General features: G+C 69.5%; 98 protein-coding genes and 2 riboswitches (2 of these 100 running past the window's edge). Of the genes, 52 read left to right on the top strand and 46 right to left on the bottom strand.

The annotated features are described in order from the left end of the window. The 5 genes from PV762_RS13405 to PV762_RS13385 all read right to left on the bottom strand — a co-directional run. Positions 1–1142: the 5' portion of a glycoside hydrolase family 10 protein gene (locus PV762_RS13405; RefSeq protein WP_421035504.1), read on the bottom strand. The gene continues 385 nt to the left of window position 1, outside the view; the window shows 1142 of its 1527 coding nt (coding positions 1–1142); it begins with the start codon at positions 1140–1142; its stop codon lies off the left edge, out of view. 53 nt (positions 1143–1195) lie between these two features. Further along, positions 1196–2359: an acyltransferase family protein gene (locus tag PV762_RS13400; RefSeq protein ID WP_421035503.1), complete on the bottom strand. Its 1164-nt coding sequence runs from the start codon at positions 2357–2359 to the stop codon at positions 1196–1198. Further along, positions 2356–3663: an MFS transporter gene (locus PV762_RS13395; RefSeq protein ID WP_421035502.1), complete on the bottom strand. Its 1308-nt coding sequence runs from the start codon at positions 3661–3663 to the stop codon at positions 2356–2358. Before PV762_RS13395 ends, PV762_RS13400 begins: the two co-directional genes overlap by 4 nt. Before the next feature lie 108 nt (positions 3664–3771). After that, positions 3772–4665 carry an N-acetylmuramic acid 6-phosphate etherase gene (locus tag PV762_RS13390; RefSeq protein ID WP_421035501.1) on the bottom strand — a complete coding sequence of 298 codons (894 nt, stop codon included), beginning with the start codon at positions 4663–4665 and terminating at the stop codon, positions 3772–3774. A gap of 201 nt (positions 4666–4866) precedes the next feature. Next, the gene (locus PV762_RS13385) at positions 4867–6282 is read right to left on the bottom strand and encodes a hypothetical protein (RefSeq protein WP_421035500.1); all 1416 of its coding nucleotides are present in this window, start codon (positions 6280–6282) and stop codon (positions 4867–4869) included. Between the two features lie 101 nt (positions 6283–6383). Here PV762_RS13385 and PV762_RS13380 point away from each other — a divergent pair, with 101 nt between their 5' ends. The 11 genes from PV762_RS13380 (at position 6384) to PV762_RS13330 (ending at position 18873) form a co-directional block, all read left to right on the top strand. Next, on the top strand, positions 6384–7592 hold the full coding sequence (locus PV762_RS13380) for a phospholipase A (RefSeq protein WP_421035499.1): 1209 nt from the start codon (positions 6384–6386) through the stop codon (positions 7590–7592). Between the two features lie 105 nt (positions 7593–7697). After that, the gene (locus PV762_RS13375; protein WP_421035498.1) at positions 7698–7961 is read left to right on the top strand and encodes a hypothetical protein; all 264 of its coding nucleotides are present in this window, start codon (positions 7698–7700) and stop codon (positions 7959–7961) included. 153 nt (positions 7962–8114) lie between these two features. Further along, entirely contained in the window at positions 8115–9518 is a 1404-nt protein-coding gene (locus PV762_RS13370) for an MATE family efflux transporter (protein WP_421035497.1), read from the top strand. A gap of 255 nt (positions 9519–9773) precedes the next feature. Next, positions 9774–10751, top strand: a complete 978-nt coding sequence (locus PV762_RS13365; protein WP_421035653.1) for an ABC transporter permease — start codon at positions 9774–9776, stop codon at positions 10749–10751. A gap of 65 nt (positions 10752–10816) precedes the next feature. Further along, positions 10817–11599: an ABC transporter permease gene (locus tag PV762_RS13360; RefSeq protein ID WP_421035652.1), complete on the top strand. Its 783-nt coding sequence runs from the start codon at positions 10817–10819 to the stop codon at positions 11597–11599. Beyond that, positions 11596–12525, top strand: coding sequence for an ABC transporter ATP-binding protein (locus tag PV762_RS13355; RefSeq protein WP_421035496.1), 930 nt, complete (start codon positions 11596–11598; stop codon positions 12523–12525). Before PV762_RS13360 ends, PV762_RS13355 begins: the two co-directional genes overlap by 4 nt. Continuing rightward, positions 12522–13265: an ABC transporter ATP-binding protein gene (locus PV762_RS13350; protein ID WP_421035495.1), complete on the top strand. Its 744-nt coding sequence runs from the start codon at positions 12522–12524 to the stop codon at positions 13263–13265. Before PV762_RS13355 ends, PV762_RS13350 begins: the two co-directional genes overlap by 4 nt. A gap of 8 nt (positions 13266–13273) precedes the next feature. Next, positions 13274–14803: an ABC transporter substrate-binding protein gene (locus PV762_RS13345; RefSeq protein ID WP_421035494.1), complete on the top strand. Its 1530-nt coding sequence runs from the start codon at positions 13274–13276 to the stop codon at positions 14801–14803. Positions 14804–15040: 237 nt separating this feature from the next. Then, entirely contained in the window at positions 15041–15652 is a 612-nt protein-coding gene (locus PV762_RS13340) for a response regulator (RefSeq protein WP_421035493.1), read from the top strand. Continuing rightward, positions 15649–18096 (top strand): penicillin acylase family protein, encoded by a 2448-nt coding sequence (locus PV762_RS13335; RefSeq protein ID WP_421035492.1) that lies wholly within the window; start codon positions 15649–15651, stop codon positions 18094–18096. Before PV762_RS13340 ends, PV762_RS13335 begins: the two co-directional genes overlap by 4 nt. A 150-nt stretch (positions 18097–18246) precedes the next feature. Beyond that, the gene (locus PV762_RS13330; protein ID WP_421035491.1) at positions 18247–18873 is read left to right on the top strand and encodes a DUF6515 family protein; all 627 of its coding nucleotides are present in this window, start codon (positions 18247–18249) and stop codon (positions 18871–18873) included. A 166-nt stretch (positions 18874–19039) separates the two neighbouring features. Here the strand turns inward: PV762_RS13330 and PV762_RS13325 are convergent, their stop codons facing one another. Beyond that, a complete protein-coding gene (locus PV762_RS13325; RefSeq protein ID WP_421035490.1) occupies positions 19040–20047 on the bottom strand; it encodes an XdhC family protein in 1008 nt (335 codons plus the stop codon). Between the two features lie 87 nt (positions 20048–20134). Here PV762_RS13325 and PV762_RS13320 point away from each other — a divergent pair, with 87 nt between their 5' ends. Together PV762_RS13320 and PV762_RS13315 are read left to right on the top strand one after the other, a co-directional pair. Further along, entirely contained in the window at positions 20135–20704 is a 570-nt protein-coding gene (locus PV762_RS13320) for a CoxG family protein (protein WP_421035489.1), read from the top strand. Between the two features lie 170 nt (positions 20705–20874). Next, positions 20875–21969: an acyltransferase family protein gene (locus tag PV762_RS13315; protein ID WP_421035488.1), complete on the top strand. Its 1095-nt coding sequence runs from the start codon at positions 20875–20877 to the stop codon at positions 21967–21969. Between the two features lie 19 nt (positions 21970–21988). Here the strand turns inward: PV762_RS13315 and PV762_RS13310 are convergent, their stop codons facing one another. Continuing rightward, on the bottom strand, positions 21989–22810 hold the full coding sequence (locus PV762_RS13310; RefSeq protein WP_421035487.1) for a hypothetical protein: 822 nt from the start codon (positions 22808–22810) through the stop codon (positions 21989–21991). Between the two features lie 145 nt (positions 22811–22955). Beyond that, entirely contained in the window at positions 22956–23648 is a 693-nt protein-coding gene (locus PV762_RS13305; protein WP_421035651.1) for a helix-turn-helix transcriptional regulator, read from the bottom strand. A gap of 80 nt (positions 23649–23728) precedes the next feature. On the opposite strand from PV762_RS13305, the gene PV762_RS13300 reads away from it, so the two are divergent. Continuing rightward, positions 23729–25036 (top strand): NAD(P)/FAD-dependent oxidoreductase, encoded by a 1308-nt coding sequence (locus PV762_RS13300; RefSeq protein WP_421035486.1) that lies wholly within the window; start codon positions 23729–23731, stop codon positions 25034–25036. A 32-nt stretch (positions 25037–25068) separates the two neighbouring features. Here the strand turns inward: PV762_RS13300 and PV762_RS13295 are convergent, their stop codons facing one another. Further along, the gene (locus PV762_RS13295) at positions 25069–25452 is read right to left on the bottom strand and encodes a VOC family protein (RefSeq protein ID WP_421035650.1); all 384 of its coding nucleotides are present in this window, start codon (positions 25450–25452) and stop codon (positions 25069–25071) included. Positions 25453–25650: 198 nt separating this feature from the next. Between PV762_RS13295 and PV762_RS13290 the strand changes: the two genes are divergently transcribed. The 3 genes from PV762_RS13290 (at position 25651) to PV762_RS13280 (ending at position 29237) form a co-directional block, all read left to right on the top strand. After that, complete coding sequence (locus PV762_RS13290) at positions 25651–27057, top strand: M16 family metallopeptidase (protein WP_421035485.1); 1407 nt, start codon at positions 25651–25653, stop codon at positions 27055–27057. Then, positions 27054–28466, top strand: a complete 1413-nt coding sequence (locus tag PV762_RS13285; protein WP_421035484.1) for a M16 family metallopeptidase — start codon at positions 27054–27056, stop codon at positions 28464–28466. Before PV762_RS13290 ends, PV762_RS13285 begins: the two co-directional genes overlap by 4 nt. Further along, positions 28446–28629, top strand: a riboswitch (yybP-ykoY riboswitch). It overlaps the preceding gene by 21 nt. 29 nt (positions 28630–28658) lie before the next feature. Further along, positions 28659–29237: a TMEM165/GDT1 family protein gene (locus PV762_RS13280; protein ID WP_421035483.1), complete on the top strand. Its 579-nt coding sequence runs from the start codon at positions 28659–28661 to the stop codon at positions 29235–29237. On the opposite strand, the gene PV762_RS13275 is transcribed toward PV762_RS13280, so the two are convergent. From PV762_RS13275 to PV762_RS13260, 4 genes are all read right to left on the bottom strand, one after another. Continuing rightward, the gene (locus PV762_RS13275) at positions 29159–29641 is read right to left on the bottom strand and encodes a PIN domain-containing protein (protein ID WP_421035482.1); all 483 of its coding nucleotides are present in this window, start codon (positions 29639–29641) and stop codon (positions 29159–29161) included. The genes PV762_RS13280 and PV762_RS13275 overlap by 79 nt on opposite strands. After that, a complete protein-coding gene (locus PV762_RS13270) occupies positions 29638–29940 on the bottom strand; it encodes an AbrB/MazE/SpoVT family DNA-binding domain-containing protein (RefSeq protein ID WP_421035481.1) in 303 nt (100 codons plus the stop codon). The genes PV762_RS13275 and PV762_RS13270 overlap by 4 nt, the downstream gene beginning before the upstream one ends. Positions 29941–30076: 136 nt before the next feature. Beyond that, positions 30077–31570, bottom strand: a complete 1494-nt coding sequence (glpK, locus tag PV762_RS13265) for a glycerol kinase GlpK (RefSeq protein ID WP_421035480.1) — start codon at positions 31568–31570, stop codon at positions 30077–30079. Positions 31571–31620: 50 nt separating this feature from the next. Further along, positions 31621–32385 (bottom strand): DeoR/GlpR family DNA-binding transcription regulator, encoded by a 765-nt coding sequence (locus PV762_RS13260; protein ID WP_421035479.1) that lies wholly within the window; start codon positions 32383–32385, stop codon positions 31621–31623. Positions 32386–32601: 216 nt separating this feature from the next. On the opposite strand from PV762_RS13260, the gene glpD reads away from it, so the two are divergent. The 8 genes from glpD to PV762_RS13220 all read left to right on the top strand — a co-directional run bounded on the left by glpD (position 32602) and on the right by PV762_RS13220 (position 40992). Then, on the top strand, positions 32602–34233 hold the full coding sequence (glpD, locus tag PV762_RS13255; protein WP_421035649.1) for a glycerol-3-phosphate dehydrogenase: 1632 nt from the start codon (positions 32602–32604) through the stop codon (positions 34231–34233). Between the two features lie 90 nt (positions 34234–34323). Further along, on the top strand, positions 34324–35394 hold the full coding sequence (locus PV762_RS13250; RefSeq protein WP_421035478.1) for an ABC transporter ATP-binding protein: 1071 nt from the start codon (positions 34324–34326) through the stop codon (positions 35392–35394). Then, entirely contained in the window at positions 35394–36569 is a 1176-nt protein-coding gene (locus PV762_RS13245; protein WP_421035477.1) for an ABC transporter ATP-binding protein, read from the top strand. Before PV762_RS13250 ends, PV762_RS13245 begins: the two co-directional genes overlap by 1 nt. Continuing rightward, positions 36566–37450, top strand: coding sequence for a carbohydrate ABC transporter permease (locus PV762_RS13240; RefSeq protein ID WP_421035476.1), 885 nt, complete (start codon positions 36566–36568; stop codon positions 37448–37450). Before PV762_RS13245 ends, PV762_RS13240 begins: the two co-directional genes overlap by 4 nt. Next, positions 37443–38255 (top strand): carbohydrate ABC transporter permease, encoded by an 813-nt coding sequence (locus tag PV762_RS13235; RefSeq protein WP_421035475.1) that lies wholly within the window; start codon positions 37443–37445, stop codon positions 38253–38255. The genes PV762_RS13240 and PV762_RS13235 overlap by 8 nt, the downstream gene beginning before the upstream one ends. Before the next feature lie 12 nt (positions 38256–38267). Beyond that, positions 38268–38576: a DUF2160 domain-containing protein gene (locus PV762_RS13230; RefSeq protein ID WP_421035474.1), complete on the top strand. Its 309-nt coding sequence runs from the start codon at positions 38268–38270 to the stop codon at positions 38574–38576. 99 nt (positions 38577–38675) lie between these two features. After that, entirely contained in the window at positions 38676–40412 is a 1737-nt protein-coding gene (locus PV762_RS13225; RefSeq protein ID WP_421035473.1) for an ABC transporter substrate-binding protein, read from the top strand. Between the two features lie 103 nt (positions 40413–40515). Next, positions 40516–40992, top strand: coding sequence for a TerB family tellurite resistance protein (locus PV762_RS13220; protein WP_421035472.1), 477 nt, complete (start codon positions 40516–40518; stop codon positions 40990–40992). A 102-nt stretch (positions 40993–41094) separates the two neighbouring features. Here PV762_RS13220 and PV762_RS13215 read toward each other — a convergent pair whose 3' ends face one another. Together PV762_RS13215 and PV762_RS13210 are read right to left on the bottom strand one after the other, a co-directional pair. Then, positions 41095–43071 carry an RDD family protein gene (locus PV762_RS13215; protein ID WP_421035471.1) on the bottom strand — a complete coding sequence of 659 codons (1977 nt, stop codon included), beginning with the start codon at positions 43069–43071 and terminating at the stop codon, positions 41095–41097. Between the two features lie 173 nt (positions 43072–43244). After that, positions 43245–43769, bottom strand: coding sequence for a hypothetical protein (locus tag PV762_RS13210; protein WP_421035470.1), 525 nt, complete (start codon positions 43767–43769; stop codon positions 43245–43247). A 64-nt stretch (positions 43770–43833) separates the two neighbouring features. Between PV762_RS13210 and PV762_RS13205 the strand changes: the two genes are divergently transcribed. Then, a complete protein-coding gene (locus PV762_RS13205) occupies positions 43834–44442 on the top strand; it encodes a hypothetical protein (protein WP_421035469.1) in 609 nt (202 codons plus the stop codon). Positions 44443–44454: 12 nt separating this feature from the next. On the opposite strand, the gene PV762_RS13200 is transcribed toward PV762_RS13205, so the two are convergent. The 3 genes from PV762_RS13200 to PV762_RS13190 are packed head-to-tail and all read right to left on the bottom strand — an operon-like array spanning position 44455 to position 48211. Then, the gene (locus tag PV762_RS13200; protein ID WP_421035468.1) at positions 44455–44844 is read right to left on the bottom strand and encodes a hypothetical protein; all 390 of its coding nucleotides are present in this window, start codon (positions 44842–44844) and stop codon (positions 44455–44457) included. A 32-nt stretch (positions 44845–44876) separates the two neighbouring features. After that, positions 44877–47600 (bottom strand): protein kinase domain-containing protein, encoded by a 2724-nt coding sequence (locus PV762_RS13195; RefSeq protein ID WP_421035467.1) that lies wholly within the window; start codon positions 47598–47600, stop codon positions 44877–44879. Between the two features lie 56 nt (positions 47601–47656). Continuing rightward, positions 47657–48211 (bottom strand): ECF-type sigma factor, encoded by a 555-nt coding sequence (locus PV762_RS13190; protein ID WP_421035466.1) that lies wholly within the window; start codon positions 48209–48211, stop codon positions 47657–47659. Between the two features lie 313 nt (positions 48212–48524). Between PV762_RS13190 and PV762_RS13185 the strand changes: the two genes are divergently transcribed. Beyond that, a complete protein-coding gene (locus PV762_RS13185; RefSeq protein ID WP_421035465.1) occupies positions 48525–49118 on the top strand; it encodes a diguanylate cyclase domain-containing protein in 594 nt (197 codons plus the stop codon). 11 nt (positions 49119–49129) lie between these two features. On the opposite strand, the gene PV762_RS13180 is transcribed toward PV762_RS13185, so the two are convergent. The 4 genes from PV762_RS13180 to PV762_RS13165 all read right to left on the bottom strand — a co-directional run bounded on the left by PV762_RS13180 (position 49130) and on the right by PV762_RS13165 (position 55562). Next, complete coding sequence (locus PV762_RS13180) at positions 49130–49348, bottom strand: GNAT family N-acetyltransferase (RefSeq protein WP_421035648.1); 219 nt, start codon at positions 49346–49348, stop codon at positions 49130–49132. 69 nt (positions 49349–49417) lie between these two features. After that, positions 49418–51043: a phytase gene (locus PV762_RS13175; protein ID WP_421035464.1), complete on the bottom strand. Its 1626-nt coding sequence runs from the start codon at positions 51041–51043 to the stop codon at positions 49418–49420. A gap of 26 nt (positions 51044–51069) precedes the next feature. Then, complete coding sequence (locus PV762_RS13170) at positions 51070–53667, bottom strand: TonB-dependent receptor (protein WP_421035463.1); 2598 nt, start codon at positions 53665–53667, stop codon at positions 51070–51072. A 152-nt stretch (positions 53668–53819) separates the two neighbouring features. Then, entirely contained in the window at positions 53820–55562 is a 1743-nt protein-coding gene (locus tag PV762_RS13165) for a hypothetical protein (protein WP_421035462.1), read from the bottom strand. An 8-nt stretch (positions 55563–55570) separates the two neighbouring features. Between PV762_RS13165 and PV762_RS13160 the strand changes: the two genes are divergently transcribed. The 5 genes from PV762_RS13160 to PV762_RS13140 all read left to right on the top strand — a co-directional run bounded on the left by PV762_RS13160 (position 55571) and on the right by PV762_RS13140 (position 60560). Further along, a complete protein-coding gene (locus PV762_RS13160; protein WP_421035461.1) occupies positions 55571–56485 on the top strand; it encodes a GGDEF domain-containing protein in 915 nt (304 codons plus the stop codon). Beyond that, on the top strand, positions 56482–57528 hold the full coding sequence (locus PV762_RS13155; RefSeq protein WP_421035460.1) for an AraC family transcriptional regulator ligand-binding domain-containing protein: 1047 nt from the start codon (positions 56482–56484) through the stop codon (positions 57526–57528). The genes PV762_RS13160 and PV762_RS13155 overlap by 4 nt, the downstream gene beginning before the upstream one ends. A 79-nt stretch (positions 57529–57607) precedes the next feature. Then, on the top strand, positions 57608–58435 hold the full coding sequence (locus PV762_RS13150; protein ID WP_421035459.1) for an AraC family ligand binding domain-containing protein: 828 nt from the start codon (positions 57608–57610) through the stop codon (positions 58433–58435). Between the two features lie 20 nt (positions 58436–58455). Then, a complete protein-coding gene (locus PV762_RS13145; protein ID WP_421035458.1) occupies positions 58456–59439 on the top strand; it encodes a DMT family transporter in 984 nt (327 codons plus the stop codon). Continuing rightward, positions 59436–60560, top strand: coding sequence for an alpha/beta hydrolase family protein (locus tag PV762_RS13140; RefSeq protein WP_421035457.1), 1125 nt, complete (start codon positions 59436–59438; stop codon positions 60558–60560). The genes PV762_RS13145 and PV762_RS13140 overlap by 4 nt, the downstream gene beginning before the upstream one ends. A 15-nt stretch (positions 60561–60575) precedes the next feature. Here PV762_RS13140 and PV762_RS13135 read toward each other — a convergent pair whose 3' ends face one another. Continuing rightward, positions 60576–62039 (bottom strand): PLP-dependent aminotransferase family protein, encoded by a 1464-nt coding sequence (locus PV762_RS13135; RefSeq protein ID WP_421035456.1) that lies wholly within the window; start codon positions 62037–62039, stop codon positions 60576–60578. 116 nt (positions 62040–62155) lie between these two features. Between PV762_RS13135 and PV762_RS13130 the strand changes: the two genes are divergently transcribed. Beyond that, positions 62156–62536, top strand: coding sequence for a DUF2917 domain-containing protein (locus tag PV762_RS13130; RefSeq protein WP_421035455.1), 381 nt, complete (start codon positions 62156–62158; stop codon positions 62534–62536). Positions 62537–62655: 119 nt separating this feature from the next. Then, positions 62656–64341: a S41 family peptidase gene (locus tag PV762_RS13125; protein ID WP_421035454.1), complete on the top strand. Its 1686-nt coding sequence runs from the start codon at positions 62656–62658 to the stop codon at positions 64339–64341. Positions 64342–64437: 96 nt separating this feature from the next. Here the strand turns inward: PV762_RS13125 and pssA are convergent, their stop codons facing one another. The 19 genes from pssA to PV762_RS13030 form a co-directional block, all read right to left on the bottom strand. Beyond that, a complete protein-coding gene (gene pssA / locus PV762_RS13120; RefSeq protein WP_421035453.1) occupies positions 64438–65055 on the bottom strand; it encodes a CDP-diacylglycerol--serine O-phosphatidyltransferase in 618 nt (205 codons plus the stop codon). Positions 65056–65120: 65 nt separating this feature from the next. Further along, positions 65121–66275, bottom strand: coding sequence for a nucleotidyltransferase family protein (locus PV762_RS13115; RefSeq protein WP_421035452.1), 1155 nt, complete (start codon positions 66273–66275; stop codon positions 65121–65123). Next, entirely contained in the window at positions 66272–67186 is a 915-nt protein-coding gene (locus tag PV762_RS13110; RefSeq protein ID WP_421035451.1) for an HprK-related kinase A, read from the bottom strand. Before PV762_RS13110 ends, PV762_RS13115 begins: the two co-directional genes overlap by 4 nt. Then, the gene (locus PV762_RS13105; RefSeq protein ID WP_421035450.1) at positions 67183–67485 is read right to left on the bottom strand and encodes an HPr-rel-A system PqqD family peptide chaperone; all 303 of its coding nucleotides are present in this window, start codon (positions 67483–67485) and stop codon (positions 67183–67185) included. The genes PV762_RS13110 and PV762_RS13105 overlap by 4 nt, the downstream gene beginning before the upstream one ends. A gap of 41 nt (positions 67486–67526) precedes the next feature. Continuing rightward, positions 67527–68201 carry a hypothetical protein gene (locus PV762_RS13100; protein ID WP_421035449.1) on the bottom strand — a complete coding sequence of 225 codons (675 nt, stop codon included), beginning with the start codon at positions 68199–68201 and terminating at the stop codon, positions 67527–67529. 178 nt (positions 68202–68379) lie between these two features. Continuing rightward, positions 68380–70347 carry an ABC transporter ATP-binding protein gene (locus tag PV762_RS13095; RefSeq protein WP_421035448.1) on the bottom strand — a complete coding sequence of 656 codons (1968 nt, stop codon included), beginning with the start codon at positions 70345–70347 and terminating at the stop codon, positions 68380–68382. Between the two features lie 144 nt (positions 70348–70491). Next, positions 70492–72198: an alkaline phosphatase family protein gene (locus PV762_RS13090; RefSeq protein WP_421035447.1), complete on the bottom strand. Its 1707-nt coding sequence runs from the start codon at positions 72196–72198 to the stop codon at positions 70492–70494. 390 nt (positions 72199–72588) lie between these two features. After that, positions 72589–73845, bottom strand: coding sequence for a glycolate oxidase subunit GlcF (glcF, locus tag PV762_RS13085; RefSeq protein ID WP_421035446.1), 1257 nt, complete (start codon positions 73843–73845; stop codon positions 72589–72591). Positions 73846–73847: 2 nt separating this feature from the next. Next, on the bottom strand, positions 73848–74504 hold the full coding sequence (locus tag PV762_RS13080) for an HNH endonuclease (protein WP_421035445.1): 657 nt from the start codon (positions 74502–74504) through the stop codon (positions 73848–73850). A 3-nt stretch (positions 74505–74507) separates the two neighbouring features. After that, positions 74508–75797: an AAA family ATPase gene (locus tag PV762_RS13075; protein WP_421035444.1), complete on the bottom strand. Its 1290-nt coding sequence runs from the start codon at positions 75795–75797 to the stop codon at positions 74508–74510. Between the two features lie 28 nt (positions 75798–75825). Beyond that, positions 75826–76914 (bottom strand): glycolate oxidase subunit GlcE, encoded by a 1089-nt coding sequence (gene glcE / locus PV762_RS13070; RefSeq protein ID WP_421035647.1) that lies wholly within the window; start codon positions 76912–76914, stop codon positions 75826–75828. Positions 76915–76988: 74 nt separating this feature from the next. Then, positions 76989–78515, bottom strand: a complete 1527-nt coding sequence (locus tag PV762_RS13065; protein WP_421035443.1) for an FAD-linked oxidase C-terminal domain-containing protein — start codon at positions 78513–78515, stop codon at positions 76989–76991. Between the two features lie 67 nt (positions 78516–78582). After that, complete coding sequence (locus PV762_RS13060; RefSeq protein ID WP_421035442.1) at positions 78583–79524, bottom strand: substrate-binding periplasmic protein; 942 nt, start codon at positions 79522–79524, stop codon at positions 78583–78585. Beyond that, entirely contained in the window at positions 79524–80663 is a 1140-nt protein-coding gene (locus tag PV762_RS13055; protein ID WP_421035441.1) for an FIST signal transduction protein, read from the bottom strand. The genes PV762_RS13060 and PV762_RS13055 overlap by 1 nt, the downstream gene beginning before the upstream one ends. Before the next feature lie 26 nt (positions 80664–80689). Then, on the bottom strand, positions 80690–81355 hold the full coding sequence (locus PV762_RS13050) for a PhaM family polyhydroxyalkanoate granule multifunctional regulatory protein (protein WP_421035440.1): 666 nt from the start codon (positions 81353–81355) through the stop codon (positions 80690–80692). 124 nt (positions 81356–81479) lie between these two features. Continuing rightward, entirely contained in the window at positions 81480–82151 is a 672-nt protein-coding gene (locus PV762_RS13045) for a MarC family protein (protein WP_421035439.1), read from the bottom strand. A gap of 85 nt (positions 82152–82236) precedes the next feature. Beyond that, the gene (locus PV762_RS13040; protein WP_421035438.1) at positions 82237–83217 is read right to left on the bottom strand and encodes a TraB/GumN family protein; all 981 of its coding nucleotides are present in this window, start codon (positions 83215–83217) and stop codon (positions 82237–82239) included. 159 nt (positions 83218–83376) lie between these two features. Further along, entirely contained in the window at positions 83377–83682 is a 306-nt protein-coding gene (locus PV762_RS13035; protein ID WP_421035437.1) for a DUF3567 domain-containing protein, read from the bottom strand. 217 nt (positions 83683–83899) lie between these two features. Continuing rightward, positions 83900–84787 carry a hypothetical protein gene (locus PV762_RS13030; protein WP_421035436.1) on the bottom strand — a complete coding sequence of 296 codons (888 nt, stop codon included), beginning with the start codon at positions 84785–84787 and terminating at the stop codon, positions 83900–83902. A 37-nt stretch (positions 84788–84824) separates the two neighbouring features. On the opposite strand from PV762_RS13030, the gene PV762_RS13025 reads away from it, so the two are divergent. Genes PV762_RS13025 through PV762_RS13015 form a run of 3 tightly spaced genes read left to right on the top strand, consistent with a single transcriptional unit; the run spans position 84825 to position 87679 of the window. After that, positions 84825–85886, top strand: a complete 1062-nt coding sequence (locus PV762_RS13025) for a fumarylacetoacetate hydrolase family protein (protein WP_421035435.1) — start codon at positions 84825–84827, stop codon at positions 85884–85886. Then, positions 85867–86544, top strand: a complete 678-nt coding sequence (locus PV762_RS13020; RefSeq protein WP_421035434.1) for a DUF4197 domain-containing protein — start codon at positions 85867–85869, stop codon at positions 86542–86544. Before PV762_RS13025 ends, PV762_RS13020 begins: the two co-directional genes overlap by 20 nt. Before the next feature lie 40 nt (positions 86545–86584). After that, the gene (locus tag PV762_RS13015) at positions 86585–87679 is read left to right on the top strand and encodes a homocysteine S-methyltransferase family protein (protein WP_421035433.1); all 1095 of its coding nucleotides are present in this window, start codon (positions 86585–86587) and stop codon (positions 87677–87679) included. Positions 87680–87682: 3 nt separating this feature from the next. On the opposite strand, the gene PV762_RS13010 is transcribed toward PV762_RS13015, so the two are convergent. After that, positions 87683–88888: a phosphohydrolase gene (locus PV762_RS13010; RefSeq protein WP_421035432.1), complete on the bottom strand. Its 1206-nt coding sequence runs from the start codon at positions 88886–88888 to the stop codon at positions 87683–87685. Positions 88889–89086: 198 nt separating this feature from the next. After that, positions 89087–89191, top strand: a riboswitch (S-adenosyl-L-homocysteine riboswitch). Between the two features lie 150 nt (positions 89192–89341). Between PV762_RS13010 and metH the strand changes: the two genes are divergently transcribed. Further along, the gene (gene metH, locus PV762_RS13005) at positions 89342–92044 is read left to right on the top strand and encodes a methionine synthase (RefSeq protein ID WP_421035646.1); all 2703 of its coding nucleotides are present in this window, start codon (positions 89342–89344) and stop codon (positions 92042–92044) included. A gap of 163 nt (positions 92045–92207) precedes the next feature. Further along, positions 92208–92864, top strand: a complete 657-nt coding sequence (locus PV762_RS13000) for a glycine zipper 2TM domain-containing protein (RefSeq protein WP_421035431.1) — start codon at positions 92208–92210, stop codon at positions 92862–92864. A 90-nt stretch (positions 92865–92954) separates the two neighbouring features. Here the strand turns inward: PV762_RS13000 and PV762_RS12995 are convergent, their stop codons facing one another. Together PV762_RS12995 and PV762_RS12990 are read right to left on the bottom strand one after the other, a co-directional pair. Continuing rightward, positions 92955–94472, bottom strand: a complete 1518-nt coding sequence (locus PV762_RS12995) for a YifB family Mg chelatase-like AAA ATPase (protein WP_421035430.1) — start codon at positions 94470–94472, stop codon at positions 92955–92957. A gap of 22 nt (positions 94473–94494) precedes the next feature. Further along, positions 94495–94719, bottom strand: a complete 225-nt coding sequence (locus PV762_RS12990) for a hypothetical protein (protein ID WP_421035429.1) — start codon at positions 94717–94719, stop codon at positions 94495–94497. A 237-nt stretch (positions 94720–94956) separates the two neighbouring features. Here PV762_RS12990 and PV762_RS12985 point away from each other — a divergent pair, with 237 nt between their 5' ends. The 8 genes from PV762_RS12985 (at position 94957) to gshA (ending at position 105966) form a co-directional block, all read left to right on the top strand. Continuing rightward, the gene (locus PV762_RS12985; RefSeq protein ID WP_421035428.1) at positions 94957–95679 is read left to right on the top strand and encodes a TorF family putative porin; all 723 of its coding nucleotides are present in this window, start codon (positions 94957–94959) and stop codon (positions 95677–95679) included. Positions 95680–95689: 10 nt separating this feature from the next. After that, positions 95690–96028, top strand: coding sequence for a P-II family nitrogen regulator (gene glnK, locus PV762_RS12980; RefSeq protein WP_067279313.1), 339 nt, complete (start codon positions 95690–95692; stop codon positions 96026–96028). 40 nt (positions 96029–96068) lie between these two features. Continuing rightward, positions 96069–97619, top strand: coding sequence for an ammonium transporter (gene amt, locus PV762_RS12975; protein ID WP_421035427.1), 1551 nt, complete (start codon positions 96069–96071; stop codon positions 97617–97619). 78 nt (positions 97620–97697) lie between these two features. Beyond that, the gene (locus PV762_RS12970; RefSeq protein ID WP_421035426.1) at positions 97698–98651 is read left to right on the top strand and encodes a LysR family transcriptional regulator; all 954 of its coding nucleotides are present in this window, start codon (positions 97698–97700) and stop codon (positions 98649–98651) included. Between the two features lie 145 nt (positions 98652–98796). Beyond that, positions 98797–99609 carry a putative hydro-lyase gene (locus PV762_RS12965; protein WP_421035425.1) on the top strand — a complete coding sequence of 271 codons (813 nt, stop codon included), beginning with the start codon at positions 98797–98799 and terminating at the stop codon, positions 99607–99609. A gap of 28 nt (positions 99610–99637) precedes the next feature. Next, the gene (locus PV762_RS12960) at positions 99638–100876 is read left to right on the top strand and encodes an MFS transporter (RefSeq protein ID WP_421035424.1); all 1239 of its coding nucleotides are present in this window, start codon (positions 99638–99640) and stop codon (positions 100874–100876) included. Beyond that, positions 100877–104581: a hydantoinase B/oxoprolinase family protein gene (locus tag PV762_RS12955; RefSeq protein WP_421035423.1), complete on the top strand. Its 3705-nt coding sequence runs from the start codon at positions 100877–100879 to the stop codon at positions 104579–104581. A gap of 89 nt (positions 104582–104670) precedes the next feature. Beyond that, complete coding sequence (gene gshA / locus PV762_RS12950; protein ID WP_421035422.1) at positions 104671–105966, top strand: glutamate--cysteine ligase; 1296 nt, start codon at positions 104671–104673, stop codon at positions 105964–105966. 794 nt (positions 105967–106760) lie between these two features. Here gshA and PV762_RS12945 read toward each other — a convergent pair. Next, positions 106761–107669 carry a LysR family transcriptional regulator gene (locus tag PV762_RS12945; protein ID WP_421035421.1) on the bottom strand — a complete coding sequence of 303 codons (909 nt, stop codon included), beginning with the start codon at positions 107667–107669 and terminating at the stop codon, positions 106761–106763. 158 nt (positions 107670–107827) lie between these two features. On the opposite strand from PV762_RS12945, the gene PV762_RS12940 reads away from it, so the two are divergent. The 5 genes from PV762_RS12940 to fghA form a co-directional block, all read left to right on the top strand. Continuing rightward, on the top strand, positions 107828–110848 hold the full coding sequence (locus PV762_RS12940; protein ID WP_421035420.1) for a TonB-dependent receptor domain-containing protein: 3021 nt from the start codon (positions 107828–107830) through the stop codon (positions 110846–110848). Between the two features lie 116 nt (positions 110849–110964). Beyond that, positions 110965–112848: a potassium transporter Kup gene (locus PV762_RS12935; RefSeq protein WP_421035419.1), complete on the top strand. Its 1884-nt coding sequence runs from the start codon at positions 110965–110967 to the stop codon at positions 112846–112848. A gap of 199 nt (positions 112849–113047) precedes the next feature. Beyond that, entirely contained in the window at positions 113048–114214 is a 1167-nt protein-coding gene (locus PV762_RS12930) for a benzoate/H(+) symporter BenE family transporter (protein ID WP_421035418.1), read from the top strand. A 23-nt stretch (positions 114215–114237) separates the two neighbouring features. Next, positions 114238–115221 (top strand): glutathione synthase, encoded by a 984-nt coding sequence (gene gshB, locus PV762_RS12925; protein ID WP_377158368.1) that lies wholly within the window; start codon positions 114238–114240, stop codon positions 115219–115221. 61 nt (positions 115222–115282) lie between these two features. Beyond that, positions 115283–115343: the start of an S-formylglutathione hydrolase gene (gene fghA, locus PV762_RS12920; protein ID WP_421035417.1), read on the top strand. Its footprint extends 800 nt past the window's final position; the window shows 61 of its 861 coding nt (coding positions 1–61); the start codon lies at positions 115283–115285; the stop codon falls past the right edge of the window.

Raw genomic sequence — 115343 nt, 5'->3', positions numbered from 1 at the left:
GTCCGCGTGAGCTCGACCTGCGCGGGGATCTCGTCGATCGGCCAGCCTTCGACTTCGTTGCCGGCACGGCTGGTGAACAGCCCCGGCCAGACATGGCGTCCCAGCGGATTGAGTCCTTGCCACGCCCGCATCAGCGGCTCAAACGCCTGAGGCGCCTGCGAGCGCGGCCAGTAGAGCTGCGGCGCGAGGTAGTCCAGCCAGCCCTTGGCCATCCAGAGCTCCACGTCCGCATACAGCTTGTCGTACTGCGAGAAGCCGGTGATGCCGGCCGGCCGCAGGTCCGGCCTGGGCAAGCCGAACGGGCTGATGCCGACCCGCGCGGCAGGCTTGAGCTCGCGCACCAGCTCGTACATCCGCCGCACCAGCTGGTCGACGTTGTCGCGCCGCCAGTCCGCGCGCGACAAGGTGCCGCCGCCACGCAGGTAACGCGCCCAGCTCGGGTCATCGGGGAAGTCGATGTCCTGCTTGGCCGCGTCCTGGATCGGGTAAGGGTAGAAGTAGTCGTCGATGTGCAGCCCGTCGACGTCGTAGCGGCTCAGGAGGTCGCGGCACACGGCCAGGGTGTGCTCCGCGGCGGCCGGTTCGCCTGGGTCGATCCAGAGCTGGTCGCCGTATTTCTTGACCCACTCGGGCCGCGTGCGGCTCACGTGCGTGGCCGCGGCCGCCGACTTGCCGCCGCTCTGCTTCGCGCGGTACGGATTGAGCCACGCGTGCAACTCGAGACCCCGCGCATGCGCCTGTTCGATCCACAGCGCGAGCGGGTCGTACCCGGGGCCCTGGCCCTGCACGCCCGAGAGGTACTCGCTCCAGGGTTCCAGCGTCGAGCGGTACAGTGCATCGGCGCTGGTGCGCACCTGCAGCACGATGGCGTTGAGGCGCAGGGCGCGGGCGTTGTCCAGGATCGCGTGGATCTCGGCGATCTGCGCGGTATCGCTCAGGCCGCGGCGGCTCGGCCAGTCGATGTTGGCGACGGTCGCGACCCAGGCGGCGCGGAACTCGCGCGGAGCGGGCGGCGGCGTGTCGCCGGTGAGGGGGTCCGGTGATGCGGGCGACCCGGAGGCCGCCAGCGGCGGGGCGGAAGAACAGCCCGCGAGCGTGCCGCCGAGAGATCCCAGCACCGGTGCGGCCAGGGCCGCGGTCATCCACTGTCGTCGTCGCATCGAAGGTTCTCACCGGACGGCGCCGCGGGCGCCTCTCACACTGTCACGATCCAGCCGCGTCGCCACATCGTCCACGCGATGCCGTAGAACACCGCCACGAAACCGGCGGCGAACAGCAGCGACGAAAGACGCGGATCCACCGGCAGCGCGCGCAGCGGCGCGACCAGCCAGCCCTTGAGCGAAACGCCCTCGGCGACCTGGATCAATCCGAGCAGGCGGGCCACCAGACCCGACAGCGCGAACAGGAACAACGCGTTCATGCCGAACACCACCAGCGGGCGGCAACGTCTGGCCATCGCGTCGCGCATGCGCGGCAGCGGCGCGGCATCGAGCAGCCAGTAGAACACGCCGAACACCAGGCATCCCCAGCCCGTCGTGAGGAAAACGAAGGCGGGCGTCCAGAGATTCTTGTTGATGGGCAGGGTCCAGGCGTCGAGGATCTGCGCGATCCAGAGGCAGGCAAGACCCGACACCAGGAACCAGGTCGCCTTCTCGCCGGGATCGCGGCCACGGTGCGCCAGCCAGCGTCCGGCGAGCAGGCCGGTGATCTGGCTCGCGACCGCGGGCAGGGTGCTCAGCAGGCCTTCCGGGTCCCAGGTCTTGCTCTTGGCCCAGAGGTGACCGCCGAGCAGCGCCCGGTCCAGCCAGGCGCCGACGTCCTCGCCGGGCTGCAGGGAGCCGCGGTGCCACACGCCGGAGGCGTCGGGGACGGCGACGACGCTCTGCACCAGGCCGTAGCCCAGCAGCAGGCCGAGAAACCACGCCACCTGGGCGCGCCATCCGCACCACAGCGCGATCGGGGCGACCAGGATCGTGATCACGCCCAGCCGTTGCAGCACGCCGGGGATGCGCACGGTCTCGAAGTGGAAGGAGGGGAAGAGGTTCAGCGCCAGCCCGATGAGGATGATCGTGGCGCCTCGCCGCCACATGTGGCGCAGCAGCGCGGCGCGGTCGGCCGCCTGGCCGCGGCGGGCCAGGCTGAAGCTCATCGAGATGCCGCTGATGAAGACGAAGAACGGGAAGATCCAGTCGGTGAAGGTCCAGCCGTGCCACTCGGCGTGCTCGAGCGGCGCGTAGAGCTGCGACCAGTCGCCCGGGTTGTTCACCAGCAGCATGGCCGCGATGGCGAACCCGCGGAAGGCGTCGAGCGACAGCAGTCGGTCGCCGGGCGCGGCGGCCCCGGTCGCCAGCGCGCTCACGCGTCCGGCTCCTTGCGGCCGAAGTTCTCGGGGACCTTGATCAGCGAGGCCATCAGCACCGAGGGAATGGTAGCGATCAGGATCCAGATGAAGAAATTCAGATAGCCGATGTGGTCCTGCAGCCAGCCGCTCCACATGCCCGGGATCATCATCCCCAAGGCCATGAAGCCGGTGCAGATCGAGTAGTGAGCGGTCTTGTGCGGGCCGTCGGCGACCAGGACCATGTACATCATGAACGCGGTGAAACCCAGGCCGTAGCCGAATTGCTCGACCGCGAGCGCCGAGGCGACGATCCACAGCGAACCGGGATGGGACCAGGCCATCGCCAGGAACACGAGGTTGGGCAGATGCATCGCGGCGACCATCGGCCAGAGCGCGCGCTTAAGGCCGACCCGCGAGATCGCCCAGCCGCCGAGCAGGCCGCCCAGCGTCAGCGCGAGCAGGCCGACGGTGCCGTAGGCGAGGCCGAGTTCCGTGTTGGTCAGACCCAGCCCGCCGACCTGCGGCGAGTCGAGCAGGAAGGGCACCGCGAGCTTCAGCAGCTGGGCTTCCGGGAAGCGGTAGAGCAGCAGGAAGCCCAGGATCACGGCGAGGCCGGGCTTGCGGAAGAACTCGGCGAAGATGTGGAAGAACATCGGCCAGTTGCGCTCCGCGCGCGGCAAGGGACGATCCGCCACGGGACGGGGCAGGCGCCACCAGTGATAGGCGGACACCAGCAGGAAGCTGCCGGCCAGCAGCGCCATCACGGCCTGCCAGGCGAAGACCCAGCCGCCGTCGGACTTGTGCAGCTGGTCGGCCAGCGCGACCAGCCCGCCCATGCAGAAGATGTTGGCCAGCCGGTAGAAGGTCGAGCGCACGCCGACGAAGGCGGCCTGCTGGTGCTTTTCGAGCGAGAGCAGGTACAGCCCGTCGGCGGCGATGTCATGCGAGGCCGACACGAAGGCCATCACCCACAGCGCGGCGATCGACATGCGGAAGAAGTCGGGCAGCGGCAAGGTCAGCGCGACGCCCGCCAGCGCGGCGGCGATCACGAACTGGGTCGCCACGGTCCACAGGCGTTTGGTCGCGAACATCTCCACCAGCGGCGACCACAGCGGCTTGATGACCCACGGCAGGTAGAGGCTGCCGGTGAACAGCGCCATCTCGGTGTTGGAGATGCCGAAGTTCTTGTACATGACCGTCGACAGCGACATCACGAAGACGTACGGCAGGCCCTGCAGGAAATACAGCGTGGGCACCCAGCTCCACGGGCTGCGCGTGCCGCGAGTGCTATCGGCGGACGAAGGATCGGAAGAGGCGAGCATGAGCCTCAGTGTCGATGCAAACGGTGCGGGTGCCGCATCGGGGATTGCAGCGCTTGCGTGAGAGGGCCGTGCAAGGCTCGTGAGCGACCGGTGATCGGCGCGTCGCGCTCAGCGATCGGCCAGCGCGGCCCGCACGTCGCCGCCGTGCCGCGCGAGCAGGGCCTGCGCGTCGGCGGCGCCGAGCTGGCGCAGCAGCATCACGGTGGCGGTCTTCACGTGGAAGCCGCACTGGTCGAGCGCGGCACGCGCGGCCGCCTCGTCGGTGTCGGCGGCGCGCATCGTCAACGCGACGGCGCGGCGGACCAGCTTCGCGTTGGTGGCCTTCATGTCCACCATCAGGTTGCCGTAGACCTTGTGCAGCTTGACCATCAACGCGCTGGAGAAACTGTTCAACGCGATCTTCTGGGCGGTGCCGGCCTTCAGGCGCGTGCTGCCGGAGATCACCTCGGCGCCGGTGTCCAGCAGGATCGGCAACTCGCCGGCGGCCAGCACGGCCGCGCCCGGGTTGTTGGCCATCGCGATCGTCAGGCAGCCGGCGGCACGTGCGGCGGCCAGCGCGCCCAGCACGTAGGGCGTGTGGCCCGAGGCGGCAATGCCGATCAGCACGTCGTCGGGCGTCGGCACGAGCGCTTCGATGTCGCGTCGGCCCTGGGGTTCGTCGTCCTCGGCGCCTTCCACGGCGACGAACATCGCGCCTTCGCCACCCGCCAGCACGGCGACCGCCCGATCGCGAGGCCAGGAGAAGGTGGGCACCAGCTCGACGCTGTCCAGCACGCCCAGCCGGCCGGAGGTCCCGGCGCCGGCATACAGCAGCCGGCCGCCCGCCGCGATGCGCGGCAAGGCCGCCTCCACCGCCGCCGCCAGCGCCGGCGCCGCGGCGCGCACCGCCTCGACCGCCGCCCGCTGATCGTCGATGAAGACCTCCATCAGACGGGCGGTGTCGTACAGGTCCAGGTCTTGATGGAGCGCGCTGGGGGTTTCGGTGTTCAGAGGGTGGGACATGGGTCGGCCAGGGCGGAAGGGGAGGCCCGCAAGGTGCGGCCTACTCTAGTGGGGCCGCACCCCTGCTGCCAATGAAACGCGACGGGAGCGCCATAACCCACGGTAATCGCGAAGGCTCTGGCAGGGACTGCCACCTTCAGGGCGCAGGCACGATCCGGGCATGAGGCCTCGCGTCCGCGAACCTCATGCCCTGCTCGCGCCTCATCGACGCCCGTTCATGCGGGCCTCGGCGCCCAGCACGGACTGGATCACCTCGGCGAGTGCCACCGGCGTGGGGGCGGCGTCGAGTTCGACCAGCACCATGTAGCCGCGGTCGCGACCCTGCGCGGCGAAGGCCTGCAGCAGCGCGATCTGGTCGCTGTGCACCATGACGCCGTCGGGCGACCAGTACTCCATCGCCACCAGGCAACCGTCCGACGGCGTGCCCGGGTAGTAGCGGCTGCCGACGTAGTAGCGCGGATCGATCGTGCTGCCGTGCATCAACATTTCGTCGCGTCCGGCGCGACCGGCCAGCCAGGCCTCCTGCAGCGGGGCGTAGTCGCGCCAGGAGGCCGGCAGCAACGACCGGTACCGATCCAGCGACCAGGCCGGCTCGTCCGGGCCCGGGGCGCGCTGCTCGTACTCGGCCACGCTCGCCTCGACGGGCACCTTCGTGTGCAGGTAAGGCGTCGGACCGATCCAGATGTTGGACGCCGCGCGCCCCGCGCCCCGGATCGTGAACAGTCCCTGCGGCGTGTTGCCCAGCGTGATCGTGCCAGGCAATCCGCTGCTGGACAGCGCCAGCTGTTCGATGTTGAACAGACCGCCGTCGGGACGTCGGACGAAGCGGCCGTCGGCCTGCCGCACCAGCGCCAGCCCCATCTGCTGCCGGCCCGGGCGCTGGAAGCTGAACACGACAGGGTAGCCCGGGCGGATCGCCAGGAGGTCGGCCAGCGGCGGACGCGCCGCCTGCGGCACGCCCTGAGCAGCGGCGACCGCCAGCGCGAGCGCCTGCAGGCGAGGTTCGTCACGGTCCCGCTGCGCCAGCTGGGACTGGATCAGGGCGAGATCCGCCGGCTGGCGGGTCTGCATCAGCGCATAGGCGGCGATTGCGAATTCACGCGGCGCGGCCAGTCGCGGCAGCAGCGGTCGGAGCAGCGGCGCGGCGTCGACGGCATAGAGCGTAAAGGCCGCCGTCAACAGCGGTCGTTGGACGTCTGCCGGCTGTCCGTCCAACGCGGGCAGCGCAGCGAGCAGCGCCGGCCGGGCGGTGTCGATCTCGGTCCGGTAGTGGGCGACGAGTCGAAGCGCCTGCGCGAATTCGCGCAACGCGGCGCCGTCCTGCGGGGCGGCCAGCGCCTGCGCAGAAGCCGCCCGGATGCGTGCGCGGTCGGTGCTCCACCGATCCTGGGCCTGGGCGGTGCTGCCGACCGTCGAGCGGAACTGCTCCGGTCGCAACGCCAGCAGGCTCGTCGGACTGAAGGCGCCCCCCGGTGAAGGTTCCGGTGCGGATGCCGGTGTCCGGGGCAGCTGGGAGCAGGCCGCCAGCAACAGCGGCGCCGCCAGAGCGGCCCAACGGGGCCAGGACTTGCCGGAAGCGGTGCCCGACGCGAGGTCGGCGAGAAAGGACATCTGCATGGCGGTCGATTCTAGGGAGCGTTCTCTCGGCAAGTTCTGCCGACGCACCCCGGGCACGCTGATTGCAATCGACGCCTCCGACTGAATAAAGGCCGAAGAAGATGTTGTCGATCAGGGAGTTCCGCCGCCGTCTGGCAATGGCGATGACAGGGGCCGCCGCGGTGCTGGCGGTGCTCATCGCGGCCATGCCGCAGGATGCGTCCGCGCAGATCGCGGCGTTGCCGGCCGAGAACCCGGCCCTGTCGGCCGCGTCGTCGGCGAAGACGCCGGCCGACTGCGCCGCGATCCGCGACAACGACGCGCGCCTGGCCTGCTACGACCGCCTGAACGGCCGCGCGCCCGACGCGCCGCCGCCATCAGCCGCCGCGCAGGTGCGTCTCCAGCCGGTGCCCGCTGCGCTTCCGGTGGCCGCCGCGGCGAGCTCGCCACGTGTCGACGATCCCTGCACCCGCCTGCCGGAAGCCTCCGGCAGCGCGCGCAACTACCTGGGCTCGACGCTCTCGGAGCGCTGGGAACTGTCCTGCCGCGACCAGATGCCGCGCTTCCTGCCGCGTCCACACCGGCCGGTCTATTTGCTGCCGGTGTCGTGGACCTCGCGGTCGAACCGCTCGCCGAGTGCCGCGTCGTCGGAGAGCCCGGACAACGGCGTCGTCCAGGCGCTGGACCTGGACAAGAACGAAGCCAAGTTCCAGATCAGCCTGAAGTCCAAGATCTGGGCGCTCGACGACCACGGCACGTTGTCGGTGTGGGGCGCATACACGCAGAACTCGCGCTGGCAGATCTACAACGGGCGCGAGTCGCGTCCCTTCCGAGAGACCAACTACGAGCCCGAACTGATCGTGACGCACGGCACCGACGTCGGACTGCCGTTCGGGTGGAAGGCCAGCATGGTGGGTCTGAGCTTCAACCACCAGTCCAACGGCCGTGCGGCGCCGCTGTCGCGCAGCTGGAACCGGATGATCGGCGAGCTCAGCCTGGAACACGACGAGACCACCGTGAGCCTGCGTCCCTGGTGGCGCATTCTCAACACCGGCAGCGACGACAACCCCGGCATCCAGGATTACATCGGCCGGGGCGAGGTGCTGGTGACGCAGAAGCTGGGCCGGCATGTCCTGGCCCTGACGGCGCGGCACAGCCTGAAGGGGGGCGACCGCTCGCGCGGATCGGCGCAGCTGGAATGGGCCTTCCCGATCGGCGGCGGGCTGCACGGCTACCTGCAGCTGTTCAGCGGCTACGGCGAAAGCCTGATCGATTACAACTTCCGCGAGTCCCGGATCGGGTTGGGGGTGTCGGTCGTCGAATGGCGTTGATCCTCGGCGCAGTCCCCCTTCCGGGGGCGCCGATTCGATGAATATGGCGCACAGGTCGGGGCAGTCCCCATCGCCAGCCCGGGACGGCTGGACTAGGCTGCACGGATGTCCGCATTCATCGACACCTGCGTGATCTGGGTGGTGGTCTACCGCCTGGACGGGCGAGACCGCCAGTGGGTCCGTGCCCTGCCGCCCACGACGGAGGCGCAGGTGCGCGCACTGCTGCTGGAGGAACTCGACGAGCTCTACGGCGTACGCTCTGAACTGGTGTCGCTCCGCCAGGCCGAAGATGCCGAACGCGCCGCGCTGATGGCCGGCGGCCTGCCGATGTGCCCGGTCGCCACGCCGCCCGGCCCCGTGCCGGGCTGAACGCGAGGCCTCCACGGCGATCGTCGATCGCCCGCCGCGGTGGCGGCGAAACCACAGACCCGGCCATCCGCCCGGCGCCGTCACGTTTTGATGTCGGTTTCATCGCGGTTACGGCCCCTGCGCTGACAGGCTGACGCGAGAATTCCGCGCGTCGTGTCCGCCGCTGTCAGCGGTGGCGCGGACTTCTTCCGCCGCCTGATGTCCACCCCTCCGAAGCCCCTCCCGACGCCCCGCCTGTTCGCGCTGGCCTGGCCGCTGTTCCTCGAACTCTGCCTGGGCATCGCCATCGGGGTGATCGGGACGATGCTGGCGGCACGGATCTCCGACCCCGCCGGCGCCGCGTTCGCGCTGGCCAACCAGTTGGCGGCGACGCTCTTCATCCTGTTCCGCATCATCGGCGCCGGCATCAGCGTGGTGATCACGCAGGCGCTGGGCGGCGGACGTCGCGCGGTGGCGGACGCGACCGCGCGGGCGGCGCTCGGCGCGAGCACCTGGCTGGGCGGCTTCACGGCGCTGATGGCGCTGCTCTTCGCCGGCCCGCTGCTGCGCCTGATGAATGCGCCGGCGGAGGTGCTGCCGCTGTCGCAGCCTTTCCTGATGGCGCTGGCGCCGGCCATGATGCTGGACGCCTGGAACGCCTCGATGGCCAGCGTGATGCGCGCCCACCTGCGCAGCCGTGACACGCTGATGGTGCTGGTGGCGATGCAGGTGGCGCAGCTGCTGCTGTCGGTCACGCTGATGCCGGTACTCGGGCTGCCAGGCTTCGCGGTCGCCCTGGCGGTGAGCCGGGCCTTCGGCCTCGGTCTGCACGTGTGGCTGTGGCGCGCGCGGCTGGATCTGCGGCCCAAGGCGTCGGACTGGTGGCGGCTGCAGCGCGCGGAACTCGCGGGCGTGCTTCACATCGGCCTGCCGGGGGCGGCCGAGAACATCGCCTACCGGCTCGCCTACATGGTGAGCGTGGCGATCGCGGGACACCTGGGCGCGTCGGCGCTGGCGGCGCACAGCTACACCTCGCAGCTGATGTACTTCGTGCTGCTGCCGGGCCTGGCGACCGGTTTCGCCGCGGAGATCGTCGTCGGGCATCTGATCGGCGCGGGGCAATTGCATGAGGCGCATCGGCTGGTCCGGCGTGCGCTCGCACGCGGGCTGCTGATCAGCGTCGTGGTCGCGGCCGGCGCGGCGGCCGCTTCGCCGTGGCTGCTGCAGATGTTCACGCACGACGAGAAGATCCTCGCGAGCGCGGTGGTGCTGATGTGGATCACCGTGGTCCTGGAGCCGGGCCGTACCTTCAACCTCGTCGTCATCAACGCGCTGCGCGCGGCCGGCGATGCGAAGTACCCGGTGATGGTCGGCGCGGGCTCGATGCTGCTCGTGCTGGCCGGCGGCAGCTGGTTGCTGGGCGAGGTGCTGGGTCTGGGCCTCGTCGGCCTGTGGATCGCCTACGCCGCCGATGAGTGGATCCGCGGTCTGCTCATGTGGCGCCGATGGGCGCGCCTCGGCTGGGTGCCGCAGGCGAGGGCGGTGCATCGGCGGTTGAGGGCGGCGCGGGCTCACTGACCGGCAGCCCAGTCCTTCCACAAGGCGAGCCTCCAGAACTTCGGAATCGAACAGATGAGCAGGAATGCGTCGTGTGGCTCTTGTGCGCGTCGAGCCGTTCGTTCGATGGAGGCGAGAGCATCGGAGGGGTGTCGGCCGCGAACAATCGCAAAAACTGCTGGACGTTCGCGCGACGTGGCGCCGATGCGGATCGGCTTGACAGCCGCGGTGCGCGATTGATCGGAACGGGCCAGACGGACGTCCTTGTCCGCCCCTATGATCCCGCCCGCGATGAACTACCTGCTCAAGCGCCTGGCCGTGCTGCTGCTGACCTTGCTGGCCGCATCGGCGCTGATCTTCAGCGCGCTGGAATGGCTGCCCGGCAATGCCGCCCAACTGATCATGGGCCCCGAGGCGCCGCCCGAGGCGGTCGCCGCGCTCGCACGCCAGCTCGGACTGGACCAGCCGGCCTGGCCTCGTTATCTCGACTGGCTGAAGGGGCTCGCGCACGGGGACCTCGGCTTGTCCTACGCCTATGGCGCGCCGGTCGCCGATCTCATCAAGGAACGTCTGGCGTTGACGCTGCCGCTCGCGATCCTGGCCATGGCGCTGACCGTCGTGCTGGCGCTCGCCGCCGGCTGGTGGGCCGCCAGCCATCATGGCCGTGCCGGCGATCACCTCGTCATGGGGCTGACCCAGCTCGGCCTCGCGGTGCCGAGCTTCTGGCTCGGCATGCTGCTGGTGCTGTTCTTCGCGGTGAAGCTGCAGTGGCTCGACGCCGGCGGCTTCCCCGGCTGGCGGGAGGATCTCGGTGGCGGTCTGTGGCCCGGGCTGCGCGCGCTGCTGTTGCCCGCCATCTCGCTGGCGCTGGTGCAGGCCGCGATCCTGGCGCGCATCGCGCGCTCGGCGCTGCTCGACATCGCCCGCGAGGACTTCATGCGCAGCGCCCGCGCCAAGGGACTCTCCCGCCGCGCCGCGCTGTGGCGCCACGGCCTGCGCCATGCGGCAATCCCGCTGCTGACGCTCGGCGGATTGCAGTTCGCCAACCTGCTGGCCGGCACCATCGTCATCGAGAACGTCTTCACCCTGCCCGGGCTCGGCCGGCTGATGGCGCAGGCCATCGCCAACCGCGACCTGATCGTCGTGCGCAACGGCGTCATGGGACTCGCCGCCCTGGTCCTGCTCCTCAACTTCGCGGTGGATCTGCTGCACGGGTGGATCGACCCGCGGCTGCGCACCCGGACCGAAGCATGAGGGCGCGGACATGAGCATGTGGACATGAGGAACTCCAGGTGAAACGCGCTGGATTCATCGTGGGCATGGCGCTCACCGCGATGCTGCTGCTGGCCGCGCTGCTGTCGCTCGCGTGGACGCCGTGGCCACCGGAACAGATCGACATGGCCCGCCGGCTCGCCCCGTCGAGCGCCGCGCATTGGCTGGGCTGCGACCAGCTGGGGCGCGACGTGCTCAGCCGCCTGATGGCCGGTGCGCAGAGCGCCTGGCTGGTCGGCATCGTCGCCGTCGGCATCGGCCTGATCGCCGGCACCGCGCTGGGCCTGCTCGCGGCCGCGCGGCGCGGTCCGGTCGAAGCCGTCATCCTGCGCGGCGCCGACCTCGGCTACGCCTTTCCCGCGCTGCTGCTCGCGATCCTGCTGGCCGCGGCCCTCGGCCCCGGCATGACGGTCGCGATGGCCGCGATCGGGCTGCACGCCGTCCCCTCGTTCGCGCGTCTGGTCAACGGCAGCGCCAAGGGCTGGTGGGCCCGCGACTTCGTGCTCGCCGCCCGCGTCGCCGGTCAGGGACCGTGGTCCATCACGTGGCGTCACGTGTTGCCTCAACTGCTGCCGCTGCTGATCGTGCAGGGCACGACCAGCTTCGCGCTCGCCATCCTGGCCGAGGCCGGCCTGTCCTACCTCGGCCTGGGCACTCAGCCGCCGCAGGCGAGCTGGGGCCGGCTGCTTGCCGAGGCGCAGACGCTCATGTTCGAGGCGCCGCAGCTCGCGCTGGCGCCCGGCGTCGCGATCACGCTGGCGGTACTGGGGTTGAACCTGCTCGGCGACGGCCTGCGGGATCGCCTCGATCCGAAGGAACAGCCGCGATGACGGCCAACGTGAACGGCATGGGCGGCGTGGGCGGCATGGGCGCGCCCGCGGCAGTCGCGGCGGTCGCGAACGTCGCGAACGTCGCGAACGCCGCGGAGGCGCCGCTGCTGGAGATCCGCGACCTCCACGTGCGGCTGCCCGGCCGGCGAGGCGAGCCTCTTCACGCGCTGCGCGGCATCGATCTGTCGATCGCGCGTGGCGAGAGTCTCGCGCTCATCGGCGAATCCGGCAGCGGCAAGACGCTGACGGCGCTGGCCGTGATGGGCCTGCTGCCGGACGGCGCCCAGGTCGCCGGACGGATCGCGTTCGACGGTCGCGAGCTGCTCACGCTCGACGAGCACGCTTGGTGCGCCCTGCGGGGCCGGCGCATCGCGATGGTGTTCCAGGAACCGTTGACAGCGTTGAACCCGCTCCAGCGCGTGCTGGCGCAGGTGGCGGAACCGATCCTGATCCATCGTCTGCTGCCGGATCGGACCGCCGCCCGCGAGCGCGCGATGGCCCTGCTGGCGCGCGTGGGACTGGACGGGCGCCAGGCGCGCGCCTACCCGCACCAGCTGTCCGGCGGTCAGCGGCAGCGCGCGTTGATCGCGATGGCGCTGGCGGCGGAGCCCGAACTGCTGATCGCCGACGAGCCCACCACCGCGCTCGACGCGCGCCTGCGCGTGCAGGTGCTGGACCTGCTGCGCGAGCTGGTGGCCGAACGCGCCATGGGCCTGCTGCTGATCTCGCACGACCTGGCGCTGACGGCGCGTCGCGTCGACCGGCTGGCGATCCTCTACACGGGCGGCGTGGTCGAGCAGGGCGACGCCCGCGAGCTCTTCGAGCATCCGCGGCACGCCTATACCCAGGCGCTGTGGGCCGCGCGACCCCGGCTCGGGGCGGGACGCGACCAGCCGCTGCATCCGTTCGAAGGAGGCGTGCGATGACCCCGCTGCTGCAGGCGCAGGGCTTGAGCCAACGCTACGCCGGACAGAGCGTGCTGCGCGACATCGACTTCGCGCTGGCACCGGGTGAATCGCTCGGCGTCATCGGCGAGTCGGGCGCCGGGAAGAGCACGCTCGCGCGGCTCCTGATGGCGCTGGAGCGCCCGCATCAGGGCCGCGTGCTCTGGGACGGCGTCGACGTGAATGCGATGCCCGCGCGTCGGCGGCGCGCCCTGCGACCGCTCGTGCAGATGGTGTTCCAGGATCCCTACAGCTCGCTCGATCCGCGCTGGCGCGTGGGACGCAGCGTGATGGAGCCCTTGCTGGCCTTGTCGATGAACGAGGCCGCTCGCCGCGAGCGCATGTCGGAAGTGCTGGTCGCCGTCGGGCTCGAACCGGACGCCGCGTGGCGTTTCCCGCATCAGTTCTCGGGCGGCCAGCGCCAGCGGCTGGCGATCGCCCGCGCGCTGTCGACGCGGCCGCGGCTGATCGTGGCGGACGAACCGGTGTCGGCGCTCGACGTCTTGGTCCAGGCGCAGATCCTGGCGCTGCTGCGCGACCTGCAGCGCCGGGAAGGCATCAGCCTCGTCGTCGTCAGCCACGACCTGCCCGCTATCGAGATCCTGTGCGACCGCGCGCTGGTGTTGCGCGGCGGCGAGGCCGTCGAGCACGGGCCTGCCGCCCGCGTGCTGCGCGAACCGCAACACCCGTACACACAGGATCTGTTGGCCGCTTTGGCATGATCGCCGCCATGGACCCCTTCCTGGAGACGACGCTGGACCGCCGCCGCTTTCATCTGCTCTCGCTGGGCGCCGCCGGCGCGACCCTCGCCGCGCCGCTGCCGACGCTGGCGCAGGGTATCCCGGGACGCCCGCTGGTGCTGGGCATGACGCTTGAACCGCCGGGCCTGGACCCCACCACGGGCGCCGCCGCGGCGATCGGCGAGATCATGCTCTACAACGTGCTGGAGCCCTTGACCAAGGTGGCGGAGGACGGCAGCGCGCAGCCGCTGCTGGCGCTGCGCTGGAGCGCTTCGCCGGACCAGCGGACCTGGACCTTCGTGCTGCGGCCCGGTGTGCGCTTCCACGACGGCACGCTGCTGGATGCCGCCGCGGTGAAGGCCCGGTTCGAAGCGTCGGCCGCGCCGGGCGGGCAGAACAAGGACCGGCGCGTGTTCGCCAACATTGTGGCGATCGCCACGCCGGATCCGCTCACGGTGGTCCTGACCCTGAAGCAGCCGGAGCCGGAGCTCCCCGCGCTGCTCGGGCAGGCGACGGCGGTGATCACCAAGCCGGGACCGGCCGGGCGGGATGCGCCCGCGGCGGCGCCTGTCGGTACCGGCCCTTACGTCGTCGCGCAGTGGCAGCGCGGCGCCAGCCTCACGCTGGCCGCCTGGCCCACGTTCCGGGACGCCGCGGCGATCCGGATCCCGCGCGTGCAGTTCCGCTTCATCGGCGAGCCGGCTGCCCAGGTCGCGTCGCTGCTGGCGGGCGACGTCGACGTGTTCCCGCGCGTGGCGGCAGCTCGCGCGCTGGCGCAGTTCAAGGCGCAGCCCAAGCGCTTCCAGGTGATCACGGCGTCTTCGCGCGCCAAGACCATCCTGGCGATGAATCATCTGCGCCCGGCGCACCAGGACGTCCGCGTGCGCCGCGCCATCGCGATGGCGATCGACCGCAAGGCGGTGATCCAGGCGAGCGCGGACGGCTACGGCGTGCCGATCGGCAGCTTCGTCACGCCGGACACGCCGGGATACGTCGACTGCACGGCGATCAACGCCTACGACCCGGCGGCGGCGAAGGCGCTGCTGGCGCAGGCCAAGGTGAGCGGCCTGCGCCTGTCGCTGAAGCTGCCGCCGGTGCCCTACGCGCGCCAAGGGGGCGAACTGATCGCGTCGCAGCTGGCGGCGGTCGGCATCACGGTGGCGATCGAGCAGATCGAGTGGGCGCAGTGGCTGTCGGGCGTCTATGCCAACCGGGCTTATGACCTGACCATCATTTCGCATGTCGAGCCGCACGACTTCGGCAACTTTGCGCGCGCCGACTACTACTGGGGCTATCGCAGCCAACAGTTCAATGCGCTGTATGACCGCATGCAGAACGCCGCCGATCCGGCGCAACGGGCGAAGCTTTTCGGCGAGGCGCAGCGCAAGGTGGCGGAGGACGCCGTCGCCGCCTTCCTGTACCAGCCGCAATGGATCACCGTCGCGCGCGCGGGGCTGAAGGGGCTGTGGACGCGCACACCGTTGTTCGCGAACGATCTGTCGACGCTGAGCTGGGCCTGAATCGACGGCCCGCGCACGCTGGCGCCGACAGGACGGCCGGAAGTGGATGTCCGTCATGCCCCCTGATGCGGCGACCCCGCTTCAGGGGGGTGTGTGGCAAGGGCGCATCGACCGGTCGCATCGGTCGGCGGCTCGTCGGTCGGCACGCGCCGGTCATCCACGAAAGGGCTTTTCCTCTACAGTGACGCCCTTCGACCGGTGTAGCGTGCCCGGTTTGGGGAGGAGTCGGAGAGCCGAATGCCGTTTGATTTGCCTGAGACCCTGCAGCCGTTCCTGCTGCCGCTGCTGATCGTGGTCCCGTTGGCCATCCTGATCATCATCATCACGGTGCGCCGCGGCGACTACCGTGACTTCGGCGCGCCGCCGCCGCCGACACCCCGCCCGCTGCCGCCGGGACCCGCCGCGACCGTGCCCAAGGTACCGCCGGTCGTGCCGACCGCCCCCGGCGCGCCGGGCGCCGCGCAGGAACGCCTGCCGCTGCTGGTGGTCGACGATTCGGCGGTGGTGCGCGCCAAGCTGCTGAAGCTGTTCAGCGACGCCGGCCATGAGGTGGTCGCCGCGCGCGACGGCGTCGAGGCCATGGAGCTGCTCGGCCAGACCCGCTTCGGCGTGCTGATCACCGACCTCGAGATGCCCAACATGGACGGCTTCGAGCTGATCAAGGCGGTGCAGGGCGCGATGGCGACCGAGGACCTGCCCATGATCGCCATCACCGGCCACGAGGAACTGCATGCGCGACTGCACCAGATCCAGGGCCTGTACGGCATGTTCCACAAACCCTGGAACGATCGCGAACTGATCAAGCGCGTCGAGGCGCTGTCCCACCTGCGCAAACCGGTCGGTCCATGAGCGTCGGTCGCTGGCTCAAGCGCGGCGCGATCACGCTCGCCGTGCTGGTCGCCATCGGCGCCGCCGGGGCTGCCTGGCATGTGCACAAGAAGCTGCCGGTGCGCGAGGGCGAACTGCAGCTGTCGGGGCTGAGCGCCCCGGTCACCGTCCGTTACGACGAGTGGGGCGTGCCCCACGTCGACGCGCGCAACGAGGACGATCTCTACCGCGCGCTCGGCTACCTGCACGCGCAGGACCGGCTTTTCCAGATGGAGATGCTGCGACGGCTGTCGCGCGGCGAGCTGGCCGAGGTCCTGGGCCCGAAGCTGGTCGAGACCGACCGGCTGTTCCGCACCCTGGGCATCCGGCAGCGCGCCGATGAACTGGCCGCGGCCTCGTCGGCGATCACGGCGCAGCCCGGCGCCGTCCGGGCGCTCTACGCCTACCTGGACGGCGTCAACCAGTACCAGGCCAGCCGGCCGGCACCGCTGGAATTCGAGATCCTCGGCATTCCCAAGCGGCCCTTCACGGCGGCCGACACCTACAGCATCGCCGGCTACCTGGCCTACAGTTTCGCGGCGGCGTTCCGCACCGAGCCCGCGCTGACGGCGGTGCGCGACCAGCTCGGGCCGGAGTACCTGCGCGTCTTCGATCTCGCGTGGCATCCGAAAGGGGCGCTGGAGCCGCAGGCGCCGACTGCGGCGCGAGCGCCCGCCGGACCGACCCTCCCGGGCGGCGCGGACCGCCGCTTCGCGGATGTCGCGCCCATGCTCGCGCGTCTGGCCGAGCTCAGCGGTCGCGCGGCGGAACTCGCCGGCCTGCCGCAGTTCGAGGGCAGCAACGCCTGGGTCGTCTCCGGCAGCCGCACGGCGAGCGGCAAGCCGCTGCTCGCGGGCGATCCGCACATCGCGTACTCCACGCCGGCCGTGTGGTGGGAGGCGCATCTGCGCACGCCGCACTTCGAGCTCTACGGCCACCACCTCGCGCTCAATCCGATGGCGCTGCTCGGGCACAACCAGCGCTTCGGCTGGAGCCTGACGATGTTCCAGAACGACGATGTCGACCTGATCGCCGAGAAGGTCAATCCGGCCAATCCGAACGAAGTCTGGATCAAGGACCGCTGGGTGCCGATGACCTCGCGCCAGGAGGTGCTCAAGGTCAAGGGCCAGCCGGACCAGGTGCTGACGCTGCGCCGCTCGCCGCACGGACCCATCGTCAACGACGCGATCCCGGGCGATCGCGGTGAGCGTCCCGTGGCCATGTGGTGGGCCTTCCTGGAGACCGAGAACCCGGTGCTCGACGGCTTCTACAAGCTCAATCGGGCGGACACGCTCGACCGGGCGCGCGAGGCGGCCGGCCTGATCCACGCACCGGGGCTGAACGTCGTCTGGGCCAATGCGAGCGGAGACATCGCCTGGTGGGCCGCGGCCAAGCTGCCGATGCGGCCCGAGGGCGTGAATCCGACCTTCATCCTCGATGGCGCGACGGCAGAGGCCGACAAGACGGGCTTCCTGCCGTTCTCGGCCAATCCGCACGAGGAGAACCCGGCGCGCGGCTACATCGTGTCGGCCAACTTCCAGCCGCCGGGCGAGACGCCGGTGCCGGGCTACTACAACCTGCCGGAGCGGGGCAGCCGGCTCGACGGGCTGCTCAACCAGGGCAAGCGCTGGGACATCCAGAACACCCAGGCGCTGCAGCTGGACGTGCAGACCGACTACGGCCCGCGCGTGCTGCGGCCGCTCATCCCGATGCTGCGCGGTTCGGCCTCGGCGGAGGAGCAGTCGCTGGTCGAGGCGCTGGTGCGCTGGAACGGCTCGTACAAGGCCGACGCGGTGGCGCCGGTGCTGTTCCAGCAGTTCGCGGCGGAGCTGGTGCGCGCGGCGATGAAGGACGAGCTCGGCAACGTGCAGTTCGAGAACCTGCGCCGCACGCGCGCGCTGGACCTGGCGCTGCCCCGGCTGACGGCGGACAGCGATTCGCCCTGGTGGGACGACCGCTCGACGCCGCAGCGCGAGACGCAGACCGACATCGTGCGGCAGGCCTGGAAGGCCGCGGTCGCGCACCTGTACGCGACGCTCGGTTCCGACAGCGCGAAGTGGCGCTGGGACAGTGTCCACACGCTGACGCACGAGCATCCGCTGGGCAAGCAGAAGCCGCTGGACAAGCTGTTCAACGTCGGGCCCTTCCCCGTGCCCGGCGGCCACGAAGTGCCCAACAACCTCGCGCAACGCAACGGCAACGCGCCGTGGGGCGTGGTCTACGGGCCGTCGACGCGCCGGCTGATCGACTTCGCGAAGCCGCAAGAGGCGCTCGGCGTCAATCCGGTCGGCCAGAGCGGCGTCTGGCCGGATGCGCATTACGGCGACCAGGCCGAACTGCTGGCCAAGGGCCAGTACCGCCGCGAGTGGCTGGATGAGGCGGACGTGAAGGCGCATTCGCGCGGGATGCTGGTCCTGAAGCCCTGAAGCCTGAACAGTCTGGCGAGCTTGCGCGGAGCCGTCGAAGCAATGGTTCTTTACCCCGGCGAAACGCCCCTCCGTAGACGGGGTCGAGCGTCGCGGCGTTGAATAAGCCATCTGGACTTCCTGGGCGCCGATGGACGGCGCGAGCAGATCATGAGCAGTCTGAACAAGCTTCGTTGGTTGGTCCCCGTCGCACTGGCCCTGACCGCGGGGCTGGCGTCCGCGCAGCACCATGGCGGCGGCGGGGCGCGAGTGGACATCGGGCTGCGCCTGGACAGCCGCTACCACCACGACCACTACTACCCCGCGCCGGGTTACGTCGCGCGCGGCCTGCCGGGCGGCGCGGTGTTCGTGGGCAATCGCTACTGGTATCACGGCGGGGTCTGGTACCAGCCCTGGGGGCCGAGCTACCGCGTGATCGCGCCGCCGCTGGGCTTCGTGGTGCCCATCCTGCCGAGCGCCTACGTGACCTTGCGCATCGGCGGCTACCCGTACTACTACGCCAACGGCGCGTACTACACGGTGGCCACGACGGGACCGGGCTACGTGGTCGTCGCGCCACCGCCAGGTGCTGATGCGGCGATCCCCGCGCCGGTGGCGCCGCCGCGGCCCGATCCGATCATCTACCCGCGCAACGGCCAGTCGGCCGCACAGACCGAGGCCGACCGCCAGGAATGCAACCGCTGGGCGACGACGCAGCCCTCGTCGATGAACGACGCCGGCGTGTTCAACCGCGCGGTGGAGGCGTGCATGGATGGGCGGGGATACAGCATGCGGTGAGCGTCGCCCCCTGCGAGGGCTTTGACGTCGATCAAAGGGTCAGCATCGCGCTGGCCTTTTTTCGTTTCTAGACTGACGAGAACGCAACTTCAGGGATTTGAACCATGCCCACAGACGATTCAATCGGCAATCACGGGGCACCCTGCGGGGCCGCGGGCGCGGCACCTCACACCACGCAACCCGCCTCACTTCCATCGGTCGGCACGGCGCTGCTGCTGACCTGCACGCCGTAGCGTTCCGCGGTCATGTGCGCCAGGATCGCCAGCGCGATCTCGGGCGGGGTGCGGGCGCCGATGTGCAGGCCCACCGGGCCGTGCAGCCGATCGAGTTGCGCCTCCGTCAGGTCGAAGTGCTCCTTCAGCCGCGCGCGACGCTTGGCCTGGTTCACGCGCGAGCCGATCGCGCCGACGTAGAACGCCGGCCCTCGCAGCGCCTCCATCAGCGCCAGGTCGTCGAGCTTGGGATCGTGCGTCAGCGCCACGATCGCCGTGTGGCCGTCCGGCTTCAGACGCTGGACGACGTCGTCCGGCATCTCGCGCGTCAACGGCGCGGCGATCAGCGTCCAGGGGTAGTCGTCGCGCGGATCGCAGACCTGCACCTGGTAGTCGAGCGCCAGCGCCATCTGCGCCAGATACTGGCTCATCTGTCCCGCGCCGATGATCAGCAGCCGCCATTGCGGCCCGTGATGCGTCACCAGTTGCGTGTCGCTCAGCACCAGCCGGTCCGCGCCGTCGCGCGCATGCTCGCCCGGCTCCGCCAGCGACACCGCACCGGTCGCCAGATCGAGCGTGCGCAGCACGCGTTCCCCGCGCGACAGCCGCTCCAGCAGCGGCGCGATCGCGGAGTGCGCGCCTAACGGTTCCAGCATCAGTTCCAACGTGCCGCCGCAGGGCAGGCCGAAGCGCTGTGCCGCTTCCGCGCCGACGCCGTAGCGGATCAGTTCCGGCGTTCTCAGGGTCAGCGCGCCCTCACGGATCTTCGCGACCAGGTCGTCCTCGATGCAGCCGCCGGAGACCGAGCCCGCGATCATCCCGTCCGCCCGGACCGCGACGATCGAGCCCACCGGCCGCGGCGCCGAACCCCAGGTCCGCGTGATGGTGCCGAGCACGACGCGCTGATCGGCGTCCATCCATTGCTGCACCTGACGCAGCACCTGCAGGTCCATGTTGTCCATGCGCGCACCATAGCGAATTTCGTTCCCGCCTGCGTCGGACCGCGCGCATGTCCGCGCGGTCGCGTGGCCGGGCCCACAATCCTGCGCATGCCGACGCTCGCCCTCAACGATGACCTTGTCCTGCCCGTCCCCCAGGCGCTGGCCTGGAAGACGCTGCACGACCTGACCCTGATCGCCGACAGCCTGCCGGCGGGCGCCAGCCTCCGGGCCGGCGATGTTCCCGGCGCGTTCGCGCTCGTGCTGCCGGGGTTCGAAGGCCGCGTGCTGCGGCTCGACCTCGACGCGCCCAGCCGGATGCGCCTGAGCTTCGAAGGACGCGGGCCACGCACCGGCGTCGTGACCGGTCAGGCGCAGCTCCGGCTGGCGCTGCTCGGCGACGACCGCGCGCTGCTGCACGTGGCGCTCGTGATCCAGGCCGAGGGCGAGACGCCCTCAAAGGTCGCGGGCCTGCAGGCGCGCCAGGCGCGGCTGGCCGCCTTCGCCGAGGCGGTCGGACGCCGCCATCCTTCCGACAGCCCCAGGCCCGTCATCGCGCCGCCCAAACACTGGTTCCAACGGCTGGTCGACTGGTACCTCGGCTGGTTCGCGTCGATCTTCAACGGGACCCTCTATCCCCTGCCGAAACCGCGCGGCGAGAAGCCGCCTTCGGAGCGCTGAGCGCCACGTCCGGGCGTCACGCGACCGTCACCGAACTTGTGCCTCGATGTAACTCGTTGATTCGCTTATAGAATCCGGCGCCATTCAACGGCCACCTCGCGGTGGCCGCTTCGTTTTCCGCCGAACGCGCTTGTCCCGGGCTGCCGGCACCCGACCTCCGCCGACTCCCGATGGCTTCTCGCCTGTTCCCACTGGACGCGCTGCGCGCGATCGCCGCGCAATTGATCGTGCTGCATCACCTGTCGGTCTACGGACCGATCGCCGAGGCGATGCACGGCCTGTTCCCGCTGCTGTCGGGATGGCTCTACGACTACGGCCGCATGGCCGTGCAGGTGTTCCTGGTCCTGGGTGGCTACCTCAGCGCGCGCGCCCTGTCCGCGCAGGAGCCTCAGCTGCGCCGCTCCGCGCCGGCCCTGCTGGCGCAGCGCTACTGGCGCCTGGTGCCGCCGTTCATGGCGGCGGTCGGCCTGACGCTGCTGTCGTCGTGGCTGGTCCAGCCGCTGCTGCCCGAACTGGTCCCCACCCAGGTCCACCTGACGCAAGTCCTGGCCCACGCGCTGCTGCTGCACGACCTGATGTCGGTCGAGGCGTTGACCGTCGGCGCCTGGTACGTGGCGATCGACTTCCAGCTCTTCGCGCTGCTGCTGCTGGTGATGTGGAGCTTGCGCTGCCTGCCGCTGACCCGCGCCTCGCGCCAGTGGCTGGCGCCGGCCGTCGTCGGCGCGTTGTGCGCCGCGTCCCTGCTGAAGTTCAACCGCATGGCCGGCCTGGACGCCTACGCGATCTATTTCTTCGGCGCCTACGGCCTGGGCGTGCTGCTGTGCTGGTGCCAGGGCTGGTCGCCCGTGGCGCGTCGCGCGGGCCTGCTGGCGTTGGGCGGACTGATGGTCGCAGCGCTCGCGCTGCAGTTCCGCGAGCGCCTGGTCGTCGCCGCGCTGACGGCCCTCGTCATCGTGCTGTGGCGCCGCGGCACGCTGCCGGCGTGGTTCCAGCGGCACGGACAGGCGCCGGTGCAGGCCATGGCACGCCATGCCTACGCGCTCTTCCTGGTGCACTTCCCCGTCTGTCTGCTGGTGAACGCGATCTATGAGCATCGCGCAGAGAGTCCCGCACCCATGCTGGACGCGCTCGCGCCGCTGGCGTTGGTCGTCGCCTGGGGGCTGAGCAACCTCGCCGCGTTGCCGTTCCATCGTTGGATCGAGGCGCCGCTGCTGCGCTGGCGTCCGCGCGCCGCGGCGCTGCCGCAAGGCGTAGCGGCGCGCTGAGCTGAGCTGCCCGATCCCCTCAGGGAATCGGACCGATCGTCGGCACCTGGTCCCGGTCCGCCAACTGGTGGGCGTACCAGGCGATCCCGTAGCGGCTGAATCGCACCAGGGCGCGCCCGGCCACCTGTTCCGCGTCGGCGATCGCCTCGCGGTAGGAGCGTCCCAGGTAGCGCATGCCATAGGACGCGATCGCCTGGCCGGTGCGGTCCCGGCCCGCGCGGCAATGCACGAACACCACGTTCGCGATGCCGTCCCCGGTCGGCGTCTGCAGCAGCGCCTGGAGCTGCCGCAGCAGGTCGCCCATCCGGTCCAGCCCGCTCCAGCGCTCGATCATGAGACGGAGGAACGCCGGGTAATCGGCCGGATCCGACAAGGCACCGAACAGCGGGTGGTGGATGAACCGGCCGCGCCCGGGGTGCGCCGCCCAGTAGCGGCGCTCCGCGTCGACCGCCGTCGCTTCGGCGATCTCGTTCATCAGGCTGACGTCCACGATCCGGAAGCGCGCCGGCCAGGCGTCGCCTGCGGCCTGCCGCAGGGCGTCGATCAGGGCGTCGTACTCGAAGCGGTCGCCATCGATCGGTGCGTTGCCGCGCATCAGCAGATGGGGCGTGTCGACCCCGCGCGCGACGAGCCGGACCATCCGCGGGTCCAGCTGCTGCGAGGTCAGGTGCTCATCGCCGTAGCTGCGGGCGAGGCGATCGCGGTCCTCGTCGGAGGGTGGCTGGCCTGAGCTCGGCCTGTCGCCCTCGTCCTTGTCGTCCCCGGCACAGCCCGGCAGCCAGGGCAGCAGAGAGAGCGCGGAAGCCGCCAGCAGCCGGCGGCGGAGAAAGAGGCGTGACATCGGGCGTCCTCGATAGGGAAGGACGCTCAGGCTCCTCCCGACGCCGACATCGGCCAATCGTCAAAAGAGGTGCAATCGCGCAGATGCAGGTCGGTTCACGGTGCCGTGGCCGCCGACCGTGACAGATATCAAGATTGGAGAAGGCTCAGGCCCAGTTCTCGCGCGCGTTCTCGCGCCGCTGCAGGTCGGCGAGCGTCTTGCCGGGCTCGTCGCGGAAGCGCTCTTCCGTCAACTCCAGCTGCTGCACGCGGTCGACGCGGAAGCTGCGGAAGTCCTCGCGCAGTTCGCACCACGCCGAGAAGGTCCACACGGGTCCCCAGAAGAAGCAGGCCAGCGGCCGCACCAGGCGGGTGCTGGTCTGGTCGCTCAGGTCGAGGTAGTGCAGGCGCAGCTTGGTGCGGGACTCGGTCGCCTGGCGCAGGTGGGTGAGGCGCTCCCGTGTGGCGGCATCGAGGCCGCGCTGCGGCGCGTAGACGGTGAGGCTCTCCGCCGCCGCGCGCGCCGAGCCCGGCAGCACCGCGAAGATCTTGCCGAGCGCCTCCTCCGCGCGCTGGCCCAGCACCGCGTCGAGCTGCGGCTGTGCCAGCCGCACCGCGGCGACCAGCGACTGGGCTTCCTCGGCGCTGAACATCAGCGGCGGCAATTCGAAGCCCACCCGCATGCGGTAGCCGACGCCGGCCTCGCCGTCGATCGGCACACCCTGCTGCTGCAGCGCGGCGACGTCGCGGTAGACGGTGCGGATCGAGACCTCCAGCCGCTGGGAGAGGAACTCCGCCGTCGTGAGGCGGCGTCCACGGATGAGTTGGACGATCTGGAACAGTCGGTCGGCGCGGCGCATCCGACGATTGTCAGCGATGGGCATGACCTGTCCAGGTCGTCATCCCCGCCATCTCCGTCATCCCCGCTACGATGTGTCGCATGGCTGACCCACATGTTGCGCTCCCCCATGTCGTGATCGTCGGTTGCGGTTTCGGCGGCCTGGAGGCCACGAAAGTCCTGGACGGCGCGCCGGTCCGCGTCACGCTGATCGACCGCAGCAACCACCACCTGTTCCAGCCGCTGCTGTACCAGGTCGCAACGGCGGGGCTCTCCGCGCCGTCGATCGCGTCGCCGATCCGGCACATGCGGCGTCACCAGCGCAATCTCACCGTGCTGATGGCCGATGTCGTGGCCGTCGACAAAGGCGCGCGGGAGATCCGGCTCGCCGACGGCCAGCGCGTGGGCTACGACCACCTGATCGTCGCCGCGGGCGCGACGCACAGCTACTTCGGCAACGACCAGTGGCAAGCGCACGCGCCCGGTTTGAAGACGCTGGCGGACGCCTTCCAGCTGCGGGCGCGACTGCTGAGCGCGTTCGAGCGCGCGGAGACGCTGCCCGACGCGGACAGCCGCGCGCCATGGCTGAACTTCGTCGTGATCGGCGGCGGGCCGACCGGCGTCGAGATGGCCGGCACGCTGGCCGAGATCGCCCGCCACACCCTGCGCGACGAGTTCCGCCGCATCGATCCCAGCCGCGCGCAGGTGCTCCTGGTCGAGGGCTCGGACCGGATCCTCGCGGCGTTCAAGCCGGCGCAGTCGGCGCAGGCCCAGGCGCAGCTGGAACGCATCGGCGTGGTGGTGCGGACCGGCTGCCGCGTCGTCGGCATCGACGAGGAGGGCGTGGACCTCCAGACCGCCGACGGCGGCAAGGAACGCATCGCGTCGCGCACCAAGGTGTGGGCGGCCGGCGTGGCGGCGTCGCCGCTGGCGCGCACGCTGGACGTGCCGCTGGACCGCGCCGGCCGCGTGATCGTCGACGAGCAGATGAACATCCCCGGCCATCCGGAGGTCTACGTCGTCGGCGACATGGCGGCGGCGACCAGCCTCGAGAAGGACGGCAGCCGCAAGCCGGTGCCCGGCGTCAGTCCCGGCGCCAAGCAGGCCGGCCGGCATGCGGCGCGGCAGATCCTGGCGCGCTTGCGGGACCGGTCGGAACCGCCGTTCCGGTACATGGACTACGGCAACCTCGCGACGATCGGCCGCAAGGCGGCCGTGGCCGACCTCGGGACAATCCAGTTCAGCGGCTTTTCCGCGTGGCTGTTCTGGCTGTTCGTGCACGTGTACTTCCTGATCGGCTTCCGCAACCGCGTCCGCGTCTTCGCCGACTGGGCCTGGGCGTACTTCACCTTCCAGCGCCACGCGCGGATCGTCGTTGAACCGCGTCCTGGCGCCAGGGACGACGCCTGATGCTTCACGTCCCGTGGTGAGCAGCCAAGGGCTCAGATCGGCGTGCAGAGCTCGACCAACGTCCCGTCGGGACACCTGACGTAGGCCACCACCTGGCCCCAGGGTTTGGTGATCGGCGGGGTCAGGCCTTGCGCGCCCGCGGCAAGCGCCTGCGCGTAGGCGGCGGGGACGTCCTGCGTGGACAGGCCGATCTCCATGCCGAGCGGCGAGCCGTCCTCCGCCTTCCGGTAGTCCTGGCCGAGGTTGCCGCGCGCGATGTCATGACGGGCGAAGGACAGCGTGGTGGCGCCGGTCTCCAGCTCACCGTAGGCGCCGGACTCGTGCAGGAAACGTCGCCGGAGACCGAAGGCCCGCTCGAAGAAGTCCAGCGAGGCTCCCACGTCCTCGACGTAGACGATCGTGTAGGCGAAGTTCAAGGCGCTCATGGCGGGCTCTCCGTGGAAGGACGATGACGACGGGACGGATGTCCCCTGGGGGCGGGGCGTCGGCGCGGGCCGGACCCCTCGTCGTCCGGCCGGGTCCCCCCGATTCGGGTGGGCCGGCTTGTAGGACGACGTCGCGACCATGATGCGGACGGGCTGCTGACAGCGGATTGGCAGCTAGGATTGCCGCCCATGACTGTCCCGTCCCTTGAGCCGCAACGGTTGCCCAATGGCCTGCTCTGGCTGGCGCGCCCGGTCGCGGGCACGCAGGCGGCGGTGCGCGTGGTGTATCGCTGCGGCGGCCGCGACGATCCCACCGGTCGCAGCGGGCTGACGCATCTGGTGCTGCGACTCGTCGCCGGCGCCAGCCGGTATCTCGCACCCGGCCAGTTCAACCACCTGATCGCCGCGGCCGGCGGCCGCAGCGTCATCGAGATCGACGAGGACTTCGCCGCGCTGCAGACCGTCGTGCCGGCACAGCAGCTCGAACGCGTGCTGTGGGCCGAGGCCGAACGCATGAGCAATCCTCGGCTGGAGCCGGACACGCTGGCCACCGCGAAACTGCAGCTGCGCCAGGCGGTGCAGGCGCCGCGGCTCAACCCGTACGCACGGCTGGATCTCGCCGTCCAGCGCAGCGGCTATCTGACGCATCCGTACCAGCGCGGCGCGCTCGGCGATCCCGAGCAGCTGAAGGACCTGGACGTCGACGCCGTGCGCGCGTTCCATGCCGGCCGCTTCGGCTGCGACCGGGCGTTGCTCGTCATCACGGGCGCGTTCGACGAAGCCGCGGTCGCCCGATGGGTGATGCACTATTTCGGCTCGATCCGGCCGCCGATGCCGGCGGCCGGATCTTCCCTCCCCTCTTCTGCTTCATCTTCTGCCGCTTCGTTGGCCTCCCCGCCGGCCTCCCCGTCGGCCGCGTCATCCACCTCATCCACTTCATCCGCTTCATCCGCTGCCTTGCCAGCGTCCGCTTCTGCCCCCGCGCCCGGCGACCTGCGCGAGTCGCGGCGTCCGCAGAGCCAGACGCTGAAGCTGTCGCTCGCGCAGGCGCCGCTGCCGGCGGCCGCGCTGGTCTGGCAGGTGCCGCGCGCCGACGATCCGTCGACGCCGATGTGGCAGCTGGCGCATGCCCTGCTGGGGCTGGGCCGGTCCGGACGCCTGACCGATACGCTGGTCGACGAGAAGGCGTTGGCGCATCAGCTCAGCCTGCGGCTGGATGCGCATCGCGACGCGGGGCTGCTGATCGCGCAGGCGCTCGCGGCGCACGGTCAGACCGCCGCGCCGGTGGCGCAGGCGCTGCAGCAGGAAGTCCTGCGACTGGCGGACGAACCGGTGACCGACGAGGAACTCAACAAGGCCAAGGCGCTGCTGCGGCGTCAGACGCTGTCGGGCGACTGGACCGCCGACCGCCTGGCGCGCTCCCTCGGCACCGCCTGGGCGGTGCGCGGCGACGCCGGTGCGCCGGCCAAGGACATGGCCGCGTGGATGAAGCTCAGCGGCGCGGATGTGCAGCAGTTCTGGCGCAAGCAGGTCGTGCAGGCGCCGGTATTGACGCTGCTGGCGGACATCGGTGCCGCTGCGGGAGTGGCCGCATGACGGTCGTTCTGAACCGCCGCGGATTGATGTTCGGCGCCGCGATCGTCTCGGGAGCTACGGCTTGGCCGGCGCTGGCGCAGGACGGCTTCGACCGTCCGCCCGAGGCGCCGCCGGTGCCCACGCCGCTGCCGTTGGCGATCGAACAGACCAGGCTCGCGAACGGCCTGCGCGTCGTCGTGCTGCCACGACCCGGGGCGCCGCGCACGGCGGTCCGCCTGATCGGCGAGGGTGGCTGGTTGAGGGACCCGGCGGGCAAGGACGGATTGGCGGAAGTGGCGCTGTCCATGCTCGCGCAGGGCGCGAAGCGCGACGGCGAGGAAATGGAATCCGCCGACATCGCCTACGCGGGCGATCTGCTCGGCCTGCCGCTGCGACTGGAACTGACGCCGTCGACGGCGGAGATCGTGCTGGAGGCCTTGCCCGACCAATGCGACGACGCGGTCAATCTGCTGGCGGACCTGACGCAGCGACCGCTGCTCGCTTTCGAAGCACTGGAACACATCCGCAGCCGGGCCCTCGATGCGCTGGTGCTGAGGCGCGCGGATGCCTTGCTGCTGGCGCCGTGGGCGGCGCGGCGGCAGTTCCGGGGGCGCGCGCAGCCGGTGCAGACCTCGGCCAGTCTGAAGCGCCTGAAGCGCGACGACGTGCTGGGGTTCCACCGTCAGTACTGGCGCCCGGAGCGCGCGGTGCTGCTGTTCGCCGGTGATCTGAGTCTGCAGACGGCGCGCGGCCTCGCCGAGGATTTCATGGGGGGCTGGCGCGTCGCGAAGCTGCCGCCGCCCGGACCGACGCCGGCCGTGTCGCTGCCCGCCGCCGCGCCCACGCCGGCGGTCGCGCAGTTCCTGCCGCTGTCGCAGGGGCAGGGCTGCCGGTTGATCGTGCAGACGCCGGTGCCGCGCGGCACGCCGCCCGCGCTGCGCGAACTGGCGCGCACGCTGATGCATCAACGGCTCGCGGCACGGCTGCCGTGGGCGTGGGAGAGCGAGATGGAGTCGCTCGGCGGCGCGCTGTGCTGGCGGCTGAGCGTGACGCTGCCCGCGTCGGCGGTGCGCGAGCAGCTCGCGCTCCTGCGGGAGCAACTGCCGCTGCTCGCGGCCGAGGTGGTGACGCCGGAGGACCTCGCGCTCGCGCAGGCGCTGACGCAGGGGGAGTGGGAGTTCCAGCTCGCCGACGTGCCCGATGCGGTGCTGGCGCAGGCGCTGGCCGCGGGCGAACTCGACGATTGCGTCCAATGGCCGCATCGCGTGCGCGCGGTGAGCGCGCCGGTGCTGCAGCTGCTGATGGCGTCCAGCTGGCGCGATACCCGCACACATCTGCTGCTGCTGGGCGATGCAGGCCCGCCGGAATCGGCGCAGCGCGCATGGCCGGGGCTGGCATTGACTACAATGCGGGCTGTCATTGGGGAGTAGCCGCTGCACCCCGCCCGTCTCCCGACGGGCCGATTCAGCAGACCCGCGTCAACAGACTTGAGCTTTGGCTCATGGCGCGAGGTAGCCAGGAACCCACGGGTTCCCAGCCTGGCGAGACCTTTGACCATGTCCCCGGACTTTTGCGGCCGGCGGCGACATGGTCATTGGTATGTCTCGGCCGCTGAGTCTTTCATGGAAGCCTTCTTCATCTCCACCGGCCTCGTGGCCCTCGCCGAAATCGGCGACAAGACCCAATTGCTGGCCTTCATCCTGGCGGCGCGCTTCCGCAAGCCGGGACCGATCGTGCTGGGCATCCTGATCGCGACCCTGGTGAATCACGCGTGTGCCGGCGCCGTCGGCAGCTGGATCACGACGCAGATCTCATCGCAGACGCTGCGCTGGGTGCTGGGTGTGGGCTTCATCGCGATGGCGGCGTGGACGCTGATCCCCGACAAGATCGACGAAGAGGAGACCGGCGGCAAGTTCCGCCTGGGCGTGCTGGGCACGACGATCGTGGCCTTCTTCCTGGCCGAGATGGGCGACAAGACGCAGATCGCCACGGTGGCGCTGGCGGCGCGCTTCAACGACCTGTGGATGGTGGTCGCGGGCACGACCTTCGGGATGATGATCGCCAACGTGCCGGCGGTGCTGGTGGGCGACAAGCTCGCGCACAGGCTGCCGGTGCGGCTGGTTCACGGCATCGCGGCGATCATCTTCGCGGTGCTGGGGGTGCTCACGCTTCTGGGGGCAGGGAAGTCGATAGGGTTCTGAGTACGCAGAGTGGGCAGCAGCGTCATTCCCGCACATGACGCTGCGTCGCGATCGAAGGTCATTGTCTGGTCGCATCCTGCTGCCCTACACAGGTGCTCGATCAGGTAGTCCGCAAAGTCGGCGCGTCCCCGATGGAATCGAGTGACCGCGTCGAGGACGAATGCAGTGCTCTGAAAGACAAGCCGTGTCTCCCGCAGCAGGGTGAGAAGGTTGCGAGCAACCTCGTCGCGTTTCAGTTTGCGCCCCTTGTCCAGTACCCATACCAACTCCACCACGGTTGGAATACTGATGTAGCCGGGAGATTCGGGCGTGAAGCTCTCAAGCAGGGTCAGGGCGGCCTGGTACTCATGTGGTGTGTCTTGCGTCATGAAGCGCACGAGGATATTGGTGTCGACGCCTTTCATTTTTTCTGCTTCCTCTGACGCTTGAGTGCCTTGAGCTCTGCCCGCTCCATGGAGGAGAAGGTGTGATTCATCTCGTCGATCGTGACAGGCCGCCGTACCCGGACGGGAAGGATTCCGGAACCCGGCAGCGGACGCGTAGCGACGTAGAAGAGAAACTCGTCGGCAGCGACGTGGAAGAACTCCACCTTGTCACCCGGACCGATTCGAAGCGCTTCCAGTACTTTCTCTGGGATGGTGATCTGCAGGCCTTCGTCGATGGTCGCAATGGGGCCGACGGTGCGGAAGCAATGAGACGCCATGAAAGGACTCCTTGATGTTTCTACCAATGAAGTCCACAACTCTAGGCACGCCGACCTCGTCTGGCACTTCCTCAAACTTGTCATTGAGGGGTGAAGACCTGACCCCCTGAATGGGGCCTTCCGAAGAGGGGTCCGCTCAGCGCGCCGAGGCCTGCCGCACCGCGCGTTCCCATTGCGCCATCAGCGTCTCGGCGCGGTCGCGCGACATGGTCGGGCGGAAGGTACGTTCCGTCTGCCAGTTGCGGCCGATGTCGCCGAGGTTGCCGTAGACGCCGGCCGTGAGGCCGGCGAGGTAGGCCGCGCCGAGCGCCGTCGTCTCGATTACCTTCGGGCGCACGACGGGGATGCCGAGCAGGTCCGCCTGGAACTGCATCAGCAGGTCGTTCACGCACGCGCCGCCGTCGACGCGCAGCTCGCTCACCGGCGCGCCGCCGGCCGCGACGGCATCGCGGCTCATCGCCTGCAGCAGCGCCGCGCTCTGGAACGCGATGCTCTCCAGCGCCGCGCGCGCGATGTGCGCCACCGTCGATCCGCGCGTGAGACCCACGATGGCCCCGCGTGCCTCCGCGTCCCAGTAGGGCGCTCCGAGGCCAGTGAAGGCCGGCACGAACATCACGCCGCCGGCGTCGGGCACGCTCTCCGCGAGCCCCTGCACCTCGCCGCTGCCCTTGATCGCGTTCAGCCCGTCGCGCAGCCACTGCACCACCGCGCCGCCGATGAAGACGCTGCCCTCCAGCGCGTACTGCGGCGTCGCGTCGATCTGCGCCGCGCTCGTCGTGATCAGCCCGTTCGCGCTGGTCTGGAATCGCGGTCCCGTGTGCATCAGCATGAAGCAGCCGGTGCCGTAGGTGTTCTTGGCCATGCCGGCCTCGAAGCAGGCCTGGCCGAACAGCGCGCTCTGCTGGTCGCCGCCGATGCCGCCGATCATCAGCGCCGTGCCGAGATGCTCCGGCGCGACACGGCCGAAGTCCGAAGCCGACGGCTTCACCTCGGGCAGCAGCGATTTCGGAATGCGCAGCAGCGCGAGCAGCTCTTCATCCCATTGGTTCTCACGCACGTTGAACAGCATCGTGCGCGACGCGTTGCTCACGTCGGTGACGTGCACCTCGCCGTTCGTGAGCTTCCAGATCAGCCAGCTGTCGATCGTGCCGAAGGCGAGCTCGCCGCGCTCCGCCGCGTCACGCGCGCCAGCGACGTTGTCGAGGATCCACTGCAGCTTCGTCCCCGAGAAGTACGCGTCGACCACCAGCCCCGTCTTCTCCTGGATGCGAGCGCCGTGGCCCTGTTCGCGCAGCGCGGCGCATTGCGGCTCCGCCCGCCGGTCCTGCCAGACGATCGCGTGATGGATCGGGCGGCCGGTCTTGCGGTTCCACACCAGCGTCGTCTCGCGTTGGTTGGTGATGCCTATCGCCTTGACCTCCGAGGCTTTCAGCGACGCCTTGGTCAGCACCTCGCGAGCCACGGACAGCTGCGTTTCCCAGATTTCATCGGCATCGTGCTCGACCCAGCCCGGCTGCGGATAGATCTGGCGGAACTCGCGCTGCGCCATCGCGACGATGCGCCCGTGCGCGTCGAAGACGATCGCGCGCGAGCTCGAGGTGCCCTGGTCCAGGGCGAGCAGGTAGGTCATTGGCTTGTCTCGTTCGTTGTGTTCTTCGTGTTCCGGAACCCGTCGCGATGCTACGGCGCGACCACGAGCTCCACGCCCGCATCCGCCATCAGCGCGGGGAAGGGCTCCGGCGGCGGCTCGTCGGTGAACAGGGCGTCGATCTGGGGCAATCGGGCGACCTCGGCCATCGCGGGCCGGTTGAATTTCGTCGCGTCCGCCGCGACCCACACCTCGCGCGAATGCTCGACGATGGTCCGCGCGACCATCACCTCGCGGTAGTCGAAGTCGCGCAGGCTGCCGTCGGACTCGATGCCCGAGATGCCGATCAGCCCGATGTCCACCTTGAACTGGCGGATGAAGTCGACCGCAGCCTCGCCGACGATGCCGCGGTCGCGGTGCCGCACCGAGCCGCCGACCATCACCAGCTCGCAGTCCGGGTTGTCGCTCAGGATCATCGCGACATTGAGGTTGTTGGTGATGACGCGCAGGCCCTTGTGGCGCAGCAGCGCATGCGCCACCGCCTCCGTCGTCGTGCCGAGGTTCAGGATCAGCGAGCAGCCGGCCGGGATGCGCGCCGCGATGGCGCGCGCGATGCGCGCCTTGCCGTCGGCCTGCATGGCCTGGCGCTGGCGGTAGGCGATGTTCTCGGTGGTCGACGAGGGCACGCGCACGCCGCCGTGGAAGCGCTGCACCAGGCCCGCCTCGGCCAGGCGCTGCACGTCCCGGCGCACCGTCTGCAGCGTCACACCGAACTTCTCGGCGAGCGACTCGACGCTCACCGATCCATGGGCGCGCACCTCCTGCAGCAGGTTGTTCTGGCGAGGGTTCGGATTCATGGCGCGCAGGCTAAAGGAACCGAAACGAACAATTGACCGGGTTAACCCTCAGTCGAAACGCGCATATTCGCGCTAAAAAGAAAAAAGAAGAACAGAATTGCGAACTTTCCAACGGCCATCGCAGGGTGGCCGTTTGACTGTCCGGCCAATTCGATCCAAGGAGACACCTTGACCGCCGCCTCGATCCCCGACCCGATTTCCGCTGACCGCGCCGCCCTGGATGCAGGCGCCGCCGGTGCGCGCGACGCCTCCGGCGCGGGCAGTGCCGCAAGCGCGGACGGTGAATGCGACGTGCTCGTCGTCGGTGGCGGCATCAATGGCGCCGGCATCGCGCGCGACCTCGCGGGCCGCGGCTGGAAGGTCGTGCTGGCGGAAGCCTCGGACTTCGCGGCGCACACCTCGTCGTCCTCGACCAAGCTGATCCACGGCGGCTTGCGCTATCTCGAGTACTACGAGTTCTCGCTCGTGCGCAAGGCGCTGCAGGAGCGCGAGGTGCTGCTGCGCAGCGCCCCGCACATCATGTGGCCGCTGCGTTTCGTGATGCCGCACGACGCGGCCATGCGCCCGGCCTGGATGATCCGCATCGGCCTGTTCCTCTACGACCATCTGGCGCGTCGCGAGGTGCTGCCGGGCTCCGAGGGCGTGGACCTGCGCCGCTCTCCCTACGGAGAACCGCTGAAGGCCGAGTACACCAAGGGTTTCGTCTATTCCGACGGCTGGGTCGACGACGCGCGGCTGGTGCTGCTGAACGCGCTCGACGCGCGTGAGCACGGCGCGGTGCTGCACACCCGCACGACCGTCACCGCCGCGAAGCGGCACGCGGACCATTGGACCGCCACGCTGCGCTGCGCCGATGGTGAACGCACGCTGAAGGCGCGAGCGCTGGTCAACGCGGCCGGCCCCTGGGCCGAAGGTTTCCTGCGCGAAGTCGCCGCCCCCGCGCGTGGCGAGGCGCTCGCCACCAAGAGCCTGCGCCTGGTCAAGGGCAGTCACATCATCGTGAACAGGCGCTTCCAGCACGATCACGCCTACATCTTCCAGAACCCGGACAAGCGGATCATCTTCGCCATTCCGTACGAAGACGACTTCACCTTGATCGGCACGACCGACGTGGAGCTGGCGCCGGACGCGCTGGCCGGCTTCGGCAAGGCGCGCATCGACGAGCGCGAGATCGCCTACCTCTGCGAGCAGGCCAGCCGCTACTTCCGCGAGCCCGTGGTCGCCTCGGACGTGGTGTGGACCTACGCCGGTGTGCGCCCGCTGCTGGACGACGCCTCCGGCGACCCGTCCGCGGTGACGCGCGATTACCTGCTGGAGCCACACGCTGACGGTGGCGCGCCGCTGCTGAGCGTGTGGGGCGGCAAGATCACCACCTTCCGCAAGCTGGCCGAGGACGCGGCCGATCTGCTGGGCGACCTGCTCGGCGACCGCCGTCGCGCCTGGACCGAACACGCCCACCTGCCCGGCGGCGACCTGCGGGACTGGATCGGCGCGCCGCAGCGCCCCGACACCGATTTCCAGCGCCTGCTGTCCGCCGTCGGCCAGCGCCATCCGTGGCTGCCGCCGTCGCTGGCGCGCCGCCTTGCGCGGGCCTACGGCGCGCGCCTCGGGCGCGTGCTCGGCGTCGCCGAGCGGCTCGACGACCTTGGCCCGGAGATTGCCCCGGGGCTGCACCAGGCGGAACTCGAATACCTGGTCCGCGAGGAATGGGCGCGCGCGGCCGACGACGTGCTGTGGCGCCGCGGCACGCTGGGGCTGCATTACACCGAGGTGCAGCGGATGGCGGTGGTCCAGTGGTTCGCCGACCGCGAGCACCTCTGGGCGAAACCGCCGGCCGCCGCGGCATGACCTGGCCCCGGCACGGGCGCCGGATCCGAAGCTGACCGACAAGAACGACATGCAGAACTTGCAGAGAGACACAACGATGGAGCCGACTTCATGGAGCTGAGCCTTCGCGGCGTGAGCCACAAGGTCGGCGCGCAGCAGCACCTGTACCCGATGGACTTGCGCCTGGTGCCGAACGCGGTCACCGTGCTGCTGGGCGCGACGCAGGCCGGCAAGACGACGCTGATGCGTCTGATGGCGGGCCTGGACAAGCCCAGCGAGGGCAGCGTGACCGTCGACGGCACGGACGTCACCGGCTGGCCGGTGCGCAAGCGTGACGTGGCGATGGTTTACCAGCAGTTCATCAACTACCCGTCGATGAGCGTGCGGGACAACATCGCGTCGCCGCTGAAGCTGCGCGGCAAGCTCGATCGCGACGCCATCCGCAAGCGGGTGGATGAACTCGCCGACAAGCTGCACATCGAGATGCACCTCGACAAGCTGCCCGCGCAGCTGTCCGGCGGTCAGCAGCAGCGCGTCGCGCTGGCGCGGGCGCTGGCCAAGCAGGCGCCGCTGATGCTGCTGGACGAGCCGCTGGTGAACCTCGACTACAAGCTGCGCGAGGAGCTGCGCGAGGACCTCGGCCAGCTCTTCGCCGCCGGGGAATCCACGGTGGTCTACGCGACGACCGAGCCGGCCGAAGCGCTCCAGCTCGGCGGCTACACCGCGGTGATGGACGCCGGCGAGCTGCTGCAGTACGGCCCGACCGCCGAGGTCTTCCACCGGCCCGCGTCGCTGCGCGTCGCGCGCGCCTTCAGCGACCCGCCGATGAACCTGCTCATCGCGCAGGGCCTGGGTGACCGGCTGCAGTTGCGGCCCGGGCTCGACCTGGCGCTGCCGGGGCAGGGCGGCGTGACGGTGGGCGTGCGCGCCAGCGCGCTGCACGTCACGCAGCGGACCGGCGACATCGCCATCCAGGGCGAGGTGGAACTGGCCGAGATCTCCGGGTCCGACACCTTCGTCCATGCGCGCACCCAGGTCGGCGAGCTGGTCGCGCAGCTGACCGGCGTGCACGACTTCGAGCTCGGCGCCCCGCTGACGCTGTACCTCAACGCCGCCCACGTCCACGTCTTCGACGCGGCGGGCCTGCTGACACGCGCCCCCGAGCGCCGGGGAGCCCGCTGATGGCCCGCATCGACCTGGACCTGGCCCACGCCTACCGTCCCGATCCGAAGGACGACAGCGACTACGCGCTGCTGCCGCTGAAGATGAGCTTCGAGGACGGCGGCGCCTATGCGCTGCTCGGCCCGTCGGGCTGCGGCAAGACCACGCTGCTGAACATCGTCTCCGGACTGCTGCGCCCTTCTCAGGGCACCGTGCGCTTCGACGGCCGCGACGTGACCGCGCTGACGCCCCAGCAGCGCAACATCGCGCAGGTGTTCCAGTTCCCCGTCATCTACGACACGATGACGGTGGCCGAGAACCTCGCCTTCCCGCTGCGCAACCGCGGTGTCGCCGCCGACAAGATCAAGGCGCGCGTCGGCAAGATCGCCGAGATGCTGGAGCTCAACGGCCAACTCAACCAGCGCGCGTCGGGCCTGTCCGCCGACGCGAAGCAGAAGATCTCGCTGGGCCGCGGGCTGGTGCGCGAGGACGTGTCGGCGGTGCTCTTCGACGAGCCGCTGACCGTCATCGATCCGCACCTGAAGTGGCAGCTGCGCCGCAAGCTCAAGCAGATCCACAACGAGCTCAGGCTCACGCTGATCTACGTGACCCACGACCAGGTCGAGGCGCTGACCTTCGCGGACCAGATCGTCGTCATGACGCGTGGTCGCGCGGTGCAGGTGGGCTCGGCGGGCGAGCTGTTCGAGCGCCCGAGCCACCGCTTCGTCGGCCACTTCATCGGCTCGCCGGGCATGAACTTCCTGCCGGCGGCGCTGGAGGACGGCGGCGGTCTGAGCATCGCCGGGCAGCCGGTCGCCGGCTCGGTCGATCCCGCCACGGGCGCCTCGCTCTCGCGCGCGGAGCCGTTCATGGTGGGCATCCGCCCCGAATACGTGGAGGTCGACGACGTGAGCGACGGCGTCCCCGCGCTGCCGGGCACGGTCACCGGCGTGGTCAGCCAGGTGCAGGACATCGGCACCTACTGGCTGCTCACCGCCAAGGTCGGTCCGCACACGCTGAAGGCGCGCCTGTCCGCCCATGCCCAGCCGCCCGAGGCCGGCGCCACGGTGGCGCTGCGGGTGCTCAACGCCCATACCTGTTTCTACGGCGCGGACGAACGGCTGATCGCCGGCGCGGCGCCCACGTCCGCGACTTTCGCGGCGCTCACCTCGGGTGCTCCGGAGGGCCTCGCATGAAACCGATCAACCAGAAGGCCTGGTTCCTCGTCCTGCCCGTCCTCATCTGCGTGGCCTTCTCGGCCATCCTGCCGCTGATGACGGTGGTGAACTACTCGGTGCAGGACATCATCTCGCCCGAGCGGCGCGTCTTCGTCGGCACCGAGTGGTTCGCCGCCGTGATGCGCGACGAGGAACTCCACGGCGCGCTGCTGCGCCAGCTCGGCTTCTCGCTGGCGGTGCTGCTGGTCGAGATCCCGCTGGGCATCTGCCTGGCGCTGTCGATGCCGGCGCAGGGCTGGCGTTCGTCGCTGGTGCTGGTGATCGTCGCCCTGTCGCTGCTGATCCCCTGGAACGTCGTCGGCACCATCTGGCAGATCTACGGCCGCGCGGACATCGGTCTGCTGGGCGCCTCGCTGCAGGCGCTGGGCGTCGACTATAACTACACCGGCGACGCGACCGATGCATGGATCACCGTGCTGATCATGGACGTCTGGCACTGGACGCCGCTGGTGGCGCTGCTGTGCTTCGCCGGACTGCGCTCCATCCCCGATGCCTACTACCAGGCCGCGCGCATCGACGGCGCCAGCAAGTTCGCCGTATTCCGCTACATCCAGCTGCCCAAGATGCGCGGCGTGCTGATGATCGCGGTGCTGCTGCGCTTCATGGACAGCTTCATGATCTACACCGAGCCCTTCGTCCTCACCGGCGGCGGTCCCGGCAACGCGACGACCTTCCTCAGCCAGTACCTCACGCAGAAGGCGGTCGGCCAGTTCGACCTCGGACCGGCGGCGGCGTTCTCGCTGATCTACTTCCTGATCATCCTGCTGCTGTGCTTCATCCTCTACAACTGGATGCAGTCGGTCGGTACCCAAGACAAGACGGAGCAAGCTCATGGATGAACGCCGCTTCCGCAAGCGCACGATCTTCCTGATCGCGTACCTGGTCTTCGCGCTGCTGCCCATCTACTGGATGGTCAACATGAGCTTCAAGACCAACGAGGAGATCCTCTCCAGCTTCAGCCTCTGGCCGCAGCACTTCTCGCTGGCCAGCTACAAGACCATCTTCACCGACCCGTCCTGGTACAGCGGCTACATCAACAGCCTGATCTACGTCGGCATCAACATGGTGATCTCGGTCGCCGTGGCGCTGCCGGCCGCGTACGCGTTCAGCCGGTATTCGTTCCTCGGCGACAAGCACGTCTTCTTCTGGCTGCTGACCAACCGCATGACGCCGCCGGCGGTGTTCCTGCTGCCCTTCTTCCAGCTGTACACGACGCTGGGGCTGATGGACACGCACATCGCGGTCGCACTGGCGCATCTGCTGTTCAACGTGCCGCTGGCGGTGTGGATCCTCGAAGGCTTCATGAGCGGCATCCCGCGCGAGATCGACGAGACCGCCTACATCGACGGCTACAGTTTCCCGCGCTTCTTCCTGACCGTGTTCCTGCCGCTGATCAAGGCGGGCGTGGGCGTGGCGGCGTTCTTCTGTTTCATGTTCAGCTGGGTGGAGCTGCTGCTGGCGCGCACGCTGACCAGCGTGAACGCCAAGCCCATCGTCGCAACGATGACCCGCACGGTCAGCGCTTCCGGCATGGACTGGGCGACGCTGGCCGCGGCCGGTACGCTGACCATCGTGCCGGGCGCGATCGTCATCTGGTTTGTCCGTCACTACATCGCGAAGGGTTTCGCGATGGGCCGCGTCTAAGGGAGGTCCACGATGTTCGATTGGATGGTGTGGACAACGCCGGTCGCCGTCTTCTTCACCTGCGTGGTGCTGATGCTGATCGGCATGACGGTGTGGGAGATCAAGTCGCCGACGACGCTGCGCAAGGGCTGGCTGCCGATGCGCACGACGCGCGGCGACCGGCTGTTCATCGGCTTGCTGACGGCCGCGTACATCAACCTGGCCTTCGTCGGCCTGGGCGCGAAGATGGCCGAGTGGTTCCAGCTCGAGGCCGAGCCCAGCGTGTGGATCAGCTTCGTCGCCTCGATGCTGGTGCTGGGGCTGATCCTGCGCAAGGGCTGATCGAGTAGTTGAAGCTTCAAGGAATTCGGCTTTCCCGTTCCCCCGGAGCCGCGATTCGTCCTCAAGCAGGGGGAGATTCGACAGACACAGGAGACAAGCGTGAACAAGAGCAAGTATTCAGCGCTGGCCGTGGCCGCATTGCTGGCGTTGGGAGCGAACGCCGCATGGGCCGGCGAGGCCGAGGCGAAGAAGTGGATCGACAGCGAATTCCAGCCGTCGACCCTGTCCAAGGACAAGCAGACGGCCGAGATGAAGTGGTTCATCGAGGCGGCCAAGAAGCTCCAGGCCAAGGGCGTGAAGGAGATCTCGGTGGTGTCCGAGACGCTGACCACGCACGAGTACGAGAGCAAGGTGCTGGCCAAGGCCTTCACCGAGATCACCGGCATCACCGTCAAGCACGACCTGATCCAGGAAGGCGACGTCGTCGAGAAGCTGCAGACCTCGATGCAGTCGGGCAAGAGCATCTACGACGGCTGGATCTCCGACTCCGACCTGATCGGCACGCACTACCGGTACGGGAAGATCATGAATCTTTCCGACTACATGACCGGCGCGGGCAAGGAGTGGACGAACCCGGGCCTGGACCTGAAGGACTTCATCGGCACCAGCTTCACGACGGCGCCGGACGGCAAGCTCTACCAGCTGCCAGACCAGCAGTTCGCCAACCTGTACTGGTTCCGCGCCGACCTGTTCGCGCGCAAGGACTTGCAGGACAAGTTCAAGGCCAAGTACGGCTATGACCTGGGCGTGCCGCTGAACTGGAGCGCGTATGAGGACATCGCCGCGTTCTTCTCGAACGATGTGAAGACGCTGGACGGCAAGCCGATCTACGGCCACATGGACTACGGCAAGAAGGACCCGTCGCTGGGCTGGCGCTTCACCGACGCGTGGCTGTCGATGGCCGGCGCGGCCGACAAGGGCATTCCGAACGGCATGCCGGTCGACGAGTGGGGCATCCGCGTCGCCGACGACAAGTGCACGCCGGTGGGCGCCTCGGTGGCGCGCGGCGGCGCGACCAACTCGCCGGCCGCGGTCTATGCGCTGACCAAGTACGTCGACTGGATGAAGAAGTACGCGCCCAAGGAAGCGACCGGGATGACCTTCGGGGAATCGGGCCCGGTGCCGGCGCAGGGTCAGATCGCGCAGCAGATCTTCTGGTACACGGCGTTCACGGCGGACATGGTCAAGCCGGGCCTGCCGGTGGTGAACGCGGACGGCACGCCGAAGTGGCGCATGGCGCCGGGACCGAACGGGCCGTATTGGAAGGACGGCATGCAGAACGGCTACCAGGACGTGGGCAGCTGGACCTTCTTCAGCGGGCATGACGCCAACCGGACCGCGGCCGCCTGGCTGTACGCGCAGTTCGTGACGGCCAAGTCGGTGAGCCTGAAGAAGAGCATCCAGGGCCTGACCTTCATCCGCGACAGCGACATCCGCAGCGATTACTTCACCAAGAACGCCACCAAGTACGGCGGCCTGATCGAGTTCTACCGCTCGCCGGCGCGCGTGGCATGGACGCCGACGGGCACGAACGTGCCGGACTATCCGAAGCTGGCGCAGCTGTGGTGGAAGAACGTGGCGCAGGCGGTGACCGGCGAGAAGACGCCGCAGGCCGCGATGGACACGCTGGCCGACGAGATGGACGCCGTGATGGCGCGTCTGGAACGGGCGGGCATGGCCAAGTGCGCGCCCAAGCTCAACAAGAAGGAAGATCCGAAGAAGTGGCTGTCCGACAAGGGCGCGCCGTGGGCCAAGCTGGCCAACGAGAAGCCCAAGGGTGAGACCATCGCCTATGAGAAGCTGCTGAATGCGTGGAAGGAAGGCAAGGTGCGGTGAGTGCGCCTTCTCCCTCTCCCGCTTGCGGGAGCGGGCAGGGGTGAGGGCCAGCGGCTTAAGCACGGCATAAGCCCTGGGCCCCACCACATGCCACCATTCAGGCATGTTCAAGTCGCTCACCGATCTCTTCGACACGCTGGTGCCGGACGACGCGTTCGGAGGCTCGCGGGTCGGCGTGCCGTCGCTGCCGCTGGCGGCTGCGGTCCTGCTGGTCGAGGTGATGCGTTCCGATGCGGACTTCTCCGGCGTCGAGCGCGTCGCGGTGCGCAAGGCGCTCACCGCGCTGTTCACGGTGTCCGACGATGAAGCCGACGCGCTCACCGCGCAGGCCGAACGCACCGCTCGCACGGCCTCCGATCTGTTCGCCTTCACCTCTCCGGTCGACGAGCGCTGGGACATGTCCGCGAAGCTGCGCCTGATCGAACTGATGTGGGGCGTGGCCTACGCCGACGGCAAGCTCGGCGACATCGAGCGCCACACGATGTGGCGCATCGCCGATCTGCTGCACATCCCGCAGGGCGCCTATCACCACGCGCGCATCCGCGCAAAAGTGGCGGCCGGTCTCGGCGAGGACGACTGACCGGCGGCGCCTGTCGCCGCGCCCCGTCCCCCGACAACGGAAAGGCCCTCGTCAGAGGGCCTTCTTCATGGTGTTGCTGGTTCGCGGCACGCGGCCGCAGGCTCAGCGCACGTTCTGGAACACCACCCGCTCCGCCAATTCGCGAGGCGCGGTCGCCGAACTGCGCTGGATGTGATTGAGCACCATGCTCGCGCGTTCGCAGGTGAGCGGTGCCGCACCGGCGTTGCCTTCGGTCCACAACTTCGAGAAGGCGCCCGAGGCCGTCGCGCCGACGGTCCGCGCCACGACTTCCAGTTCCAGCGCGGTCGGCTGAGGCGCGCGCACGCGCGTCGGCGTGGGCTCGGCGGCGGCGTCCGTCAGCCAGCGGGCTTCCAGGGCCATCGTCTCCTCGGGCAGCAGACGGCGCGGCACGGGCGAGCCCGACAGCCAGGCCTGGCAGGTCTCGGCGCCCAGCGCCTGGGCCGCCGTCAACTGGGCGCGCACCACTTGCAGATAACGTCGGCGCAGGTCGCGTGAGCCGCTGAGCAGCATGTCGCGCACGTTGGGCGCCAGCGCGCCCTGGGCGGCGATCTGAGCGCCAGCGTCGGCGTGCTCCGATCCGGCCAGCGCCATGTGCGCCGTGCGCATGCGGCCGGCCGCCTCGTCGATCAGGCCGGGGAAGCGCTGATCGAGGCTGAACCACGCCTCGCTCGCGCGCAGCGCGTTGACGTAGTCGCTCAGCGGCGCGTACTGCCCCGGCTTGTCGCCTTCGGGCAGCGCGACGTCCAGCGTCCTGGGCGGCGGCTGGATCAGCGAATGGCGCAGCAGCTCGGCCGGCGGCGGGTACCACATCGTGCGCGACGGCGTGCTGAGCGTCTTCTCGATGAACTCCTCCGGCAGCGCCATGCGGCGATAGGTGCGGGCGAGTTCCTGGTTGGCGATCTCGTCGAAGGCCGGGTTGAAGGTGCCGCTGGAGGCGCGGTGGAAACCGAGCTGCGCGCCCGGCATCAGCTGGCGTTTGTTGCCGGCCAGGAAGACCAGCGTGCAGGCGCTTTCGCAATTGCCGATCGCGCGCGTGCCGAGGCCGCGCTGGCGGATCAGCTCGACCATGCGCTCGGCCTCGGTGACGCGGCCGCCGGGGGAGGCGACCTCCAGCAGGCGCACGGCGGGCGAGGTCTCGAACAGAGTGCGCAGACGGCCGGCGTCGCCGGCGCCGATGGGGCCATTGAGCTTCATCGTGCGGCCGTCGGCACTGATGACGAGTTGCACGTTGCCGATCGGGTCGATGCCGCGGGCGAGCTTCCACAGCTCGGGCAGCGCCCCGAACACGCCGAAGGCCAGCGAGAACGCGATCTGCAGGAAGGATCCCAGCAGCGACAGGCGCGCGAGGCCGGAGATCAGGTAGGACCCGCCGGCGTCGACGTAGCCGCGCACGGCGCGCCAGGTGCCCACGGCGCTCCAGATCTCCACGAGGATCAGCAGCGGCCAGACGATCAGCAGCGCGATCGCGACGCCTTGCAGGCCGTCGCTTTTCGTGGCGAGCCAGGCGACCAGGCCCTGAACGCCGGCGGCGAGGGGCCAGGTCAGGAGGACGTGGTTGATCCAGAAGCTCTGGGCCAGGCTTTGCTCGCCGCGCCAGTGGCTGGCGATGTAGCCGATCAGCAGGCCTTCGCCATCGGCCGGGGCGGGGCGGCTGCGCTCGACGGCGGTGCGGGACAGCCGGTCATGCCAGGTCCGGCCGTCGGCGTCGACGCGGGCCCACAGGAAGCCGGCGAACAGGGGAATCGCGGAGAGCAGGTAACCGACCCAGCGGATCAGGGACTGGAGCGGCGAGGGGCGCTCGCCGCTGCGGGCGTCGACCACCTTGAGCCCCGCCACGAGCTTGCCGGGCGTGGCGCCTTGCCAGCTCCAGAACACCACGCAGACGATCAGCGGCAGCAGCCAGTTGATGGCGATGGTGCCGGGGCGCAGGTCGTTCCACTTCGACACGGGGTTGCCATACACGGCCCACATCAGCAGAGCGCTCGCGGCGACCATCAAGACGCCGTCGATGAACATGGCCAGCGCGCGGGGCGCCAGGCCGACGGATTGGTTCGACATCCTCTTCTCTCCCTCTTGAGTCGGGAGTGTAAAGAGGGCGTGTCAGGCGCTACACGTCGGTTCCAAGACAGCGTCGGGGCTGTATTGATTTCGTCACAGGGGAGCGGCGGGGCATCCCCCTTTGGGAGGAGAGCGGTGGGCACCCCCGGCCTGTGACCGGTCGGCTGACCGGCTCAGTCGTCCCAGAAGAACCGCCGGTCCGGATAGACCACGCTCTGCGAGGTGCGCACCACCACGCCGTTCTTGAAATGGACGTTGAAGCGCAGCAGGTAGCCGCTCATCTCCGGCGGGATGTTCCAGTCCCAGACGTCTTCGCCGCTGAGCCGGAAGAACATGCGCTTGCGGTCCTGGCCGAGGATCCGCGTGACCTGCTCGGTCGTCAGGCCCGGCACGATGCGCGCGCGGTTGGCCGGGGACAGCGCGTCCGTCGTGCCGACGAGGCGGTCCTGCGCGTCCAGCCGGACCATGTAGCAGGTCTGGCCGAAGGGCTGCGTCGCGTACTCCAGCGTGCGGCCGCCGTCGGCCTCCGGCCAGACGCGCGTCGGCGTGCCGTAGTACTGCTGCACCTCGGCGCCGGTCGTGGCACCGGGCCTCATGCGTTCGTCCTTCACCGGCGTTGCGCAGCCGGCCAGCGCCACCGCGGCCACCACCGCCACGGTCGTCGCGCCCAGCGGTCCCAGGCTCGTCCATTCGCGCATCGTTCTCTCCAGCAAGGGGATGGGAACCATTGTGCGGCGATCACGGCAGCGCACAATCCGACCCATGTCGAGACCGCACATTCGGAAGGCGCTTCTACCAGCTGCCGCCATCGCACTCTGCGTGGCGGCTTGGCCATCGCAGGCACAGGCGCCGTCGCCGGCGTCCGCACCCGGCCTCGTGGCAATCGGCGCGCCGTGCGTGATGCTGTTCGGCCAGGGCCGCAACTTCGATCCTGATCAGCCCGCCGCCAACCGCCGCTGGGACGAGGCCAACAGCGCCTTCAACCTCGCGGCGCGCGAGCCGTTGGTGGCCGCCGGCCTGCCGGTGGTCAACGTGGTGCTGCCGGTGTCGGCGACCGACGTGCCACGCAACCTGCAGGGCCTGCTGGCGGAAGTGCAGCGGCGCGGCTGCACGCGCGTGCTGGAGACGGCGCTCTTCGCCGACGCGGCGCAGGGGCTGGTGATCGCGCGGCTGCGCGTCTATCCGGTGCTGGGGATGCTCGGGCCGCAGGCGGCCGGCAGTCAGCCGCGGATCGGCGCGGTGGCCTACACGCAGCAGCAGGAATACGCGCTCGACGCGCGCGTGATGGATCGGGTGAACCCGTCCCGGCTGGGACGGGTCATGGCGGAGGAGGCTCTCCCGAGCCTCTCGCCGGGAATCGGGCGGCCCTGAGGCCGCCGGGATTCACATCGGGGTCGCGGTGTCGTTGATGACCTGCGGATCCGAACTCGGGTACAGGTTCTGCACCGAACCCGGCGTCGAGAACAGCAGCACCACGCCCTTGGTGATGACGTTGTCCGTCGGCATGGTCAGGGAGACCTCGTTCTCGTCATTGGCCGGCGAGAAGTTGCTCGCGTTCATGCCCGGCGCGGAGCCGATCGTCTTGAAGGTGGCTCCGATGAGCAGCAGGGCGGTCGTATCGGCCTGACCGAAGATGCACGCGCCGGCCGCCGTCGGGATGTGGATCTCCGAACCCGGAATCTCGTGCTGGGCCTCGCGGTCCGAGAAGTATTTGCAGTCGGCGAAATTGCCGTCCGCGCTGATGTTCGCCTCGACGTACACGTTGTAGGACATGGTTCCTCTCCTTGATGGATGTAGTGAACGGGTCAAGAAGGGGACTCGGTGGTTCGGTCGCGCAACAGCCATGCCGCCGCGCGCTTGACCTCTTCTCTCTCTCCCTGGCCCAGGCAGGATTGGGCATCAACCCAGGCCTGGGTGATCTGCTGATGAACCCGAATCGTTGCGGCTATCTTCACAGTCGCGTCATCGATCTCCTTGCACACGGCCAGCGTCGCCGGCGTCAGCGTGCCGCGGCCTGTGGTGCGATCGAGGACGACGCGCAGCCGCCGGGCTTCGACGTACGACGCGATGAAGGCGAGGTCCGTTGAGCGCGAGGACAACTGCCGCGCCTGCTCGTCGAGAACGGTGTCCAGCGTGCGCCGGGCCTCGGCCGTCTGGCCCTGCGCCTGCAGCACGCGGGTCTGGTGCATGGCCAGACGCCACCAGGACTCGATCATGCGATTGGCGCCGGGCTCCTGCCGATACGCGTCCAGACGTCGATTGAGATCGCGGATCTCCTCCAGCATGTGCGCCGGGGACACCTTCTGACCGGCGGAGCGGTACTCGAGGTCGGTGATCTCCGCCGCCACCATGTTGACCCGCCATTGCGAGTTCGCGGGATCCACCTGGTGCAGCCGGCGGAGCATCTCGACCGCCGCCCGGGACTCGATGGCGGCTTCCGGGCTCCGCTTCAACCGGGACAGGGCCTCTGCGCTCCAGCGGTGCATGATCGCCTCGCGGTAGGCGTAGACGTTTTCGTTGGGTGCCCCCTGGCGGACCTGCGCAATGATGTCCGCCCCTTCGGAGAACATCCGCTGCGCGGCGTGATCCAGACCGAGTTGCAAGTAGGCGTTCCCCAGCCAGCTGAGGCTGTCCGCATAGGCCAGCCGGGCTTCCGGCGCCGGCTTGGCGCTGGCCGCCAGGGACTCCCGCTTGAGGGCGATCGACTGCCGGAAGTGCGCTGCGGCCCGCACCAGATCGAGACGGTTCAGCCACGCGGTGCCCAGACTGTTGTAGGCGTAGGAGAGCTCGATGCGGGCTTCCTCGTTCGTCGGTTGCGCGTCGACCCACGCCTGTTCGGCGTCCCGGTAGGCCAGCCAGGCGTCGGTGGCCTTCTCCAGATCGCGGGTGTAGTAGTGGACGTGTCCGATCCAGAAGGCCGCCGCGCCCTGGGCCTTGCGCCATTCCCCCACCAACTCCTGGGTCGGCGGTGGACCTGCCAGCAGCTTGCGCGCTGCCTCCAGTGGCTCCAGCGCCTCTTTCAGGCTGCGCTTGGACACGCGCACCTCGCCGATGACTGTCAGGGCCTTGGCGCGCTGCAGCCGCTCCATCGGCGTGGCGTCCTGATCCTGCGCCAGATAGGTCAGCGCCTTGCTCCCGACGCTGTCGAGCAGCTCCAGCCGGCCTACCGGCCGCAGCTTGTCGGCGAATTCCCCGAGCATGTAGCTCAGCAGGTCGTCCGCCTGCTGCCGCCGTTCCTGCGCCTGGTGTTCCGCCCGTTCCGCGCGGCGCGCCTGCAGTACGCTGACGCCGGTCAGAAAGACCATCGCCAGCACGGCGACGCTGCTGGCCGCGACGCTCCAGCGATGCCGCCGGACGAAACGGCCCAGCACATAGAACCGGGTGTCGGGTCTTGCCGTGATCGGCTCATGCGCCAGCCAGTGCCGCAGGTCGACGGCCATCGACTCCGCGTTGGCGTAGCGCTCCGAGGGCTTCTTCTTCAGCGCCTTGCCGACGATCGTGTCCAGGTCGCCGCGCAGCAGCTTGGCCTGGCGCGCGATGACGGGATCGAGCTGGTCGCGCGCCACGTCCGACAGCCGCTTGGGCACCAGCTCCACGACCGCGCGCAGCCGGTCAAGGTGGGTCTGCGTGTCGTCCGCCGTCGGGTGGCGGCCGCCGAGCATCTGGTACAGCAGCACGCCCAGCGCGTAGACGTCGGTCGCCGTCGTGACGTCGGCCTGCTGGACCTGTTCCGGCGCCGCGTACTGCGGCGTGAAGGCGCTGCCCGCGCGTTGCGTGAGCTCGGTCGCCGCGCCCGACTGCGTCGCGTCGTCGAGCAGCTTGGCGATGCCGAAGTCCAGCAGCTTCACCTGGCCGTCGTGCGTGACCAGGATGTTGCTGGGCTTGAGGTCGCGGTGCAGGATCAGCCGCGAATGCGCATGCGCGACCGCCGCCAGCACGTCCAGGAAGAGCTGGATGCGCGACTCGACGTCCAGCGCGTTGAGCTGGCAGTAGCGGTCGATGGGCAGGCCGTCGACGTACTCCAGCACCAGGTAGGGCTGGTGCCCGTTGTGCACGCCCGCGTCGAGCAGCCGCGCGATGTTCGGATGCGAGAGCCGCGCGAGGATCTGGCCCTCGCGCTCGAAGCGTCCGCTGTCGCCCTTGCCGAAGAGGCCGGACTTGAGGAACTTGACGGCGACCTGGCCCTCGAAGCGGCCGTCCGCGCGGCTCGCGAGCCACACCGCGCCCATGCCGCCCTGGCCGAGCTCGCGTTCCAGCGCATACGGTCCCAGCGCCTCGCCGCTGAAATCCAGCGGCGGCATCGCCGACGGCAGCGGCCCCTGCAGGGCCTCGGCCGCGGGCTGCTCGAGGAAGGCCTCCTCGTTCAGCGCTTCGTCACGCGCGAGCAGCGCTTCCAGGTGCTCGGCCATGGCGACGTCGCCGGCCCGGATCTCCGCCAGCCGGCGGGCGCGGTCCGGCCCCTCCAGGTCCAGGAGTTCGTCGAGCAGCGGACTCAGCGCGATCCAGCGCTGTTTATCGAGTGCGTCCATCGGGCGGGCGTCGGGTGGCGGGGAGAACGAATCCGTCGGATCCGACCCGTCGGGGGTCAGTCCTTGAGGCTCATCGAGAGCAGGATTCTCGCCTTCTGCCAGTCGCGCTGGACAGTCCGTTCGGTGACTCCCAGGGCTTCCGCGATTTCCTGCTCAAGCAGTCCGCCGAAGTAGCGCATCTCGACCACTTGCGCCATGCGCGGATCGATGGTCGCCAGCTCGTCCAGCGCCTCGTGCACGCGCAGGATGTGGTCGTCGGACTGGGGCGTGCCCTCGACGACGGCGGTGTTCAGGGTCAGGTCGGGCTGGGCGCCGCCGCGGCGATCGGCCTGGCGCGCGCGCACCAGGTCGATGACGACGTGGCGCATGGTCCGCGCCGCATAGGCCAGGAAATGGCGCCGGTCCGGGAAGGTCTGCCCCTGCGCGCCGGCCAGCCGCAGCCAGGCCTCGTGCACCAGCGCGGTGGTGTCCAGCAGGGTCAGGTCTCCTGCCTGGCGGATGCGTTGCCGCGCCAGACGCTGAAGATCGCCGTACAGCTGCGCCACCACCTGGTCGGCGGCGGCCCGGTCGCCTTGACCGGCGTCGTGCAGCAGTTCGGTGATGTCCTTCATGGAACAAGACTCTAGCGGCCCCGTATGACCTTGTTACACAAGTCGGGGCGACGGATGACGCGAACCGCTCGCTCCAGGCGTCAATTCAAGGGTTTTCACTGAGCAGATTTTTGTTAGCGGATGTCGGGAAGCGTGTCGGGGATCCGTTTTAGATAGATGAGGACACGGCTTGGTCAATGTGGCAAGGGAGGCCGGCATGGATCGGGCTGCTTCAGCGGGTCGTGTCCTCACCCCCATCACCGCACCCCGCGGGAGGCTTGGCGAAGGCCAAGGCGCGGCGGTGTGACCCGCCTTCCGTCTGGAGCAGTCGCGCATGAGTCCGTCCACCGCCGCCGCCGTAGCGCCTGTCGACGCCGTGGAGCAGGTCCGGACCGGGCCCGCCAAGCCGCCGCGCCAGACGTCGGCACTGTGGGTGCCGCGGGTGGATTCGCTGGCCGAGTTCGGCCTCATGATTTCGCGTCAGCTGACGCAGTGCCGTCGTTACGGCGGCCACCTGTCGGTGCTGTGGCTGGAGGCCGAGCCGATGACGGCGCCGGTAGGGGCCGCCGCGGAGGCTGACGTCAACGATGACGGCGAGGGCGCCAGAGAATGCGCCGCCGCGCTCGAGGCCCGGGAAGGCCTGATGACGGCGGTGAGCCGTCGTCTGCGCAGCCGGGTGCGCGGGACCGACATGGTCCTGCAGGTGGGAGAGACGAGTTTCGCGGTGCTGCTGCTGGACGCCGGCATCCCCGAGGCTCACCTGGTGCAGGACCGCCTCTCGACGGCGCTCAACGGCCCCTACGGCGTGGAGGCCACGACGATGCAGGTGCGCCTGCAGATGGGCATGGCGTCCTTCCCGGAAGGCGGCGCGCGCGGCACCGATCTGGCCGAAAGCGCCCGTCTGGACCTGCGCCGCCGGATGCGCTGAGCGCACGCCGGTCAGAAATCCTGGCCGTAGACGATGAATCCCTTGTGTTCCGAGACGCGGTCGTACAGCGCGCGGCCAGCGGCGTTCGTCGTGTGGGTCTGCCAGTAGAGGCGGTGTCCGCCCCGCGCCTGGACGACGGCGGTGACCGCCGCGATCAGCGCGCGCCCGACGCCGCGGCCTCGTACGTCCCCGGCGGTGAACAGGTCCTGCAGGTAGCAGGTGTCCTCGATGCGCGGCGAGGCTGAGGGCCGGAGCCCGGGTTGGAAAGGCCCGGATCATCAGCCCTCGTGCCTGCGCGATCAAGGTGCCTCGATCACCCGCACCACCTCGCTCCACGGCACCAGCTTGAAGTTCTGCCGGCCCATCGGCCAGCGCTTGTGGCCGTCCTGGACGACGAGCAGACCCTGGCCGTACTCGCCGCCTAGCGAAGCCGAGCTCACGTCCAGCCCGTCCGTCTCCGAGGCCGCGTCGATGCCGCGCGCCGGATTCAGGCCGATGCGCAGGCGTCCCTTGACCGCGTGCGGCGCGTCGGCGTCCAGCACGACGTAGCTGTCGTTGCCCTGCGAGGACACGATGAGCCAGGCGCCGGCCGGACTGCGGTGCACGGCCATGCCTTCGACGTCCGCATGCAGCAGCTCGCCCACCGGCAGGATGACCGCCGCGTCGCCGAGCCGGCCGTCCGAGTCGAGCGCCACGCGCCACAGGCCGCGCTTCTCCTCGCCGACGAACAGTTGCCGGCCGGGTTCGTCCGCGACGCAGCCCTCCGGTTGCGTCGCCAGCTTCAAGGCCGCGACCTGCTGCGACGACCAGACGCCCGCGCGTCGCGTCACGCGCATCTGCACCAGGCGTCCATCCTTGTCATTGACGAACACGTCCAGCCCGCCCGCCGGATTGCGTGCGCTGCAGACGCCGTAGACCTCGTCCAGCCCCGTCGGCAGTTCGGCGAGCGTCGAGACCCTGCCCGCGCCGTCGATGCCGAAGAGCAGCACGCTGCGCTGGTCGCGTTGTGTCGCCACCGCGAGATCCCAGGCGCGGTCGCCGTAGCGCACGCGCTGGCGCAGGTCGACGTTGTTGACCCGGCCGACGGGCAGGAACTGCGTCTCGCGGCCTTCCAGGTCGTAGACCGCCAGGCCGCGCTTCTTGTCGGTGCCGAGGATGCGGCTCCGGGCCGGTCGCGTCGGATGGACCCAGATCGCCGGGTCGTCCGCCGCATCGCCGCCGCCGCGCACGGGCTCGGTCTGGGCCGAAGGCATCGCGACCGGAATCACCGGACGCGGTTGCGACGCTCGTGCTTCCAGCCAGAGCGCCATGTCCTGCGGCGCCAGTCCGGGCGCGACCAGCTCGCGACCCGCGCGTTCGGCGTCCGCGACGAAGGCCCAGAGTCCGACGCCGGCCTCGGCGACGTACAGCGTGGCCTCGTCATCGCGCACCGTGCAGCCCTTCGCATCGGGCACTGTCGCGAGCTGACGCAACACCTGGCCCTGTCTTTGTCCCTGGCCCTGGTCCGCTCTTTGGGCCGATGCCGTCAGCAGCCATTGCTCGGCCAAGCCGTCGCTGCCCAGCAGGAACGCCTGCAGCGTCTGCTGCCGAGGTTCCAGATACAGGCAGACGGCCTCCACGTCGAAGGCCGGCCCGGCCCAGTGCGCGCGTTCACGCAGCTTCCGGTCGTGGATCTCGATGAGGCGCAGCGCGCCGGAGTCCGCATCCTGCAGCAGCGCGACGGTCGTCCCGTCCGCCAGCTGGCGGCGGTCCCAGCGCTTGGCCCGGACGCCGAACTCGTCCACCACCTGCGCCTTGTCGTCGAGCAATCGCAGTCCGCTCTTGCCGAGTTCGAGCGTCGGGCCGGTCGTCGCCGCGGCAGCGTTTCCGCCCGCCATCGCCGCGGCCATCGCGAGCGCGACCATCGTCGCCTTCATCATCGTCATCGTCATCTTCATCGTGTGCCGCCGCCTCAGAACATCGCCAGCTTCAAGCTGAGCTTGTAGGCGCGGCCGTACTGCTCATACTGGGTGTTGAAGGCCCTGCTGCCCTGGTACACGTAGTAGCGCTCGTTGCCGATGTTCAGCGCCTCGAACTGGAGCTGGAGCTGCTTCGTGAGCTGCACGCGGACGGACGCGTCGATCTGATTCTGCGTGTCGACCTTGCGATCCTGCGACGCGTCCAGCACGTCGCCGACTTCGAGCAGGTAGGGCGACTTGTGGTTCAGCGCGATCCGCGCGCCGAAGGCCGGCGACTCCCAGCCCAGGCTGAGGTTGACGCTGCGGTCGGACTGGCTGGGCAGCGCGATGCGGCGGCTGACGAACTGCCCGCCGTCGTAACCGCCGATGGTCGCGCGCGACTTCACGAAGCTGCCGTTGGCACCGATCACCAGGCCGTTCCACGGCGCGGGCAGCGTGCTCAGCGCCTGGCTCCAGGAAAGCTCCACGCCGCGCACCGTGGCGTCGCCGCCGTTGGCGAAGGACTCGACGTGGCTGAAGTCCTCCCAACCCGGCGTGCCCGCCAGATCGGTCTGGAAGGCGAAGTCGCGGATCTTCTTGTGGAAGACGTAGGCGGACATCGCGCCGTCTCGGCCCAGGCGCTGCTCCAGCCCCAGGTCCAGGTTGCGCGCGCGGAGCGGCTTGAGCTGCGGGTTGCCGATGGTGGCCTCGTCGCCGTCGACGGTCACGCCGGGGCTGAGTTGGCCGAAGGCCGGCCGCACCACCGAATGCGTCAGCGCCGCGCGCAGCACCAGGCCCTCGTTCAGCTTCTGGCGCAGCAGCACCGCCGGCAGCCAATGGCGCGAGCGCGTGTCCTGATGCACGGCGCTCAGCACGCCGTCCTTCCATGCGGCGCCGTCCGCGGTGAAGCGCACCCGCTCGTGGCGCACGCCGACCAGCCACTGCGTGCCGCCGCTTTCCAGCGTCGCCTGCAGGTAACCGGCGTCGGTGCGCTCCTTCATGCCGTAGTCGTTGACGGTCGAATCGACCTCGTCGCGGAACGCGTTCAGGTCGACCCCGCCGTACAGGCCGTGCAGCTTGCCGGCATCGATGCCGGGACCGAACGAGGTCCAGGGATAGTCGACCGATCCGCCGCCGACGAAGTTGCCCAGTCCGAGCTGCGCGTCGGTCAGGTTGTAGGGCGCCTTCTTCAGTACCTTGGCGCTGGGGGCGTAGGTCTCCTGCTCGTTGTCCTTGTCGCGTCGCGTGGCCTTCAGGCCGGTCTTGAGGTCGAGGTCCCAGCCCCCGAGATCGAACTCGCGCTGCACGTCCGCCTTCAGATGACGCACCTTGTCGGTGGCGCTGCTCTTCTCGATCTTGGCCTTGTTGAAGGCGTACAGCGACGGATCGTTCAGGCCGGCGACGGCCGCCGGCATCGGCTTGACGGTGTCGGTGTAGCCCAGGCCGGAGAAGTTTGCCGTGAACGCGGACGAGGACAGCGTATCGGGCTTGCTTTCACTGGCACGTCCGGCGCCGGCCTCGGCCCAGAACGTCCAGTCTCCGCGCGACAGTTCCGTGCCGAGCACCGCCGCGCTGGACTGGTTGATCTCCTTGCGCGCCTTCAGGCCGCGGCTGACAGTGCCGTCGCCGGTCTCGCCGGGGGCTTGCGCCTCTTCGAACTCGACGGCGATCGACTGGCGGCTTTCCTGGTCGGTGAACCGGCTGGTGAAGCTGCGCAGGTAGACGAGCGAGGCGTCGTCCGGCTTGAAATCGAGGTTCAGCGCGGCGCCGACCCGCTCGCGCGTGATGCCGTAGCGGCGTAGTTCGAAGCTGTTGAGTTTGTCGCCGTCCCAGTCGCCGCCGGTTTCGACGTTGTCGCTGGCGAAGCGCCGCCGGTCCCCCGACAGCGCCACCCCCACGCCCAAGGTACCGCCGGCGAATCGATCAGCGAAGGCGACCGAGCCGCGCGGCTTGGTCTTGGAGGCATTGGCGTCGTAGTTGCCGCCGAGCTCCATCGTGAAGAGCCGCCCCGGCTGGTCGAAGGCGCTGAGCGTGCGCACGGTCACCGTGCCGCCGAGCGAGTTGGCGTCCTGGTCCGGCGTCAGCGTCTTCTCCACTTCGAGCGAGCGGATCAGTCCGGCCGGCACCAGGTCCAGGCCGGGGGCGCGGCGATCGGACTCGGAGGCCGGCGTCAGCGCGCCGTTGATGTTGACGGCGTTGTAGTCGGGGCCCAGGCCGCGGACGCGGATGAAGCGGCCTTCGCCCTGGTCGCGTTCGACCGACACGCCCGGCATGCGCGCCAGGGCCTCGGCGGCGTTGTTGTCGGGCAACTGGCCGATGCCGTCGGCATGCACGACGTTGACGACGCCTGTGGCGGCCGACTGCCTGTCGAGCGCGGACCGCAAGGCCGCGGCCTGGCCGACGGTGACGACGGTCTCGAGCTGGCGGGCATCGGCGGTCGTGGCCTTGGCGTCCTTCTTCGGATCCGTCCTGGCGTCGGCCCTGGCCTGGGCTGTCGGTTCGGCCCTGGCGTCGGCCTTGGGATCGGCGACCTGCTGCGACAGCGCCGGAGTGGCGGCGAACAGGCTGGACAGGCAGAGGGCGAGGAGGGTGGGGCGGGGCGGCGTGCGCATGGTCGGAGGTCGGAGAGTCACGATGGCGACGCACCTTAGGAACCGCGGATGGCAGGTCCGTGACAGCGCGGCATTCTCGCGGCGCCCCGGCGCGGACGGCTCCTCGCGGCCGCCCGCTTGAGCCGATCCGACCTCCGTGTGGCGGCCTGGCCTCAGCGGCTGCCGAACATCGATGTCAGCATCGACCTGATGCTGGCCGCTAGTTCGTAGAACCGCTCAAACCACTGCGTCGTCCATGACCTCTCCTCTGGCTCGGCCAGCGACGTCGGGTCGATGAGGGCGGGATTCGATGGCATGGGGGACATCGGAGGTGTCGGCGACCGGGGCGGATCGCCGTCCGCCGATCGCGGCACCGATGCGGCGCCAGCCGTCGCATGGCTCAACGGGGGCTGCGGCGCCCGTGGCGCCATGGCCGTGTCCCGGATGGCCGGCGGCGAGACTTGACGCGCCCACTCCGGCACGCGGGTATGCGCTTCCTCGATCGACAGATGCCGCAGGTTGCAGGCTTTCGCGTGCTCACCGGTGCCTTGCATGAGGTTGTCCGCCTCGCCATAGGTCATGGCGGCGACGGGCGTCGTGGGGGCGCTCAGCATGCAGTCCGGCTCGCCGCCGGCGAAGCGATTGCTCGTGAAGACCAGATCGTCGGGCGTGGTGCCCGATTCGTCCCACCGCTTCGTCGTCTGCGTGGTGTCGACCGTGGCCTCGACGAAAAGGTTGGCGATGACGCTCGTGCGCTTGGTCGGCCGCGGCGTTTCGCGCTCGTCAGACGTGAGGTGAAGGGGCACGGCCGCGAAGGTGTTGCCGATGATGATCGAGTCCTGCGGGGCCTGCAGTGTGACCGATGGCTGTTGTGTGTCGTCCCTTCCATTGATGACTCCAAAGAAGTTGCCGTCCAGCGTGAGCCGGTCGACATCGGGAAGGAGCGCGAGGTGAGGCGGGTCGGCACGGGCGCGCTCGACGCTCAGAACCACATGGTTGCCGCGGATCTGAACATCGGACAGGGATCCGTCGGACAGGAGGGCGCGCGTGAAGTGCGCGTCCGATGGCGCCGGTCGGGCTGCGGCGAGTCGGGCATCGCGTCGTGAACGGTCTTCGCCGATCCAGTTTCCTTCCACCTGGGCATTGCGTGTACCGAACAGCTGCAGGCCGATGCCCGGGTTCTCCGGCTCGCGCAACAGGACGTTGCCGGTGACGACGGAAGCGCCGCTGATGCGGATCTGCGCGTCCGGCGTGCGCGTGTTCTGGAACGTGTTGCCTCGGATGACGGTGGAGCTTTGACTGTGGAAGGTCTGGATGATGATGTTGTCCAGCACCAGGCGATCGACCAGGATGTTCTTCGCGCTGTGGGTGGTTTCCGAGATCTGCGAGGACTTCGGTGCCGGATTGACGAAGTTCGTCGGACCGACGCGACTGCCAACCAGGACATTGCCGGTCCGCAGCAGCAGGTCTCCGCTGACCGGATATCGGCCCTTGGGGAAGAACAGGCCCGTCTCGCTGGCGGTGAGGCGCTCAAGCGCCGACCGGATCTTGTCGCCCTGGTCCTGCGGGGAATCGACGCTGATGCCCTCCTCGAGCGCGCACACCATCTTGTAGGGCGGCTCGACGGGCATCGCCTCGCCGCCGCACATCGGCGGCGGCGCGGTGACGGTGGTGATCGCGGAGGCCGCCAGCGGCAACAGCAGGACAGCGGCGACGGGGGTGAGCGAGAAGAAGCGGGTGGACAAACGGTTGGACATGAAACGCCCTCCGGCAAATGTGGCAAGCCACGGGAGCCGCTGAGTGGCCAGTCCCGGGCGCTTCCTTGCGCCCCCCTGAGGGGGGAGACGCGGTGTTCGTGAGCCGTTTCGACCCCGCAAGTCCGTGTGACAACGCTTGTCACAGACGCCGCCTAGCATCGCGCGCCATGAAAGTCGTGCTGCCTCGTCCGCCGCTGGTGCTCGCGCCGGTCGCGGGCTCGCGCCTTTTCGGCCATGCGCTGCTGCTGACGATGGCCGGTGTGACCTGGGCATTCGGCTACTGGGCCGCGGTCAAGCCGACGGCGGTCTGGCGCTGGATCGATATCGTGAGCGAGGCCGCCATCGTCGCGATGCTCGCGCTGTGGCTGGTGCAGCTGCGCGCGAGCCGGCCTGCCGGCCGCGTCACGACCTGGTTGTGCCTGGGCCTGTCGGGCATGCTGCTGGGCGGCTGGGCCGACCTGATGGACGAGTTCTGGAAATTCCCGCGCGAGTTCACGCTGCTGATGGGCATGGAGTCGAGCTTCCACGTCGTCGGCATGATCGGCCTGACCTTCGGGCTGCATCTCTGGCGGCAGGAACAACTCGCCCTGAACGCGCTGCGCGCCGGCCGTGAACGCGGCTATCGCGAACACACCCAGATCGACCCCCTGACGCAGCTGGGCGACGGCGCCTATCTGCTCGGTCAGATCCGTCGGCAGCAAGACCTGGCACGGACGTCGGGAACGTCGGCCGCGAGCTCGATGCTGGTGATGCTCGGCTGGCAGGACCTGCCGGCGCTGGCACGCCAGCACGGCCTGGCGGAAGCCGACCGTCTGCTGCAGGCCACCGGCCCGTTGCTGCTGCTGCAGCTGCGCGGCGGCGACCTCTTGTGCCGCTACGCGGCCGACCGCTTCGTGGCGCTGCTGCCGGAGGCCGATTCGGCGCTGCCGGGCGATCTGCTCGCGGCCTTGTCCTCGCACGTCCACCCGTGCGCCGACGGTCGCACGCGGGCCCGCTTGACTGCGCGCCTGGCGAGCGCCGCGCTGGATCCGCACGAGGACGCCGAGGCGCAGATCCTTCGCCTGCTGGAGCGCCTGCGGTGAGCGAGGGGACCGATGACGCGCTGACGGTCCTCCGCCGCGCGCTGCCTGCCGGCCCCACGCCGCATCACGGCGCGGATCGCGCGTTCATTCCCTGGGCCTACCAGGGCGCGCTGCTGGCCGAGTTCGCGCGCAGTCGCGGATTCGCGCCGCAGGAGTGGCTCGGGCGATGCGGTGTCGAGCCGGGGCAGATGCTCTCGCCGCGGCAGCTGCTGTCGATGCTGGCCGCGTTGCAGGCGTTGGCGCGCGACGTCGGGTTCGTCGTCGGGCAACTGAGCCTGCCCGGCCATTACGGCCTGGCGAGCCAGGCGCTGCAGCAGGCCGGGGATCTGCGGCAGGCCTTGCGCGTGCTGTGCGACTGGCCGGCCCGACTCTCGCCGCTGCTGACGCCGCGCCTGGTCGAGACGTCGGACGAGTTGCTGCTCGTCTGGACCGAGTCCTGCGGCGCGCCGGCCAGCTTGCAGCCGCTGCTCGTGGACATGCAGATGAGCGCCGTCGTCGCGATGGCGCAATGGCTGGGGGGCGGGCGTCCGCTGCCGTGGGCCTTCAGCTTCAATCGCACGCGTCCGCGCGAGCTGTCGCAGCACGCGGCCTACCTTGGCGCCGATCTGCGTTTCGGCTGCCAGGTGGACGCGATGCGGCTGCCGCTCGCGGCGGCGACCGCGCCGTGGGTCGCGGCGATCCCCGCGCGTGGGGCGATGGCCGCCGGCGCGTTGGCCCAGGGCGCGGATCCCGAGGCCGCGTCCCGCGGCCAGCTCGCGGCGCTCTATGACCACCTGCTGGCCGAGATCGGCGGCGATCCGTCGCTGGAGCGCAGCGCACAGCGCTTCGGCGTCAGTCCGGCGACGTTGAAGCGCCAGCTGGCGCAATCGGGCACGCACCACCAGGCGCAGCTGGACCAGGTCCGCGCGCATGCGGCGCTGTACCTGATGCTGCTGCGCGGCCAGCGCGGCGAGGCCGTGGCGCGTTCGCTGGGCTTCACGGACAAGAGCAACTTCCGGCGTTCGTTCAAGCGCTGGACGGGGATGACGCCCGGGTTGCTCTGAGCGCCACCCGCCACGGGCTTCCGAAGCCACGAAGGCTGGCGACCGGGGTCGCCCGGAGGCCGCGCATAGACTCGCCCCCATGCCCACGGCGTTCGAGCATCCCGAGGATCAGGCGCAGTACCGCCGCCCCGCGCATCGCGCGGGCGTGGAGCTGTACCACGCCCACATCCTGCGCCACAGCTTCGAGCCGCACACGCATGAGGCCTACGGCCTGGGCGCGATCACGGACGGCGTCGGGCGCTTCCGCTGGCGCGGCGCCGAGCACCTCGCCCCGCGTGCCACGCTGATGCTCATGAACCCCGAGGACATCCACACCGGCGAGGCCGCCACCGCCGACGCCTGGGGCTACCGGATGGTCTACCTCGACGAGGCGCTGCTGGCCGAGCTGTACGGCGGTCCGGCCTGGCGCTTCGACGCCGCCGTCGCGCACGACGCCGAGGCCGCCACGCGGGCGGCCGCGCTGATCGCCGCGCTGTGGCGCGCGCGCGAGCCGCTCGCCTTCGACAGCGCGCTGCTCGAACTCGTCCAGGGACTGAGCCGCCACGCGCAGCGCGCGCCGGTACGCCCCGACGGCGCGGCGCCGCGCTTCGCACCGGTGATCGAGCACATGCGGGCGCACCTGGACGAATCGCTGGACACCGCGCGCCTGGCCGCCGTCGCCGGACTGAGCCCGTTCCACTTCCTGCGCAGCTTCAAGGCCCGGCATCACGCGACGCCGCAGCAGGCGTTGATGGCCTTGCGGCTCAACGAGGCCAAGCGCCAGCTCGCCGCCGGACACGCGCCCGCGGCCGTGGCCGCCGCGGTCGGGCTCACCGACCAGGCGCACCTGACGCGGGGCTTCGCGCGCCGCTACGGCGTCACCCCGGCGCGCTACCAGCAGCAACTCGGTACAAGACGCCGCCCCTGACGACGCGCGACACTGCGCGCATGCTGTCCGGACTTCTCTTCGCGCTGGCCGCCGGTCTGATGTGGGGCCTGGTGTTCGTCACCCCGCTCCTGCTGCCCGACTATCCCGCCGCCCTGCTGATGGCCGGTCGTTACCTCGCGTTCGGGCTGCTGGCGCTGCCGCTGGCAGGGATCGACTGGCGGGAGTTGACGCGGCTCACGCGCGACGACTGGCTCGCCGCGGTGAAGCTCAGCGCCATCGGCAACTTCCTGTATTACCTGACCCTCGCGGCCGCGATCCAGCGCGCGGGCGGACCGCTGCCGACGATGATCATCGGCACGCTGCCCGTCGTGATCGCGGTCTGCTCCAACCGGCGCAACGCCGCGCGCGACGGGCATTACCGCTGGCGCGACCTGGCGCCGGCACTGCTGCTCATCGCGGTGGGCATCGGCTGCGTCAATCAGGTCGAGCAGGCGGCCGTCGAGCCGCAGGCGCTGGGGCGCTATCTGCAGGGCGCGGGACTGGCGCTGATCGCGCTGGCGTGCTGGACCTGGTACCCGATCCGCAATGCCGACTGGCTGCGCGCGCACGCCGACCGCGGCCCGCGCGCGTGGGCCACCGCACAGGGCCTGGTGACGCTGCCGATGGCGGTGCTGGCCTTCATCGTCCTGGCGATCGCCGACGGCACCGGCCTGCCCTTGCTGCCGGCCGGATTCGACTTTCCCGCCGGGCCGAGGCTCTGGCCCTATGTCGGACTCATGGCGGCCGTCGGGCTCTTCGCGTCCTGGCTCGGCACGCTGTGCTGGAACGAGGCGAGCCAGCGCCTGCCCACCGCGCTGGTCGGCCAGCTGATCGTGTTCGAGACGCTGGCCGCGCTCGTCTACGCGCAGTGGCACCGCGGCGAATGGCCGCCATTGATGGGCGTGGCCGGCGTGCTCCTGCTGGTCGGCGGCGTGTGCTGGGCGCTGCGCCTCAAACCGGTGCCACCAAGGCAGGAACGGCATCTGCCCGCCTCGTCGACATGAATTTTCCGCCTCACGACCCGACCCGACGCGCGCTCCTGAAGCGCGCTGCCGTCCTGACCACCGCGGGGGCCGTCGGTGCCGGCTTCGGCGCCGCCGCCGTCCTTCCCGCGCGTGCGCAGAGCGCGCCCGCGGCTTCGGCTTCGTCGCCCGCTTCCGCCGCTGCGCCTGTCCCAGCGCCCGGCCCAGCGTCCGGTGCCGTGCCCGCGCCGACGCCGACGCCGACGCCGACGCCGGGCGTCCACCAGGGCGCCTGGAGGGACCAGTCCCGCCTGCGTGACATCCCCTGGCGCCTGCGGCTGCCCGAGGGCGACCGGCCGGTCGCGCTGGTGGTGTTCTCGCACGGCCTGGGCGGCAGCCTCGACGGCGGCACCGAATGGGCGCAGGCCTGGGCGGAGGCGGGCATCGCCACCCTCCATCTGCAGCACCCGGGCAGCGACCGCGCGATCTGGCGTGGCGGCCTGCAGGCCGTGAAGGCCGCCCTGAGCGCCGAGCAATTGATCGAACGCGGACACGACGTGCAGTTCGCCGTCGAGCAACTGCTGAAGCTGCAGAAGGACGGCAACGGCCCCTGGGCGCGCGTGCGGCCGGAGGCGCTGGGCATGTCGGGCCACTCCTTCGGTGCGCAGACGACGTTGGCGGTGGCGGGGCGTGATTTCCGGGAACGCAGCGCGCCGGATCTGATGGCGTCCCACTTCAAGGCGTTCGCCGCCTTCAGTCCGTCCGCAGGCTTCTTTCCGGGCGGCATCAAGGGCATCACCCGGCCGATGCTCTGCCTGACCGGCAGCCTGGACGGCAACCCGGTCGGCCGCGAGCGCGACGGCCGCTACCGGCGCGCCGTCTACGACACGCTGCCGGCCGGAGCGAAGGCGCAGCTGTGGCTTGAAGGCGCCGACCACATGAGCTTCGGCGGCGGCGGGGAGCGCGGCGCGGGCTTCGGTCAGCGGCTGCTCGGACGCGAGCGAGACCCTGTGCCCGAGAAGCTCGCCGCGCATCACGCGGCGCTCATCAAGTCCGTCACCACCGACTGGTGGCGGTGGCGCCTGCTCGAGGACGAAGACGCGTTGACGCGTCTGAAATCGCCGAAGGGGCTGGACCCCAAGGACGAATGGCTGCAGGGGTGAGGGTCCCCCCGGCCGCTAGGCGGCGAGCTCGTCGTCGGGCGCGTTCGACGGGGCCATCGACAACGCCTTGGCCAACGCGCCGATGCGACGCAGCGCGCGCGGATGCGCTTCCCCCCAATGGCCGCCGACGCCCAGCCGCACGCAGTTCCGGAAGCGCGGGCTGGCCGAGAACATCATCCCCGGCGCGATGATGATGTGCTCCGCCAGGCAGGCCTCGTAGAGCAGCGCGGTGTCCAGCCCGTCCGGCAGCTCCACCCACAGGATGAAGCCGCCGGCGGGGTCGGACACCCGCGTGCCCTTCGGGAAGCTCTCCGCGATCATCTGCCGGGCCTGGTCGACCCGCGCCGCGATCGTCGCCCGCAGATGCCGCAGCGCGGCGCCGCCCCCCGCCTGCGTCAGCAGGTCCGCCAGCGCCAGCTCCAGCACGCTGGTCTGGCCGCCGGACTGCACCGCCTTGGTCCGCCGCAACACCTGGCCCCAGCGGCCCGCCTCGACCCAGCCCAGCCGCAGCCCCGGCGCGATGGTCTTCGAGAACGAGCCGCAGATCATCACGTGCCCCGTCGTGTCGAAGGACTTCACCGCCCGGCGCTTGTCCTCCTGCTCCGACAGGTCGTTGTAGAGCACGTCCTCGATCAGCGCCACGTCGTGCCGCGCCAGCATCGCCGCGAGGCGGCGGCGCTCGGCCACCGGCATCGACGCGCCCAGCGGGTTCGACAACGTCGGCACCGTCAGCACCGCCTTGATCTGCTGCGTCTCGAAGGCCAGCTGCAGCGCATCCAGCGACATCCCGTGCCGCGGATGCGTGGGGATCTCCAGCGCGCGCAGGTGCAGGCTCTGCAGGATCTCCAGGAATCCGTAATACGTCGGTGACTCCAGCGCCACCACGTCGCCGGGCTTGCACACGGTGCGCAGGCACAGGCTGATGGCCTCCATGCAGCTGCTGGTGAGCACGACCTCGTCCGGGTCGAGCACGCACCCCAGACCCAGCGCATGGCGCGCGACCGCGCGTCGCGCCTCCTCCATGCCCGGGCCGAGCGGGTAGGTGCACAGCAGGTCGCGGTGGCGCATCACTGCCCGCGCCATCGCGCGGCGGACGCGATCCTGGTCGAAGAGTTCCGGCCCGGGACAGGCCGCGCCGAAGGACACGAAGGACGGGTCCTGCGACAGCGCCATGACCTGCACGCCCAACTGGTCCAGCTGCACCATGCGGGAGGAGGTGTCCGGCCGTGAGACGCGCGGTTCCGGCAGGCGCGGCGGGCGCGCCGCGACGAAGTAGCCGGAGCGCGGCCGGGCCTCGATCAGGCGCGCGTCCTCCAGCCAGCGGTAGGCCTGGACCGCCGTCGACAGCGACACGCCGTGCTGTCCCGCCAGGTCCCGCACCGACGGCAGCCGTTCGCCGCGTTTCAGGGTGCCCGAGCGGATCGACCGGGCCATCCGGTCGGCCAGTTGCATGTACAGCGGTAACAGCGGCGCGTCCATGCATCGATTCTGTGTGTTCCCGACTGACGATGACCAATACAGATCGGCGGCAAGCCGGCCAGCACAGGTCCGCTTCGTGCGTGGGCTGTACGCCTTGCATCGGTCCCCGGCTGTGGATGGAGCGCGACAGCCGGATTTTTTATCGTGACGGCATGCAACCGCTTCGCCTGCTCCCTTCGCCGTTCCGGCTTCGTCCCCAGACCCCGGTCATCCGGGTCTGGCCGGCGCCGGCCTGCGTTCCGCCCGGTCCGGCACCTGAAGCCATCACGCTGCCCACCGACGGCCGTTCGATCGCTCTGCGCCTCCGACGCCCTGTACGGCTGCGGGTTTTCGGCGGCCGCGCCTGGATCACCCGCGACGGCTGGCCCGACGATCATTGGCTGGCGCCGGGCCACACGCTGGAGCTGCCCGCGTCCGCCGGCTGGTTCGGATATCGGATCTTCGCGAGTGGCGAGGGCGCATCACTCGTCACCCTGAAGGCGGAGACGATCGATTAAGTCCACGGCCTGTCACCGGTTTTTCGCTATAACTCGGCCCTCGTAGGTTGCTGGATGACACCTGAGGATGTCGGCGGCGAAACAAAGACACGGGACCTGAGTCCCACGAGGGAGTTGCGATGAATCGATCCGCGATGTGGCGGGTGACGCGTCTGGCCGTGGCCGGCGCGGTCGGGGCGATGCTGCTGAGCGCCTGCGGCGGCGGCGGCGGCGAGAGCGGCACGCCCCTGAACGGCGGCAGCACCGTCGGCAGCGGCGGTGGCAGCAGCGGCGGCGGAACCATCGTCGGTGGAGGCGGCAACACTGGCGGTGACACCGGAGGGAGTACGGGCAACGGTCCTATCCTGGCCAGCTCGACCTACGCCCAGCAGTGCGCGCCGGGCAACGCGGAAGCCGCGTCCAGCCTGCGCACCGGCACCCTCGGCACCGAGAAGAACTGGATCCGTTCCTACCTCGACGAGGCCTACCTCTGGCGCGAGGACGTGCCTTCGATCAACGCTTCGGCGGGCGCGTACAGCGGCAGCGACGTGGCCACGGCGCTGAATGCCTACTTCGAGGACCTGCTGTCGCCGGCGATGACCGCCAGCGGCAAACGCAAGGACCAGTTCAGCTTCGTGATGAGCACGCGGGAGTGGAACGCGCTGTCGCAGAGCGGCGTGGAGGTCGGCTACGGCATCGAGTGGTCGATGAAGTCGCCGACGCCGCCGCGCGGCCTGCGGGTGGCCTTCGTGGAACCGGGCAGCGTGGCCGACCGTGCCGGCGTGCGTCGCGGCGACACGCTGGTGACTGCGGACGGCGCGGCCGCCGACGTGGGCGACACCGCGGGCGTGAACACGCTCAACGGCGCGCTGTTCCCCGAATCGGCCGGCTCCAGCCACCGCCTGGTGTTCACCTCGAATGCCGGCGCGTCGCGCGACGTCACGCTGGTCGCGGGCAGCATCACCAAGACGCCGGTGCCGACCAGCCAGGTCCTCACGGCCGCCGACGGCGCGAAGGTGGGCTACATGGTCTTCAACGACCACATCCTGACGGCGGAGTCGCAGCTGATCACCGCGATGCAGAACTTCCGCGCCAGCGGCGTCAGCGACCTGGTCGTCGACCTGCGCTACAACGGCGGCGGCTACCTGTTCATCGCCAGCGAGCTGGCCTACATGATCGCGGGCGACGCGGCCACGTCGGGCAAGACCTTCGAGCAGCTGCGCTATAACAGCAAGCGTACCGCGGAGACCAACAGCGCAGATTCGAAGACGCCGTTCTACAACGAGTCCTGCCTGTTGTCGGGAGACAAGTGCAGCTCGGAGCAGCCGCTGCCGGCGCTGAACCTGAAGCGCGTGTTCGTGCTGGCGCAGTCGGGCACCTGCTCCGCGAGCGAGGCGCTCATCAACGGCCTGCGCGGCGTGGACGTCGAGGTCGTGCTGGTCGGCGGCACCACCTGCGGCAAGCCCTACGGCTTCACGGCCAAGGACAACTGCGGCTACAGCTACTTCCCGATCGAGTTCGTCGGCACCAACAACAAGGGCTTCGGCGACTACGCGGACGGTTTCGTGCCGGCGGGCACGGGCACGACGGGGGTCAAGGGTTGCCAGGTCGCGGACGACTTCAACCACGCGCTGGGCGACACCAGCGAGGCGATGCTGGCCGCGGCGCTGCAGTACCGCAGCAACGGCACCTGTCCGGCGGCGAGCCCGTCGGAGACGGGGCGGGCCCGCGCGATGGGCGTGCGGGCGGCGGGCGAGGATGCCGTCGCGCTGAGCCTGAAGAAGCTCGCGGCGCGCAGCAACCGGATCGTCGGCGGACGGCCCTGAGGGACCGGGAAACCCCGGCGGCGCATCCGGCGCGCCGGACATGACAAAGGCCACCCTCGGGTGGCCTTTGTCGTCGGGAGCGGCGTTGCCGCGTGGTCAGAGCTTCGGGATGCGGATCCGGCTGATCATCAGCGAGCCGGACACCGCGAACAGCAGCACCAGCGGATGCAGCGTGAAGCCGCCGAGCTTGATGACGCCGAACCACAGCGCTTCGCCGATCGCGCCCTGCCAGGCGGCGACCCACAGCACGATCACGATCGCCAGCGAGGTCGGGATGGGCGTGCCTTCGAAGTAGGCGACCTTGTCGTTGCCGCCGGACAGGGTCTCGGCGGTGATGTTGTAGCGCGCCAGGCGCGACACGCCGCAGGCGACGAAGAAGCCCAGCACGATGCGGTCCCACAGGCCCTGCATGCCGCAGCCGTAGGCGATCACCGCCGGCGCGACGCCGAAGGAGATCACGTCCGCCAGCGAGTCCAGCTCACGCCCCATGGCGGAGCTCTTCTGGCGCCAGCGCGCGATGCGGCCGTCCAGCACGTCGAAGACCAGCGCGGCGGGGATCAGCGCGCAGGCGTAGTACAGGTGCTGCACGGTGCCGGTTTGGAGGAAGGTCATCACCGAGAACAGCGCGCCGACGCCGCAGAAGGCGTTGCCCAGGGTGAACCAGTCCGCCAGATGGAACTCGCGGATCATGGAGAAAGGCTTGGGTCGGTTCATGGGAAGCGAGCATAAGCGAAGGCTCCGCCCATGGTGGCAAAGCCCGCGCCCGGGCAGGCGGGCGCTCAGGCGTCGCGGGGCGCGTCGACCTTGGGCGCCTCGGGGACCGCCGTCATCCGGCCCCAGGCCTTGCGCGTGAGGTGCAGCGCGAGCAGACCGAAGGGCATCCGCAGCCAGTGCGACCGCACGTACAACGCGCTCTCGGCCAGCGCATGGCCGGGCAGCCGGCAGCTGTCGTGGTCCGGACGCAGTGCGCGGCGGAAGCAGGCGTCCAGCAGGCGCAGGGCCAGCGGGCCCGGCGGGGGACCGAGCTCCCCCGGGAGCGCGTCCGGGTAGGGCGTGTCCAGCAGCATCCGCGTGTAGCGCAGCGCCAGCCACAACGGACGCGAGAGTCCGATCCGCCGCGCGCGGCCGGCCAGCCGGGGCCAGAAGCCGTCGATCGCGCCGAACTCGCGCAGCAGCGCGTCGAGGTCGAACAGGTCGCGCAGCCCGTTGGGCAGCTCGCCCTCATGGAACAGGTGCGCGGCGCTGTGCAGCAGCATGTCCTCGGGCGGAAGGACGAAGACACCCGGCAGCCCCGGGAGAGGCCGCGGCGCGTCGAAGAGCGCGCGGCTGTCCAGCGGCGTGCGTGCCGTCGGCGGCAACAGGGTGTGGTGCACGTCCAGCGACGTCCCCCGGCGCTTGTGGCGCAGCGGCGGCAGCTCGTGCATCCAGTCCCGGTAGTAGCGCTGGTCGTAGGCGTCCAGGTCCTCGTCGAACTCCCAGCCGTGCACCAGCAGCGTCGTCTCGCAGCGCGGCAGCTGCTCCGGCCGGATCAGCAGGTCGATGTCGCCGAACATGCGTCCGGGCGCCGGCGCATGCCCGCCCAGCGCGTAGGCCGCCCCCTTGAGCAGGACCAGCGGTCCGGGCAGCTCCGCCAGCGTCTGGCGCAGCAGGTCGACTTCGCGCCGCAGCATCTGCACCTGGCGCCGCGACAGCAGCAGCGCCGACCGCAGATGCGGCTGCACCGGGGGCGGCAGGGCGGCGAGCCAGCCGCCGGCCTCCATCTGCTCGGCCAGCTTGCCGGCGAGGTTGGACCGCCGCGCCTGACGCAGCAGCAGGTCCCAGTCCCGCAGGCTCAGGCCGACCGCGATCGCGGGCTGCAGCAGCACGCGCACCAGCAGCGGACGACGACGTTCCCCATGGCGGTGGGGAAGGTGATGCGCTCGGTGCGTGTTCACGGCGAGGCCTCCAGCAGCGTCTCGAAATGCGCCACGGCCTCGTCGAGCCGGCTGTACTCGAAACGGTAGCACTCGCAGGCGTCCACGAGCTTCCCCACCGCCTGGAAACCGGCCTGGCCGTGGATGTCGTAGTTGAACGACTGCTCGGCGAGGTCCATGAACGCCCGGGCGCGTTCGATCGGCATCAGTTGTGCGTCAGCGTCGGCGCGCCAGGCCGGCAGCACGACCCAGGCGGGCCGGGCGGGTACCAGCCGGTGCCCGATCGCGTCCTGCGGCGCGCGCACCAGCGCGACCGTGCCCTTGGAGGTGTTGGGCATGGAGGCGCTGAAGTGCGCCTCGGGCGCGAAGGCCCGGATCAGCGGGATCGATGCGTTCTTCAGGTTGATCGGTCGCGCCATGCCGTGGACCTGGCCCGTCGCCATGTCCAGCAGGCCGAGTTCGTCCGACAGCAGCCGCCAGCCGCGATGGGCCAGCGCCGCGCACAGGGTGCTCTTGCCGGAGCCCGGCGGGGCCGGCATCAGCAGCGCGCGGCCGCCGCGCTCAAGCACCGCCGCGTGGATCAGCAGGAATTGGTGGGCGTGCGCGGCGATGCACCAGTTGATGCCCCATTCGAGCATCGCCAGCGCCTGCGCGGCGGGCAGCGGCGTGAAGGAACGCTGGCCGTCGAACCAGAACTCCGCGCGGCCCTGCAGCCGGCTCAGCCAATGCGGACTGCGCAGCACCGCCACATGGAAGTCGACGAAGTCGTCCTCGTCGACGAGCTCGAAGTCGCGGTACATCGCCGCGACGTCGTCGGCCAGGTGGGGGAGGTCCGAGCGGATGCGCACGGTGAAGGGCGACAGCCGCAGCGTCACGCCGCCGTCGCGCATCCGGGCCCGCAGGGCGTCCCTGCCGATGTCCTGCAGCCTCAAGCGGTGGGCTCCTCGGCCGGCATCGGCACGTGCGGCGGGGCATCGGACGGGCGGGCCAGCAGATGGGCGTCGGACAGACGTTGCAGGTGCTGGTCCAGCAGGTCGGCCAGGGCGTCGGCGGCGGGCCGCTCGTCCCAGTCGACGTCATGGGCCAGCCGTTGAAGCAACTGGTCGCGGTCGAGCGGCTCGGCGCTCAGCCACTCGGCCAGCTGCGCCCCGAGCGCGCCGATCAGGTGGGTGTCCCCGCTGACGGGGTCGAAAAAGACAGCGTGCTGCTCACCCTCCCAGGCGAGCAGCACGTCATGGATCGGTTGCCGGCAATGCCAGACCGGCCCGGGCATCAGGGCATGGCGAGGTAGTTGTCCGTCAGGTACTGGCGGAAGTCCTTCTCGATCCAGGCCGAGCCCGTCGAGTTGGTCGGCTTGAACATGCCGGGGCCCGACGACGCCATCTTCTGGAGCATGTCGGTGCCGTTGGACAACACGCATTCCGCCACGCGATGACCGGCGAACATGGCATTCAGGCGGGCGACCAGCACCAGGGTGCCGATGCCCGAGGCGCCGTCGGTTTCGAACGCCTTCATCACCTTGACGTCCTTGCCGAATTTCCAATGTCCGGACGGGAAGACGTGCTTGATCAGCAGGTTCTTCTTGGCGTAATCGTCCCCCTTGCTCCGGAAGAGCTGGGTGGAGACGAAGGACCAGGGGGTCGAGGACGACACCTGGCCGCGCACGGAGTTGTTGATCCAGTTGGAGACGTTCCAGCACTCGGTGTTGCTGATCACCGCCGCGGCGGCGCGCGCCTTCACGCTGGCGCCGCCGTCGCGCAGGATGGCCGAGCCCCAGGCCGAGGTGGAATTGCAGTGCCAAGCCATCGCGGGACGGCTGGCCAGCGTGAGACCGACCGGCACCACGCCGGCCTGGATGAAACGGCGACGGCGTTGCGAGACGACGGAACCCTTGACCGGGGTCGGGGTGGCCGAAGACTGCGGGGTGGTGTCGCTGCTGTTGTCCATATGCTCAGCTTTCGTGATGCTATGCCGTCCTGATTTCTGCGGACGCTCAAGCGGATCGGCGCTCCCGTCCGACCTGCGATCGCAGTGTTCCATACAAGCCTGCCACCGGATACCCCGCCCGACCCCTTGAACGGGTGGCGTGCGGCGTCCGTCACACGCCAGATAAGTCAGCGCCGGCTTACGCGGAATCCTTTGTTGTTGTTGACGGTGCACCCACATGTCCGGCAATGGTTCCGGCGGCATGAGGCGGCCGGCTCATGCCGGTGACGCCTTCAGGCGACAGCGTGTCCGGCGCGGCGGCCTCCGCCACATCGTCCACCTCGTCCTCGACCAGGAAGCCGCCGCTCTGGTGCGCCCACAGCTTCGCGTACAGGCCGCCCTGGGCCAGCAGCGCCGCGTGGTCGCCCTGCTCGACGATGCGGCCCTGGTCCATCACGATCAGCCGGTCCATCGCCGCGATCGTCGACAGACGGTGCGCGATCGCCACCACGGTCTTGCCTTCCATCAGCCGGTACAGGCTGCGCTGGATCGCGGCCTCGACCTCGGAATCCAGCGCGCTGGTCGCCTCGTCGAGCAGCAGGATGGGCGCGTCCTTGAGCATCACCCGCGCGATCGCGATGCGCTGGCGCTGGCCGCCGGACAGCTTCACCCCGCGCTCGCCGACGTGGGCGTCGTAGCCCTGGCGGCCCTTGGGGTCGCTCAGGCCGTCGATGAAGTCCACCGCCTCGGCGCGCTCGGCGGCGGCGCGCATCTCTTCCTCCGTGGCATCGGGACGGCCGTACATCAGGTTGTCGCGCACCGAGCGGTGCAGCAGGCTGGTGTCCTGGGTCACCATGCCGACCTGGCGTCTCAGGCTGTCCTGGGTGGCGGTGGCGATGTCCTGGCCGTCGATCAGCACCCGGCCCTTGTCCACGTCGTAGAAGCGCAGCAGCAGGTTGACCAGCGTCGACTTGCCCGCGCCCGAACGGCCGACCACGCCGATCTTCTCGCCCGGACGGATGGTCAGGGTCAGGTCGTGCAGCACGGTCTTGCGGCCGCCGTAGCTGAAGTCGACATGCTCGAAGCGCACTTCGCCGCGGGTCACGTCCAGGGGGCGGGCCTCGGCGGCGTCCCGGATCGCGATCGGACGCGCCAGGGTCGTGATGCCGTCCTGCACGGTGCCGATGTTCTCGAACAGGCTGGCCATCTCCCACATGATCCAGTGCGAGATCCCGTTCAGGCGCAGCGCCATCGCGGTCGCGGCGGCGACCGCGCCGATGCCGACCTGGCCCTGCGTCCACAGCCAGACCGTCATGCCGGCGGTCGACGCGATCAGGCCCATCGACAGCGCGTGGTTGACGATCTCGAAGCCGCTGATCAGCCGCATCTGGCGGTAGGCGGTGTTCAGGAAGTCCTGCATCGCGCCCTGGGCGAAACCGGCTTCGCGGTGCGAGTGCGAGAACAGCTTGACCGTGCTGATGTTGGTGTATGCGTCGGTGATGCGGCCCGTCATCAGGCTGCGCGCGTCGGCCTGCGCGGTGGCGGCCTTGCCCAGGCGCGGCACAAAGTAGCTCAAGGCCACGACGTAGCAGGCCAGCCAGCCGAGGAAGGGGATCAGCAGCGTCGCGTCGAAGCTGCCGACGACGCCCAGCATCGTCACGAAGTAGATCGTGATGAAGACCAGGATGTCGGTGACGATCAGCCAGCATTCGCGCACGGCCAGCGCCGTCTGCATCAGCTTGGCGGAAACGCGGCCGGCGAACTCGTCCTGATAGAAGCTCATGCTCTGCGCGAGCAGGTGCCGGTGGAAGTTCCAGCGCAGCCGCATCGGGAAGTTGCTGGACAGGCCCTGGTATTTGCTGAGCGACTGCAGCGCGATCAGCAGCGGGCTGGCGAGCAGGATGCCGAGCAGCATCAGCAGCTTGTCCTGCTGGGTCGCCCACCACTGCGCGGGCGGCACCTGGCTGAGCCAGTCCACGACCGAACCCAGCATGGAGAACAGCAGCGCCTCGAACGCGCCGATGGCCGCGGTCAGGACGATGAGCACCGCCACCAGCCCGCGCATGCCGTGCGAGCCGGCCCAGACGAAGGCGAAGAACCCCTTCGGCGGCTGAGGCGCCGGGGTCTGCGGAAACGGATCGACGAGTTTTTCAAACCAGCCAAACACGGCGGTCTCCCTGTCACTTCTGCGAGACCGGTGAGCCTACAGGAGCCGGGTGTCAGGCGCAGCCCGCCCCCGCGCCGGTGGCGGGTGGGTGGGGTGAACGGGGGGAATCCGCGCGCGGGCGGCCCCCGTTGGGGGAGGCGCCGCCTATTTGGCGGGCAGCGGCAGCAGCACGCCCTGCGCCTGCTTCGGTGCGGGGATGTGCAGCAGGGCCGACAGGGTCGGCGCGAGGTCGACGATCTCGACGCGCTGCTCGATGCGGCCCTGGCCGACCCACGCCGGCCCCCAGGTCAGCAGCGGGACGTGGGTGTCGTTCTCATAGGGGCTGCCGTGGGTGGTGCCCGTCACGCGCGAGCCGAACATCCAGCCCGCCTTCGGCACCACCTGCAGCGGCGCGGCGACGCCCGGATACCAGGAGCGACGGAACTGCTCGAGGTACGGCGTCGCGGTGTCCGTTCCGGCGAGCTGCTCGCGGGTGAAGGCCGTTTGCACGCCGTCGACCTGCACGACCAGCGCCTTGGCGGCGGCATAGACGGTGTCGGCGGCCAGGCCCCTGGCCTTGATCGCCGCCTCGTCGAAGATGAAGCCGCTGCCGGACATGCCGATCACCCAGCGGCCTTCGCCGAACTGCTTCGCGAGCCCGGCGTTGACGAAGCCCACGGCCTGCGTCGGATTGATGCGTCCGGCGTCCCGTCCCTGCGACTTCGCCCACTCGGGGGTGTCGGTGAAGCCGTGGTCGGCGGTCAGCACGGCGACGTAGTTGTCGCGCCCGACCTTGTCGTCGAGATACTTGAACCAGTCCTGCAAGTAGGCATCCAGATGCAGGAAATGGTCGTGCGACAGCCGCGATTCAGGGCCGAACGCGTGGTTGATGTAGTCGTGGCTGGACAGGCTGACGGACAGGAGGTCGGTCTGGTCGTCGCTGCCCAGGCGCTCGCCCTCGACCGCGGCTTTCGCAAAGGCCAGCGTCAGTTCGTCGCCGAACGGGGAGGGCAGGATGTTGCCGTAGAAGCGCGGTCCCGGGCCGTCCATACCGGCGCCCAGCATGGCCGGCAGCCGGTTGCCGTTACCGCTGTTGGCCTGCCAGGGCTGGCCGTCCGGCACGCTGCGGGCGTAGGCCGCTTCCGAAAGCATCGGCGACCAGGTCTTGCCGAAGAACCGGTCGGCCGGCTTGGCCGCGTTGAAGGCGTCCACCCAGGCGGGGTGCTTGTCCATGTAATAGGTGGACGAGGCGAATTCGCCGCTGCCGCCCATGTACATGTAGGCCGTTCCCTTGTGGCCGGCCGGCAGGATCGCGCCGCGGTCCTTGCCCGAGATGCCGATGACCTTCGAATCCGGCTGCAGCGTGCGCAGCACGTCGCCGACGGTCTCGACCTTGTAGTTGTTCGGGCTGGTACCGGCCAGCGGCTCCGTCTTGTTGCCGATGTACTGGTAGCGCGGATCGCCGGTGTTGTACTGCGGGGCGCCGGTCATCGGATCGCGCCATTCGTTGCCGATGATGCTGCTGCGCTGCGGGTAGGCGCCGCTCAGCATGATCGAGTGGCCGGCCGCCGTGACGGTGTAGCCGTGGCCGTAGTACGCATTGGCGAACCAGGCGCCCCGGTCGAGGAAACGCTTGAAGCCGTCCGGCTGGAGCTGGTCGCGGTAGCCCAGCACCTGCCGGATCGGCAGCCCGTCGACGACCATGAAGACGACCAGCTTGGGCGGCTTCTTCGCCGTGAACGCGGACGGCGCGGGGCCAGGTGTTGCCGGAGAGGCGCCGGCGACCGGGGTCGAGGAGGAGGGGGCGTTGGCGCAGGCGGCCAGTGCGGCCAGGACGGGCACCAGCAGCCAGGCGCGACGGGTCAGGGTCATGGCGGATCGGGCTCCGGTCGAAGCCGCTGAAACAAATATGACAGGGGAGTATCCGCCTCGGCCCGCCGGGCCGGCGCGTCCGGCGCGACGTCTGCTCGCTCTGCGCGACGGGGAAACCCTGACGGGCGTCGCTGCCCGGGATGGTCCGGACGGAAAAAAGGCCGGTCACCACACGGCGACCGGCCTATTTCACTTTCTGGTTGGATCGCTTGCGCGCTCCCCTCCTGTTATGGGAGGCGATTCTGCGGGCGGCAGGCAATGGGCATGCCCGGGTTTGCCCGGGGTGAGGCCTTTGAGGTGAGAACTCCTGCGCGGATGGCAGCGCTTTCAGCACAAAGTGATGCGCCGATACGACGATTCACCAAGAGGATTGGCGCTCGAGTCAATGACTCATCCTTGTAGAAGTGCCTCATCCAGGACTTCGATCCAGTGCCGGACCGGGACGTCGCTCCCGCTCTGGAGGTGCTGGATGCAGCCGATGTTGGCCGACACGATGGCCTCGGCGGCCAGGGGCGCCAGCGCGGCCAGCTTGCGATCCCGCAACTGCTTGGCCAGCAGCGGTTGCAGCACGGAATACGTGCCGGCGGAGCCGCAGCAGAGATGGCTCTCGGCGGGGGCGATGGCGATCTCGAACCCGAGTTCGCGCATCAGGCCCTCGACGCCGCCGCGCAACTGCTGGCCGTGCTGGAGCGTGCAGGGCGGGTGGTAGGCGAGCTTGGGTCGCTGCGCGGCCGCACCGGGCGGGGCCAGCCGTGCGCGCAAGGGTTGGACCAGGTCCGGCAGGTACTCGCTGAGGTCGCGGGTCAGTGCGGCGACGCGCGCGGCCTTCTCCGCGTAATCGGGGTCGTGCGCGAGCAGCCGCCCGTAGTCCTTGACCTGCACGCCGCAGCCGGAGGCGTTCATCACGATGGCGTCGACCTCCTCGCTGTGGCCGTCCACCATCGGCCACCAGGCGTCGATGTTGCGCCTGGCGTCGTCCAGGCCGCCGTGGTGGTCGTTCATGTGCGCGCGGATCGCGCCGCAGCAGCCGGCTTCTTCGGCGACCAGCGTCTGCACGCCGGCGGCGTCGAGCACGCGGGCGGTGGCCGCGTTGATGTTGGGCATCATCGCCGGTTGCACGCAGCCGAGCAGCATCAGCACCTTGCGCGGGTGGGGCCGTTGCGGCCACTGGTGCGCGCGCGCGTCGGGCCGGGGCGGGACCTTGTCCTTCAACGCGCCCGGCACGAGCGGACGCAGCGCCTGCCCGAGCCGCAGCGCGGGCTTGAACAGCGGCGACGTCAGGCCTTCCTTGAGCAGCCAGCGCTTGAGGCGTTCCTCGCGCGGACGCTCGACCTTGGCGTCGACGATCTGCCGGCCGATCTCCACGAGCTGGCCGTACTGGACGCCGGAAGGACAGGTGCTTTCGCAGTTGCGGCAGGTGAGGCAGCGGTCCAGGTGCTGCTGCGTGGCCGCGGTCGGCGGTTCGCCTTCCAGCACCTGCTTGATGAGATAGATGCGGCCGCGCGGCCCGTCGAGCTCGTCGCCCAGCAGCTGGTAGGTCGGGCAGGTCGCGGTGCAGAAGCCGCAGTGCACGCAGCGCCGCAGGATGGCCTCGGCGGTGCTGCCTTCTGGGGTGCCTTGGAATTCGGGGGCGAGGTGGGTTTGCATGGTCAGGCTGCCTCGTCGAGTACGCGCGTGCCTGGGAACGTCGCCGAAAGGGCGCGACGCATGACGGAGTCTTCAGCGAAGGCAGCCATCCAGATCGAGAAGCCCCCGCGCGAGGCTGCGGTGCGAAGAATCGCGGCCCGCATGGCGGGCGTATCGTCCTTAGCGAGATCCTCGCGGCTTTGGATGGCCAGCGACCAGGTTTCTAGCCGGTCGTCCCAGCGGTGGTCGGCTTCGGATAGATCCCTTGGCTCACGGGAAAGGCCAACAAGATTCAGCAATGCATGAGCTTGCTCAGCGTGAGGCGCTGGCAAGTCTGCACGAGGGCGGACCCGGCCCGACTCCAAATATTCAAGCGCCCCGAACGTGTCGTGCGTGTCCGGAAACATCACGGCTTCGTTTGCGACGAACCTGGCGCCTTTCACACCGTTGCAGTTGGCGCAGCCGAGAAGGAAGTTATCCCAGACGTATGCCAAGTCCGGGAAATGGACCTTGGGAAGTTTGTGCTCAACGGCGAGGCTTACGCTTACGGATCGCTCGCAGAAGCTGCAGTACCTGCCCAACCGGATCTTCAGGTGAGGCGTGGCCTCTTGATACGGCTCAAGCTGAACGAGCTCTCCGGTGTCGAGCGTGGGATGAGAGCCTTTGTCGACAGAGCGCATCGATCAGATTCCTTTGGCAATGCGCCTTTGGCTCAGCCAGGCCGCAGCTGCTGGATCATCGGCGAAAACGGAGAGGGCCTGATCGAGTCGAGCCTTCAGGTCAGCCTTCGCCTCGGCGGTGGATACCGGCGACTCCATGAGTTCGAGGTACTCCTGCGCCAGTCGTCGCATCTCTAGGAACCGCTGGCTACGCTGCGGTTGATCCACGCCCATGACCTGCTCGGCGATGTCCTCGATGCTGTGATCTGTCGCGGCTGCGCGTTCGCCTGTCGCTGCGTCAATTACGACCCCCCGCGCCAATGCCGATTGGATGAGAAATGGAGAGTGGGACGCAATGACGAATTGGAGTTCTGGAAACGTATCGAGCAAGTTGTCGATGACCGAACGTTGCCATTGGGGATGGAGGTGTAGGTCGAGTTCGTCGATCAAGATCACACCCGGCGTCGCCGCGATGCAACTTTCACCAAGATGAGAGTTGAGCGCTGCAGCACGGACGGCCAGCTCCATGAACACCGTGGCGAGACGCTTTTGTCCATCGCTCAATTCATCAAAGGGTCGCCAACCTTGTCCTTCGTGGAGGACCATCAGCTGGTTATCGCGAACGACATACTTGACATCCAGCGCATGTATCGATGCCAGCACTGTCTGCTTCACGACGCGATAGATCAGCGGCGGTTTCCCTTCTTGAAGGCTTCGGAGTTCGTTGTATTGAAACCATTGGGCCAACGAAGAGATGTTTACGCTTTCCTGAGCAAAACGCTGCCAAATGTCCTGTTTGGAGTCGAAAGGCTTCTGCACCGCTCCGGGGCTTGGATTTCCAGTTGATCCCTGAGGACCGAATCTTGCAAATAGGGGAATCGCAGTCGCGTTGGAAGAACTGAACCAGCGACGAATTGACTCGTACATGTCAACCGGCGGCACTAGCTGTAACGGGTCATCGCGAGACTCGGTCCGGAACTGAGATGAGCCGTCTTCGTACTCGATGATGAGCGAGTAGAGGCTGTCCAAGACGTCCACATCCAACTGAACAGATGACGGGAAGACGCCGGACCGCCATGCCTCGTCGGATGGATCAACCATGTTGATGCGCCGAACATCCGACCTGGGATTTCGAAGTCCCGGACTTCCCACGAAATCGCCCAACAGCCCTTCACAGGCGAGGAAGATCGCGCGGAGCAACGAACTCTTACCGGCGCCATTTTCCCCCATTAGCAGCGTCAGTCGGGGATCGAAGGCGCAATCAAAACGCTCGAATCGCCGGAAGTTTCGGATTGAAATGGATTGAATTCGCATGGATGAACTAGGCTCGATCTGCCGGAATCTATAGATCAGAGTAGAGACGCCCCGGATTGAAGATCCCCGCCGGATCGAACTGCCGCTTCAGTTCCTTGTGGATGCGCGTCAGCTGCGGTCCGAGCGGCGAGAAGGTGCCGGCCGATTTGTCGCTCGCATAGAACATCGTCGCGTGCCCGCCCGCCGCGGCCACCACGTCGCGGACCTGCGCGGGCGCCATCGGCGTCACGACCCAGCGCTGCGCGCCGCCCCACTCCACGAGCTGCTCGCCGTGCAGCGGCATCGCGGGCGTCGTCGACGGCACGGCGATGCGCCACAGCGTCGCGCCGCCCTGGACCGCGCGGCGCGCGCCGAGGAAGAACTCGTCGCACTGGTCGCGCAGCCCCCGCCAGAACGGCGCGGCCATCGGCTCGGGAATCACCGAACCGCCGAGCTTGTGGATCGCCGCGCGTACCGCCGCCTCGGTGCCGGACAGCCGCACCACCAGCGCGCCGTCCCACCAGGCGCTGGCCGAGATCGGCAGCGGCTGCCCGCCCCAGCGGTTCATCCGCAGCAGCGCCTTGTCCTGCGAGGCTTCGAAGCGCAGCGTCGCCGTCGCGACCGGCTGCGGCAGCACCTTCAGCGTGACCTGTGCGATCAGCCCGAGCACGCCCATCGATCCGGCCATCAGCCGCGACACGTCGTAGCCGGCGACGTTCTTCATCACCGTGCCACCGAAGTGCAGCAGCTCTCCCTTCGCGTCGAGCATCGTCAGACCGAGCACGTGATCGCGCACCGCGCCGGCGGTCGCGCGCGCCGGGCCGGACAGCCCGCTCGCGACCATGCCGCCGATCGTGCCCGTGCCGCCCGAGGCCGCACCCACGAAACGCGGCGGCTCGAAGGCCAGGTGTTGCCCGTGCTGCGCGAGCAGCGCTTCCACGTCCGCCACCGGCGTGCCGGCCGCCGCGGTCACATAGAGCTCGCTCGGCTCATAGGCCATCACGCCGTTGAGCGACAACGTCGACACCGGCTCGGCGTCGCCCAGCGGGCCACCGTAGAAGTCCTTGCTGCCGTGACCGGTCAGCCGCACCGGCCGGCCTTCCTGGAAGCGCGCCGCCATCGCCTCCAAGGTCGCCATCAATTGCGTCGAGGGGACGAAGCCGCCGACCGGCTCCGGGTCCGCCGCCGCGGCCCCTGCTGCTTGCACTGCCATCAGAATCGCTCCAGTTCCGGGAATGAAAGTGCGCCGCGCTTCACATGCATGCGGCCGTATTCGGCGCAGCGCTGCAGCGTCGGGATCACCTTGCCGGGGTTCAGCAACCCCTTGGGATCGAAGGCCCGCTTCAGGGCCAGCATGCGTTCGCGCTCCTGCGGCGAGAACTGCACGCACATGCTGTTGAGTTTCTCCACGCCGACGCCGTGCTCCCCGGTCACCGTGCCGCCCATCGCGACGCTGGTCTCGAGGATGTCCGCGCCGAAGCGCTCGCAGCGATGCAGCTGGTCGGGATCGTTCGCATCGAACAGGATCAGCGGATGCAGGTTGCCGTCGCCGGCGTGGAAGACGTTGGCGCAGCGCAGGTCGTACTTGCGTTCCATCTCCTGGATCGCCAGCAGGATGTCAGCCAGGCGCTTGCGCGGGATGGTCGAGTCCATGCACATGTAGTCCGGGCTGATGCGCCCCGACGCCGGGAAGGCGTTCTTTCGGCCGCTCCAGAAGCGCAGCCGCTGAGCCTCGGTCTCGCTGACCTCCAGCCGCGTGGCGCCGCTGGCCTGCAGCACCGCGCTCATGCGGGCGATCTCCTCCTCGACCTCCTCGGGCGTGCCGTCGCTCTCGCACAGCAGGATCGCCTCGGCGTCGAGGTCGTAGCCGGCATGGACGAAGTCCTCGACCGCCGCGGTCATGGGCTTGTCCATCATCTCCAGGCCGGCGGGAATGATGCCCGCCGCGATGATCGCGGCCACCGCGTCGCCGGCGCGGCGCAGGTCGTCGAAGCTGGCCATGATGCAGCGCGCCAGTTGCGGCTTGGGCGTCAGCTTGACGACCACCTCCGTCACCACCGCCAGCATGCCCTCGCTGCCGATCACGACGCTCAGCAGATCCAGGCCGGCGGTGTCCAGGGCCTCGGAACCGAACTCCACCGGCTCGCCCTCGACCGTGAAACCGCGCACCTTGAGCACGTTGTGCAGCGTCAGGCCGTACTTCAGGCAATGCACGCCGCCGGAGTTCTCCGCGACGTTGCCGCCTATCGTGCAGGCGATCTGGCTGCTCGGGTCCGGCGCGTAGTACAGGCCGTGCGCGGCCGCCGCTTCCGAGATCGCCAGGTTGCGCACGCCACACTGGACCCGGGCGGTGCGCGCCAGCGGATCGATGGCCACGATGCGGTTGAACTTGGCCAGCGCCAGCGTCAGGCCTTCGGCGTGCGGCATCGCGCCGCCGGACAGACCGGTGCCGGCGCCGCGCGCCACCACCGGCACGTCCAGCGCATGGCAGGCCTTCAGCACGCCGGCGACCTGGGCTTCGGTCTCGGGGAGCGCCACGGCCAGCGGGCGCTCGCGGTAGGCGGTCAGGCCGTCGCACTCGTAGGGGCGCGTCTGTTCGTCCTGCCACAGCAGCGCGTGCGCGGGCAACTCGGCCCGCAGGGCCTGGACCAGCTGCGCGCGGCGCCCGGCACGGAAACCGGCCAGCTCGGCGGCCTGGCCGCCGGGCGGCTCATGGGTGGAAGGAAGGACGGCGGTCATGGCGTCGAACTGTAGCCCCGCGCGCTGACCGCGGACTGAACCCGCATTCCCCCTCGGCGGGAGCCCGTCAGCGGGAACCCGGCAGCGGCCACCACAAGGCCTTGCGATCCAGCGGCGTCTGCGCCGGCAGCAGCGGGTTGCGCAGCCGCAGCACGCGGCGCTGGTCGATGCGGTGGCGCTGCAGCAGATCGCCGAAGATCTGCCGCGACAGCCGCTCGAAGGTGCCGTCGGCCACGAGCGCGTTCATGCCGCGCGTCAGGTCCGCGGCGAGCCGCGGACGGCCCGGTCGGACGAACATGTAGAGCGCCGCGGGATAGTGCAACAGCAGGTAAGGGTCGATGACGAGGTTCTGCTCGGCGAAGCTGGCGAGCTCCGAATCGACCTCGAAGATCGAGCGCGGGAAGTAGTCGAAGCGGCCCTGCGACAGCATCTGGAACAGGCCCTGGTAATGCGTGCTGACCTGCACCGGCAGGCCGTTGGCGCGCAGCACGGCGGTGTCTGGCCAATCGTGCATCTGTCCGGCGGTCAACCGGGCCAGGTCTTGCAGGTCGCGAATGTCGCGCAGGCGCTCGCGATCGGCGGCGCGGGTCAGGCACAGGCGCCAGCCGATCAGCCCCCGGTCCAGCGGCACGCGGATCGGCAGCAGGGTCTTCTCGCGCAGCGGATCGGTCATCGTCCAGAACACGTCGATGCCGGGATCGTTGCTCGCCATCTCCAGCAGCGCGCGGCTCTGGACCATCTCCGACTGCGTCTGGATCAGCGCGTAGCGGGTGCCGCTGCGCTGGAGCGCGGCGTGCAGCAGGCTGATGAAGTAGTCGACCTGCTTGTCCTGCTGGGGGAGATGGCGCGGATAGATGACGGTGGTCGGTTCCGGCGGCGTCGAGGCCGGCGAGCCGCTGGACGCCGGCCGGGCCGCCGCCGCGGCGCCCGGCAGCAGGGCGAGCGCGGGCAGGGCGGTGCAGAGGGTCGAGGCCGCGGCAGCCTGCAGCAGGTCGCGGCGGCCGGCCATCAGGCGTCCAGGAAGACCGTCAGCACGCCGGTGTAGCCGTGCAGCCGCGCGTGGGCGATCTCCCCGTTGGCGAAGAATCCGGCCAGCGGCACTTCGCCCAGCGCATGCTGGACCCACTGCAGCTCCGCCGACGGCGAGCCGAAGTGCGGGCCGCCCCGCCCCGTGCAGCTGAAGTACAGGGCTCCGGCCATGCGCGCGCCGCGTTCCTCCGCCTCGGCGCGGATCTCGGTGCAGATGCGGACCAGGTCGCGTCGGGCGGCGTCGGGGTGACGTTCGCAGAAGCTCAGCAGTTCGCCTTCGCGCATCTGCTCGGCGACCGCGATGCCGCGCCGGCCGGGGTCCAGCCCGACGAGATGCCGGACGCGGACTTCGGCGCCGTACTCGCGCCGGGCGCCGGGCTCGTCGCTGAGGCCGACCAGCGTGCGCCGGAACAGCGGCATGGCCTGACGCAGCGAACCGGACTCGCCGGTGTATGCCGGCAGCTTCAGGTCCTCGAGCAGCGCGTCCAGCGCGGGCTGCCCGTCGAGTCCGGTGACCAGCGGCCCGTCGCAGGCGGTGACGCGGCGTTCGCGGCCGAGCGGCTGGCAGCCCTGGCTGACGCGCGAGATCCAGCGCACGTCCGGCCCGAGCGCCAGGCCCGACAGGCCGCCCGCGAAGATGCCGTCCGCGACCTGCACCGCGTTGTCGCCGCCGCTGACCAGTCCGCCGAAGAGGTAGCCGCTGCTGCAGCGCTGGGAGAGCTCGCTGATCAACTCCTGCAGGTCGGGCGTGCCGCCGTCGGCGTGCAGCAGCAGGCTGCGGGATTCGCAGTCCGGCGTCAGCGGCCGCAGTCCGGAGAAGACCCGCCACTGGTCCGCGGGCAGGTCGCAGAGCATGACCACCAGCGCCGGTTCGTCGAAGTATTCGACGCCGCTGGCGCTGACCGCGAGCGCGGAGGCACCGACCCAGCCGCAACCCGGCCAGCGCTCGCGGACCTCGTCCAGCAGCGCCTGCGCGTGCGGCACGTAGGGATGCGTCAGGTAGAGGAAACCCAGCGTCGGCGTCATGCCGGCGCGCTGTCCCTCCAACTGGGCGCCGACGAGGGCCAACGCCATGTGGGGATCGGGATGGGTGGCGTGCGCCTGGAGAAAGCGAGGCATGAACGGCCCTCGGGAGGCTGGTGGGCTCAGGGCGCCTTGCGTTTGGCGGCGGGTTTGGTCGCCGGTCTGGCGGCGGTCTTGCGCGCGGGCGCCGCCTTCCTGGCGGCCCCCTGGGTCGCGGCTTTCGCCGCAGGCCTGGCGGGTGCCTCGGGCGCGGGCTTGGCGGCTGAGGCTGCCGCCGCGGTCTGGGCCGTCTTCATCGCCTGGGACGCGACCTGCGTGAACTGCTGCGTCAGTGCGTTCCACCATTGCATCGGGTCCGCACCCGCGGTTCTCGAGCCGGCGGCGTCGCCGGACTTCGCGTCGGGCTTCGCGTCCGATGCCGCATCGGCCTTCGTTCCGGGCTCCGCTTCGGCGACCGCCGCGGGCTTCGCGGCAGGCGCCGTCGGCGGCACCGGCGGTGTCTTCAGCACATCCTTCAGGTCCGCCATCGGCACGTTCATCGCGTGCAGCGTCGACAAGGTCATCCGCTGCACTTCCAGCGCCTGGATGGTCGCGGTGAGCATGCGGGCGTTGTTCTCCAGCCAGAACTGCACGGTGCGCAGCTCGCTGATCCGCTTGTCGAGCTCCTCCGGATCCAGCGTCGGCGCGACCCATTGGTTGAAGCCGGGGATCGCCGAGCCGGCGTTCTTCATCAGGCCCTGCAGGAAGTCGAAGCCCGGAACGAATTTGCTGAAGTCGGTGTCCGCCATGGTGTCTCCTCGCCGCCGTTCTCACCGGGGTTCCGCGTGCGCGACGGGAAGACCGGGGGCGGTCGTGCACCCGATCCTACGTCCTGGCGGCGACCGTCCGGTGTCGGGAAGGGCGCTGGGCGCGTCAGGTCGGAATGTGGTTCAGGTCGGCCCAGCCCGTCCACAGGATCTGGATGCCGATGCACAGCAGCACGAAGGCCATCAGCCGCATCATCACCAGCGTGCCGACCTCGCCCATCTTCATCAGCAGCCGGCCGCCGTTGCGGTAGACCAGGTAGACCACGGCGGCGGTGAAGGCCGCGCCGATGGCGGCCACGCTCGCGCCCATCACGTAGGGCACCGGCGATCGGGGGATCTGGGCGCCCAGCGCGATCGCCGCGGCGATGCTGCCCGGGCCGGTGGTCAGCGGGAAGGTGATCGGGAAGAAGCTGCGGCGGACGATCTCGGCCTCGGTGATGTCGCCGGGCGAGGCGTGCACGACGGCGGTCTGGACGTCGTCGGTCTCGTTGCGCGTCAGCATCACCCAGGCGCTGTAGGACACCAGCAGGCCGCCGCCGACGCGCACCACCGGCAGCGAGATGCCGAACAGGTCCAGCACATAGGTGCCCACCAGCAGCGACACCATGATCACGACCCAGCCGTTGATGGCGACCTGGCGTGCCAGGCGCTTGAGGACCTTGTCGTCGCCGCCGGCCGCGCCGATGACGATCGGGGCCACGCCCACCGGATTGATGATGGGCAGCAGCGTCAGCGGCACCAGGAAGAGCGATTGGAGGAAGGACGGCAGGGGGTCCAAGATGGGGACTCCAGGGAAAAGTCAGGGGGAAGCCTGGGGAAGACGAGGGCCGGAACGGCGCGCGGCCCAGTGTGCCGCAACTGGGTCACCGCGATCCGGTCCGCGGCATCAGGGTTACCTCGAAGCCCTGGTCCTTCAGCAGCGCCGGGATCGCGCGCGGTCCGGTCATGTGCATCGCGCCCACCGCCACCAGCAGCGACTGGCCGCGCTGGTGCAACTCGGAGATCCGACGGGCGAGCTCGGGATTGCGCCCGTCGTTGATGCGCTGCAGCGCGGCGCGGTCGGCGGCGTCGGTGACGCAGTCGCACCACTCGGCGTAGCGGTTCAGCCGGACGAGGTCGCCGCGGTCGTAGACCCCCACCATGGTGTCCAGCGTGCGCAGCAGTGATTTCGGACGTTCGAGCTGCTGCAGGTTGGCGCGCAGTTCATGGCGTGCGGCGTCGGCGTCGGCGGGCAGCAAGGCCTCGAGCTGGCCCTGCAGCGTCTCCAGCGCCAGGACCGGCAGACCGCGGTCGCGGGCCCACTGGCTCAGCAGCATCTCCTGGCCGTAGCGCACGTCCAGCCCCAGCGTGCGCGCCCGCAGCAGCATGTAGGTGCTGGTCTGCAGCAGCGGGTGCATCGCCGCGAGCGCCTGCGGTTCCAGGCAGACCGCGGCGGCCTGCGCGTCCAGGCGCCGGCGCAGCGAGGCGTCCAGCGGCAGGTCGGGCATGGGCGGCATCTTCCAGGCGTCGCGGTCCAGCGGATCGAGTTCCAGCGCGACCGCGTCGACCTCGTCGAGCGCCTTGCGCAGTCGCGGTCCCGGGGTGGCCCAACCGGGTTTGCCCACGTGCAGGCTGGCGTAGAGGTAGGAGGTCCGTCCGTCGCGCTTGAGCGTCCACATCAGGCCGCGGTCCTTGGCCTGCGCGGCGAGGCGGTCGGCGGGCAGCGGCGCGGGCTCGGGCGGACAGGACGGCTTGGACGGCGCCGCCAGCGCGTCGCCGCCCAGCACCGCGAGGAGGGCGAGCGTGCCGGCGGCGAGCGCGCGCGAAACGCGCCTCAGAAAGGTCGACGGGGACGGATGCAGCATGGACGGGACGATGCCATAGAACCGGCGTCGTCAAAGGCAAGCGCAGCACCTGCCGAAGAGGGACGCACCGTCGGCACCCCTGGACGGGGCGCGGCTGCACGATCCTGGCGCAGCGAAGGGGCAGGGCACGCCCCGGATCGGCGGGCGGGCCGCCGGGGATCAATGCATGATCACGGGCTGCTGGCCCAGGTCGGCGTACTGCGCGATGAAGGCGTCGAGGTCGTCGACGTCAGGCCCCTGTTCGATGAGCGCTTCCACGCCTTCCTGGAAGGCCTGGGCGAGGGCGCCTTCGATGAAGATCTCCTTGCGGGTGAACTTGTCGACGATCTCGAACCCGTCCCGCTGCAACGAGGGCAGGTTGGTGTGATCCACCTGGGCGGCGTGCGCGGCGTCGCCGGCGGACGGAGCGACCGGAACATCGAACTGGACGACGATGTAGCTCGGTGAGTCGTAGAGCATGTGCATGAAGGACTCCTTGGTTGGAGGAGTTATGGCCTGTTGCGACAGATTCAAGACCCGTCGCTCCCAACCAGGCCATGACCCATGGTGGCAGAACTTGCGGAACACGCTGACCGTGTCCCAAGCATTTGTGGTGCCAACCGCACAAGGTTTCACGGATCAACGAACCGTAACGCGCACATCGGGGGTCGAGGTCGGACGGACATGTGCGCGGCTGACAGGCTCACTCCAGCAAGCGGAGCGCCCACTGTTCGTCGTCGTCCAGGCTGAAGCGCAGATCGACCGGCAGGAAACCGCGCCGGCCGTCCAGCCAGGCGGACCATTGCAGCGCCGGTCGACCGGCGCCGCGCGCCAGGTCGCGCCGCAGCAGCCAACGGTCGCCGTCGCGCGCCGCCACCTCGAAATCCCAGTCGTTGACGCCCGTCGGACCGGCCACCGGCACTCGCAGTCGTTGACCGAGATGGGGCGCCGGTTCCGCCGCCATCATCGCGGCGAGCTGCAGCCACCAGGACAGGCGATCCTGAGTGCCCGCCGACATCGGAAAGGCACGCGCGCCTACAAGCAGCACCGGTCGAGCGGACGCGCGGTCGAAGATCAGCAACTCGCGTTCGCGTCCCTGGCGTGTCACGCGATGACGTTCGGGTTGCAAACCCTGCGCGCCCACACGGCCCTCGCTGTGCCAGACCGGCAGTTCGCGATCACCCGCGCGGCGTTCAAGCGTGATGTCGAAGCGGCTGGCGTCGATGCGGTAACTCAACGCTGCCTCGCCCGGTTGGCCGTCGATGATGAAGGCATAGGCCAGCGTGCCCGCGCCGTGCAGCGGCAACGCGAGCCATGCGGGCACGGGTCGGGTGTCCGGCGTGCGGACGGGCGTCGCGCGTCGCGAGGGGGGTGGAACGGCGGGATGGGCGGCGGGGCGAACCTCCGGCGTCGCGACAGGTTCGGGCGCCGGCGGAAGGGGCCTGTCGATGAGGCGCGTCGTCACGGCCGGGCTGTCGATCGCCCGCGGCAGGGACCGGCGCGACAACGCGCCGAGGGCGCACGCATGCAGCACCACGGCCCCCGCGAGCGCCGCCGCGAAGGCGATCCGCTCCTGAGGTGAAAATGCCACCACCGATCGTCCGACGAATGACTGTCCGTTCACAACAATGAAACTCGCCACCTACCGCGATGGATCCCGCGACGGCCACCTGGTGGTCGTGTCGCGCGACCTGAGCCAGGCATGCTATGCCACCGGCATCGCCACGCGCCTGCAACAGGTGCTCGACGACTGGAATTTCCTGGCGCCCCAGCTGGAGACGCTGTCGCAGTCCCTCAACCAGGGGCGCGCGCGGCATGCGTTCGCGTTCGATCCGAAGCAATGCCTGGCCCCGCTGCCGCGCCTGGCCGGCTGGATCGCCGGCGAGGCCTACCCAGAACAGGGTCGGGCCTTGCGCGAGCGCGGCCTCGCGTGGCCGGAACGCCTCAGCGCGCCGCTGCTGCGCGCCGGCGGCGCGGAAGCGCTGCTCGGTCCGACCGAACTGCTGGACCTGCGCACGCCCGGCCTGGAACCCGAACCGCAGCTCGCCGCGCTGATCGGCGATCTGGCGCAGGGCGCCGTGCCGTCGCAGGCGCTGGAATCGATCCGGCTGCTGATGCTGGTCGGCGACTGGGTGCTGCGGCCGGTGCAGCAGGAGGAGCTCGCCAACGGCTGGCCCGCGCTGCACAGCCGCCCGGCGCTGCAGTTCGCGCCGGTCGCCGTCACGCCGGACGAACTGCCCGGCGCCTGGTACCTCGGTCGCGCGGCGCTGCAGCTGCAGGTCATGCGCAACGGGCGCAAGCAGGCGGTCGTCGATGCGAAGACCGGCATGAAGTGGTCGCTCGGCGACCTGCTCGCGGAAGCGGCCCTCAACCGGCCGCTGCGCGCCGGCACGCTGGTCGGCGCGGGTTCGCCGGTGCTCGGCAAGCAGGTGGTGCTGGAACCGGGCGACAGCCTGCGCATCGAGTTCAAGCTCGGCGACGGCCCCGGCCCGTTCGGCGCCATCGACATGGACCTTGCGGAGTCGGAAGATGCGGCATCGGACGTCGCCGGCACCGACGACGATGCCGAGGGAGACACCCCGGAGCGTGCTGCCGCGGCTGATGCCGAAGGCGTCGAGGCTGCTGAGACCGCTGAGACGGCCATCGCTGACGTTCAAGAAGGAGACACCGATGAATCTGTTCCGCCGTGACCTGATCGCGCTGCTGGGCGCGGGCTGCGCCTCGCCGTGGGCGATGGCGCTGAGCCTGAGCGAGGGCGACGCCGCCTCCGGCGTGCGCGCGGCGCTCGAACGCGGCGCCCAGGCGGCGCTGGCCAACCTGGGGCGGACCGACGGTTTCCTCGGCAATCCGCAGGTGAAGATCGAGCTCCCCGGCGCGCTCAAGGACGCCGCGCGCCTGCTGCGCACGACCGGCCAGGGCAAGCGAATCGACGACCTGATCACCTCGATGAACCGCGCCGCCGAGCAGGCGATGCCGGAGGCGCGCCAGCTGCTGGTCACCACCGTGCGCAACATCAGCGTCGAGGACGCGGTGAGGATCGTGCGCGGCGGCGACAACGCGGTGACGCAGTTCTTCGAGGACAAGACCCGCTCGCCGCTGACGACGAAGTTCCTGCCCATCGTGACGAAGGCGACCGAGCGCCAGTCGCTGAGCGAGAAGTACAACGCGGTGGCCGGCAAGGCCTCCGGTTTCGGCCTCATCCGCAAGGAGGACGCCAACCTGCAGGGCTACGTCACCGACAAGGCGCTGGACGGCCTGTACTTCATGATCGGCCAGGAAGAGAAGAAGATCCGCCAGGACCCGGTCGGCACCGGAAGCGCCCTCCTGAAGAAGGTCTTCGGCGGTTGAGAACGGTGGGCCGGGGCCGGGCTTCCTACAATCGGAGCCCATGAACGCCCCGACCACCGCCCGTCCCGCCGCCCGCCCTGCCGTGGCCTACACCCGCGGCGCCGCCTTGCCCGCCATCCTGGCGCAACGCATCGCCGTCCTGGACGGCGCGATGGGCACGATGATCCAGCGCTACAAGCTGACGGAAGCCGACTTCCGCGGCGAGCGCTTCGCCGATCATCCCAAGGACCTCAAGGGCAACAACGACCTGCTGGTGCTGACCAGGCCCGAGGTCATCAGCGAGATCCACCGCCAGTACCTGGACGCCGGCGCCGACATCATCGAGACCAACACCTTCGGCACGACCACCGTCGCGCAGGAGGACTACGGCCTGCAGGACTACGCCTACGAGATGAACGTCGCCGCCGCGCGGCTGGCCCGCGAGGCCTGCGACGCGTTCAGCACGCCGGACAAGCCGCGCTTCGCGGCGGGCGCGCTCGGCCCGACGCCGCGCACGGCGTCGATCAGTCCGGACGTCAACGACCCCGGCGCGCGCAATGTCGACTTCGACACCCTGCGCAAGGCGTACTACGAGCAGGCCAAGGCGATGCTCGAAGGCGGCGTCGACCTGTTCCTGATCGAGACCATCTTCGACACGCTGAACGCCAAGGCGGCGATCTTCGCCGTCGACGAACTGATGGACGACACCGGCGAACGCCTGCCGGTGATCATCTCCGGCACGGTGACCGACGCGTCCGGGCGCATCCTGTCGGGGCAGACGGTGACGGCGTTCTGGCACTCGGTGCGGCATGCGCAGCCGATCGCGATCGGCCTGAACTGCGCGTTGGGCGCGGCGCTGATGCGGCCCTACATCGAGGAACTCTCGAAGGCGGCCGGCGACACCCCGATCTCCTGCTATCCCAACGCCGGCCTGCCCAACCCGATGAGCGACACCGGCTTCGACGAGACGCCGGACGTCACCGGCCGCCTGGTCGGCGAGTTCGCCGCCGCGGGCTTCCTGAACATCGCGGGCGGCTGCTGCGGCACGACGCCGGACCACATCCGCGCGATCGCGCAGAAGGTCTCCGCCTACCAGCCGCGCCGCTGGGGCAGCAGGCTGTTCAGCGGGCTGGTCGCGCAAGCCGAAGAGGCCTGAGCCTCAATACAGCTTCAACATCGCGTCCATGTTGATGCGCAGCCGGATCTCATGCGGCGCGAGGCTGGCGATGATGGCCTGGGCCTGCAGGCGCGTGTCGCGCAGCACCGGCGTGGTCAGCGGCGTACCGCTGCGGCCGAGCAGTGAAGCCACCGTCGGCGCGTTGGCGCTGTGGCCGCGCCTGAGGACCATGCCTTCCTCGCCGTTGGCCAGGCGCACCAGCGAGCCCGGCGGGTAGAGCCCGATCGCCTTGATCAGCGCAGCACCGGCTTCGTCGGGTTGCTGGAGCTCGTCGAGGTAGACCGCTCGCGCCGCCTGCGCCGCTGACAGCGGCCGGCGGCTGCGCCGCGGACTCAGCCGCGCGCCGTAGACGTCGGCGCGCCGCAGCAGGCGCGCCATCAGCTCGCCGTCGGAACGGCCGGCCAGCGGCCCGGGCCCGGCGTCGTGGTGAAGGCGCACGGCGGTCAGCCAATCGTCGTCGTCGACGCCGATCGACAGCAGCGTCTCCGCCGCGCGATCACCGTGGCCGGCGAGCTGTTCGCGCTGCATGTCCCCGATCGCTTCCGGCCGCAGCGCGTGCTGATCCTGCTGCGCGCCGCTGTCCAGGTTCATCGTCAGCGCCGCCAGTCCGAGCGTGCGTCGGCGGCCCTCGCCCCAGCCGAGCTGGCGGGTGGTCATCTCGACCAGCGCCAGCGACAGCAGCGCATGCCGCGCGCTGTACTGCAGCGGCTCCTGGCCGGCGTCGTGCACCAGCATCGCCAGGGAGGCGTCCGGCTGCTGCGTGAGCCGGGTCACCACCTTGTCGAGGAGCTCGGTCAGGCGCATCAGGAAGTCCGGCCGGCGCGGATCGCGCAACACCTGCTGCGCATGCCATTGCAGGTCGGCCCAGATGGCGGTGTGCGCCGGCACCGTCTGCTGCGGCACGGGCATGGGCCGGGTGGGCTTGTACTCGGCGGTCGCGCTGGCCAGCGCCGACATCGACGCGCCCTGCAGCATCATCGTGTCGAGCTTGTGGGCCAGGGCGCGCTGGTACTCGCGCGTCTCGTGCGCCTGCACGAACGGGCCGCGGGCCAGCAGGTCGCGGACCTGCGGCGTGTCGGGCAGCGGATGCCCGGAGGCGAACAGCAGATGCCCCGCCGCGTCCCGCAGCGAGAACGTCAACACCTGTCCCACGCGCAGGCTGTTGGGTGGAAGTTGGACCAGATCCACGGTGCCTTCCCTTCGACGTGTCGTCGTCTTGTCGTTGTTGTGTCGTTGTGCGGCGCTCTGCGTCGCCGCGCCGGCGAGGATAGGGGCGCGGCGGGCAGTGCAAGGCATTACGGCACGAACAAACCAGGGCCGGATCGGTAGAATGCACGCTGTTCCCGCTCCCAGCAAGGCCGCACCCGCGTCCCTGCGGTGGCGGTGGTTTCCGAGGAGCGTTGCGACAGGTCCCGTCACCCGGGTGCCCGCCAGGCTCGGAACGGCGGTGTCGGACTCCCGGACACCGCCTCACAACGGCGCTCACCGACCCGCGTTCCGCGGGGTTGCGGTGAGTTGCGCGGCCCCGTCTTTCGTTCCAGCTCACGTCCAGCTTCGAAAAGCGCCGCCGCCATGTCCGCCCCGAATTCCGCCTCCGACATCTCCGCAGCCCCCGCCGCGACGCCCGTCGCCGTGCCGCCGATGAAGCTCTCCGGCCTGGAGCCGGTGAACATCGGCGCCGGCACGCTGTTCGTGAACATCGGCGAGCGCACCAACGTCACCGGCTCCAAGGCCTTCGCGCGGTTGATCCTGAACGGGGAGTTCGAGGCCGCGCTGAGCGTCGCCCGCCAGCAGGTCGAGAACGGCGCGCAGGTCATCGACATCAACATGGACGAGGCCATGCTCGACAGCAAGGCCGCGATGGTGCGTTTCCTCAACCTGATCGCCTCGGAGCCCGAGATCGCCCGCGTGCCGATCATGATCGACTCGTCCAAGTGGGAGGTGATCGAGGCCGGCCTGAAGTGCATCCAGGGCAAGGGCATCGTCAACTCGATCTCGCTGAAGGAAGGCGAGGCGGAGTTCCGACGCCAGGCCAAGCTGATCCGCCGCTACGGCGCGGCCACGGTGGTGATGGCCTTCGACGAGACCGGCCAGGCCGACACCTACCAGCGCAAGATCGAGATCTGCACCCGCGCCTACCGGATGCTGGTCGACGAGATCGGCTTCCCGCCCGAGGACATCATCTTCGACCCCAACATCTTCGCGATCGCCACCGGCATCGAGGAGCACAACAACTACGCCGTCGACTTCATCGAGGCCACGCGCTGGATCAAGCAGCACCTGCCCGGCGCCAAGGTCAGCGGCGGCGTGTCCAACGTGTCATTCAGCTTCCGCGGCAACGAGCCGGTGCGCGAGGCCATCCACACGGTGTTCCTGTACCACGCGATCCAGGCCGGCATGGACATGGGCATCGTCAACGCCGGCATGGTCGGCGTCTACGACGAGATCCCCGCCGACCTGCGCGAGCGCGTCGAGGACGTGGTGCTGAACCGCCGCGAGGATTCGACCGAACGGCTGCTGGAGGTGGCCGAGTCGGTGAAGGGCGCGGCCAAGGACGACAGCGCCAAGCTGGCCTGGCGCGCCGGCGACGTCGGCGCGCGGCTGTCGCATGCGCTGATCCACGGCATCACCGACTTCATCGTCGAAGACACCGAGGAAGCCTGGCAGGGCATCCGCGCCGGCGGCGGCCGCCCGCTGCACGTGATCGAAGGCCCGCTGATGGCCGGCATGAACGTGGTCGGCGACCTGTTCGGCGCCGGCAAGATGTTCCTGCCGCAGGTGGTCAAGAGCGCGCGCGTGATGAAGTCCGCCGTCGCGCACCTGGTGCCCTACATCGAGGAAGAGAAGCGCCAGATGGCCGCCGCCGGTGCGGACGTGCGCTCCAAGGGCAAGATCGTCATCGCGACGGTGAAAGGCGACGTTCACGACATCGGCAAGAACATCGTCACGGTGGTCTTGCAGTGCAACAACTTCGAGGTCGTCAACATGGGCGTGATGGTCCCGTGCCAGGACATCCTCGCGAAGGCCAAGGTCGAGGGTGCGGACATCATCGGGCTGTCGGGCCTGATCACGCCCAGCCTGGAAGAGATGCAGTACGTTGCCGCGGAGATGCAGCGCGACGACTACTTCCGCATGAAGAAGATCCCGCTGCTGATCGGCGGCGCGACCACCAGCCGCGTGCACACGGCCGTCAAGATCTCGCCGCACTATGAAGGCCCGGTGGTCTACGTGCCGGACGCGTCGCGCTCGGTGGGCGTGTGCTCGGAGCTGCTGTCCGACGAGCGCGCCACGCGCTTCATCGACGAGCTCAAGTCCGACTACGAGAAGGTGCGCGAGCTGCACGCCAACAAGAAGCAGACGCCGCTGGTGACGCTGGCGCAGGCCCGCGCCAACAAGCACCGCGCCGACTTCACCACCTACACGCCAGCGGTGCCGCGCTTCATCGGCCGGCGCCAGTTCCGCAACTACGACCTGGCCGAGCTCGCGCAGTGCATCGACTGGGGCCCGTTCTTCCAGACCTGGGACCTCGCGGGGCCGTTCCCGGCCATCCTCAAGGACGAGGTGGTCGGCACCGAGGCGCAGCGCGTGTTCAGCGACGGCAAGCGCATGCTGCAGCGCCTGATCGAGGGCCGGTGGCTGACCGCCAGCGGCGTGATGGGCCTGTACCCTGCCGCGCAGGTGAACGACGACGACATCGAGATCTACAGCGACGAATCGCGCACCGAGGTGCTGATGACCTGGCGCGGCCTGCGCATGCAGTCCGAGCGGCCGGTCGTGGACGGCGTGCGCCGACCCAACCGGGCGCTGGCGGATTTCGTCGCGGCCAAGGGCACGGTGCCGGACTACATCGGGCTGTTCGCGGTGACCGCCGGCCTCGGCGTGGACAAGAAGGAACAGCAGTTCATCGACGACCTGGACGACTACTCCGCGATCATGCTCAAGGCGCTGGCGGACCGCCTGGCCGAAGCCTTCGCCGAGCGGTTGCACCAGCGCGTGCGGCTGGACCTGTGGGGCTACGCGGCGGACGAGACGCTCAGCAACGAGGAACTCATCGCCGAGTCGTACCGCGGCATCCGTCCGGCGCCGGGGTATCCGGCCTGTCCGGACCATCTGGTCAAGCGGGACATGTTCCGCGTGCTGCAGGCCGAGGACATCGGCATGGCACTCACCGAAGGCATGGCGATGACGCCGGCGGCCAGCGTGAGCGGCTTCTACCTGGCGCATCCGGAAGCGGCGTACTTCAACGTCGGCCGCATCGGGGACGACCAGGTGGCGGACTGGGCGGCGCGCATGGCGCTCGATCACGAGGCCGCGCAGCGGGCACTGGCGCCCTTGCTCGGCTGAGGCGTCCGCGCAACGAAAACCGAATCACGCGGCCTTGTCCTACAGGCCGCGTTTCACCCCTTTACAAACGGGACAGTTTTCGGGCCCCGCGACTTGTAACAGCGTGGCATTCTTCGCTCATCCCCCGTTCCTAGGGGAAAACCATAAGAGGTGAATGATGGCGATGAATACCAATCAGAAGATCGCGGCCGGGGCCGTGGGAGCGACCGTGCTGGTCGTGGCGGCCTTCTTTGCGGGGCGTCAAGCGGCGCCGTCCATGCCCGACTCGCCGATCGCGGCGACCGAGCAGCAGGGCAACGTGGTCGACCGCAACGGCGCCAACGCCGCGGACGAGTCCCGCGCGGCCCGTCGTTCCGGCGACGATGCCGTCCAGCGCTCGACCAATGAGCCGCGCCGCGTGGCGCAGCAGGCGCCGCGCGATGTCGGCTCGACCGGCTCCGCCGACAACAACGGATCGTCCGGCTCCGCGCAGTCGGAATCCCGCATCTGCTCGGCCTGCGCCACGGTGCTGTCGGTCCATACCGAGGCCCGCCAAGGCCAGGGCACCGGCATCGGCGTCGTCGGCGGCGCGGTGGTCGGCGGCCTGCTGGGCAGCGCGGTCGGCGGCGGCACGGGCAAGAAGATCGCCACGGTGGGCGGCGCGGTCGCGGGCGGCTATGCCGGCAACGAGATCGAGAAGCGCCAGCGCAGCACGACCGTGTGGGTGGTCAAGATGCGCAACGCCGACCAGAGCAACCGCACGATGACCTTCAGCCACGACCCGGGCGTGCAGAGCGGCGACGTCGTGCGCGCCAGCGAAGGTCAGCTGATCCGCCAATAAGCGCGGCGCGGTTTCGCGTGCGCTCATCGACAACGCCGGCGATGCCGGCGTTGTCGTTTCTGGACGGACTCCCTCCTGCGGACGCGAGGGTCAGTCGTTGCGCCCCGGCAGCGCCCGGCGCCACTGGATCGCTTCGGAGACATGCAAGGCCGTGATGACGTCGCTGCCGGCCAGGTCGGCGACGGTACGCGCGATGCGCAGCACGCGGTGGAAGCTGCGCGCTGACCAGGCCAGCCGGGCGGCCGCGCGATGGAGCATGGCCTCGCCCTCCGGCGACATGCCCAGATGACCGTCGAGTTGTCCGGCAGCCAGCATCGCGTTCGAGCATCCTTGGCGCCTGACGGCGCGATCACGCGCCGCGGCGACGCGGGCGGCGACTGCGGCGCTCGTCTCGCCGTCTGCGGCCGCCGACAGGATGGTCGGAGGCAGCACCGGCACCTCCACCGTCAGATCGATGCGATCGAGCAGCGGTCCCGACAACCGGTTCTGATATCGCGTGACCTGGTCCGGCGAACATCGGCACGCCTTGGTCGGATTGCCGAGATGTCCGCAGGGGCAGGGGTTCATGGCGGCAACCAGCTGGAAGCGTGCGGGGAACTCTGCTTGATGGGCCGAGCGCGAGATGTGCACGCGACCGGTTTCGAGCGGCTCGCGCAACGCTTCCAGCGACATCCGCTGGAACTCTGGCAACTCGTCGAGGAACAGCACCCCGTGTTGCGCGAGCGTGATCTCGCCGGGCCGAGGCGGCGATCCTCCACCGATCATCGCGGCGGACGAGGCGCTGTGATGCGGGGCCCGGAAAGCGCGCTGCGCCCACATGGATGGGCGGAACTGCCCGTTGGCGCTGAGCAGTGCGGCGGATTCCAGCGCTTCCGATTCCGACAAGGGCGGCAACAGCGTCGGTAGCCGCTGCGCGAGCATCGACTTGCCCGTCCCCGGCGGTCCGACCAGAAGGATGCTCAAACCGCCCGCCGCAGCGATCTCCAAGGCCCGCTTCGGTCCTGACTGGCCCTTGATGTCGCGCAGGTCGAGCGGCGTTTCGCCGCGCGGCGGCGGATCGCGCTGCACGCGCGGCAGGGGCGATTCGCTGTTCGGCTGCAACGCATTCACCAGGTCGAGCAGATGCGCCGCCTCCCGGACCACCAGGCCTTGCACCAGCGCCGCCTCGTCGGCGCAGCCGCGTGGCAGGACCAGTGCCCGATCCAGCTTCGCAGCACGCAACGCGAGCGCCATCGCCAAGGCGCCCTTGATCGGTCGCAGTTCGCCGGACAGGCCGAGTTCGCCGGCGCATTCGATGTTGGCGAGCATGTCCGCGTCGATCTGGCCGCTCGCGGCGAGCAACCCCAGCGCAATCGGAAGGTCGAAGCGCGCCCCTTCCTTCGGCAGGTCGGCTGGCGACAGATTGACAGTGATCCGCTTGTTCGCCGGGAACTCCAGACCACTGCTCTGCAGCGCGGCGCGCACGCGCTCGCGGGATTCCTTCACCTCCAGGTCCGCGAGCCCCACCAGCGTGAAGCTGGGCAGGCCGTTGGCCAGGTGGACTTCCACCTCGACCGCCGCAGCCGAGAGGCCGTCCAGCGCTCGGCTATGGATGATGGAGAGGGACATCGCCATGTTGATCACCGTGTGTTCAACGGGGAGGAAGGTCCTTCGTCACGGTGGCAATGGCATCCTTGGTTGCCTTCAGCAATTCCGCCCCGTGCGGCCAACGGGTGCCGTCAATCGCCGCGCCGGGTGAATCGTCCGCGACCAGGGGCTCACCGGCAGCGGCCTTCCCCTGAGTTCCTTGCATCTGCATCTCTTGCGCACCCATCCGGTTCACGAGCTCCGCAGTGTCCGCAGCGAACGATTTCACGCCTAGCACCCTGTTGGGGCGTTTCCAGGGTTAACCACTCCCCCGCTTGTGCATGCATTTGGTGCGCCTCGACGCGGGACGGGGCGTGATCGGCAACCGTTCGTGGCGATGTGAGCCGGAATGGGGCCCCTTCATGGGGGAACGGCGTCGCCCGGGACCGCTTGGCACAAAAGCTGCAAAGCCTCGTCCGGAAAGCAGTCGCCCAGAGTCGCCCCAAACAATCAGGAGTCCCCGCGCATGAAGCCCACCGCCGTCGTCCGCGCCGCCGCCGTCGCCGCCATCGCCGCCATCGCCCTCCCGGCGCTGGCGCAGGAGGCCAACCCGCTGTCCTTCAACGTCAGCGTCACCTCCGACTACCGCTACCGCGGCATCTCGCAGACCCGTCTCAAGCCCGCCCTGCAGGGCGGTGTCGATTACGCCCATTCGAGCGGCTTCTACGTCGGGGCCTGGGCCTCCACGATCAAGTGGATCAAGGACGGCGGCGGCGACGCCGATGTCGAGATCGACACCTACGCCGGCTACAAGACCGAGGTCGGCGGCGGCGTCACCGTCGACGTCGGTTTCCTGCGCTACAACTACCCGGGCAACGACCTGCCCGTCAGCGCCAACACCAACGAGCTGTACGGCGCCGTCACTTTTGGCCCGGCCACCGTCAAGTACTCGCACAGCATCAGCAACCTGTTCGGTTTCGCCGATTCCAAGAACAGCAGCTACCTCGAGGCTGCCGCGACCTTCGACGTCGGCGGCGGTTTCTCGCTGACGCCGCACATCGGCCACCAGAAGGTCAAGAACAACGGCGACTTCAGCTACACGGACTACTCGCTCACGGTGAACAAGGACTGGTCCGGCTTCACCTTCGGCGCCGGCTTCGTCGCCACCAACACCGACAACTACATCGGCGGCAAGGGCAAGGACCTGGGCAAGAACGGTGTGGTCGTGTCCGTCAAGAAGGTCTTCTGAGGAGCTACGCATGAAACTGATCACTGCCGTCATCAAGCCTTTCAAGCTGGATGAAGTGCGCGAGGCGCTGAGCGCCATCGGCGTCCAGGGGCTGACCGTCACCGAGGTCAAGGGCTTCGGCCGCCAGAAGGGCCACACCGAGCTGTACCGCGGCGCGGAGTACGTCGTCGACTTTCTGCCCAAGGTGAAGATCGAGGCCGCGGTCTCCGACACCGTGGTCGAGCAGGTCATCGAGGCGATCGAGAACGCCGCCCGCACCGGCAAGATCGGGGACGGCAAGATCTTCGTCTCCCCGCTCGACCAGGTGATCCGCATCCGCACCGGCGAAACCGGCCAGGACGCCCTCTGAGCACGACGTTCCCCAAGACCCAACGAAAAGAGTCCGCAACATGAAGAAACTCCTCGCCTGCCTGGCCCTGGCCGCGGCAGCTTTCACCAGCCTGGCCCCCGCGGCCATGGCGCAGGACGCAGCGTCCGCGCCAGCCGCCATCGCCAGCGAGACCACCGCCCAGGCCCCCGCGCCGTCGGCGCCGGTCGCCGATGCCGCAGCCCCTGCCGCCTCGGCCCCCGCTGATGCCGCGTCGGCCGCCGCGGCCGCGCCGCCCGTCATCAACAAGGGCGACACCACCTGGATGATGGTCTCCACCATGCTGGTGATCATGATGGTGGTGCCGGGTCTTGCCCTGTTCTACGGCGGCCTGGTCCGCAGCAAGAACATGCTGTCGGTGCTGATGCAGGTGATGGTCACCTTCTCGCTGATCGTCGTGCTGTGGGCCCTGTACGGCTACAGCCTGGCGTTCACCGAGGGCAACAAATTCATCGGCGGCTTCGACCGGCTGTTCATGAAGGGCATCTGGGACAACGTCGCCGGCACCTTCGCGCCGGGCGCGACCTTCAGCAAGGGCGTCTACATCCCCGAGATCGTCTTCGCCGCCTTCCAGGCGACCTTCGCCGGCATCACCTGCTGCCTGATCGTCGGCGCCTTCGCCGAACGCATCAAGTTCAGCGCGGTCCTGCTCTTCATGGTCCTGTGGTTCACCTTCAGCTACACGCCGATGGCCCACATGGTCTGGTTCTGGATGGGTCCGGACGCCTACACCTCGGCCGCCGTGGTCGATGAGATGAACAGCAAGGCCGGCCTGATCTGGCAGTGGGGCGCGCTGGACTTCGCCGGCGGCACCGTGGTGCACATCAACGCCGCCGTCGCGGGCATCGTCGGTGCCTTCATGGTCGGCAAGCGCATCGGCTACGGCAAGGAAGCTTTCACGCCGCACAGCCTGACGCTGACCATGGTCGGTGCCTCGCTGCTGTGGGTGGGCTGGTTCGGCTTCAATGCCGGCTCCGCGCTGGAAGCCAACGGCTTCGCCGCGCTGGCCTTCATCAACACGCTGTTCGCCACCGCTGCCGCGGTGCTGGCCTGGTGCGTCGGTGAAGCGCTGCTCAAGGGCAAGGCCTCGATGCTGGGTGCCGCCTCGGGTGCCGTGGCCGGCCTGGTCGCCATCACCCCGGCCGCCGGCAACGTCGGCATCGGCGGCGGTCTGGTGATCGGCCTGGTCGCCGGCTTCGCCTGCCTGTGGGGCGTGTCGGGACTGAAGAAGCTGCTGGGCGCGGACGACTCGCTGGACGTCTTCGGCGTGCACGGCGTGGGCGGCATCGTCGGCGCGCTGCTGACCGGCGTGTTCAACAGCCCGAGCCTGGGTGGCCCCTCGGCCGTCGGCGACTGGGTCACCGCCGCGACCATCGCGCCGGACGCCTACTCGATCGGCACGCAAGTCTTCACGCAGCTCAAGGCCGTCCTGCTGACCATCGTGTGGTCGGGCGTGGTCTCGGTGATCGCCTTCAAGGTGGTCGACCTGGTGATCGGTCTGCGCGTCTCCGAAGAGGAAGAACGCGAAGGCCTGGACATCACGTCGCACGGCGAAACCGCGTATCACAAGTAAAACTTCAATCTCCTGCAATGCTCAGGCCGCCCTTCGGGGCGGCTTTTTTTCGTCGGCAGCTCCCCATAATCCGCCGCCATGAACCTCCGCTTTGTCGAAGCCTTCCACTGGGCCGCCTCGCTGCGCAGCATCACGCGCGCGGCGGAGAAGCTGCACATCACGCAGTCCGCGCTGTCGAGCCGGATCGCGACCTTGGAGGAGGAGCTTGGCGTCGTGCTGCTGGACCGGCGCGACAAGCAGTTCCGCCTGACCGTCGCTGGCCAGCGCTTCCAGACACTCGCGCAGCGGCTGCTCGACGTGCAGCGGCAGGTGAAGGAAGAGATGGGCGGCACCGGCGGCGCGGGTCGGCCGACGGTGCTGCGCATCGGCGCGATCGAATCGGTGGTGCACAGCTGGCTCACCGGTTGGCTGCAGGAGATGCGCGCGGCGAATCCGGACTTCGAGCTCGAGCTGACGGTGGAAACCTCGCCCGTGCTGGTCGACCAGGTGCGCCGCGGCGCGCAGGACCTGGTCTTCGCGGCGATTCCCGCGGCGGATGCCGGCGGCGTGCGCACCCGGGCGATGGCGTCGATGACCATGGGATTCGTCGGCCGGTCGGACCTGCACACCCAACGCCGCTACGGACTGTCGGACCTGGCGGGCCACGACCTGCTGACCTTCCAGCGCGGCTCGCAGCCGCATCAGGCGCTGTTGCAGATGTTCCAGGAGTCCGGCCTCCCGCTGCCGCGCGTGCATGCGATCTCGTCGATCTCGGCCATGGTGCAGCTGGTGGAAGGCGGCTTCGGCATCGCGACGTTGCCGGTCGCGGTGGCGGAGCAGCTCGCGAAGCGGACCTCGCTGCGGGTGCTGCGCAGTGACACCGACCTGGCGGCGTTGCCGATCCACGCGAGCTATCGCGAGGATCCCAGTTCGCAGCTGACGGAGTCGGTGCTCGACTCCGCGCTGGATCACGTCGCGCGGCAGGCCGCGGGGAGGGCGTCCGGCCGGTCTTCCGGGAAAGCCCGCATGGCGTCGGCATCGTCCCGGCGATAAGCAGAAGCGCTGCTGTCGTCATCGAAAAAATCGATGAGGCGACTCGGAAAATTTCCGTTGGATCGCGAGGGCGGGCGACTTCCACAATCCGCCCCATCGTCAGACAGCCCAGGGAAGCCACGCCGCGTTTCCCCGCGATCCCGCCATGAGCCCACCGACTGATCTCCCCGATCTCGACGCGTCGTCCAGCGCGCTCGACGTCCGCATCGCCTCGCGAGGCGGCGGCTTCACCGGCCACACCAGCGGACTCGCGAGCGAGTTCGTGCAGGCCAATCTCGCGATCCTGCCGGCGGGGCTCGCCGCGGACTTCCGGCGCTACTGCGCGCTGAACCCGCAAGCCTGTCCGCTGCTCGGCGTGACCGAACCCGGCGACCCGATGCTGGCGGCGCTCGGCGCCGACCTGGACCTGCGCACCGACGTGCCGCGCTACCGCGTGTGGCGGGACGGCGAACTCGTCGACGAGCCCACCGACGTGCTGCGCTGGTGGCGCGACGATCTGGTGGCCTTCGTCATCGGCTGCTCGTTCTCGTTCGAGCACGCGCTGCTGGCCGAAGGCATCCCGCTGCGCCACGTCGAGCAGGGACGCAACGTCGCGATGTACCGCACCAGCATCCCGACCACGCCGGCCGGCGTCTTCCGCGGGCCGACCGTCGTGTCGATGCGGCCGCTGACGGCGGCCGACGCGATCCGCGCCGTGCAGATCACCTCGAAGCTTCCGCAAGTGCATGGCGCGCCGCTGCATCTGGGCGATCCGTCACGCATCGGCATCGGCGATATCGCGCGTCCCGACTACGGCGACGCCGTCGACATCCGCGACGGCGAGCTCCCGGTCTTCTGGGCTTGCGGCGTCACCCCCCAGTCGGCGATCGCGACGGCGCGTCCGCCCTTCTGCATCACTCACGCGCCGGGTCACATGCTGGTGACCGACCTGCTGAACCGCGACCTGGTCGCGGCCTGATCGACGCCTGAAACAAAGGAACGACACCATGTGGCTCAGAGACACCACGCCGCCCGAGCGGCGCACCCTTGTCGCAACCTTCGCCGGCTATGGCGTCGACGGTTTCGACTACATGATCTACACCTTCCTCATCCCCACGCTGATCGCGGCCTGGGGCATGAGCAAGGGCCAGGCCGGCGCCATTGCGACCGGCGCGCTGCTGACGTCGGCCATCGGCGGCTGGGCGGCGGGCGTGCTCGCGGACCGCTTCGGCCGTGTCCGCGTGCTGCAGTGGACGGTGCTGTGGTTCGCGCTGTTCACCTTCCTCAGCGGCTTCACGACCTCGTTCGAGCAGCTCTTCTTCACCCGCGCGATGCAGGGCTTCGGCATGGGCGGCGAGTGGGCGGTGGGCTCGGTGCTGATCGCCGAGACGATCAAGGCGAAGCACCGCGGCAAGGCGGCCGGGCTGGTGCAGAGCAGCTGGGCCATCGGCTGGGCGGCGTCCGCGGTGGCGTTCTGGGGGCTGTACTCGGTGCTGCCGCCGGAGACCGCGTGGAAGGTGCTGTTCTGGATCGGCATCCTGCCGGCGGTGCTCATCCTCTACATCCGCCGCAACCTCGACGAGCCGCCGGTCTACCTCGCCGAACAGGCGCGCGCCAAGGCCCGCGGCGAGCGCGCCAGCTTCCTGCGGATCTTCTCGCCGGCGCTGCTGCGCAACACCGTGCTCGCCAGCCTGCTGGCCACCGGCATGCAGGGCGCGTACTACTCGGTGACCACCTGGCTGCCGACCTTCCTCAAGACCGAGCGCCATCTGTCGGTGCTCGGGACCAGCGGCTACCTGCTCGTGCTGATCGCCGGCTCCTTCGCCGGCTACCTGACCAGCGCGTGGCTCTGCGACGCGATCGGCCGGCGCCGCTGCTTCATGCTGTTCGCCCTGATGGGCGGCATCCTGGTGCTGGCCTACACGCAGATGCCGATCACCGACGGCCTCATGCTGGTCCTCGGCTTCCCGCTCGGCTTCTTCCTGTCGGGCATCTTCTCCGGCATGGGCGCCTTCCTGGCGGAACTGTTCCCCAGCGACGTGCGCGGGTCGGGCCAGGGCTTTTGCTACAACATCGGACGGGCGCTCGGCGCCGCTTGTCCCGCGCTGATCGGCAGCTTCAGCACCCAGTATCCGCTGGGACAGACCCTGGGATGGATGGCGGCGCTCTGCTACGGTCTGGTGATCGTCGCGGCGCTGGCCCTGCCCGAAACCCGGGGACGCGAACTCGCGCCCGCGACCGCCTGAATGAACGCCTTGGACCTCACGATGCAAGCCTTCCCCTCCTCTGATCGCTCCCCCGATCGCTGGCAGTTCTGGATCGACCGCGGCGGCACCTTCACCGACCTGGTCGGACGCGCGCCGGACGGCACGCTCAAGACGCTCAAGCTGCTCTCCGAGAATCCGGAGCACTACCGCGACGCGGCGGTCGAAGGCATCCGCCGCCTGCTCGGCCTGAAGGCGGGCGAGCCCATCACGGCGGAGCGGGTCGATTGCGTCAAGATGGGCACGACGGTGGCGACCAATGCGCTGCTCGAGCGCCGGGGCGATCGCACGCTGCTGGTGACCACACGCGGATTCCGCGACGCGCTGCGCATCGCGACGCAGGCCCGTCCCAAGCTCTTCGAGCGTCACATCCAGCTGCCCGAACTGCTGTACGAACGCGTCGTCGAGGCCGACGAGCGCGTCGATGCGCAAGGCGGGGAGATCGCCGCGCTGGACGAGGTCGCGCTGCGGGTCGAGTTGCAGGCCGCGTTCGACGCCGGCCTGCGCGCCTGCGCCATCGTGTTCCTGCATGGCTGGCGGGCGCCGGCGCACGAGCTGGCCGCCAAGCGTCTCGCGCAGGAGGCCGGTTTCACGCAGATCTCGGTCTCCCACGAGGTCAGCCCGCTGATGAAGCTGATCCCGCGCGGGGACACCACCGTCGTCGATGCCTACCTGAGCCCGATCCTGCGCCGCTATGTCGACCAGGTCGCGGCCGAGATGCCCGGCGTGCGGCTGTTCTTCATGCAGAGCTCCGGCGGCCTGACCGAGGCGCGCCGCTTCCAGGGGAAGGACGCGATCCTGAGCGGTCCGGCGGGCGGCATCGTCGGCATGGTGCGCACCGGCGAGGCGGCCGGCCACGACCGGCTGATCGGCTTCGACATGGGCGGCACCTCGACCGACGTCAGCCACTTCGCCGGCGAGTTCGAACGCGCCTTCGACACCGAGGTCGCGGGCGTGCGCATGCGCGCGCCGATGATGAGCATCCACACGGTGGCGGCGGGCGGCGGCTCGGTGATCGCGTTCGACGGCGCGCGGCTGCGCGTCGGGCCGGCCTCCGCCGGCGCGAACCCGGGACCCGCGAGCTACCGCCGCGGCGGTCCGCTCGCGACGACGGACGCCAACGTGATGCTGGGACGCATCCAGCCGACGCATTTCCCGCAGGTCTTCGGTCCGGGCGCGGACGAGGCGCTCGACGGCGAGATCGTGAAGCGGCGTTTCGACGAACTCGCCGGGCAGATGTCCGACGCCGGAAAACCGACGACGGCCGAAGAGGTCGCCGCCGGCGCGCTGCAGATCGCCGTCGGGGCGATGGCGAACGCGATCAAGCGGATCTCGGTCGCGCGCGGCTACGACGTCACCGGCTACACGTTGCAGTGCTTCGGCGGCGCGGGCGGTCAGGCGGCCTGCCTGGTGGCCGACGCGCTCGGCATGACGCGCATCCTGGCGCACCCGTTCGCCGGCGTGCTCAGCGCCTACGGCATGGGGCTGGCCGACCAGACCGCGATGCGGGAGGCGTCGGTCGAGCGGGCGCTCGACGCCGACGGCCTGTCCGCCGCGCGCGCGACGGCGGCGTCGCTGGCGGCGCAGGCGGGCGCGGAACTCGAGTCACAGGGTGTGCCCGCCGGCGCGCTGCGCACCATCGCGCGGACGCAGATCCGCTATCAGGGCACCGACACCGCGCTCACCTGCCCGCTGTCGCTCGACGGGGCGGCGCAGGACGCGATCGCCGCCTTGCGCGAGGCCTTCGAGCAAGCCTACCGACGCCGCTTCGCCTTCCTCATGCCGGACCGCGCGCTCGTGATCGAGGCGGTCTCGGTCGAGGCGCTCGCCGCCGGTGCGTCGCTGGAGGCGCCGGTGGACGTCGCCATCGGGAACGCGAACGCGAGCGTGACGGCAGGCGCTCATCACCCAGAGCCGCTGGAACGCGTGCGCATGTACTGCCTGGCCGACGACCAGCCCGCGGGCTGGCGCGACGCCGAACTGCACCATCGCGAATCGCTGCGACCCGGCGCCCGCGTCGACGGCCCGGCCATCGTGGCGGAGCGCAACGCGACGACGGTGGTCGATGCCGGCTGGCGCGCGGAGCTGCAGTCGTCCGGCGACCTGCTGCTGACGCGCATCCGCGAGCGCACGCGCGCCCATGCGCTCGGCACCGAGGCTGATCCGGTCGTGCTGGAGGTCTTCAACAACCTCTTCATGAACATCGCCGAGCAGATGGGCCTGCGGCTCCAGAACACGGCCCACTCGGTCAACATCAAGGAGCGGCTGGACTTCAGCTGCGCGCTGTTCGATGCGCAGGGCCAGTTGATCGCCAATGCGCCCCATATGCCGGTGCACCTGGGATCGATGAGCGAGTCGATCCGCTCCGTCATCGCGCGCAATCCTTCGATGAAGCGCGGCGACGTCTACGTGCTCAACGACCCGTACCACGGCGGCACGCACCTGCCCGACATCACCGTCGTCACGCCGGTGTTCCTGGACGAGGACGACGCCGCGCCCGGCTTCTTCGTCGCCAGCCGCGGCCACCACGCCGACATCGGCGGCATCACGCCGGGGTCGATGCCGCCGTTCTCCAGGGACATCACCGAGGAGGGCGTGCTGATCGACAACTTCCAGCTGGTCGAGCAGGGCCGACTGCGCGAAGCGGAGCTGCAAGCGCTGCTGCGCTCGGGCCCGCATCCGAGCCGCAATCCGGCGCAGAACCTGGCCGACCTGCGCGCGCAGGTCGCCGCGAACGAGAAGGGCGTGCAGGAACTGCAGGCGATGGTGGCGCAGTTCGGCCGCGCCACCGTCGAGGCCTACATGCAGCACGTGCAGGACAACGCCGAGGCCTCGGTGCGGCGCGTGATCTCGGTGCTGAAGGACGGGCGCTTCACGCTGCCGCTGGACAACGGCGCCTGCATCCAGGTGGCGGTGACCGTGGACGCGGCGGCGCGGCGCGCAACGGTCGACTTCACCGGCACCAGCGCGCAGCAGCCCAACAACTTCAATGCGCCGAAGTCGATCACGATGGCGGCGGTGCTCTATGTGTTCCGCACGCTGGTGGACGATGCGATCCCGTTGAACGCCGGCTGCCTCAAGCCGATCACCGTGATCGTGCCCGAGGGCTGCATGCTGAACCCGAGGTTCCCGGCGGCCGTGGTCGCGGGCAATGTGGAAACCTCGCAGTGCGTCACCAACGCGCTGTACGGCGCGCTCGGCGTGATGGCGGCCGGGCAGTGCACGATGAACAACTTCACCTTCGGCAACGCGACGCATCAGTACTACGAGACGATCTCCGGCGGTTCCGGCGCCGGGCCGGGCTTCGACGGCACCTCGGTCGTGCAGACGCACATGACGAATTCGCGGCTGACCGATCCCGAGGTGCTGGAGTTCCGCTTCCCGGTGCGCCTGGACAGCTATGCCATTCGTCAGGGGTCGGGCGGCGCGGGCCGCTGGCACGGCGGGGAGGGCGGCGAGCGCCGCATCCGCTTCCTGACGGCGATGACGGCCTCGATCCTGAGCAACGGGCGGACGTCGGGCGCCTTCGGTCTGGCCGGCGGCCAGCCGGGTTCGGTCGGAGAGAACCTCGTCGAGCGTGCCGACGGCCGGATCGAGGCCCTGGGCCACATCGGCCAGGTGGAAGTGGCGCCCGGCGATGTCTTCGTCATCCGCACGCCTGGCGGGGGAGGGTACGGCAGTTTTTGAAGCCCCCTTGAGAAGGGGCGAGTAACCCCAATGTGGGCGTGCCTAGAATCGGAACACCGCCCCCCCGGCTGTCCAGGCGCCCGCTCATCATGGTCCCTCACCTCATCACCGCCCTGACCGGGCCCATCAATGAACTGGAGCAGCGCGTGCTCGAGTCGATGCCGGCGATCGAACGCTGGTTCCGGCTCGAGTGGATGGAGCACACGCCGCCGTTCTACACCTCGGTGGATCTGCGCAACGCCGGCTTCAAGCTGGCGCCGGTGGACACCAACCTGTTCCCGGGCGGCTTCAACAACCTGACGCCCGAGATGCTGCCGCTGGCGGTGCAGGCGGCGATGGCGGCGATCGAGAAGATCTGTCCCGAGGCCAAGAACCTGCTGCTGGTCCCGGAAGCGAAGAACCGCGGCAGCTTCTACCTGTCCAACCTGGCGACGCTGGTCCGCATCTTCTCGATGGCGGGGCTGAACGTGCGGCTGGGGTCGCTGGACGAGTCGGTCAAGGAGCCGACGACAGTGGCGCTGCCGGACGGCAATTCGCTGACGCTGGAGCCGTTGGTCCGCCAGCGCTCGCGGCTGATGCTCAAGGATTTCGATCCCTGCACCATCCTGCTGAACGACGACCTGTCGGCCGGCACGCCGGACGTGCTGAAGCACCTGCATGAGCAGTACCTGCTGCCGCCGCTGCACGCCGGCTGGGGGCAACGCCGCAAGAGCCAGCACTTCCGCGCCTACGAGGAAGTCTCCAAGAAGTTCGCCAAGCTGCTGGGCATGGACCCGTGGCTGATCTATCCGCACTCGGTGGCGGTGGACGGGCTGGATTTCGCGACCGGGGCCGGGCTGGACGCGCTGCAGGCGCAGGTCGACGCGACGCTGACGCGCACGCGCCGCAAGTACAAGGAATACGGCATCCAGGAGAAGCCCTTCGTCATCGTCAAGCCGGATGCCGGCACCCACGGCCTGGGCGTGATGACGATCCGCGACGCCAAGGACCTGGACGTGCTGGCGATCAAGGCGCGCGACAAGCTGGCCAGGCTGGAAGGCGTGCCCGCGCTGTCGCAGGTGCTGGTGCAGGAAGGCGTGGTGACGCACGAGCGCATGCACGAGGCGGTCGCCGAGCCGGTGGTCTACATGATGGACCGCTATGTCGTCGGCGGCTTCTACCGTGTACACGCCGACCGCGCCGAGGACGAGAACCTCAATGCGCCGGGATCGAGCTTCGTGCCGCTGGCCTTCGCGCACTCGTCGCACCTGCCCGCGCCCGGCGAGAAGCCCGGCGCCAGCGCGCCCAACCGCTTCTACATGTACGGCGTGATCGGCCGCCTCGCGATGCTCGCGGCCAGCTACGAGCTCGAGACGACCGATCCGGACGCGGAAGACTACGCCTGAGGCGGCGCCGAGGCCGAGCTCGTCCGCGGCCGCAGGCGGTCGATCAGCCGGTGCACGGCGCCGTCGACGGCGCGCCAGGCCCTGCGAAGCGGCCAGGGCACTCCCTCCGCCAGGCGGCTCCAGATCCGTGGCCGACGCGTGGGCGGTGCTTCGGCCAGTTCGCGCATCCGGCGCTTGCCCTCCGCTTCGTCCAGGGGTTGGGCCGTCACGACCGCCGGCGCTTGAACAGGGGCCTCCGCAGGGGGGCGGGAACCGTCGACACGTGTGGCGGGCGGCAGCGGCGTCGCCGTCTGTTGAAGTCCCCCCGATCGATGGTGCCGGGGTGGGACCTGAGGCGGTTCCTCCGGCGCAGGGCGCTTGCTGGAGGCTCGCTCCTCGGGCTGCAGCTCATTGATGCCAGGAGAGGCGGGCGTCAGCAGCGGCTTCTGCTCAAGGGGAATGCTTGGTCGTCCGGATGACGACATCGAGGAGACGGAGCCAGCACTGCGCCGCGGCTCGGGCTCAGGACGGAGGGGCTCCGTCGGGGCTGGCATCGGCATCGCTCCGCGGGCGTCCTTTCGGTTCATCACGCGGCGCGCAAATTTCGCGAAGGCATCCGTCAGGAACTCAGGATGGGAGGTGCCGATCCAGTGGGCGGCATGGGATGACTTGAGGCGGTCGAGCAGGGGCATCGGTCGAACTCTCCAGATCGCGGGGACATCCCGCGGCAGGCAGGCTGAGTTGCCGTGCGCGGCGAACGGTTCTCGCGACAACCAGGGAGCACCGGTCGAGGAGGGCGGTGTACGCGCCACGGGTCAGGTCTTGCCGTTCCCTGAACTCGCGGTTTCCACCAGCAGCTGCCTGAACCGCTCCACCGCCTCGACCTGCGTGTCGGGCAGATGCCAGACGCTCATCGGCCCGAGTCCCAGATCCACCGCGTGCGGCAGGATCACGACGATGCCCTGCTTGGCGGCGGCCATCGCCATGTCGTGCGGCATCAAGGCGACCAGCGGCATCTCGCGCATGAGGCTCAACGCCAGCATCGCATCGCCGCTCTCGATCAGGTCGGCCGGCGGCGCGAGGCCCATCTCCTGCCAGAGCCGGTCCATCAGCATACGCGTACGCGTGCCGGGCAGCTGCCAGATCCACCGCTGCTGGCTCAGCACTTCCCAACTGAGTTTCGGCGTGCGCACCAGCGGGTGCTGCGCGCTCATCGTCAGCACTTCGGGCTGGGCCAACAGGTCCACGCGCGCCAGGCCCAGCGGCTCGTCCTGCGGCATCGCGCGGGCGACGACCAGGTCCAGCGTTCCGGCCTGCAATTCCGCGAACAGCGCGCGCAACGCATGCGTGCGCACGCTCAGCGTCACGCCGGGGTTCTCTCGCTTCATCGCCGTGATGGTCGCAGGGAGCAGGCGGGCCAGCGAGGCGTTGGTCGCGCCGATGCGCACCTCGCCGGACGCGCCGCGCACCATGGTGGCGACATCGCCGGCGGCGCGTTGCAGGTCGGCGTCGAGCTTGCGCGCCAGCGCCAGCAGGCGTCGTCCCAGCGGCGTGGGCTGCATGTTGCGTCCGCGCCGCAGGAACAGGGTTTGTCCCAGCCCTTGCTCCAGTTCCGCCAGTGTCTTGCTCACCGCGGGCTGCGTGACGTGCAGCTGATCGGCGGCAGCGCTGATGTTGCCGGTGTCGCTGAGGGCCAGCAGCACCCGCGCATGGCGCAACGACATGCGTCGGATCACGAAATGTTCGGCGGCTTCAGGCGACGTGGATGACGCGTTCATAACCTAAGTTTCACAAATCCATCACAAAGCATCATGGCCCGGCAGACACCCCTCCTTACCGTGAACTCGTCTCCCCCGAGTCCCGTCACAGGAGTGTTCCTTCCATGGTCCGTCGTATTGCCCGTCCGCACCGTCCGGGTGCCCCGAAGCCGCTGCAGCCCCTGCACCTCGCGGCTGCCGTCGCCCTCGCGCTCGCCAGCCAGGCTCACGCCCAGCAAGCCCCGACCCCCGCCGCCTCCGCAGCATCCGCTGCCGCGCCGGCGGATGACTCGAAGAAGCTGGAGCGGGTCGAGATCACCGGCTCGCTGATCAAGCGCACCGACAAGGAGACGCCGTCGGTCGTCCAAAGTATCACGCGCGAGGACATCCGCAACTCCGGATATGCCAACGTCGAGGAGCTGCTGCGTGCGAACTCCGCCGTTGACCTGGGCTCGATCGGCGACGGCGCCGCGTCGGGCTTCGTCGGCGGCGTGTCGACGATCTCGCTGCGCGGCTTCGGCTCGCAGGGCACGCTGATCCTGATCAACGGCCGGCGCACGGCGCCGGTCGCGGCGGTGGACGTGAACTTCGGCCGCGGCACGATGATCAACGTCAACACCATCCCCAAGGAGGCGATCGAGCGCATCGACATCCTCAAGGACGGCGCGTCCGCGTTGTACGGCTCGGACGCGATGGCCGGCGTCGTCAACTACATCCTGCGCAAGGACTACCAGGGCATCGAGGGCAGCGCGTCGTACGGCGCCAACGATCGCGGCGTCGGCGCGACCCGGAACGGCGCGATCACCTTCGGATTCGGCAACCTGGACACGCAGCGCTTCAACGTCTTCGGCGGTCTGGAGGTCTCCAAGCGCGACAGCGTGATGGCCAACGAGCTGAAGGACCGCGGCAACCTCGCGCTGCAGAACCAGTACCTGACCTCGAATGGCTCGCTGGCGCGCTTCACCCCGGATTCGTCGGCCTCGTTCTACGGCAACTACTACCGCGTGCCGACCAGCCTGACGGGCTCGACGCCCATCGGCGGCATCAGCGTGGCCAACAACAGCCTGTCGGGCGCCAACTACCTGGGCACCTTGTCGGGCTGCCCCGAGGACCGGACCATCGGCCAGGGCGTGCCGAACCGGCCCGGCGGCTTCCTGCCCACCACCGGTTCGCTGCCCACGGGCCTGTGCCGCTTCAGCCTCGACGACGCGGACGAGGTCGTCGCCAAGCAGGACCGCCAGAGCGGCATGGTGCGCGGCACCTTCGCGATCAACAACGACCTGACCGCGTATGCCGACCTGATGTACTCGAAGACCAAGACGACCGAGCAACGCGTGCCTTACGCGCTGACGACGTCGCTGGTCACCTCGGGCAATCCGGTCGCGACGACCTGGCCGAAGCTGGACGGCAGTTTCCTGCGCCAGAACGCGATCATCCTGCCCGTCGGCCACCCGGACAACCCGACCAACGGCACGGCCACGCCGCAGCAGGTGCAGCTGATCTACCGCTTCGAGGACCTGCCCACCGGGGACATCAACGTCCTGCGGTCCACGCGCCTGACGGCGGGGCTGGAGGGCACGGCCTTCGGCTGGGATTTCGACACCGCGATCCTGGTCAGCCAGAACAACAACGAGCGCTTCCAGGAAGGCCGCGTGCGCAGCTCCCTGCTGAATGCCGCGATCGCCAACGGCAGCTACCGTTTCGGCAAGCAGAACTCGCAGGAGGCGATCAACAGCGTGTCGTCGACCGCCTACAACGAGGGCAAGTCGCAGCTGGTGTCGTGGGACCTGCGCGGCAGCCGCGAGCTGTTCCAGCTGCCGGGCGGTCCGGCCGCGATCGCGGTGGGCACCGAACTGCGCCGCGAGAAGCTCGACGCCGTTCCCGACGACGTCTACGGCACCGGCGACTACATCGGCCTGGTGGCCAACGGCGCGTCGGGCAGCCGCAAGTCCTACGCCGCCTTCACCGAACTGAGCCTGCCCGTGGTCAAGCAGCTGGAGCTGCAGGCCGCGGCGCGCTACGAGCACTACGACGACTTCGGCAGCAGCACCACCGGCAAGGCCGGCTTCAAGTGGACGGCGCTGCCGTCGCTGATGGCCTTCCGCGGCACGGCGGCGACGGGCTTCCGCGCGCCGGCGATCTCGCAGATCGGCAACTCGTTCTCGCTGTCCTTCCACAGCTTCCAGGAACGCCGCGTCTTCGACAGCCTGCGCTGCGACACGAGCAACCCCAACGCGCCGGTGAGCAAGGCGCCCGTGTCGGTGAACCGCGACTGCAACGTGCTGGGCTTCACCGCCGTCCCGTCGGGCACGACGAGCCCGGGCAGCATCCCGACGGTGATCAGCGCCAATCCGGACCTGGAGCCGGAGAAATCCAATTCGTTCACCGCCGGCATGATCTTCACGCCGAGCAAGTACGCGGACCTGGCGATCGACGGCTGGTACTTCCACCGCAAGAACGAGATCCGCTCGCAGCGCGGCGTGGACATCATGGACGACTACAACGCGAACCCCAGCTCGGGGAACGTGCAGGTGGTGCGTGATCCCAACCCGGAAACCTGGCTGCCGGGCGTGGCCGACAGCGGCCCGATCATCATGCTGGTGCGCCAGTACGGCAACAACGAGTGGACCAAGACCTCGGGCATCGACTACGACCTCAACATCCGGCTGCCCGCGATGGCCTGGGGCAAGTTCAGCATGAACGTCAACGGCACCTACACGGCGCGCTACGACCAGCTGGTCGTGAAGGGCCAGGCGGTGCAGCACCAGGTCGGCACGACCTCGTCGGACATCTCCAAGACGCGCGCCAGCGCGACCTTCAAGTGGGACACCGACCAGGCGCGCGGCTGGATCCGCTTCAACCATGCGGATCCGCTGTCCAGCACCTTGTGCTCGTCGCTGTCCGCGGCACAGCGGGCCTTCCTGAGCAACCTCAACCGCTGCCGCGTCGGCCGCGACCGCACGATCGACCTGGGCGCCTCGTACAGCGGCATCAAGGGCCTGACGTTGTCGGCCAGCGTCATCAACGTCACCAACGACTACGACCGCGCCAACGGCATCCCGACGGTGTTCAGCTACTACGACAGCGGCGCGTCCAACGTGCTGGGACGCCGCTTCAACGTGGGGGCGAGCTACGTGTTCCAGTGATCGGCGTCAACCCCCGCCCCCGCAACGGTGGCGGGGGGCATTGACGCACTGCACAACGGAAGGCAGACAATAGGCGCTTTCGACTTCCGGCGGCCCGGGCGGCTGCCGCGACCTTTGTGAGTTCACATCACGCGCCCCGCACGCCCGCCGCCCTGGCCGGCCTGACCGTCGGGGCCCTCGGCGTCGTCTACGGCGACATCGGCACCAGTCCCCTGTACGCGCTCAAGGAAGTCTTCCACGGCGCGCACGTGCCCATGACGCACGACAACATCCTCGGGGTGCTGTCGCTGCTGTTCTGGACCATGACCATCGTGGTCTCCTTCAAGTACGTGCTGCTGATCCTGCGCGCCGACAACAACGGCGAAGGCGGCCTGATCGCCATGCTCGCGCTGGCCACCACGGCGGTGCGGGAGAAGCCCACGCTGCGGCGCGGGCTGATGCTGGTGGGACTGTTCGGTACGGCGATCTTCTTCGGCGACGCGGTGATCACGCCGGCGATGACGGTGCTCTCGGCGGTCGAGGGCATCGAGGTCTACGCGCCGCAGTACCACGACGCGGTGGTGCCCATCTCGCTGGTGGTGCTGGCCGGGCTGTTCGCGGTGCAGCGATTCGGCACCGGCGGCGTGGGCAAGGCCTTCGGGCCGGTGATGCTGGTGTGGTTCACGTCGCTGGCGCTGCTGGGGATCCCCAAGATCGTCGGCAATCCGCACGTGCTGCAGGCCATCAACCCGATGTGGGCGATCGAGTTCTGCACCCACTACGGCTGGATCGCGTTCGTCGCGCTGGGCGCGGTGGTGCTGGTGGTGACCGGCGGGGAGGCGCTCTACGCCGACCTGGGCCACTTCGGCAAGCAGCCGATCCGCATCGCCTGGTACAGCTTCGTGATGCCGGCGCTGACGCTGAACTACTTCGGCCAGGGCGCGCTGCTGCTGGACCGGCCGGAAGCGATCAAGAACCCGTTCTTCCTGCTGGCGCCGAGCTGGGCGGAGATCCCGCTGTTCGTGCTGGCGACGCTGGCGGCGATCGTGGCCTCGCAAGCGCTGATCACGGCGGCGTTCTCGGTGACCAAGCAGGCGGTGCAGCTGGGACTGCTGCCGCGCATGCGCATCGTGCACACGTCGGTGCGCGACATCGGGCAGATCTACGTGCCCTTCGTCAACTGGGGGCTGTTCGCCTTCGTCGTGGTGGCGGTGGCGTTCTTCGAGTCGTCGAGCAAGCTGGCCGGCGCCTACGGCGTGGCGGTGACCATCGACATGACCATCACCACGGTGATGACCTTCTTCGTGATCCGCTTCGGCTGGCGTTATCCGCTGTGGCTGTGCCTGGTCGCGACAGGCGCCTTCTTCGTCATCGATGCGACCTTCCTGGCGTCCAACCTGCTGAAGGTGGCGCACGGCGGCTGGTTCCCGCTGCTGATCGGCTTCGGCATGTTCACGCTGATGCTGACCTGGAAGCAGGGCCGCCGGCTGCTGTCGGACAAGCTGCGCGAGGACGCGATCGACCTGAAGAGCTTCCTGGAGGCCGTCTTCATCAACCCGCCGACGCGGGTGCAGGGCACGGCGGTGTTCCTGTCGGCGGAGGTGGGCGTCACGCCCAACGCGCTGCTGCACAACCTGAAGCACAACAAGGTGCTGCATGAGCAGAACCTGTTCGTCAGCGTCAAGCATCACGAGGTACCGTGGATCGGCTTCGAGAAGCGCGTCGAGGTGGAAAGCCTCGACAACGACTGCTGGCAGGTCAACCTGCACTTCGGCTTCAAGAACGAGCCGGATGTGCCGGACGCGCTCAAGCTGCTGGAGCAGCGCGGGGTGCATCTGGACGAAATGGAGACCAGCTATTTCCTGTCGCGGGACATCGTCATCCCGACGATCGGCTCGGGCATGGCGCTGTGGCGGGAAAAGCTGTTCGCGAGCATGCACAGAAACGCGGCGGCGGCGGCAGACTTCCTGCATCTGCCGGCGAACCGGATCGTGGAGCTGGGGTCGAAGGTCGAGATCTGACGCGGAGCCCCTGACCTCGATCCGCCAAGCGCGGGCTCTCCGCAGGGCATGGGGCACCCCTCCAGGGACCCCAAGCCCTGCTCCGGCCCCACATGCACTCGCTGACCGCACGCTGGCGCCGCATTCGCTGACTGCACGTTGAAGCTGCGTTGAGCATTTGCGAGGGGGCGGGCGCGAGGCGGTCGGTATGCTCCGGGCCATGAATCGCTGGCTGAAAGACCTGTCCCTGTCCGCCGTGGTCGCGGGCTTCGTCGCCGTGCTGGTGGGTTTCACCAGTTCGGTGGCCATCGTGTTCCAGGCGGCACAGGCGCTCGGCGCGACACCAGCCCAGACCAGTTCCTGGATCTGGGCGCTCGGACTCGGCATGGGGCTGACCAGCCTCGGCCTGTCGCTGTGGACGCGGCAACCGGTGTTGACCGCCTGGTCCACGCCGGGCGCGGCGCTGATCGCGGGGGTGTCCGGCATCTCGATGCCGGAAGCCGTCGGCGCGTTCATCGTCTGCGGCGCGCTGATCCTGATCGCCGGCGCGACGCGGTGGTTCGAACGGATCATGGACCGCATCCCCATCGCGATCGCCTCGGCGCTGCTGGCCGGCGTGCTGGCACGCTTCGGGCTGGATGCCGTGCTGGCGACGAAGACGGCGCCGGCAATGGTGCTGACGATGGCGCTCACCTATGTGCTGGCGCGCCGTTCCCTGCCCCGCTATGCGACGCCGCTGGTGCTGGTCGCCGGGATCGCCGTCGCGGCCTCGCAAGGACGGCTGCATCTGGAAGCCGTCGACTGGGGATGGGCCTCGCCGGTGTGGGTCATGCCGTCGTTCTCGGTGACGGCGCTGGTCGGCGTCGCGCTGCCGCTGTTCCTGGTGACGATGGCGTCGCAGAACCTGCCCGGCGTGGCGGCGCAGCGGGCGTCGGGCTACCAGACGCCGGTGTCGGCCAGCATCGCGGCGACCGGCTTCGCGTCCATCGTCTTCGCGCCTTTCGGGGGCTATGCGTTCAACCTCGCGGCGATCACCGCGGCGATCTGCATGGGGCGCGAAGCGCACGAGGATCCGGCCCGGCGCTACATGGCGTCGGCGATGGCGGGGGTGTTCTATCTGGTCATCGGCCTGGCGGGCGGTGCGGTCGTGGGCTTGTTGACCGCCTTTCCGCGTGAGCTGATCGCCGCCGTGGCCGGACTGGCACTGCTGGGCACGATCGCCGGCGGCCTGTCGGCCGCGCTGAAGGACGAAGCGCATCGCGATGCGGCCATCCTGACCTTCCTGGTGACGCTGTCCGGGCTGAGCCTGCTGGGCATCGGCTCGGCCTTCTGGGGCGTGGTCGCCGGTGCGGTTTCTCTTTTGGTGCAACACTTCCGCATTCGTTGAGTTCCTTGCCGAAAGCCTTGCCCATGAAACTGCTGTTCGTCGCCGATCCGCTGTCGACCTTCAATACCTACAAGGACTCTACCTTCGCGATGATGCGCGAGGCCGCCCGGCGCGGCCATGAGCTCTGGGTCTGCGAGGTGCCCGACCTGCTGTGGGTCAGCGGCGGTCGCGTGACCGCGCATGCGGCGCAGCGGCTGACGCTGACGCCGGAAGCCGTCGCCAGCCAGGCCGGCACGAAGCTGGCGGTATGGCACGCGGTCACCGCGACGCAAGACCTGGCCCTGGCCGACGTCGACGCGGTGCTGATGCGCAAGGATCCGCCGTTCGATTCGGAGTTCTTCTACGCCACGCACCTGCTGGAGCAAGCCGAGCGCGAAGGCGCGAAGGTCTTCAACAAGGCGGCCTCGCTGCGCGACCATCCGGAGAAGCTCGCGATCCTGGAGTTTCCGCAGTTCATCGCGCCGACGCTGGTGACGCGCTCGGCGGCGGCGATCCGGGCGTTCCATGCGGAGCACCAAGACATCATCCTGAAGCCGCTGGACGGCATGGGCGGCATGGGCATCTTCCGCGTCAAGGCGGATGCGCTGAACCTGGGCAGCATCATCGAGACGCTGAACAAGAACGGCGCGCAGTCGGTGATGGTGCAGCGTTTCGTGCCGGAGATCGTCAAGGGCGACAAGCGCATCCTGCTGATCGGCGGCAAGCCGGTGCCGTACTCGCTGGCGCGGATCCCGCAGGGGACCGAGGTGCGCGGCAATCTGGCCGCGGGCGGCAAGGGCGTCGCGCAGCCGCTGACCGACGACGACCGCCGCATCGCCGAGGCGCTGGCCCCGGTGCTGGCGGCGCGCGGGCTGCTGCTGGTGGGGCTGGACGTGATCGGCGACAGGATGACGGAGCTCAACGTCACAAGCCCGACCTGCTTCCAGGAAATCATGGAGCAGACGGGTTTCGACGTCGGCGCCGTGTTCATCGACGCGCTGGAAGCGGCGGTCGCCGCGGCGCGCTGATCGCAACGAGGATCTCCGCTCCGGTCACCGACGTGATCGTGAGCCGCACCGGGACATCGACATGACGTTCGAATTGATCAGCGAGCACGCCAGCTTCGGCGGCGTGCAGCGTTTCCATCGCC

It is taken from the genome of Mitsuaria sp. CC2, from assembly GCF_048957715.1.
Lineage (GTDB): Bacteria > Pseudomonadota > Gammaproteobacteria > Burkholderiales > Burkholderiaceae_C > Roseateles.
The sequence above is the reverse complement of the archived record's forward strand: the minus strand, read 5'-3'. Positions and strand labels throughout refer to the sequence as shown.

Bases quoted from the DNA above. Each gene is read 5' to 3' on its own strand.
- PV762_RS13395 (WP_421035502.1), bottom strand. From the start codon at position 3,663: ATGCTCGCCTCTTCCGATCCTTCGTCCGCCGATAGCACTCGCGGCACG.
- PV762_RS13390 (WP_421035501.1), bottom strand. From the start codon at position 4,665: ATGTCCCACCCTCTGAACACCGAAACCCCCAGCGCGCTCCATCAAGAC.
- PV762_RS13385 (WP_421035500.1), bottom strand. From the start codon at position 6,282: ATGCAGATGTCCTTTCTCGCCGACCTCGCGTCGGGCACCGCTTCCGGC.
- PV762_RS13380 (WP_421035499.1), top strand. From the start codon at position 6,384: ATGTTGTCGATCAGGGAGTTCCGCCGCCGTCTGGCAATGGCGATGACA.
- PV762_RS13375 (WP_421035498.1), top strand. From the start codon at position 7,698: ATGTCCGCATTCATCGACACCTGCGTGATCTGGGTGGTGGTCTACCGC.
- PV762_RS13365 (WP_421035653.1), top strand. From the start codon at position 9,774: ATGATCCCGCCCGCGATGAACTACCTGCTCAAGCGCCTGGCCGTGCTG.
- PV762_RS13360 (WP_421035652.1), top strand. From the start codon at position 10,817: ATGGCGCTCACCGCGATGCTGCTGCTGGCCGCGCTGCTGTCGCTCGCG.
- PV762_RS13355 (WP_421035496.1), top strand. From the start codon at position 11,596: ATGACGGCCAACGTGAACGGCATGGGCGGCGTGGGCGGCATGGGCGCG.
- PV762_RS13350 (WP_421035495.1), top strand. From the start codon at position 12,522: ATGACCCCGCTGCTGCAGGCGCAGGGCTTGAGCCAACGCTACGCCGGA.
- PV762_RS13345 (WP_421035494.1), top strand. From the start codon at position 13,274: ATGGACCCCTTCCTGGAGACGACGCTGGACCGCCGCCGCTTTCATCTG.
- PV762_RS13340 (WP_421035493.1), top strand. From the start codon at position 15,041: ATGCCGTTTGATTTGCCTGAGACCCTGCAGCCGTTCCTGCTGCCGCTG.
- PV762_RS13335 (WP_421035492.1), top strand. From the start codon at position 15,649: ATGAGCGTCGGTCGCTGGCTCAAGCGCGGCGCGATCACGCTCGCCGTG.
- PV762_RS13330 (WP_421035491.1), top strand. From the start codon at position 18,247: ATGAGCAGTCTGAACAAGCTTCGTTGGTTGGTCCCCGTCGCACTGGCC.
- PV762_RS13325 (WP_421035490.1), bottom strand. From the start codon at position 20,047: ATGGACAACATGGACCTGCAGGTGCTGCGTCAGGTGCAGCAATGGATG.
- PV762_RS13320 (WP_421035489.1), top strand. From the start codon at position 20,135: ATGCCGACGCTCGCCCTCAACGATGACCTTGTCCTGCCCGTCCCCCAG.
- PV762_RS13315 (WP_421035488.1), top strand. From the start codon at position 20,875: ATGGCTTCTCGCCTGTTCCCACTGGACGCGCTGCGCGCGATCGCCGCG.
- PV762_RS13310 (WP_421035487.1), bottom strand. From the start codon at position 22,810: ATGTCACGCCTCTTTCTCCGCCGCCGGCTGCTGGCGGCTTCCGCGCTC.
- PV762_RS13305 (WP_421035651.1), bottom strand. From the start codon at position 23,648: ATGCGCCGCGCCGACCGACTGTTCCAGATCGTCCAACTCATCCGTGGA.
- PV762_RS13300 (WP_421035486.1), top strand. From the start codon at position 23,729: ATGGCTGACCCACATGTTGCGCTCCCCCATGTCGTGATCGTCGGTTGC.
- PV762_RS13290 (WP_421035485.1), top strand. From the start codon at position 25,651: ATGACTGTCCCGTCCCTTGAGCCGCAACGGTTGCCCAATGGCCTGCTC.
- PV762_RS13285 (WP_421035484.1), top strand. From the start codon at position 27,054: ATGACGGTCGTTCTGAACCGCCGCGGATTGATGTTCGGCGCCGCGATC.
- PV762_RS13280 (WP_421035483.1), top strand. From the start codon at position 28,659: ATGGAAGCCTTCTTCATCTCCACCGGCCTCGTGGCCCTCGCCGAAATC.
- PV762_RS13275 (WP_421035482.1), bottom strand. From the start codon at position 29,641: ATGAAAGGCGTCGACACCAATATCCTCGTGCGCTTCATGACGCAAGAC.
- PV762_RS13270 (WP_421035481.1), bottom strand. From the start codon at position 29,940: ATGGCGTCTCATTGCTTCCGCACCGTCGGCCCCATTGCGACCATCGAC.
- glpK (WP_421035480.1), bottom strand. From the start codon at position 31,570: ATGACCTACCTGCTCGCCCTGGACCAGGGCACCTCGAGCTCGCGCGCG.
- PV762_RS13260 (WP_421035479.1), bottom strand. From the start codon at position 32,385: ATGAATCCGAACCCTCGCCAGAACAACCTGCTGCAGGAGGTGCGCGCC.
- PV762_RS13250 (WP_421035478.1), top strand. From the start codon at position 34,324: ATGGAGCTGAGCCTTCGCGGCGTGAGCCACAAGGTCGGCGCGCAGCAG.
- PV762_RS13245 (WP_421035477.1), top strand. From the start codon at position 35,394: ATGGCCCGCATCGACCTGGACCTGGCCCACGCCTACCGTCCCGATCCG.
- PV762_RS13240 (WP_421035476.1), top strand. From the start codon at position 36,566: ATGAAACCGATCAACCAGAAGGCCTGGTTCCTCGTCCTGCCCGTCCTC.
- PV762_RS13235 (WP_421035475.1), top strand. From the start codon at position 37,443: ATGGATGAACGCCGCTTCCGCAAGCGCACGATCTTCCTGATCGCGTAC.
- PV762_RS13230 (WP_421035474.1), top strand. From the start codon at position 38,268: ATGTTCGATTGGATGGTGTGGACAACGCCGGTCGCCGTCTTCTTCACC.
- PV762_RS13220 (WP_421035472.1), top strand. From the start codon at position 40,516: ATGTTCAAGTCGCTCACCGATCTCTTCGACACGCTGGTGCCGGACGAC.
- PV762_RS13215 (WP_421035471.1), bottom strand. From the start codon at position 43,071: ATGTCGAACCAATCCGTCGGCCTGGCGCCCCGCGCGCTGGCCATGTTC.
- PV762_RS13210 (WP_421035470.1), bottom strand. From the start codon at position 43,769: ATGCGCGAATGGACGAGCCTGGGACCGCTGGGCGCGACGACCGTGGCG.
- PV762_RS13205 (WP_421035469.1), top strand. From the start codon at position 43,834: ATGTCGAGACCGCACATTCGGAAGGCGCTTCTACCAGCTGCCGCCATC.
- PV762_RS13200 (WP_421035468.1), bottom strand. From the start codon at position 44,844: ATGTCCTACAACGTGTACGTCGAGGCGAACATCAGCGCGGACGGCAAT.
- PV762_RS13195 (WP_421035467.1), bottom strand. From the start codon at position 47,600: ATGGACGCACTCGATAAACAGCGCTGGATCGCGCTGAGTCCGCTGCTC.
- PV762_RS13190 (WP_421035466.1), bottom strand. From the start codon at position 48,211: ATGAAGGACATCACCGAACTGCTGCACGACGCCGGTCAAGGCGACCGG.
- PV762_RS13185 (WP_421035465.1), top strand. From the start codon at position 48,525: ATGAGTCCGTCCACCGCCGCCGCCGTAGCGCCTGTCGACGCCGTGGAG.
- PV762_RS13175 (WP_421035464.1), bottom strand. From the start codon at position 51,043: ATGACGATGATGAAGGCGACGATGGTCGCGCTCGCGATGGCCGCGGCG.
- PV762_RS13170 (WP_421035463.1), bottom strand. From the start codon at position 53,667: ATGCGCACGCCGCCCCGCCCCACCCTCCTCGCCCTCTGCCTGTCCAGC.
- PV762_RS13165 (WP_421035462.1), bottom strand. From the start codon at position 55,562: ATGCTAGGCGGCGTCTGTGACAAGCGTTGTCACACGGACTTGCGGGGT.
- PV762_RS13160 (WP_421035461.1), top strand. From the start codon at position 55,571: ATGAAAGTCGTGCTGCCTCGTCCGCCGCTGGTGCTCGCGCCGGTCGCG.
- PV762_RS13150 (WP_421035459.1), top strand. From the start codon at position 57,608: ATGCCCACGGCGTTCGAGCATCCCGAGGATCAGGCGCAGTACCGCCGC.
- PV762_RS13145 (WP_421035458.1), top strand. From the start codon at position 58,456: ATGCTGTCCGGACTTCTCTTCGCGCTGGCCGCCGGTCTGATGTGGGGC.
- PV762_RS13140 (WP_421035457.1), top strand. From the start codon at position 59,436: ATGAATTTTCCGCCTCACGACCCGACCCGACGCGCGCTCCTGAAGCGC.
- PV762_RS13135 (WP_421035456.1), bottom strand. From the start codon at position 62,039: ATGGACGCGCCGCTGTTACCGCTGTACATGCAACTGGCCGACCGGATG.
- PV762_RS13130 (WP_421035455.1), top strand. From the start codon at position 62,156: ATGGAGCGCGACAGCCGGATTTTTTATCGTGACGGCATGCAACCGCTT.
- PV762_RS13125 (WP_421035454.1), top strand. From the start codon at position 62,656: ATGAATCGATCCGCGATGTGGCGGGTGACGCGTCTGGCCGTGGCCGGC.
- pssA (WP_421035453.1), bottom strand. From the start codon at position 65,055: ATGAACCGACCCAAGCCTTTCTCCATGATCCGCGAGTTCCATCTGGCG.
- PV762_RS13100 (WP_421035449.1), bottom strand. From the start codon at position 68,201: ATGGACAACAGCAGCGACACCACCCCGCAGTCTTCGGCCACCCCGACC.
- PV762_RS13090 (WP_421035447.1), bottom strand. From the start codon at position 72,198: ATGACCCTGACCCGTCGCGCCTGGCTGCTGGTGCCCGTCCTGGCCGCA.
- glcF (WP_421035446.1), bottom strand. From the start codon at position 73,845: ATGCAAACCCACCTCGCCCCCGAATTCCAAGGCACCCCAGAAGGCAGC.
- PV762_RS13080 (WP_421035445.1), bottom strand. From the start codon at position 74,504: ATGCGCTCTGTCGACAAAGGCTCTCATCCCACGCTCGACACCGGAGAG.
- PV762_RS13075 (WP_421035444.1), bottom strand. From the start codon at position 75,797: ATGCGAATTCAATCCATTTCAATCCGAAACTTCCGGCGATTCGAGCGT.
- glcE (WP_421035647.1), bottom strand. From the start codon at position 76,914: ATGGCGACCTTGGAGGCGATGGCGGCGCGCTTCCAGGAAGGCCGGCCG.
- PV762_RS13065 (WP_421035443.1), bottom strand. From the start codon at position 78,515: ATGACCGCCGTCCTTCCTTCCACCCATGAGCCGCCCGGCGGCCAGGCC.
- PV762_RS13060 (WP_421035442.1), bottom strand. From the start codon at position 79,524: ATGGCCGGCCGCCGCGACCTGCTGCAGGCTGCCGCGGCCTCGACCCTC.
- PV762_RS13055 (WP_421035441.1), bottom strand. From the start codon at position 80,663: ATGCCTCGCTTTCTCCAGGCGCACGCCACCCATCCCGATCCCCACATG.
- PV762_RS13050 (WP_421035440.1), bottom strand. From the start codon at position 81,355: ATGGCGGACACCGACTTCAGCAAATTCGTTCCGGGCTTCGACTTCCTG.
- PV762_RS13040 (WP_421035438.1), bottom strand. From the start codon at position 83,217: ATGCTGCATCCGTCCCCGTCGACCTTTCTGAGGCGCGTTTCGCGCGCG.
- PV762_RS13035 (WP_421035437.1), bottom strand. From the start codon at position 83,682: ATGCACATGCTCTACGACTCACCGAGCTACATCGTCGTCCAGTTCGAT.
- PV762_RS13025 (WP_421035435.1), top strand. From the start codon at position 84,825: ATGAAACTCGCCACCTACCGCGATGGATCCCGCGACGGCCACCTGGTG.
- PV762_RS13020 (WP_421035434.1), top strand. From the start codon at position 85,867: ATGAATCTGTTCCGCCGTGACCTGATCGCGCTGCTGGGCGCGGGCTGC.
- PV762_RS13015 (WP_421035433.1), top strand. From the start codon at position 86,585: ATGAACGCCCCGACCACCGCCCGTCCCGCCGCCCGCCCTGCCGTGGCC.
- metH (WP_421035646.1), top strand. From the start codon at position 89,342: ATGAAGCTCTCCGGCCTGGAGCCGGTGAACATCGGCGCCGGCACGCTG.
- PV762_RS13000 (WP_421035431.1), top strand. From the start codon at position 92,208: ATGAATACCAATCAGAAGATCGCGGCCGGGGCCGTGGGAGCGACCGTG.
- PV762_RS12995 (WP_421035430.1), bottom strand. From the start codon at position 94,472: ATGTCCCTCTCCATCATCCATAGCCGAGCGCTGGACGGCCTCTCGGCT.
- PV762_RS12985 (WP_421035428.1), top strand. From the start codon at position 94,957: ATGAAGCCCACCGCCGTCGTCCGCGCCGCCGCCGTCGCCGCCATCGCC.
- glnK (WP_067279313.1), top strand. From the start codon at position 95,690: ATGAAACTGATCACTGCCGTCATCAAGCCTTTCAAGCTGGATGAAGTG.
- amt (WP_421035427.1), top strand. From the start codon at position 96,069: ATGAAGAAACTCCTCGCCTGCCTGGCCCTGGCCGCGGCAGCTTTCACC.
- PV762_RS12970 (WP_421035426.1), top strand. From the start codon at position 97,698: ATGAACCTCCGCTTTGTCGAAGCCTTCCACTGGGCCGCCTCGCTGCGC.
- PV762_RS12965 (WP_421035425.1), top strand. From the start codon at position 98,797: ATGAGCCCACCGACTGATCTCCCCGATCTCGACGCGTCGTCCAGCGCG.
- PV762_RS12960 (WP_421035424.1), top strand. From the start codon at position 99,638: ATGTGGCTCAGAGACACCACGCCGCCCGAGCGGCGCACCCTTGTCGCA.
- PV762_RS12955 (WP_421035423.1), top strand. From the start codon at position 100,877: ATGAACGCCTTGGACCTCACGATGCAAGCCTTCCCCTCCTCTGATCGC.
- gshA (WP_421035422.1), top strand. From the start codon at position 104,671: ATGGTCCCTCACCTCATCACCGCCCTGACCGGGCCCATCAATGAACTG.
- PV762_RS12945 (WP_421035421.1), bottom strand. From the start codon at position 107,669: ATGTCGTTGCGCCATGCGCGGGTGCTGCTGGCCCTCAGCGACACCGGC.
- PV762_RS12940 (WP_421035420.1), top strand. From the start codon at position 107,828: ATGGTCCGTCGTATTGCCCGTCCGCACCGTCCGGGTGCCCCGAAGCCG.
- PV762_RS12930 (WP_421035418.1), top strand. From the start codon at position 113,048: ATGAATCGCTGGCTGAAAGACCTGTCCCTGTCCGCCGTGGTCGCGGGC.
- gshB (WP_377158368.1), top strand. From the start codon at position 114,238: ATGAAACTGCTGTTCGTCGCCGATCCGCTGTCGACCTTCAATACCTAC.